The sequence below is a fragment of the Allocoprococcus comes genome (genome assembly GCF_013300725.1).
In the GTDB taxonomy this organism is placed as follows: Bacteria; Bacillota; Clostridia; order Lachnospirales; family Lachnospiraceae; genus Allocoprococcus; species Allocoprococcus comes_A.
In genome coordinates, this window is record NZ_JAAIMM010000010.1 from 1 (window position 1) to 107,182 (window position 107,182).

Below are 107,182 nucleotides of genomic sequence, written 5' to 3' on the forward strand. Positions count from 1 at the left end.
GGTATTGTACCAAAGGGAATCGGGGAATAACAGATACGGATGATTACCTACTTACGATAAAATCAAAAAAATCTGAATAAAAAAGGAGTGGATCATTACCTGATCCACTCCTTTTTTATTCTCCAGAGTCCTGCTTGTATATCCCTCACAAGCTCTGTATTTCCATGTAACAATTCCTCATGATACCGCATCAGGCGCTGCCAGCTTTTCAGGATCTGCTGCTTCTGCATCGGATAAAAATTACTCAACACCGCATCCATCTCTTTGATTCCATACATCTCCAGCTGCTCCTGGAACTGCTTCTCATCTTTTTCATTTTCCCCAATATATTTGAGACAGAGAATCTTATTCCAGTCATACATATCAAAAAGCAGAACTTCATCCAATGGTACTTCCAGTGTCAGGAAATTGCCGCCCATCGACTGATCCACATTATAAGCTTCACGGAATGCCCAGTACGGATACTCCGCATCATCAGGTTTCTTCACATATTTCTCCATCTCACGCACAAACCAGGAATAGGCTGTTGTGAAAATCTTTGCACTCTCCTGATATTTTTTCCGCACATACGCCTCTTTGGAATAGCACACGCCATCCCGCTCAATTGCTTCGATTACCGGGTCTGCCTGTGATGCATATAAGGTTATTGTATTACATTTTTCACCCATTCTCTTCGCACCTCCCAGATGTTTCCATAACATCCATCACTTCCGATCTGGATCTTATCATCAAAAAGCCTCTTCCAGCTCTCCCGGATCTCCCGTTTGATCTCCGGATAGAACTGCGACATATACGCCTGCGTGTCGCTGACTCCATAGGCTTCCAGAAGCTCTTTGTGCCGCTTTTCATCCGCCTCGTCTGCCGGAATATAGGAATAGTTGAGGATCATTCCCCATTTTGTGAAATTCACTCCGGTAATCAGGGATTCTTCGATCTCCAGCTCCAGGATCACTCTTCCTTTTTCCGGAAGCATCGTTGCATCCTGCCTGAAGGATACCCATACCGGAAATTCCACATCCGCCGGTTTGTTCCCGTAGTCCGGTCCGTTCTTGACCAGCCATTCATAAACATCCAGAACCAGTTCCGAATGTTCTTTGAGATCCTTTATGATATACTCTCGCTTTACCGTATATCGTCCGGTCTCCTGAAGAACTTTCCAGACATTTTCATGCTGCTTTGACCACACTGTAATCTTTGCCATTCCATCACCCCACTAATGGTAAAATATATGTACTCCAACCGATTGGTATCTTTCGTCCTCTTTTCCCTTTATTCTCTCATTACTTCGTATCAAATCTGGTCACTGCCATATGGATCAGATACGGAATCAGAATGACCGGAATCGCAAGATATGCCAGCACACTGTAAGCCTTCTGGATCAGTGTCAGAAGCCCGAACTGTGCGATTCCAAAATCCACTACACAGCAGATAAATGCTGCCACAATTTCCTTTGTACCAATTTTACTTTTTTTACCCGTTTCCGTCTCTTTCTTCACTTTATCAAGACCACTGCAGATTCTCTTGACCATTGCAGCCACCATATTAACCGCCGTAGATACCGCTCCAAGAATGATCAAAACAGAAATCAGCGGCATCATAAATCCTTTTCCAACACCGCACTGTACCATAAAAAGTGTCGGGACACTCGCCTCGCTCATCTCCGGCTTGGTACAAACAGTCATAATCCCAAGCACAACCATGATCATCATAAGCGCATTGATGATCCATCCGATTCCCATACTTTTCACCGCGTCATCCGGCTTTTCAAAGCTCTTGGCATGCTGCACAAATACTGCCACATTTGCCAACTGGAAGGTTCCGTAAATGAATGCTGAATAGAGTGCTTTTCCAAAGGATCCGCCATTTGCCGTCATCTGCGAAGCAGTCTCCGTGATCTGCCCTGCCCCGGCAATGATATTCGGAATGTACACAATCAGAAGCCCTGCGATAATGCAGACTGACAGAACCGATGCAACCTTGCGCACCAGATCTGTTCCAAATACTGCCACAACGAAGATAAATATACCGATAATCAACGTACACAGCAGATACGGAAGTCCGGTCAGGGTACTTAAGGTCGCTCCGCCTGTCGCAAATGCAACTGCGGGAGCCACACACATCACACAGATATAAAGGACTTCAAACAAATTGGAAAATACCGGCGCAAACTTCCCGTAAAATGCATTGTTATAAGACCGGTAATCATATACCTCATGCTTTCTCGCAAACCGGAGGCAGTACGCGAAAAATACAGCATTATATCCCATGGCCAGAACCGGCATCAGAAGGCACCAGATTCCATAACGCACATAATAACTGTAGATCTGCGCACCTGAGGCAAATCCACCTCCGAAATGTGTTGTAAACCAGACAAACGCTACCCCAAGAATCATAGAGGAAGCTGCGGATTTCTTATTCTTCATGGCTCTGATCCTTTCTGACTCTTTCTTTCAGTTTCTGCATTGCATCCTCCAGCATTTCCCTGGTCACTTTATATGGATAATGTGCCACATCCGACATTTCCGGGATACGTTCCATGCTCTCTTTCCACTCATCCTCTGTAATCTCAATCTGTTCCAGAGATACCGGCAGCCCGATCTCGCGGTTCAGCTGATACACTTTTTCAAATTCTTCTTCCTGTCCATCTACAAGAAGTGCCAGAAGTACACCAAATCCCACCACTTCTCCATGCAGATGACGCTGTTCGATCACCGGATACTGCGTCAGAGCATAGAAAACCGCATGCGCAAGTCCGCTGTTGTAGGCCGGTGTGAAATCTTTTGTAAGGAAAATCGATGCAATTCCTGTTGTCACAACAATCGCCAGAACAACCTGCTCTACATCGTATGTACACAGTCCCTTTTTATGGTCTGAAAATGCTTTCGGTCCATATTCCAGAAGCGGATTCCTGCACATCAGGCTGACTGCCACACCAAGCGATGTGAAATGTTCCAGTCTCTCATCCCTTGATGAAATCGTTGCTTCATAATATTTTGCATAAGTATCGCCGATTCCTGCCCACATATACTGACTCGGTGCTTTTGCTATGATTTCTGTATCGATAAATGCATGCATGACCGGGCGCACGAAGAAATTCGGTTTCAGAAACGTACCATCCTCGTTATACATGATCGACACTGATGTACATGCCGAACAGTTGGATGCGATTGTCGGGAAGCTGAACACCGGCTTATCATCTGTGATGCACAGACATTTCACCGTATCCAGCGCTTTTCCGCCGCCTACTCCAAAAACCATGTCAGCCTCTTGATAAACTGGCATTTCCCGAAGCTTTTCTACTGTCTGATAAGTACAGTCTTTTCCATAAAGTTCTTTTCCTATAATCTCCAGATTCGTTTTATCCACTGCTGCTTTGATTTTATCAAATGCTGCATCAAGTGCTCTTTTTCCTCCGATCACAAGTACTGTCTTTCCATAAGATTCACAGACCGGACCGATTTTATCGTAAATCGCATCCCCGATTGAATAATTCGGAAGATGCACCTCATAATTTTCTAATTTCATATTCACACTCTTTCCCTTATAAAGACAACTCAAAAAGCCGGTACGGATACTTACGCTCCGCACCGACTCTGGTCTCTTTTCAGCTATTCTGATTAAATATCTAAAAGATCACTGTATACTTTCAGTGCTCCGTCTGTCTCATGGGCAAGTACACGTTTTGCAAGTACTTTTCCAAGCTGAACACCTTCCTGGTCGAAGCTGTTCACATTCCATACGAATCCCTGGAACATGACTTTATTCTCAAAGTGTGCAAGAAGTGCACCGAGTGTCTCTGGTGTCAGTTCTTTACCGATGATAATGCTTGACGGACGTCCGCCTTCAAAATTCTTGTTGCGGTTCTCGTCTGATTTACCGCATGCAAATGCTACGATCTGTGCTGCTACGTTTGCGCAGAGCTTCTGCTGGCTTGTGCTGTCCTGGATCACAACATCGGTTCCGATCTGGCTGTTCTTGAAGCCAATGAACTGAAGCGGTACTATGTTGGTTCCCTGATGGAGAAGCTGATAGAAGGAATGCTGTCCGTTTGTTCCCGGTTCTCCGAAGATCACCGGACCTGTCGGGTAGTCTACCGGCTCACCGAAACGGTTCACGGATTTACCGTTAGATTCCATATCCAGCTGCTGCAAATGTGCCGGGAAACGGCTCAATGCCTGTGAATACGGAAGAACTGCTGTTGCAGGATATCCGAGTACGTTGCGCTCATATACACCAATCAGGGCATCCAGCATTGCCGGGTTCTTCAGTAAATCTTCGTTCTTGGAAACTTCGTCCACTTTTGCTGCTCCTGCAAGGAACTGTGCAAATACTTCCGGTCCAAATGCCAGAGAAAGCACGGCTCCGCCAACTGCTGAAGTAGATGAGTAACGTCCTCCGATATAATCATCCATGAAGAATGCTGCAAGGTAATCATCGCTCTTTGCAAGCGGGGATGTCTCGCTTGTAACAGCGATCATATGCTTGGAAGGATCCAGACCTGCATTCTTCAGGGCATCTTTTACAAATGACTCATTGGTAAGAGTCTCAAGAGTTGTTCCTGACTTTGATACCAGAACAAAAATAGAATGTGCTACATCAATTGAATTCAGTACTGCTGCTGCATCATCCGGGTCAACATTGCTGATGAATCTGGCTTCCATCTTGAATGTGCCATTCTTCTTAGCCCAGTTTTCAAGTGCAAGATACATTGCGCGAGGACCAAGGTCGCTTCCACCGATACCGATCTGTACGACTGTTGTGAATTTTTCACCTGCTGCATTTGTGATCTCGCCGGCATGTACTTTATTGGCAAAATCTGCGATTCTCTGCTGCTGCTTAACATAGAATTCTCGCTTATCTACTCCGTCAGCTTCTACTTTATCTCCAAGCTGTCCTCGGGTGAGCTGATGAAGAACCAGTCTCTTTTCTCCTGTGTTGATCACTTCTCCATTGTAGAGTGCTGCATACTTTTCTGTCAGCTGCGCTTCTTTTGCAAGCTTTGCAAGTGCTGCAAGTACTTTATCATCTACTGCTTTTGCAGCGTAATTGTAAGTAAGATCCTCTGTCATCGGAACGCTGTAATTCTTAACACGCTCTGCTCCGTTCTCACCGGACATCACTTCTGCAAGATTTACACGTTCTACTTCCGAAAGCTCTTTAAATGATGTAAGTGTATCCAAATTGTTCCAATTAATCATAGTGGATTCCTCCTTATTCCTTTTATGATAGCAGGATTGTATCAGCCCTTTTGATACTCACGGATCTTTTTGTCCGTTCCTTGTATCATATAATAATCCAAGAAAATTATACTATGATGTGGTTATGATTTCAAGTCTGACGGTCGGAAACCTTTGCTCGTCTTTATGATAATCTTGTCAAATACCATGAATAAGGACGGAAGGATCAGCACAACAACCACCATACTGATCAGTGCACCTCTCGCCATCAGGATACACAGTGAACTGATCATATCGATATTGGAATAAAGTCCGACACCGATCGTTGCAGCAAAGAAACTGAGTGCACTGACGATGATCGACTGCGCGGAGAACTTATGCGCTGTTGTGATCGCGTCAAATTTGCCTGCTCCGCGGCTGCGTTCCCTCTGGTATCTGGTTGTCATCAGGATCGCATAATCCACGGTCGCGCCAAGCTGGATCGTACCGATTACGATCGATGCCACAAACGGCAGCTTTGTTCCTGTATAGAACGGGATTCCCATATTTACAAAAATCGCGAACTCAATCACACCAACCAGGATCACCGGAATAGTAACTGATTTAAACAGAAGCAGAATAATCACAAATACAATTCCGATGGAAACTGCGCTGACACGCTTAAAGTCTGTGTCTGTAATGTTGATCAGATCTTTTGTCAGCGGTGCTTCTCCTACCAGCATTGCACCTTCATCGTATTTATCCAGGATTTTGTCGATCTCTTCAATCTGCTTGTTGACTTTATCTGTTGCTACCTTGTAAGTTGAATTGACCATCAGCAGCTGGTACTTGTCATTTTTCAGCATACTGGTGACAGATTCCGGGAGCATATCTGCCGGAACACCGGAGCCGACCAGGTTATCCAGTCCAAGTACCCATTTAACACCATCTACTTTTTCAATCTCCTGTGACATCTTCTTGACATCAGAACCTGCAACCGAACTGTCCACCAGGATCATATGTGTGGTGTTCATATTGTAATCTTCTTTTAATTTCGTGTTCGCAATGACGCTCGGAAGATCCTTTGGAAGCGACTCGTCCAGATTATAGTAAACACCCGTGTGGTTGTTTCCGTAAATAGCCGGGAACAGAAGGATCACAAATGCTACTACATAAATCACGTAACGCTTTGTCACCTTCTCTGAAATCCTTCCAATATCCGGAAGCAGCGGTTTGTGTTTCGTCTTCTCGATCAGCTTATCACAGCACAGGATCATGGACGGAAGAACGGTTACACAGACCAGAACTCCGAAGATAACACCTTTTGCCATAACGATACCGATATCTTTTCCAAGCGTAAAGCTCATAAAGCAGAGTGCGATAAATCCGGCAACCGTCGTGACTGAACTTCCGATTACGGATGAAAATGTCTGGGAAATCGCGTGTGCCATCGCCCGCTCTTTATCTCCGTTATAGCGCACCTGCTGCTCCTGATAGCTGTGCATCAGGAAAATAGAATAGTCCATAGTGACACCGAGCTGCAGTACCGCTGCCAGTGCCTTCGTGATATAAGAAATCTCTCCAAAAAATACATTCGTTCCAAGATTATATACAATTGCGATTCCGATACTCAAAAGGAACAGTACCGGAACAAAAATCGATTCCATCGTAATTGCCAGAACCAGTGCAGAAAGTGCGACTGCGATCAGTACATAAAGCGGTGTTTCCTTTTCGGCAAGCTCTTTGGTGTCCTCTACAATCGCAGACATTCCACTTAAGAAGCACTCCTTTCCGGTGACCTTACGGATCTCGGTAACTGCCTTCATAGTTTCATCGGATGAAGTTCCGTCTTTGAAAAATACCGCCATCATTGTTCCGTCTTCTGTGTTGTACTCATCATAGAGCTTTGACGGAAGCATACTCTGGGGAACAGAAATATCAGCCAGCGAATCATACCAGAGCACATTAGCAACTCCGTCTACCTTCTCTACTTTTTCTTTCAGCTTCACGATATCCTTATCTTCCATGCCATCTACCATCAGCATCGAAAATGCTCCAATCCCGAAATCATTGGTCATGATCTCCTGACCCTGCATCGTTTCAATGTCTTCTGGCAAATATGTCAGTACATCATAGTTGATCCTGGTATTCACATACCCCCACACAGCCGGAATCAAAAGGATAATGCTGAGTATCAGTATCGGTACTCTGAATTTAACAATCTTTTTGCCAACCTTTACCATACTTTATTCCTCTTTTCTTTTTATTATTTCTCTCTTAATGACCGCTGGTCATTTATTTTACAAGACCAATATACAACAAAACTGACCATAAGTCAATTTGTTTATTGACTTATGGTCAGTTTTTTTATAAATGATGAGTATTGCTGCTTTGTTCTTCATTGGATAAGCAAATATTTCACCATTAAACAGACTGTTCTTTTTGTTATTTGCGTCAAAAAACGGACAGTCCTACTCCCTGGGTCTGCCCGTTATTTACTCGATTTATCTAAGCATTTTCCGCTGCTTCTTCACGATTTTTACAAAGCACCTGTCCTGCTACATAGCATACTGCTGCAACTGCCATACCATTGATGGAAGCAATTCCCCATGACACAAGATTTGCCACAACCGCACCTGCAATTACACCGATCACCGCAAACCAGTTCACTGTTTTAATTTCTGCTTTTTCATTTTCATAGTCTTTCTTATTCATAAAATAGGAAAGCACCAGAATGATTCCAACCGGCGGAAGGGTACAGTTCAGTACATTCAGCCAGTTACAGAAATTGTAATACAGCCATACCGAAAGAATCGTTCCGATAATACCCGAAATCAAAACCATCGGTTTCTTTTTCTGCTGGAAAATATTTGCCAGTCCAAGACCTGCTGAATACAGTGCATTGTCATTGGTTGTCCAGATATTGAGCCCCAGAACCAAAATCGCCATATAGAACAGGTTCAAACGGATCATAACTTCAAAGATATCATTTCCGCCAACGAAAATATAGGCAATTGCCCCGAAGAAAAACATCAGTGAGTTTCCTATAAAGAATGCTATAACCGTTGCGATCGTGCCGGATTTGGCATCTTTTGCAAATCTTGCAAAATTCGGGGTTGCCGTTCCGCCAGATACGAAGGACCCGATTACCATGCCAGCTCCACCGATCACAGTCACAGATCCACTGGATACCGCAAACTGGTCAACAATCGTCCCATTTCCCTGCCGAACTGCCATCACCATTGCTACCGTTCCAAGAATCGCAACAAGCGGAACTGCAATATAGCTTACCACCGTAAGAGAATCAATTCCGAAATATGCAGAAGCGGTCATGCAGCCTCCTGCAACCAGTACCAGAGCCCACATCGCAGCCTTACTTCCACCGAGAAGCTCTCCTGATACCGGGATTGCAAACATCGCAACACCCACACCGAACCATCCGATCTGCGTGAAGCTGATCATTGCAGAAGAAAGATAAGATCCTTTTTCTCCAAACGCTCTTTTTGCCAGAAGGTCCATACTAAGTCCGGTCTTTGCACCTACATATCCCAGAAGTCCTGTATACACACCAAGGATCGCTCCTCCAAGGAGAAGGGACTTGATAAATCCCCAGAAATCAAGTCCTGCTGCCATCTGCTGTCCAACCCACATACTCGCCGAGAAAAATGTAAATCCCAGCATGATCATAAACATAGTCAGGAAACCTTTTCTGCCCTCTTTCGGAACCGCCTGGTTCGCGTAATCAATATCAACTGCCTTGTCTTTTGTATTTTTGCTCATTTTTTACCTCATTCCATTCTCTGATCAACTAGTTCATTCTTTTTACAGCATATATTTCTTCAAAGAATCAGTAAATTCGGTAATTCTCTGATCTGCCAGTTCTTTTAATGTAATATTTTTCATACTCTCAATATATCCCTGTTCCTGACGATACAGCCACTTGGTGTCTGCCGGACGGATTTTCTCATAATGGTTCTTCTCGATCCAGTCTTCGTAGCTGATCGGTGTCGGGTATCCAATCTTTTCGTCAAGCAACTCTTTGAAATCGATCTGATCCGCTCTTTCCCGGATTCCTTCCCAGAATTCCAGGACTTCCTCTACATGCTCATGAATCTCATAACGTCTTGCCCCGCCATCGTAGATGATACATTTCTCAAAAAGTGGGCTGCACATGGAAAGTGTCTCTCTTCTGAACTCCGGCGCGATGATTCCGTCCTTCCAGTAGAAGTCCACATCCGGAAGGTTGATTCCTGACACACCTTTATCCTGATAAGTACTGAAAACTCCTTCATAATACACGGTAATGAACCCTTCAAATTCCGGCCAGAACTCACGGATCTCTCTGGTAAGATTCTCAAGGATCTCAATTCCCTTTGTCCCACCAATTGTGAAAATGATAATATTACGAAGCTTTGCTCCGTTCTTCCTGTAAAAATCTGTCACATAGCGCAGGCAGTGGATCAGAGTCTCCCCACTTGCAATGATATCTCCGATCATAAGTGTGCTGTCCGGAACCATGGTCAGCTTACTATATTTGATTTCAAGCCCTGCAATCTCTTCATCCGCAAATACACGCTCACTGGATAAGAAACTGATATCGTGTACACGGATGTGCTCTCTGTAGCAGCTTTCCTCCAACGGATAGTTCAGCGCCCCTCTCAAGATAGAAAGAATATTTGCAGTCGTCACTTTCTTTTGTTCTTTAAAATAATAGAGCATCTGAGATGTGGAAGGAATCAGGCAGTCATATACCTCATATCCGACAATCTCAGGTGTGTTCAGAAGCTTTCTTGTCTCTGCTTCCGATACAACATAATATTCATTTACATAGTTCCCACCGGCCAGTTTATAACAGGCTACACCCTGTTCATTAAATTCCGGCACCAGCTCAACCTGATTCCAATTTTTCATCTGTGATTTTCCCCTTTTCTGTAAGTCCACTTTTCATGACAATAAACATTCTACAAAATGTTATGATGAAAGCGGGGGAATGTCAAGTGGAAAATTGGAATGTTGCCAACATTTTCATTTTATATAGAAATCTCCGTGATTTTATAGGTTTTCCATTCATTTGTAACATTTTTCCACCTTTATCCATACCTGTTTGCCACATTTTTCTTTGTTTTTCAAATAGTATTTGTAACATTTTTCTTATAAATATAAAATTTCAAACCAGACTACATATTTACAACAACGTATAAATCTTCTCTTTTGCATAAAAGGAGAACGATATCTCATAAAAAATACCGTTCCCCTTTGCTTTTCTTATCTCACCTGATCAATATAAAATTTAAATTTATCTGTTCGATAATAGCATTTGAAATTCTCGATTGGAATTTCTCTTCCATTCACAATGCCATATGTAATACAACGAAACAGAATAATCGGTGTTCCTTCCTCGATGTCCAAATACTCGGCAATTTCATCCTGTGCCCCGATCGCCTCAATCGTTCTTCTTGCCTTTGTTATCTTAACACCATAAACTTCTGTTATAATCTGATAAAGGGATTCCTCTTTCAAATCATACTTTGATAAACCCGGAAAAATCTTTTCCGGCAGAAAAGTCAGCGTATAGTTTAGCGGCTCTTTATCTGCATATAAGATTCTTCCTATCATATAAACATTATCACTGGTTGTAATCTCAAGTGCTTTTGCTCTCTTTACATTCGCATCAACCAGCTCTGAAACAACAACTTTTTTACTTGGTGTCAGTCCAAGCTTTAATACATCTTCCGTACAACTCGTAATTGAAAAAAGATTGTTGCTTCCTTCATCCGTCTTTACATAGGTTCCTTTTCCCTGGACTTTGTACAAATATCCTTCTGTGACCAATTCATCAATCGCTTTCCGGATCGTAATTCTGCTGACCTGATAAGTCTCCATCAATTCTCTTTCGCTCGGAATCGGCTCCTTTGAATCGTAAACTTCATTATCAATATTCTCTACGATTGCCTTCTTCACAAGATAATATTTAGGTAACTTTTCGTCGAACATCTCCTTCACCCCATCTCACCTTTTTTGATCACAGAATATTCCAAGTGTTAACACATAGCTTTAAATTCCCTGATCTTTTCTTTCATTGCAGGAATATTTTCATGAAGTTTTAGAATTGTACTGCCAACGAACGCTGCATCCCCGCCTGCCTCTCTTACTAGTCTTACATCTTCTGGTGCATGAACGCCTACCCCACAATAAATAGGTCTTTCAATTCCACAGCTTCTTAAATACTCTACACAATCTTTTAATGTAGGATATTCCTCATTTTTTTGCTGTGTATCATACGGCTTCGCCTGTAAATATACAAATCCATTTGATTGTTTTGCCATTTCCACTTCTTCTTTTGGTAAATGGAACTGTACATAACAAGATACCTGAAGCCCCGCTGCAATTATCTTATTTTTAATAATATCATCTTTTAAGCCAACAAGCAAAATATCTTTTAAATTATTTGACAGGCAAAACTCAATAAATTTGTCGACGCCAATCTCTTCAACTGTATTTTCATATGCCAGAACCAGAATCTTCACATCTGGAAGTCTCTTCTGGATAGCAACAATAGAATCCATATATTTTTCGTAATCATCACAGGCTTCCAACGCTTTTTTCATTCTTCCTGCAATATAATCACTCTCCAGGTATGGATTTCTGGATGGGAAATCCACTTCCATCATTTTGCATCCTGCATCTGCATATTCTACTGCCATATTATAGCTTGCTTCAATTGTAGGATATCCATTTGATAAATAACAAATAATCTCCATTTTTATTCTCCTCTGTACACCTTGATAAATAATTCTTTAAATTCGTCAATTTCCGGAATAACCGGATTTGTTTTTGTGCATCCATCAGCTTTTGCAAGCGGAGCCATCTCATCCAGTTTTGCCATATATTTTTCTTCATCCGGAATGATTTCTTTAAAGCATTTCGGAATATTTAACTTTTCATTTAAAGCTTCTACTGCTTCATGAAGATTTTCTGCTCCGATTCTCTTTGCAAATTTTGCATAAACTTCTTTTGCAGTTTCATTCTGCTCATTATATCTAATGATATATGGCAAAATAATGGCATCTGCCAGACCATGAGATACATGGAAAATTCCTCCGATCGTATGAGCCATAGAATGTACAATTCCAAGTGATACATTCGTAAATGCAATTCCAGCTACCATAGATGCCTGTACCATAATCTCTCTTGCTTTTATATCATTACCATTCTCATATGCTACAGGTAAAGTTTCCATAATATCCTGGGCTGCCTGACTTGCAAGAATATCTGACAGATAATTTGCACGGTTTGAAGCAAGTGCTTCCAGTGCATGGGTAAGCGCGTCCATTCCTGTCTCTGCTGTAATCTTAGCCGGCATAGACATTGTTACTTCCGGATCACAGATTGCGATATCCGGCATCATTTCCATATTTCCAACACCATGCTTTAATCCTTTTTCATTATCTGAAATTACGATAGAACGTGAAACTTCACTTGCCGTTCCACTTGTTGAAGGAATACAACACATTCTTGCTTTACCTCGTAATTTCGGAAATTCATTCGGCGGAAGAATATCTTCCATCTGAGTCAGTTCCGGATGTTCATAAAAGATCCACATTGCTTTTGCAGCATCCATTGCTGATCCACCGCCAAGTCCGACAATCAGATCTGGTTCAAATTCCAGCATTTCATTTCTTCCTCTGAGTACAGTTTCAAAAGACGGATCTGGTTCTACGCCTCTGATAACCATTGTTTCAGCACCGGTTTCTTTAAAATATCCTTCTACCTTTGCCAGCATTCCACTCTTTTCCATGCTATGTCCGCCAATAACAATACTGACTTTTTTTGCTTTAATTGTCTTAATATATGCAAGACTTCCTTCTCCAAACATCAATTCTGATCCTGCAAGTTTCATTGGTCGCATCATTTTTATCTTCCTGCCTTTCTCTATTTCAATCCGTCTAATACTTTCTTAACCAGTTCATAAGAGATTGGATTTGTTAAAATTCCTCCCTCTTTCAAGCTGGAACCGATAATCGCACCATCTGCTGTCTGAAGCTGATCATGAATATTTTCTGCATTTACACCACTTCCTGCAAACACCGGAAGGTTTACAACATTTTTCACTCTCTTAATCAGATCCAATGGTGTCTCTTCTCCAACCTGTGTACCTGTAACAATAATTCCGTCTGCTCCGTTTGATGCAGCATCTTTTGCTGACTGCTCAATTGTAATATGCTCCCTTAACATATGTGCATGTTTTACCTGCACATCGGCAAGGATCTTAACATTTTCCTGCCCCATCATCTTACGATATTCCATACATTTCTTTGCACAAGGCTGAATAATTCCATCTGTAAACAATACTGTGTCTACAAATACCGGAACTCTGATAAAGGAAGCTCCTACCATTGCTGCAATTGCAATATCAGCCTCACAGTCATTAAACGCCGCATCAAGTCCTACCGGAATCTGAACTGCCTGTTTTACAGCATATGCAGCAGCTGTAAGGGCAGCTACCTGTGCCTTGTTCAAAAAAGCCGAAAACGGTGTATCTCCCATGTTCTCTACAATAACAGCATCTACTCCTGCTTTTTCAAGTGTAACCGCATCTTGAACTGCACGGTCAATAATTCTCTGATAATCCCCATCAAATCCAGCTGTTGTCGGAAGCGGAAGACAATGCACCATTCCGATTACTGTCTGTGAATTTAAAGTAAGTATCTCTTTACTCATGTTTACCATCCTCTCTTTTTACATGATAATTATAAATTCCTTCCAGCGCTGTTCTACAGAGTAAATCCTCTGCATCTACACGATCCTGTCCCTTTAAAGTTTCCTTCAAATTTTCAAGTACCGTAACCACTGTTAAAATACAGGTCTTAACTCCCATCAGTCGTCCCAGTGTCAGAATACATGAAGATTCCATATCGATTCCTGTTACCCCAAGTTTCTTGACCTCTTCAAATGTTTTTGACATATCACGTCCACACTCCAGAGAAAATTTAGAATCATGCATACAACTGTAAAATCCATCCATCGTACAATTAAGTCCATTTAAATACCGTTTTCCCATCTGTTGAACTGTTTCGTTCATCACATTGACAAGTTCAATATCTGCAACCGCAGGGTAACTCAGATCCACATAAGTCTGGCTGGTTCCTTCACGCCTCATTGCGGCAATCGGGATCATAAAATGTCCCAACATATCATCCTGCATCGACATTACAGTTCCCATTCTCACAGCAACTTGCATTCCAGACTCATACATCTCTTCCATCGCAATCGCTGCGGACGGTGCCCCGATTCCCGTCGACGTTACTGTAATCTCTACTCCTTTATAGGTTCCTGTATATGTATTGAACTCTCTCATGAATGCAACTTTTTTGGGGTTATCCAAATACTTTTTTACAACTTCTACTCTCCATGGATCTCCCGAAAAAAGTACATATTTCGCAACCGTTTCTTCGCTTGCTCCCATATATAATGTACTCATCTGCATTTCCCCTTTCAGTGTAATGTTTCAAATTTCTGTAATAATTCCTGTTCTGTTGGCGCATTTGTACAGCACCCTTCTGCCTGTAAAACAAAGTAAGATAATACACTTCCAAGCCTACAGCAGTCTGCCGGAGAATATCCGTGCAAATATCCATAAACAAATCCTGCCATGTAAGCATCTCCCGATCCAGTTGCATCTACTACCTGTTCCACTTTACAAATTCCAATCTCTTCTTTCCGTATTTTTCCGTCTTCCCGCACATAGCAAATGCTTCCGTCTTTTCCCAGAGTTGTCACAATAATATCTGCTTTTCCAATTTTAAACAGCTCTGTAATCGTATTTAGTCCGAAAAGCTTTTCAATAATTTCACATTCTACTTCATTTGTGAAAATGATTTTGCTTTCTGTTAACAATTGTTTCAAAAATGGTTCTGGAAATGCATCAAAATCATCTTTCATTCCAAAAACTACCGGTACATGATGCTTTTTACATTTTGCAAAAAACTCTTCATTATCTGGTCTTGATGCAACGGTTATCACTCCCAGCTTTGCCGTTTCAAACAAGCTGTCTTTCATTTTCTGTGCATATCTTCCATCCATTGCTCCAGGATAAAATATGGTAATATGATCGTTATTATTATCCTGTAACAAATAACATACACTGGTTGCTTCCTCTGCTATTTGTGTAATCCCATCCTGTGGTACATTTCCTTCTTCCAGAAACTTTTTAAAACCATTACTTTCATAATCTCCGCCTACTCTTAAAACTGGCATTGCCTTCATTCCAAGCTGGCAAAGTGCATAGGCAATATTTACAGAACAGCCTCCGTAATAAATTTTTGAATTGGATTTATTTGTAACCAGTGATGTAAATCCCACTTTGGCAGGTGTTGCTATTTTTATAATGTGATCCATACTTACATAGCCGCTTGTCAGAACATCTACTTTCATTATCCGTGCCTCCTACAACTGTCCCTCTTCCAGCATCTTGCTGAATGTATTCATATCAATGACTTTTCCCAGATACTTATCAATATCTGTCAGATGAACTTCATTAACTGTTTCTGAATTCGTTGCCACACATTCCCGGATAACATATGGGTTGTAATTCAGATAAAATGCATCTGTCACCGTTGCCCGAATGCAGCAGTTTGTTTTCGTTCCAACAACGACTACATTTTCCACTTCATTTTCCCGCAATACCAGATCCAGGTCTGTGCCGAAGAATCCACTGTACCTTCTCTTTCGGATGACATAATCTTTCTTTTCATCAACTTCCAACATTGGATCAATTTCAATTCCAAAAGTCCCTTCTATACAATTTGGTCTCATGGACTGTGCTTTTTTATCTACTTTATCTTTTCTGTTACAGTGCTGTAAAAAAACAATCAGCAGTTCATGTTTCCGGCTTTCATCCAGAACCTTTTTGATCCGTGGAAGAATCTTTTGATTCTCAGGATAAAATACCAGACCTTCCGGATCCGTAAAATCGCGAACCATGTCCACAATAATCAATGCTGTCTTTGCCATTTTCTTCCCCCTTAGTCGAACTTGTATCCTCTTACCTTAACATCCTTAAATTTCATAAATGAAACAACTGCAAGCACCGCTACCATAATGATATACGGAATCGTATCGAACATTCCCGCTGCCGGTCCTGCATATACACTTAAATTGACTGCAAGTGATCTTGCAACACCGAATAAGATTGCATAGAGTGAAGACTGTACCGGTTTCCCCTGTCCACAATAAATTGCTGCAATTGCGATAAAGCCTCGTCCTGCTGTCATGTCACTTGTAAACATTGCCATTCTCTCCATTGATAAATTGATTCCGGCTAATGCACAGCAAAATGCTCCAATCAGAACAGCAATATATTTGTATTTCTGTGTTTTCAGTCCAAGACTGATCGCTGAATCTTCATTTTCACCAACAACTCTGACATAGATTCCAAATTTTGTTTTGTACATCAGAATAGCTGCTGCCGCAATTCCAATAAATGCCAGATATGTAATGACCGGATGACCACTTACGATTCCACCAATCAGCGGAATACTCTTGATGCCCGGTATATTGATCTTAAAATCTGCAACTCCTACATCTTGAAGACTGATATTAGCAAGCTCCATAACTTTCAGTACAAATTTTGCAATCGCTGGAACAATCAAGTTAATTCCAAGACCGATAACAATAACATTACCATTACAAGTAATTCCTAAGAATGAAAATACAAGTCCCCACAATAAAGTCGTTACGATTGCGGCAATCACTGCCAGAGCCACACTTCCTGTCAGATACTCGACTAACACTGAAATAAATGCTCCATTCAGCATCATTCCTTCCAGTGCGATATTCAATACATTTGCTTTATATGCAAATATTCCACCGATCACGCATAGAATAATAGGAGCACTATGGTATACTGTGTCATACAAAATACTATTTAATAATTCCATTATGCATCCTCCTTTTTCGCCTTTTTAAAACGGCCAAATACGCTTGTTTTATCACCAATAAACTTAACTGCCAGGAACAGAATGATCATTCCCTGAATAATTGCAACGATTTCTTTCGGAACTGCAGTATACATATTGATGCTGTCACTACCGGTTTTTAATGCAGCATAAAAGATTGCCGCGATCAAAATTCCAATTGGCGAATGTCCACCGAGCAGAGCAATCAACATACCATCCCATCCAAGGCCAGGATTTGCAGAAAATGTCAGCGTATATTTAAACTGATCACTTAACATCCATCCTGCTCCTGCTATACCGGAAAGTGCGCCACTGATCAGCATCATGATAATGATTTTCTTGCCGACATTCATACCTGTTGCTTCTGCGAATTCCGGATTTTTTCCGATTGCTGTAATTTCATATCCCAGTTTTGATTTTTTCATAACAAAATACATAATCACCAGAATAATCATTGCAATTACAAAAAACATAGTCATTCTTGATGCTCCGAATCTTTTGAACATTACATCCTCTTTAATCGTTGGTGTAGCCACATACCCTGCACTCTTATCTTTGAATACACCGGTGGTTAAAAATTCCAAAGTCTTTGAAACTGCATAGTTTAACATCAAAGTTACAACCATCTCATTTACATTACATTTTGCTTTCAAAATTGCCGGAATCAATGCAAATAACATTCCACAAATAATTGCAACTAAAAAGCAAATCAGTTTACTTATAAATGGATTGGAAATGTTAAGATATGCTCCAGTGATTCCTGCAAAGAATCCTCCCAAAAGCATTTGTCCTTCTACACCCATGTTGTACAGATTAGCTTTGAATGTAATTGCAATCGCAAGTCCTGTCAAAATAAGCGGCGATGCATAATGCAGCGTATTCATAAAGCCTTTTTCTGTCAAAAGTGATTTCCTGATCAGTACCCCGTATGTTTCCAGTGGACTTTCCCCAATCGCCGCAATAATAATTGCTCCAAATGCAAATGCAAGAATTACCGGAAGTACAGAATTGACAATTCCTTTTATAATACTATCTTTCTTTTTCATGATCCTGTTCCTCCTTTCCAATTCCAGCCATCAAAAGTCCCATAGCAGCCATAGACACTTCTTTCGGTGATACTTCTCCTGAAATCTTACCTTTATACATAACAATTACCCGATCAGATAAACTCATAATTTCTGACAGCTCACTTGAAATCAAGATAACAGTATTTCCTGCATCCCTGAATTTCAGAATCTGTTTATGTATGAATTCAATAGATCCGATATCAACGCCTCGCGTTGGCTGGCAAGCAATCAGAAGTTTTGGATTTGCTGAAAGCTCTCTTGCAATGATAACTTTCTGTGCATTTCCTCCTGACAGATTGCCTATATTACCATTCACATCTCCCAGACGGATATCAAATTCTTTGATATATTTATCTCTTTTGGCATTGATTGTTTTCTTATTAAAAAGTCCGTGTTTACAAACATCTTTTTCTCCATGATATCCTGCTATACAGTTATCGGAGACCGTCATTTCCCGGCACAATCCCTGTGCATATCTGTCCTCAGGAATAATTCCAATTCCCGCTTTTCTTAATTTTTCCGGCCACCAGTTTGTAATATCTTTACCGTCAAAAAATACTGTCCCTTTCGTTGATTCCATCAAGCCAGTCATAAGCTTTACAAGCTCTGACTGTCCGTTTCCTTCAACACCGGCTATTCCAAGGATCTCACCTTTATGCACTTCAAACGACATATCTGATACAACTTCTTTTCCGTAGTCATTTACAGTCGTAAGATTTTCTGCTTTGTACATAATCTCTGATTCAATCTGTTGTTTTCGTTCATTATTTACAGTAAGAACAACATCTCTTCCAACCATCATCTGTGCCAGTTCCCGTTCACTTGTGTCCTTCTTTAATACATTTCCAACAACTTTTCCCTGTTTTATTACGGTAATACTGTCTGCCAGTTCCATTACTTCTCTTAATTTGTGCGTAATAACAATGATTGTTTTTCCCTGCTCTTTCAAATTTTTGAGCGTTGCAATCAATTCATCAACTTCCTGTGGTGTGAGTACGGCTGTCGGCTCATCCAGAATCAATATGTCTACATTTCTATATAACATCTTTAGAATTTCTACTCTCTGACGTCCCCCGACAGATATATCTTCAATCTTATCTGTTGCATTCAATTCCAGATGATTTTCCTGAATCAGTTTCTCAACTCTTTTAATTTCCTCTTTCTGATCGATAAACGGAGTTTTCATTCCGCCTTTTTTCTGTGTAATTTCCGCACCCAACAGTATATTTTCATATACGGTGAGAGACGGCACCAGCTTAAAATGCTGGTGCACCATCCCTATCCCGTTTGCAATCGCATCAACCGGGCTGTTCAGTGTAACTTCTTTTCCCCGGATCAGGATTTTCCCGCTTGTTGGCTGCAGCAATCCGTAGAGCATATTCATCATTGTAGATTTTCCTGCACCGTTTTCACCTACAATACATTTAATCTCCTGTTCTTTTACATCCAGATTAATATGATCATTTGCGACAAAATCGTTAAATTTTTTGGTCAGATCAACCGTCTGTATCATGCTGTTCATATTGCTGCTTCCTTTCTGTCAAAACAACTATTTTACTGTAACATTCGGGCATTTAGAAGCATCGAATTCTTCTCCACTCTGTGCATCCGTTACTACAATTGTTCCATCTGAAATCTTGTCTTCTACATCTTTGATTTCAGCTTTGATTTCTTCCCATTTGTCTTTTCCGCTATCCTGTATATGTTTGCTGATTTCTGAAAGATCTGTAATAGAAGCCGCGCCTGATGCTAATGAATATGTCTGTGCGCGATCCATCTTATCAATCTTTCCATTTACTGCTTCTTTTACAATGTCATATACAGGTACTTCTGTATTTTTAATAACACTTGTCAGAACATATCCTGGCTGCTGATCATCTTTGTTAGCATCTACCTGAATTGCAAGCTTTCCTTCTTCTTTTGCCTTTGATGCAACACCATCACCTACAGAACCAGCTACTGAAAATACAATATTTGCTCCCTGATTATAATATGTTCCTGCTACTGTACTTCCTGTTGCAGAATCAGCAAATCCTGCATCATATTTTGCATAGTAATCATAATTTACACCCAGCTTTTCAGCTTCATAGTTGATACCTTCAATATATCCATAAGAGAATACTGTGATACCGTTTGAATTTGTTCCTCCGATAAATCCTACTGAACGTCCACCATCATCTGCCGGTGTAAAATTATAGTCATCTGTACCAAACAAAGTTTCTGCATTTTCATTTACCAATGTAGTAAGTGCACCTGCTACGAAAGATGCCTGATGTACATCAAACAGAACACTGATTACGTTATCATGGATTGTCTTTCCGTCTTTATCCTGGTTTGGATTATCATTTACACATACAAATGTTGTATCCGGATACATCTCTGCAATTGGCTGTGCTCCACCAGTCCCCTGAATCAGTGCTTCAAAATCATATTCCAGATTGAAAATTACATTGTATCCGTCATCAGCCAGTGATTCCAACGCCTGCGGTACACCTGTTGTAGGCTCGACAACCTTGTATTCAATTCCAAATTCATCGGCAGCTTTTTTTGCTCCTTCCACAGCAGACTGATTATATCCATTATCATTCTGTCCGGCAGCTGAACAAATAATTGCAACCTTTACATCGCTTCCCTCTTTTTTTTCCGCTTTTTTCTCAGATTTTCCTCCACATGCTGTCAAGCTTCCTGCTACCATTGTCATTGCAAGTAAGCATCCCAATGCTTGTACTACTCTTTTTTTCATTTTTCTTCCTCCTTCGTTATGATGTCATGTCGTCATGACCAGTTCCTTTTTCTTTAATATACAACTTGGTTTCAAAAATGTAAATACTATTATTTATTTTTGTCATATCCAACAATTTCATACTATATCTTTTGTGCATTTATAACAAAAACTCTCTTTCTTACTATTTCACATCATCTGTATAATATTTTCTTTATATCCATATAATCCTTCCCTAAAATCAAATATTTTTCCAATAAAAAAGAACATCCCCGCCTCCAGGAACATTCTTTTCTCCATTTATCTATTTTTTATTTACATCACCATCTGGAACACCAGCACCATCAGCGGCATCGTCACGATCGTCCCAAGTGTCGTCAGCACATTGATCGTGCTCGCATACCTGGAATCATTTCCATACACCTGACTCATCTGCGTAACTGTCGAAGCTGCCGGTGCAATGATCGCCAGAAATACGATCAGAAGGATCTTCTTCCCATCTGCATTCCATCCAACCAGTCCACTGATTTTCAGGATCAGAAGCGAAATAAACGGAATTCCGATCAGGCGCATAAATGCAATAAAATACGCCTTCTTATTCGTCAGAACCTTTCTGATATTCATTCCGCCCATCAGCATTCCGATTACAAACATACTTGCCGGTCCCACCATTGCCCCGACAGAACTTAACGTACCGGTTATGATTTCCGGCAGCCGGATCTTTGCAAAGAACAACACGATCGCTGCTATGATCGTAATGATATTGATATTGGTAAATATTTTCTTCAGGTTAAATCCTTTTTCATGGCTCAGTACATTTTTACAGTGTGTCCAGAAAAAGATGGTCTGAATCCCCATAAACACACATGCATAAAACACCCACTCTTCGCCAAGCATAAATGCCACAAGCGGTACGATCATATTTCCTGAATTGGAATAGTAAATGGACATGGTTTCCACTTCATTCAGATGCAGGACTTTTCCGATCAGATTCACAATCGGGAGCAGGATAAATAAAAGAAGCAGTGACGCGATGCATGCCAGCATAAGGCCGCTCACCTTTTCCGGGGTATAATCCACCTGAAATGCATTCAGAATCACACATGGCACGATCAGATATAATACCAGTGTTGACAGTACCTTACTGTCTTCATCCTTCAGAAATCCCATTTTGACTATCGCATAACCCATGAATATCATAATGAACAGCTTTGCGATCTGCTCCATCAGAAGTATACTCAGTTCCATTTTTGCCCTCTTTTCTTTCTCATCAAAAGAAGCGGATTGCCAGACGCAACCCGCTTCCCATTATTTCATTTCTTTTCTATCGGTTCATTTCTCGTCTGTCAGATTTTTCCATCCTTTAAACAATATCAAATCCCCTGTTCTCTGTCAAGAAATCTCATTTTTTCAGACTTTTCTCTTGCTACACCTGTCCAAGAAGCCTTCTGCACTTCTGGTTCATCTCGCCCAGTTCCTGCACAACCGGTAACAGATCCTCTTTACTCATTCCATAACTGATCATGCAGAGTGCCTTATAGAAAAATTCGTTCACTTCCGCATCTGTTTTCCCCATGACGACCGCCGGGAAAATGATAGCTGCCATCTCCCGGATTCCGAAAAGAATTGCAGTCTCCACGCCGCGCACATCTGTTTCGTGTTTCCAGATATTGCTCACATCATATTCGGAGGTATTGCCACACGGTGCTGCACAGACTGTGCAATCCGGTGCGACGGTATTTTTTTCTTCTCTTACTTTTTCGATCATCGCTTTTAAAGCTGCTGCCCCGGTGTTACTGTTCGTAATCGTATGCACAAGACCTTCGATGATAATCTCATCTGTGTTTTCTGTCTTTGGATTGTTACCACAGGATCTGGCAAGACCGATCAGCGCACCGGTTAGTTCATCCTGGAGTGCTAAAATCTCCTGTCCCTGCGAAATCGTCGCTGTATTACTCATATTTTCATTCCTCATACCTTCTTTTTTTGTATGGATAAGTATACGGTTTCTGGATTTTCATTTCTGTTGTAATAACAACATTATTCCGATTTATCTGTTCCAATCAGGACTTTCTTTCCACAAAATGCAAAACCATAATACCGTCTCTTTGATTTAGGTATTCCATCAAATAATAATTCCATTCAGATGATCGCACTCATGTTGAATAATCTGTGCCGTCCATCCACTGTATTTTTGTCTCTGCCGTTTAAAATTGATATCCTCGTATTCTACTTCAATTTCCTGATAACGCACACATTTTCTTACGCCATCCAGAGACAGGCATCCTTCTTCTGTCTCATACTTTCCGTTTCTCTTTACAATCTTCGGATTGAACATCGCAACATTCATAAATCCCATATTGACTGCAATGATCGCTTTATTTACCCCGATCATATTTGCTGCCATTCCCACACAGCCATCTTCGTGCGCTTTTAATGTATCCAGTAAATCAATTGCAACTGGAAAATCTCCTTTCGTTGCTTTCTCTGCCTTCTGGCGCAGAAAAAAGAGATCTCTCATAATTGGTTTTACCATTTTATCTTTCCCCTTTCCGTAGTACTAGTTACTGTTCACAGTACCTGTGGCCAGCAACTAGTACTTTCCAGTATACACGATTTTTCCCATTTTTAGGTTGGAAAAATTGGAAAATGCACATATAATTAGATTAGTTTTCAAATACAAACAGGAGTGTACTATCTATGGATAAGATTAAAATTATAAAAAAGAACGATGAATATTCTTCCGAATATCAGATCGGAGATACTTTTAAAATCGAAGGCACCTGGTATGGTGGTGTTCATATCATCGGCAAGACCGGCGCACCGGTTTCTCTTGATAAAGATGAGTATATTTATCTGGATGCAGATCCGGAAAATAAAATAGATTCTTCGTCTGTAATTTCCCACCCGGAATCGTCTGCCTCAACACAAACCAGTACGGTTATCCCAGAAGCACAGCCTGCTTCTACGCTTTCTGCCAATACCGAAAAAAATGACGCAGAACCCCTCCATGAAATCCATGTTGGCGATATCGTGCGCCATTTCAAAAGAGAATGGGTATCCGAAGAGAGCACCAAATATCTCTACAATGTACTGGCTTTCGCCGAGCATACTGAAACAGGCGAAAAGCTGGTTGTCTACCAGGCAATGTATGCACCATTCAAAATCTGTGCAAGACCATACGATATGTTTATGAGCGAAGTCGATCACCAAAAATATCCGGGGATCAGGCAGCACTGGCGTTTTGAAATAAATGAATAAATCATGATTAAATAAAAATGGAGAATCTCCCAGGCCCCGGCTGATACCGGAGCGGATGATTCTCCATTTCAGAATGTCTGCTTTGTTTGTTTCTTCTTATTTCAGGTTCTGATACTCCTCAATCACCTTATCCATCAAGCTTTCTGCTTTTTTATACACTTCTTCATCCATCTGATTGTATGGGAAAATTGCGCGTTCCGAAACTTCTACTCCTCTATGTTGCATTAGTTTTTTGAACAAGAGCGAGAAATTTGAATCCATGTCATAGAGTGGCATCAGTTCATGTGTCAGTGCTGATAACTTCATAACCCGGTCAAAGTCTTTTTCTTTCGTTGATTTTACAAGATCACTCCAAATTTCAGGAACGATATTAGAAAGTGCCCCGATACATCCTACGCCTCCGGATGTAAAATTATAAAGGAACTGATCATCAAATCCTGAGAACATCTCAAACTCATGTCCTTCTACTGCCAGCATCAGTTCATTTGTATGATTTGGCTCTGATACAGAATCCTTTAATCCTTTAATATTAGCATTATTTTCTACCAATTTTTTCAAAGTTTCCGGTGCAATAGAATGTCCACTTCTTGCCGGGAAATTATAAATATAAAGATTTCCTTTTACCGCCTTTGCAAGCGTATCATAATATACAAAAATCTTTTCCTGATCCAGTGCATAATAACATGGTCCGATAACCATTGCTCCTTCATAGCCCATTTCATTCACTTCATTTGACAACGCCACAGTATCTTCAAAATTAAGGCTTCCGGTTCCAGCATAAAGCTTTGTGCGCCCTGCAGTATAATCTGCATAGAATTTGAAGAAATCATGTTTCTCCTGTTTCGTAAGTCCTGTAAATTCACCGGACGATCCCAACACAAGAATTCCATCAACGCCTCCTTCAATCAGGAAATCAATTACCTTTTTATTCCCTTCATAATCCGGTTTTTCATTTTCATCAAAAACTGTAACAACTGGTGTAACGATTTTACACATATTTTTCTACCTCTCTTCCTATCTTTATCTTAATTCACTTTCTTGTAAAAATCAGACAATATAATTCGTCAGCTGACCAATCCGGTCTATCTCACATGTAACTTTATCACCTTTCTTCAGGAACCTTGGTGGCGTAAATCCCATTCCAACACCTGCTGGTGTACCGGTTGCAATAATGTCACCGACCTCCAGAGTAATTCCCTGGGATAATTCAGCAATCAGCCCTGGAACTTTTTTAATCAGATATTTGGTATTTGAATTCTGCCTGAGTTCACCATTCACATAACTCTTAATATCCAGTTCTAACGGCATCGGAAGCTCTGTACGGTCTACGATCACAGGTCCCATGATCGTATAATTATCCAGACTTTTTCCCATTAGCCACTGTCCATGTCTGGTCTGAAGATCTCTTGAAGAAAGATCATTAAATACGGAATATCCAAATACATATTCTTCTGCTTTTTCTTCCGTGATTCCTTTTCCTTCTTTTCCTATGATAACCGCTAATTCTGTTTCATAATCCACTTTTTCATCGATATCAAACCGTCCCTGGATCTCTTCATTTGCCCCAAGAATGCGGTTTGTTCTTTTTGCAAAATACACGGTACCGGATACTTCATCCGACACAGCTCCTGCCAGATGTTCTTTTGTCTCTTCCAGATGATCTGTGTAATTGACTCCGACACAGAGAATATCATGAACCGTATGTTCAATCGGTGTCAACATCTCCTGCTCTTCCATTCTATGTACCGATCCATCTGCAGCACAGATCATCTGTGCTGCTTTTTGCGGATCACCATTTACCATATGAACAAAATCTATCAACGTTTTCCCTTTTAATTCCGGGAATAATTCATCCAGAAAAAACACGGTTTCTTCCTTTTCGAAAGCTGCCAGATGAATTTCTCCATTTTTATCTTTTACTCTGGTATAGCGCAATTCTTTCACCCCATTTTTTACATATAGTTACAAACTCTCGCAATTGCCATTTCTGTATATCCAAGAGCTTCTGCTTTTGTCAGCTTGCCATCCGCAACTTCCTTGATTTCTTTCATCAGCTCATCACCAAGTTCTGTCATCGTCTTGGTTCCGTAAATATACGGGCTTGCATCAATATCAATATTATCGGACATATTTGCAAAAGTAACTTTATTACCGGTGATCTTAATTACCGGTGCAAGCGGATTTCCTGTCGGTGTACCACGTCCGGTAGAAAATACGACAATCTGACATCCACCGGCTACCATTGCCGCTACTGATGATGGGTCATTTCCCGGAGTATCCATAATAACAAGTCCCTGTTTTGGTTCTACCTGTTTTGCATAATCATATACTGCTGTTACTTCTGAATGACCACCTTTATGGATACATCCCAATGATTTTTCTTCCAATGTTGTAAGTCCTCCTTCTTTGTTTCCAGGAGAAGGATTTCCTTCACGGATATCATGTCCTACCAACTTAATCGCATGCTCATAGTCATGAACGATCTGGTAAATTCTGTCACTGATTTCTTTTGTCTTTCCACGTCGTGCCAGAATATGTTCTGCGCCAATAAATTCTGTTGTCTCAGAAAGAATCGAAGTACCTCCAAGTTCTACCATACGGTCACTCATCTCTCCGATCAGGACATTTGCTGCAAGTCCTGAAGTCGGATCCGAACCTCCACATTCAGTTCCAATAATCAGTTCAGAAAAATCAAATTCTTCTTTCTGCAGAAGAGAAGCTTCCTGTGCCATCTCTTTTGCTGCACGGACAGCTTTTTCTACTGTAGAAATCGTTCCTCCGTTTTCCTGGATAATGAAATGGCGGATTGGTTTATTCGTTCTCTCTTTAATTGCATCTAACACAAGATCCATCTGACAGTTTTCACATCCAAGTGATACAACGACCGTTCCATATACGTTCGGGTTTGCTGCATATCCTGCCATTACATCCATCGTGAACTGCTGATCTGACGGAACCTGGGAACATCCATTCTGGTTATTGAATGTAACTGCAGATTCTACCTGGGATGCGATAATTCTTGTTGTATCTGATGCACAGACACTTGCCGGTAAAATTAAAATTTTATTTCTGATTCCAACTCTTCCATCTGGTCTTCTATATCCCCAAAAAGTCATTTTTTCCATTTTAAAATTCCTCCTGTCTTCTTATATTCCGTATTTAAAGATTTTCTCTGTGATTCTGGACATTATGTACATGTACATGTTCGCCAACATGGATGTCACATGCTGCAAGACCAATGTGTTCTCCATATTTTACTACTTCCGTTCCTTTTAGCATTTCCTTGATTGCTACTTTATGGTACATTGGTACATCTGTAGCTGCTGTAATCTTCTGTACATCTCCGTTTCTGTCTCTCCAGATTATTTCATCTCCTGCATTAATCTTTTCAATTGCTACAACGACGGTATCTTTTTCATCAATAATTGCTGCGTTAACTGTTACTGCCATTTTACTCATCTCCTATTTTCATGTTTAAATGATGTTGTGGGCAAAAGATATTTTGACCCTGGTATCTTTAAATTAATATGTTACAATATATCTTGTTACTTCGCCGCTTCTGTTTTCTTCTCTTCCAGAGGGAATTTCGGGCAGCCATATTTATGTGCCCACCAGTTTGTGACGATCGGAACAAGAATTGCTGTGATAACTACGGATGCTGCAACCTGTGCTGTTGCCTGTGGTACATATGCTTCCAGACTCTTATCTGCAAGTCCTACAACTGCCGGAACTGCAACCGCATTACCTGCTGTTGTCGCTACTGCCCATCCGGCATAACCCGGTCGTTTTGAAATCTTCCGATCACATAATACAATAAATGCTCCACCAATAAAAGTAGTCATAAATCCAAGCAGAACTCCTGACGGTCCTCCCTTTATAACTGCGGAAAGATCAATTCCTGCTCCAAGTGTAAGTCCTACAAAAGGAATTAAAATCGGTCCTGCCGGTGCAAGGAAATCAGAAAATGATTTATCAAGATTTCCAAGGATCATACCAACAATGATCGGTGTAATTGCCGCAAGGATTGAAAGAATCGGAATATTTGCAAGTCCTGAAGCTCCCATTGCGACCAGTGTAAAAAATGGACCATCATTCAATGAGAGTAATGCCATTGCACCACAATCTACTTCATCACCATAAGACTGCATCAGGGAAAGATATACGGAACCATTGCTGTTTGTTACCGCACAGATAACTGCTAATGCAGATAATCCAAGAAATCCATTTGTACCGAACACTTTACCAACTACAATACCAATTACTGCTCCAGCCACAAATTTGGAAATCAGAAGAACCCCACCACGTTTGAATACACTTCCGATTTCATTAAATCTCAGCGTTGTTCCGAGACATACCAGCTGAATTCCCATCGCTGTTGCCGCACCTGCATTCGAAAAAGTTGCTGTTGTAAGTGAACCTACCTGAAGTACCGACGAACAAAACGTATTTAAAATTGCCCCAATCAAAAGCGGAACGATCATCATTCCAGCCGGCACTTTCTTCAAAAAGTTCATAATCATAGTTTTTTTGCCTCCTCTTTACCTTTTACTTTTCACTCGTTCGTATATACGCACTCCGTATGTATTTACATACTTCATATTTTTAAAATAGCACTTATGTATTTTATTGTCAATATATCATTAAATTAATTCATTATTTTTATCATTTTGCACAATTATTCTATATAATTTTCTACATATACGTCAAACAACTCTGGAATTCCATACAAATATCTGATATAATTTTTGTATACTTGATTGAAATTTAGATTATTTCAATGTTAATAAAGGAGATTTAAATCAATGGCAACAACTGAACACCGCCCTACTGAACGGGTGCTTGATATACTGGAGCTTCTTTCCAACTCTGAGGAAGGAATGACTCTTACCGAACTTGCCAAAGCACTGAATGCCCCAAAAAGTAGCATTATGCCGCTTGTTCATACGATGACTGCCCGGAATTTTATTTATATGCAAAAGGATACGCTTCGCTATCATATCGGAGTTGCTACATATTCTGTTGGTGTAGCCTATAATAACCGCAAGGCTTCTTTGCAATTCATTCAACAGGAGATGAATAATATTACTGCATTAAGTAACGAAACATGCCAACTTGGTATCCAATCTCGAAACATGGTACTTTATATTGCAAAAAAGGATTCACCTCAGCCAATCCGCCTGATGTCTTCCGTAGGAAAGCAGCTTCCTTTGTACTGTACTGGTTTGGGACGAGCACTTCTCGCTTATAAATCCGAAGAAGAAATTCGTAGCCTGTTTCCGGAAGTTCTCACTGCATATACACCACACACAATCGCTACCATAAATGATCTACTTAAAGAGCTAGAACTTACCCGTCAACGGGGATATGCCGTGGAACGTGAAGAAACAAATTTAATGGTAAATTGTATCGCCGTTTCGCTTGATTACAATAATGCACCAATCGCTGCTCTAAGTATATCCATCCCAACCTTCCGTATTTCCGAGTCTAAAGAAAAAGAAGCTGTCCAGATTCTTTGGGAAGCCAAACAGCGTATTGAGACACATTTTAAAATGTATGGCGTTGATTTTGGAAATTAAAAAATACCTGACAGAAAGCCGTCTCACTTTCTGTCAGGTATTTCTTTTCGTCTATGCGTTTTTTCCTTCCCCGGCAAAATATTCTTTCACAAGTTTTACCACAACTCCTGACAACAGGAATACTGCAATCAAGTTCGGGATTGCCATCAGTCCGTTAAATGTCTCTGCAATATTCCACATCAGCCCAAGATCCATCGTTGCTCCAACGATCGCAACCAGTGAATACAGCACCATAAACGGTTTGTTGACCTTTGTTCCAAATAAAAATTCAATACATCTGGTTCCGTAAAGCCCCCACCCGATAATAGTTGAAAATGCAAAACAGCACATCGCAACCGCGGTAAAGATCGATACCCAGTTCCCATATGTAGAAGTAAATCCAAGAATCGTAAGTTCCGCACCTGCTGCCTCACCGTATCCAACCGGGACTCCACTGCACAGGATCACTAGTGCCGTCAGAGTACAGATTACGATCGTATCTACAAATACTTCAAAGATTCCAAAGAATCCCTGTTTCACCGGTTTTTTTGTATCTGCACATGCATGTGCGATCGATCCGGTACCAAGCCCTGCCTCGTTGGAGAAAATTCCTCTGGATACTCCCTTTTTCATACTCATAAAGAAACTTCCTACAGCTCCACCAGTAACCGATGCCGGTGTAAATGCCCCTTCAAAAATGGAAACAAACACATGTGGAATATTCTTAAAGTTCAGCAGAACTACACCAACTGCAAGCAGAATATAGATTACCGCCATAAACGGTACCAACTTTTCCGTTACCTGTCCGATTCTCTTGATTCCACCGAGAAGGATCAGTGCGATCAACACCGCAAGCACAATTCCGATCACAAGATTGACCGTCTTTGCTGCATCGGTTCTGATCACCCCGTAATTGAATAATGCGGAATCAATTGCTGTCGTAATCGTATTGACCTGTGTCGCATTTCCAGTCCCGAATACCGTCAGCACACCGAATGCTGCAAACAAATATGCAAGCCAGTGCCAGTTTTTATTCAGACCATTCTTAATATAATACATTGGTCCGCCGACCAGATCCCCTTCTGCATTCTTTTCACGGAAATGTACGGCAAGTGTTACTTCTGAAAATTTAGTACACATTCCAAGAAGTGCAGATATCCACATCCAGAAGACTGCCCCCGGTCCTCCGATTGCGATTGCTCCTGCAACTCCTGCAATATTTCCGGTTCCGACCGTTGCCGCGAGTGCCGTACAGACTGCCTGAAATGGCGTCATCGCACCATCTGATGCATCCTTTTTCCGAAGCATGCGTCCGATCGTCACCTTCATAGCGTATGGAAATTTTCTGATCTGGATAAATCCGGTTCTGACACTGAGCAGAAGCCCTACCCCAATGATACAGAACATTGCCGGCACACCCCAGATAAAATTATTGACCACATTATTCACCGACTCAATTGTAGATAACATCCCTTATCGTCCTCCAGATTTGAAAGATTTTTTCATTGATCTTTCATTTTCTTATTTTTGGTATATAAAATGAATATTTCATTTATTATACACAATTCGTCAGGGAAATACAACTGATTTTTCATAGCGGACGTTTCTGCCGAACATTTCTTCTTTTTTATACTTCGTAATGCATTTCTTTTTTTATTTTATCCTGGATTTCCACAAGTACTTCCATCAAAAGCGGATTGAACGCTCCGCACTCTCCGTTCAGGATCATCTTCATTGCCTGCTCATGCGAATACGCATCTTTATATACACGCTTGCTCACCAGCGCATCATAAACATCTGCCACAGATACGACCTGTGCCGCAATTGGAATCTGTTCTCCGGTCAGACCATCCGGATAACCTTTACCATCATAACGCTCATGATGCCATCTGCAGATCTGGTACGCGATCTTGATCATCTTCTCATCCTTATAATGCTCCAGCTTATCCAGCATAGAAGCACCAATCAGCGTATGCTCTTTCATAGTCTCAAATTCTTCTTCAGTCAGCTTTCCAGGCTTATTCAGAATCGACTCGTCAATTCCAACCTTACCGATATCATGAAACGCGGATGCTGTCGAAATCAGATAGCAGTCATCCGGCGTCAGATTATATGCATCCGTATTCTCAACAAGTCTTTCCAGAAGAAGTCTCGTCAATGTATTGATGTGGACAACATGAAGGCCGCTCTCTCCATTACGAAATTCCATAATCTGACTCAGGACTTCCACCATCATCTGATTGTTCTTTTCCTTTTCATGCATCTGATCGGATACCATGGAAATCAGCCTTCTCTGTTTTGCATACAGCTTGATCGTATTAAATACACGCTGGTATACAACCTTGCTGTCAAAAGGTCTGCTGATATAATCGGATACTCCAAACTTGAACGCTTTCCGGATATAGTTCTCAGATTCCTCGCTGGATATCATAATTACCGGCACATCTTCAATCCAGTGATTCCGGTTCATATACATCAGAATTTCAAAGCCGTCCATAACCGGCATCACGATGTCGAGCAGTACCAGTGATATCTCTTTCCCGTATTGTTCTATCAGCGAAACGCATTCCTGTCCGTTCGTCGCTTCAATGATCTCAAAATCATCTTTCAGCATCTCACAGAGAATCGCACGGTTCATCTCCGAATCATCGACAACCAGGATCCGCTGTTTAATCTGGATCTGCTTCTCGTACTGCTCTCTTTTATCTTTCTGTGTAACCACTTTATTCTTCGTAGCCTTCGCCTGATACATCAGCTTGTCCGCTCTGTTCACGGCTTCCTCAATACAGTTTCCTTCCGTCAGCACACCACCTGCACTGATCGAAAGCCGCAAATTCGGGTATCCCGGAACATTTGCATTATAGATACGCTCCTGTATCAATTGCAGTTTCTGGCTAAAAATTTCTTCCGTAACTTCCGGCATCACAAGAAGGAATTCATCCCCGCCAAAACGGATCAGTTTATCCGTCTTACGGATATTTTTCAGAATAATATCTACAACAGTATAGAGCGCCATGTCCCCTGCCTGATGTCCATAGATATCATTATGCAGTTTAAAATCATCCAGATCGATCAGTGCAACCCCGGCATTTTTCTTCTTGTTCTTCATCTCATCCTCGTAATACCGCCGGTTGTATGCATCTGTCACTGCATCTCTGTATAACCTGTCATTGTAATGTACAAATATATCTATCAAACGCTCATGATTGATCTCTCCAATCGACCAGTCACTATCCAGGCAACGGATCAGCTCAAGCACATATGGCTTCTCATCCACTTCTATATAACGTGCGATCACCTGATAAATCCTGCCATTTACAATCTCCAGCTTTCCTTTTTCTTCTTTCGTGGTCGCTGCACGCATCACTACACAGTTATCACAGGGTGTTTCCCGTTTCCAGTAATGATAGCATCTCTGCCCCTCGTTGATTTTTCTCCATTCTTCATCGATATCGGATATATTTCCAATTGGAAAAAGACGGATCTCCTGAAAGATCTTCCGAAAATGTCGGATTTCTTCTTCTAATTGTCCTTTTGTCATTCGTTCTTCCGCGTTCATGTCTTTTTCTCCAGACTTCTACTACGCAGTTTCCTGCTATTTCCATTTCTAATTATTTTACAATATTTACCAAAAAATAAAAAGAATTATCCCGATATATCTTAAAAAATTTTTCCGAAGCATAGGATAACATCTGCATTACTGTAAAAAAAGGATCACCAAAACCTGTTTCCAGGAATTGGTAATCCTTCATGAAATACTTATATAACTATCTTTTTATGTAATTTATTTTCTCGTCATCACACGATCTTCTACCGCTGCAGTCATCGGAACTTCCGCTTTCACTGATGCGTTCTCGATTTCCACAGAATAGGTCTTGTGGATCAGACAGTTGATCGGATCTTCTGTCGTGATGACCAGTGCCAGACTATGTCCAGGCTCTACCGTATATCTTGTCGCATTCAGATAAATATGGTAATCATGGTATTCACCATTTTTCAGTTCGATACTGTTCTGCGCTGTCTCCGGTTCATATCCTGCTTCCGGATTGCACAGATCTGCAAATGCCCGTGTGATCACACGGTATTTCTTATGTACAGTAGCAAACTCCGCTTCATTCCATGCCGGGACCTCTCCTCCGCTGATAATTCCGCCTTCTTTTACCACATTGACCGGAATTGTATTTCTCTGCGGATCTACAGACTGAATGCTGTCAAATTCTTCATCGCATACGTCACAAAGAAGAAGAGTAAGCTTCACATCATCCATACGTCCTGACATTTCATGCATTCCAAGCTTCATCGTCAGAGTATCTGCATCATTACTGTTTACCGGATTGAAATCTGCTTCTGCATCTCCATCTTTTAACGCTGCTCTTAATCTTACACAGGTTGTTCCCTGTAACGTCACTGCCTCTTTAAACGGATCCGTCACATAACGCTGTGCCATATTACTTGATCTCACACCCATCACATCATCGAAGTTCTCTGCACTGACACCCGCTGCTTCCCAGTCTGTATCGATTACAGTTGTTCCCTGTTCTTCGCATGTAAGATTCATCTTATATGCTGTCTCCCAGGAATCTGCTGTCTCCCATTTTCTCTGGTCATAGTTCATCTGCACCAGGATTGCCGGTCTGTTCTCTGCACCATTTTCAACTCCGTATAAATAATGAGAAATCCATTCATTGATAATATCATCATAGAATTTACCATCCACAAGGATTCCATATCGTTTCGGCATAGTTGGTGTGATATGTGCACCCTGATGAAGGATTGCTTTTACATTCTTTCCTGCCTTCTGGAAAGATTTGTACATCATCTCATACTGCTTGGTAGACACGTTCTCGTCATTCAGTCCCTGTACGATAAGCGCACTGCATTTGATCCGGTCTGCATGAAGGCGATAATTTCCCATACCCCAGAATTCCGGATTATAGTCAAATCCACCCTTGATCTGCTGAAGGCTCATCTCATGATGGAATGCTCCCATATCATCCCGCTGCTTCTCGGTTAATGTCTCATCATTGTAACGGCTGGAACAAAAATAAGCAAGGAAGCTGTTCAGCATTTCTTTCGGCCAGTACCGCTGTGCGCCCTGCATGTTCTGCTGGCTGTACCAGTCCGCGATTCCTGCGATCGGTACGATTGTCTCCAGTCCTTCTACTCCTGTTGTTGCCACTGCAAACGGCATGGTTCCGGCGTAAGATCTTCCTGTCATGGCAACTTTTCCGTTGGACCAGTCTGCCTTTGTCTCAACCGTTCCTTCGCGGTCTGCATATCCGATGCGGTCTCCATGCAGCCATTCTACAATTGCTTTGAAAGCGTCTCTTTCATAGTCTGAACCAACATAGTTGAATCCGTCAGATCCTTTTGAACCAAATCCTGCACTTAAAACAACTGCAAATCCACGTACAAGATAATAATCAAAGGTGTCGATATTTTCAAAGACCATAACGTTATTATTTCCTTTATCCGGATAATACCAGTCTGCCGGATCTGCTTTTAAAGAAAGATCCATTGCACTGATGCATCCCTGCGGAACATGCGCATCCACTTTTTTGTCAAGATCTGCAAAATTAACCGGATGATATTCTTTTTCTGCCACTTCTTTCATATGCGGATATCCATCTTGCTGGACTCCCGCCGCATATGGACGTGCCTCATATAAAGTTGCAGCCTTATAATTCCCCTCTACTGCACTTCTTGGTACCTGGACAACAGCTTTCACAAGATCTCTTTTTCCATCTCCGTCCACATCGTAATCTGTTTCCACATAAACACAATATCTTACGATACTGGATGTTGCCGGATCATACTTTTCTCCTGTCTTTCCATCTGTAAGTGGAAATACCGGCTGTGCAAGTCCATTCTCAAATACTGGTACTTTGCTGTAATTTTTTTCGTTCATGGTAAACCTCCCAATCATTAAATAAATACTTGGATCTAATCACATATTATTTCCCCAATATTATTGTGATTTCATTTCTCCATTTCCTATTATAACGAGATGTAAGAAGAACTTCAATTAGATTTTTCGCTTTATTCTATAGGTTACCATGCCTGTTTTCTTTTCTCAATCCTATAGAAATAATCTTTTAGACATGCTATAGTAAACTTAGATTTTACATAGATTTATCTGTAACTTAACAAATGAAAAGGGGATATTATGAAAAAGAACATAAAAAAGATATTAAAAGTTCTCGGAATCTTCCTGCTTATCATTCTGGTTGCGCTGATTGCATATCTGATCTATCTCTTTGCAAGCTATCACCGCATTCCGGATAATCAGGCTTTGAAGATCGAGAAAACTTCCGGTGGAACAGCCGCAGCTGACACACTGACAACCGAGAAAGAATATTCCGCTCTGACCTACAATGTTGGTTTCGGAGCCTACACGCCGGACTTCAGCTTCTTTATGGACGGTGGGAAATCTTCCTGGGCAAAAAGTAAGGAGAGTGTCGAATCTGATATTCAGGGTGCCGGAGAACTGGTTGCTTCCAAAGATCCGGATTTCGCACTGATCCAGGAAGTTGATCTGAACTCTACAAGAAGCTACCATGTAGATGAATATTCGATTTTAAAGGATACGATTCCAAGTTACAATACGGTATTTGCACAGAATTACGATTCCGCATTCCTTTTTTATCCATTCACACAACCGCATGGCCGCAGCCGTTCCGGACTTGCTCTTTTCTCCAAATATCCGGTTACGGATTCTCTGAGAAGAAGCTTTCCGATATCGACAAGCTTCAGCAAGTTCTTTGACCTTGACCGCTGTTACAGCATTTCCAGAGTCCCTGTAGATAACGGAAAGGAGCTGGTTATCTTCCTGCTGCACATGTCTGCTTACGGCAACAGTGATGCGATTCGCGAAGGACAGATCCGTATGCTGAGTGCCGATATGGAAAAGGAATACGAAGCCGGTAATTATGTACTTTGCGGTGGTGATTTCAACCATGACCTGAAGGCATCCGAAAAAGATGCAGAAAATTGTGAGTCCTGGGCTTATCCATTCCCACGTGAAGAACTTCCGGAACACTTTTCATTCTGCCTGGACAATCTTTCTGCCAGTGAAAAGGATGCTCTCTGGGACAGTGCACGGAATGCAGATATGGAATATGTACCTGGTGTGACCTACACGGTAACGCTGGACGGATTTATTACTTCCGATAATATTGAATGCACAGAATATGAAAATATAAATACCGGATATAGCTACTCGGATCATGATCCGGTGTATATGAAATTCAAATTATTGAATAAATAATGCATAAAAAAACTGATTTTGAAGATATCATAAATGTCATATCTTTAAAATCAGTTTTCTTTTATTCGTTCCACTTATGCACTTAGGGGGATATCATCCTGACTGGTCACAACAATCTCATCCATTGTAACTCCAAATACTGCCGCCAGTACAACCAGATTGTCAATTGTCGGAATGGCTGTTCCATGCTGCCACTTGTACACTGCCTGCGGTGTGGTAAAGCCAAAAATTTCAGCAAGATCTCTTACAGACAATCCTGACTCCTTTCTCAGTCTTGTAATGTTCTTTCCTGTAGCCACCATATCAATCGTTAGTCTCATAGTCTTTTTCCTCCTGTTCTACTTCATCATAATCTTTCTTACTCTCATTACTTTTCTACTTTGTGGGAAATACAAGGAGGAGGAATCGAACCTCCGGCTGCCGCTTTATAAGAACGGTCCCATCACCACTTGGGTATCCTTGTAAATAAAAAGAATGTGCCTTGGCACATTCTCGCGCCGAGCGCGTTGCTGAGCGCCAGTGACGCTCGTTAAGCAACGACCGAAGCGGAGCGTAGACCGCTTGCGACATTCTTCATCTTCGTGCGAGTGCGCATCTCCGGCACGTAGTGCCTTTAATTTCATAGGAAGTTCCTTCGGAATTCCCTGTGAAATTAAAAATACCGCTTACCTGTCTGATTCAAGGTAAGCGGTATGCTAAAAAACATGTTGATCTATCATGCCTGCTTTTCTATACTAGGTATAAGTTTCGCCGGCAATTTCAATCACACAATTCTCTCGTATTGGCTTTCCCTTAAATAAACGTACACAATTAAAGCTCTCTTCAACTTTTGATATGAAAAGTGCTGATGCTGTCAATTTTATAGTTAAATCCAATATACGATTCATTGTTGTCATGTCTTTTCCTTCCCCGGTCGTCTGATTCTCTTCATCTGACTCCGATTTTTCTTTCTGGAATATAATATACCATATCTGGATAAAAATGTCATTATACCTGTAGTATAAAACATGCCTTGATAATTTTAAAACTTTACCACTGTGAATCCGCTTGTTATGCAATCTGAATGATCTGTTCATAGATCATGATTTCCTCTGCTGTAACATTACGGTTGTCATGATAATGTCCGAAAAACCATTTCTTAAAATGTACATTCTGTCGTATTTCTTCAAAGTAGGCAGATAACTGGTCCGGTTTAAACAGTCCGCCACTGAACAAGGCAAGCGTACTGGATGCACAACAGTGTGAAACAATAAAATCTACTGTATTATCATACTCCAGCAGATTTCTTCGGCCTTCTTTCATCTCCTCTTCTGACGGCATCTCTTCTTTCCACCAGTTCAGGTGATTGACACGGTATAATTTCCACTCTCTGTCAAACTGCCTTTTCTTTACTTTGTAAAACGGATCATCCAGTTCGAGAATTCCATCATCAATATCATGGCTTCTTGCTCCTCCAAACGAAAAAATCCTTTTTCCATCTATATTAAAAACCTGTCCCCTCATAAGGTGAAGCACAGACGGACGAATCCTGTGAACCTTACCGCCCTTCCATTCTTCCACCGGATATGCATACAATCGGTCAAAATTCTCATGATTTCCATCCACAAACAGTGTTGTAAAAGGTTTGCAGTCCAGCCAGTCCATAAGCATCATTTCTTCCCTGTCCGGTTCGTCTTTCATCCATACGCCTCCGAAGTCACCACAAACGATTACATAATCATCCTTCGTCATCTCTTTCTGTTCTGGAAAACATCTGGTATTAAACCGCTCATAATTCCTGTGGCAGTCACCAGTTATATAAATCATCGCTTTACCCCCTTTTCTTCTTATATCTGTTTTGTCAAATCAAGCCGCAGCTTACGCCACGGCTTTTGCTTTCATCTATTATAAAATTTTTCAATCCGTCTGTCATTGAACCTGTAGTATAATTTTACTTCTCTATATATAAAACGCCAAGCGTTCCCGGTCCACAGTGACTGGATACCACACATCCTGCCCGTGTCACAAGGATTTCCTCAAATACCTGCAGTCCTTCCAGATATTCTATGACACTCTGAACAATCTGCTGATCACAACCCGAATGTGTGATAAACACACGATCCGGTTTTGCTCCTTTCAATCCTTCTTCCATATCTTTTACATAAGACATGATCACTGATTTCATCTTGCCACGATATTTTTTCGATGCATCCATCACTCCATCTGTCACCACGATCTTCGGATGCAGTTTCAGAACACTCCCTGCCAGAACCGCAGCCGCACTGCATCTTCCGCCGCGTCCCAGATAAACCAGTGTGTCTGTCACAAAACCTGCCCTTACCTGCGGTCTTAATTTCTCAATCTCCACCGTAATCTCTGCTGCTGTCTTCCCCTCATCGGCAAGGATCGCTCCCTCTATTACAAGATGACCAATTCCGGTAGACAGATTTTTTGAATCAATTACTGTCACCTTACTCTCTGCTTCCAGTTCTTCTGCTGCAAGACGCATTACGTTTCCTGAACTGGACATACTTTCCGATATACAAAAGCATACAATCTCTCTTCCTTCCTCAAGATATGGCCGCATGAGTTCTACCGCTTCTATCATAGACGGAGCAGAAGTTTTGGGTGTTGTTTTATTTTTATCCGACCACTTATAAATTTCCTCCGGCGTGATATCTACTCCATCCGTATATTCTTTATCCCCGAGTACGATATGCAATGGCAAAATTGAAATATCATACTTCTCTAACAACTCTTTTGACAAATCACAAGTACTGTCTGAAATAATTTTTACTTTTTTCATATCCGTCCTCTGCCTTTCATTTACCTTATTACTGATTATTGCCATCATTATAACGCTTTTTTCGTTTTTATGGGATAAAATTTCATATCTGCATTTTTTACGCATTATTCACAGCTCATTTTTCCTTAATCTGCAAAATCTGCACTTGACATAAGTCCGATTTCGGACTATACTCTTTTAAGTATGATTTCGGACTTACTTTATATGGTCGAAAATTCATTCATCTATATAATTATATAAATGGAGGAAATTATGGATTCTACTACACTGATCAGCAAATATTTAAAAGAATACAATTGCTTATATAAAGAAGCAAATGAAATTTACCATGAAGCTGCCCGCAGACTGCATCTGTCTGACAGCGCTTTTGAGATTTTCTATGCACTTTTTGATATGGGTGATAACTGTCTGCAGCGTGATATCTGCAAGGCTTCCTGCCTGCCAAAGCAGACAATCAATTCATCCATCCGGAAGCTGCAGGCTGACGGATATCTCACTCTTTCTCCCGGAAAAGGACGAAGTATGCATATCCATCTTACAGCTTCCGGCAAGAAGCTGATTCAGGAAAAGCTGCTTCCTCTCATCCAGATCGAAAATGATACTTTAGCTTCTTTCAGTCCCGAAGAATGTGAACAGCTTCTGCGCCTGAATGCCAAATATAATCAGGCCTTACGTTCAAGACTTTCTAACCTTGAGGAGTATCTATAAAACTATGAAAATTCAATTATCCGAACACTTTACTTATAAAAAACTTCTACAATTTGTTTTTCCATCTATTATAATGATGATCTTCACATCCATTTACAGTGTGGTTGACGGACTTTTTGTCTCCAACTTCGTTGGAAAAAACGCTTTTGCTGCGGTGAATCTGATCATGCCCTTCCTGATGGGCATCAGCGCTCTCGGCTTCATGATCGGAACCGGTGGTAGTGCCATTGTTGCAAAGACGCTTGGTGAAGGAAAGACTGAAAAAGCCAATGAGTATTTTTCCATGCTCGTCTATATCACTGCTATCGGAGGAATCATTATCGCAATCCTGAGTATGTTCCTTGTAAAACCGGTTGCCATTTTATTCGGTGCAAGTGGTGCACTTCTTGACAACTGTATTTTATATGGACGTATTCTTTGTATTTCATTGCCTGCTTTTATGCTCCAGAACGTATTTCAGAGCTTTTTTGTAACTGCTGAAAAGCCACATCTGGGACTTCGCGTGATCGTGATCGCCGGCGTGACAAATATGGTACTCGACTTTTTATTTGTTGCCGTGCTGCACTTCGGGCTTCCAGGTGCAGGCTTTGCAACTGTATGCGGAGAATTTATCGGAGGACTTTTCCCGTTATTCTACTTCGGACGGAAAAACTCCAGCTTATTAAAGCTCGGGAACACACATTTCCATGGCAGAATCTTATTAAAAACCTGCGCCAATGGTTCTTCCGAGCTTATGACAAACCTTTCCAGTTCAATTGTAAATGCTCTTTATAATATGCAGCTTATGAAATTTGCAGGCGAAGACGGAGTTGCCGCTTACGGAACGATCATGTATGTCAACTTTATCTTTGTTTCAATTTTTCTTGGCTATGCCATCGGAAGTGCCCCGATCGTCAGCTATCACTACGGTGCCAACAATCAGGATGAATTAAAAAATCTTTTTCTGAAGAGCATCCGGCTGATCGGAACATGGGCTGTTTCCCTCTTTGTGATTGCACAGCTCATCGCAACACCACTTGCCACATTGTTTGTCGGCTATGACCATGGACTTTTTGAGCTCACACGCAATGGCTTCCGCCTGTACAGCTTTGCTTTCCTGATCAATGGGTTCAATATTTATGGCTCTGCATTTTTCACCGCATTGAACAACGGTCTGCTCTCTGCGCTGATCTCGTTCCTCAGAACGCTGGTCTTCCAGATGGCTATAGTCCTTCTGCTCCCGCTCATTCTTGGGATCAACGGAGTCTGGTGTTCAGTTGCAATTGCCGAACTTTTAACCTTATGTGTTACCGGAACTTTTATCATACGGAAGCGCAGTACTTATCATTACTTCTAATTTGTCTCTCTGGCAAGCAGTTTTTTGTAGCTTGCGTCCATACCAAGTGCTCCAAGCGGTGCGGTGATCAGAATCGCCAGTACCGCTACGGAGAGCACAATTTTTCCACAGGAAAGTCCCATCGCCATCGGGACTGAACCGATTGCTGCCTGCACCGTTGCTTTGGGCAGATAAGCAATCACGCAGAACAGTCTCTCCTTTTTATTCAGTTTCGTTCCAAGCATACAGATAAATACACCTGCAGCACGGAAAATAAGAGCAAGATAGGTTGAACTTTTTTGAACTCAAATTAAATATTATCATTGAACATTTCTTTTCAAAGTGATATAATCTCTTTAAGTTTTGAACCATATCGTTAATTATGTTAAAATTGAACTTTTTTTATTGAAAGGAGATTTTCCAGTGACAACTTTCTCGGATAGACTAAAACAAGCAATGACAGTACAGAACATGAAACAAATTGATCTGGTGCATAAAGCCGCACAGAGCAATGTGAAATTAGGAAAAAGCCATGTAAGCCAATACGTAAGCGGAAAAACTATTCCAAGAAATGACATTCTTCATTTTCTTGCAGATACACTTCAGGTAGATTCAGATTGGCTTCTTGGTGACAGTCAGGACACCAGCTCTGCCCGAAGAACCGCTTCAGCTGCGTCCGGGGTTTCTTCAGCAAAACCTGTTTCAGACACAGAAAGCGAAAAGCAATCGCTCTCTGTTACCAAAGAGTCAAAACAATCCAATAAAAACAGTACAGGAGATTCCAGTATGTATTCGTTCAAAAAATCATCCAAACTCGATAATGTATTATACGATGTCCGTGGACCGGTTGTAGATGAAGCGGCACGTATGGAAGAACGCGGTACCCACGTACTGAAGCTCAATATCGGTAATCCGGCTCCATTTGGTTTCCGCACACCGGACGAAGTCATCTATGATATGAGCCAGCAGCTTTCCGACTGCGAAGGATACTCTCCTTCTCAGGGACTTTTCTCTGCACGGAAGGCGATCATGCAGTACTCCCAGATCAAAAAGCTGCCGAATGTCACAATCAATGACATTTATACCGGAAATGGTGTCAGCGAACTGATTAACCTGTGTATGTCAGCTCTTCTTGACAACGGAGATGAAATCCTGATCCCTTCACCAGACTATCCTCTGTGGACCGCCTGTGCCACACTTGCCGGCGGCAAAGCCGTTCATTATATCTGCGATGAACAGTCTGACTGGTATCCGGACATCGAAGATATGCGCCGTAAAATCACAGACCGTACTAAAGCTCTTGTAATCATCAATCCGAACAACCCGACCGGAGCACTTTATCCGAAAGAGGTTCTGCAGAAGATTGTTGATCTCGCAAGGGAACATCACCTGATCATTTTCTCAGATGAAATTTATGACCGCCTTGTTATGGACGGAAAAGAACATATTTCCATTGCTTCACTGGCACCGGATCTGTTCTGCGTCACTTTCAGCGGACTTTCCAAATCCCATATGATTGCCGGATTCCGTATTGGCTGGATGGTTCTCAGCGGAAATAAAGCAATCGCAAAAGATTATATCGAAGGAATCAAGATGCTTTCCAATATGCGTCTCTGCTCCAATGTTCCGGCACAGTCTGTTGTTCAGACTGCTCTCTGGGGCAATCAGAGCGTCAACGACTATCTTGTTCCGGGCGGACGTATTTACGAACAGCGCGAATATATTTACAAGGCACTGACTGACATTCCGGGAATCACTGCCGTCAAACCGCAGGCTGCATTTTATATGTTCCCAAAGATCGATGTGAAGAAGTTCAATATTGTAAATGATGAAAAATTTGCACTGGATCTGCTGCAGGATAAGAAGATCCTGATCGTACAGGGAAGTGGATTTAACTGGAAGCAGCCGGACCATTTCCGAGTGGTATATCTGCCACGAATTGAAGTTCTGAAAGAAGCTGTGGGAAAAATTTCTGATTTCCTGAGTTATTATAGACAGGGGTAGAATGATAAGCACCGCCAGAAAAGAAACATAGGGTACGGGTTCCGTTGCACTGGACATTCCGATGAGCTCCCGAAACCGTCAATTGTGTCAGCAATGGCTTCCACAATTGACTGGATCTCATCTCCATAGTGCAAAGTCACCCGTACCCTATGTTTCTTTTCTGGCTCCTTCTGCAATTTTACTGCGTCTATGAATATTAACAGAAATAGAATCTTTTGCCATGTGAAAAATATATGGACTTAATTTACATTTTTATATTTTAATTTTCTTATGAAAGTAATGCTCTCACTGCTTCTCCGTCAAACACAACTTCTTTTACATGATTAACCTCGATCTGATACAGTGCATTTGCTGCAATGTGCTCGGCCGCCTGCTCCAGATCACGGATTCCTGATGTATGGGAGTAAAGTTCAATGATCACATCCAGGGCATCATCTGTCACTGTACACTCATCCTGACGAAGGCTCATTCTCTTCAGAATCTTCGGAAGTGCAAATCTGGAGAAGATAATCTTCTTCTCTTCCGGTGTGTAATCCGGAATATCAATAACCGCAAAACGGGACATGATCGGCGCACTGATCTGATCCTTTTCATTGGCAGTTGCGATTGGGTATACACCAACTGTCGGAACATTACACTCGATATAGTTATCTGTAAATCCAAGGTTATCCAAGAGAGTAAGCAGTACATCCGCCGGATTTCCATTTCCTTTTCCGGATGCCGCTTTATCCAGCTCGTTGATGATAAATACCAGATTGGATTCTCCTGCCGCTGCAAATGCTTCCATAATGATACCCGGTTTTGCGTTGGCATATACACGGGAACTTCCGGTAAGCTGCTCCGGATCATTGATAGAACTCATATCCAGGGTTGTCCACGGAAGCTTCAGGATACGTGCGATCGCATAGGCAATCTGGGATTTACCGGTTCCGGCAGGTCCGATCAGAAGGATTCCGTATGCCGGGAGCGTGTGCGTTCTGTTGATCTGGATGATCGTCTCAATGATTCTCTGTTTAACACGTTCCATTCCATAAAGTTCTTCATCCAGGATTCTTCTTGCCTCATCCGGATCAATAGATTCAAAATAATTGCTCTTCCACTGAATATTCATCATGATTGAAAGAGCTCTCTGCGCATGTCTTCTTTCTTCCGGTGACACTTCATGTGATCTTGCAACAGCAAGGTTTCTTCTTGCCCACAGACGGATATTGTCCGGAAGGGTTCTTCCTGCACAGTTCATAAAATCGGTGATACTCTGCAGACTTGTCAGCTTCATGCTGTCGCCGTCCTCTTCCATTTCCTCATCCACTGCTTCTTCTGTCGGTGCACTGCTTGCGAAAAGACGCTCGATCATGAACTGCAGGAAACCATCTTCAGCTGAAAGCTTGGTTGCCCCACCGAATGCGATCTCCCGGATCTTGTATACTGCATAGCCGTCTGCACGGTTTTCACCGGAAAGACGGACATTGATGTGATTCTCGCCCAGCCATTTGATCAGGCTTACAAATCTCGCATCGATCTGGAGAATGTCCGCACTTACAGTTCCATCCTCTTCATCAAACTCAAAGGATGTCTTCTTGATCGGGTTTGTGAAAACACCGCAGGAATGGTGTTTCCATTTCCGGTTGCTGTTATCAAGAACCAGCATCGGTTTCTCCGCTGTCGCTTCTGTCTCATTCGAGCGGAATGTTGTATAAGTACATTCCGGGGCCTTTTTTTCATCTGGTGTGTGTTTAAAATCAAAAACTGGCATGATTTTTACTCCTTTTTCCTTTTATATTCGCTCTTTCAAATTGTATATTCTTGCATATTTTATGAATAGTCTGTACCTATCTTAACATATTTACTGTATATCTGAAAGATGAAACCTTTTCTTCCTGGCATTTTTATTCACTTAGATTTTTATTTTCCTTCTGCTCCAGTCCTGCAAAAAACAGCTCATAAAAATCATCTTCTCCTTCCAGTTTCGGTGAATTTTCCCCACCTCCATTGGTGCTCCGCTTCATCTCAGCATGAAATTCTTCTCCGGCACAGATCAGCTCCATTTCATAAATCTCATAACCAAGCTCCCTGCATACTCTGCAAAATGCACTGAACGGTTCTTCTTCTTTTCTGGTTGCAAGAAGCTTTTCTTTTATGTCCTCTTCTTTTGCCGCCCGGTGCTGAAGTTCATCCAGCATTCCATAAATATCTGCCATTTTCCAATCTCTCCTTCTCTATCCTTATGCAGATCAGTCAATCTTAAGTTCCACTCTGCTGCCACCTGCTTTTTCTTTTGTTACCACGATCTGTTTATCAATTCTTACCTTCAGTTCCTGCACATGGGAAATGATTCCCACCAGACGGTTACCTTCCGTAAGACCGTTTAGTGCTTTCATCGCCTGTTCCAGCGACTCCTCATCCAACGAGCCGAATCCTTCATCGACAAACATGGTATCCAGTTGGATCCCTCCTGCCGATGCCTGGATCTCATCGGAAAGTCCAAGTGCCAGCGAAAGAGAAGCTTTAAAGGATTCCCCGCCGGAAAGCGTCTTCACGCTTCGCTCAGAACCATTGTAATGATCGATCACATTCAGTTCCAGACCACTCTGGCTCTTCCGGTCATCGGTATTTGTCTGTCTTTTCAGCTCATACTGTCCGCCGCTCATCACCATAAATCTTGTATTTGCACGGGCAATGATCCGGTCAAAATAGTTGGTCTGGATGTAGGTCTCAAACTTGATCTTTTCTTTGGATCCGCCTTTGATCTTTCCATTTACCGTATCGGAAATTTCGCGCACCTGTGTCCAGTTCCGTTCAAGTTCCAGAAGCCTTGCACTCTGCTTATCAATCTCATGCAGGATTTTCTGATTCGTTTCATAGCGAATCTTCAACGTATCCATCTGCTTTTGAAGTTCTTTCTTCGCCCCCGATACTTCCTGCCGCGCCTGTACAAGTTCTTCCATATCAGTCTCTTTATTGCCTGCGATCTGCTTCTCCAGCGTTTTCTTCTTCGTCTTCGCTGCTTCCACCGTCTGGCTGCATTCCCGAAACGCTTTCTGGGCAATATCCAGATTCTTATCCATCTCTTTTTTCCGCTTTTCCAGCTCTTTGATCTGCTGCTCCGCTTCCGCTTTCTCCGGAAATTCCAGTTTGCCACGCACCTTCACAGCCTGCTCCTCTATATTTGCTTTATCCCTCTCAGACACAAGGAGCTGATTCTTTCGCTCCTGCTCCTCCTCCTGAAGCTTTTTCTGCATCTGCTCCAGTTCCGGAATCTCTGTTTCCAGCTTCTGCTTATCTGCCACTGCTTCTTTAGCTACTTCCAGCTTTTTCCGTAAGTCCTTTTCTGCCTCACCGAGTGCATTCATCTGCTGTCCGATGAACGTCAGCGATTTTTCAATCTCTTCTTCCTGTATGCTGCTGTCAAAACTTTTCACACTCTTTTGGATTTCTTCTTCCAACGCTTTTAACTGAACCAGTTTTGCATTTGCGCTAAGGCTCGCATCATTCGTCTTTTTCTCCACATCGGCAGTCTCTTTCCGGTATTTTTCAAGCTCTTCTTTTTCCGGTGCACCTTCCGTCATCTGTGCCGGACATGGATGGTGAATCGATCCGCACACCGGACACGGCTCTCCCGCTTTCAGAACCTTTGCAAGAATCCCCGCCTGCTCGTCCAGAAATGCTCTCTCCATCCAGGCAAGCTGTGTCTTTCGCTCTGTACATTCCTCCTGCATGACAAGGTATGCCTTCTGCGCCTCTTCCACACTTTTCTTCTGTCTTTGGTATCTTTTATATTGAATAAGAATGTCTTCTGCCGCTTCTTTTCTTACTGAAACCTCTTTTTGTTCTGCGGTAACTTTCAGAACTTTAATTTCCGCATCCTTCAGCTGTTCCAGTAAATTCTTTTTCTGTTCCAGCTGCTCCTGCATCTGCGCTTTCTTTTCCTGATACTGGCTTTCCCGGCCCTTTAATATCTCAATCTGTTTCTCAAGCTCTTTGATCTGCTTCTGTAGTTTTTTCAGCTCGTCATACTCTGCAAGCTTTTCCTGCCTCTTTCCAATCTCTTCTGCCAGACGTTCTCTTTCCGGCACTTTTTTCTGTTCTTCTTTCAGTGCCACTTCCAGTTCTTCAAGCTGAGGTATCTTCTCCGCTATCGTCTGCTCCGCTTTTTCCAGTTCCTTTTTCGCACGTTCCACCGCTTCTGCTTTTCCAAGTCTTCGGTTCAATTCCTCCAAATTTTTTTCAATTTCGGTCAGATCCTTCTTCTTTTCTTTGAGTAGCCCGGCATCCTGATCCGTCAGGGTTTCCAACACTTCCAGAACCTTATCCGCATGAACCACTGCTTTGCTCTCCCGGATCTTTTTCACATCCGCAGCAAGCACGTCATCCTCATCACAGCTGATATCCTTCATATACTGCAAAATACTTTTGCTGACATCCTCGTACTGTTCCTGCATTTTGCTGCTTGCATTTTTCATTTTTTCCTGAAATGCAAGATACGGCCTGGTATGGAAAATCTCCCGGAAAATTTTGCTGCGCTCCTCCGTTTTTGAAAACAGCAGCTTCATAAAATCTCCCTGCGCCAGCATTGCAATCTGGGTAAATTGTCCCCGGTCAAGACCGATCAGTTCTGTCACCGCTTTTGTGACCTCTTTTGCCTTTGTGACCGGCAACCTGTCATCCGGAAATTCCAGTATCGCATCCGCTCTTTGCAGCGTCATGCCCTCGCCCCTGTCCTTCGGGCGCATGTACTCCGGATTTCTCCGGATATGATAGATCTGCCCCTGATAGAGGAAATCCAGTTCTATAAAGGTCGGCGTCTTCGGATCCGCATATTTGCTGCGCAGCATCCCCGGCTCTCTTTCATTTCCGCTTGCCTCACCATAAAGCGCAAATGCGATCGCATCAAAAATCGTGGTCTTTCCGGCACCGGTATCACCGGTGATCAGATAAAGCCCCCGCTCTCCAAGTTCATCCAGAATGATCTCTGTCTCTTTTGCATACGGTCCGAATGCAGAAATCGTAAGTTTTATCGGTCTCATCTTTCATCCTCCCATATCTCTTCCATCATTCCTCTGGCAATCTCTTCCTGCTCATCCGTCATCGGCTGGTTGTTCTGAAGCTCATAGAACTCTTTTAAAAGCTCCATCGGGGATTTCTCTTCTACCTCTGCTGTTCCTCTCACCGTCACAGCCGCTCTCGTCCGCAGATTGTCATAAGACAGTTTCATGATATTCGGATAAATCGTTCTGAGTTTCCCGATCGCATCCGGAATATCCTCTTCATCGGTCAGCGTAATATGCAGATAATCGTCCGTTTTCATATCCTTGTAAAAATCCAGCGCAGTCACTTCCATGTAAGTTCCTCTGATCTCCTGCATATCATGTTTCGGCAAAAATGGAATCTGCTGAATATTTATCTTTCCTTTTTCTTCTACATCCACGATGACTACTGACTTTTTCTGGTTAGCTTCGGAAAAGGAATATTTGAGTGGCGTTCCGGAATACCGCACTGTCTCTTTCCCGATCTTCTGCGGTCCGTGGAGATGTCCAAGTGCCACATAATCAAATCCGTCAAATATCGAAGCGTCCACATCATCCAGACCACCCACTGACAGTTCTTCCGAATCACACCTTGCCGCACCGGTCACGAACTGATGCGCAAGCAGGATATTTCGTTTGTCTGTGTCGATCTGCATATGCTGCACTGCCGCATTTACCGCGTCCTGATAGGTGATGATCTCTTCCTCCGGATACACTCTTTTTACCAGAGACGGCTTCACAAATGGAAGCATGTAAATATGGATCTCACCGTACCGGTCACTTATCGTTATCGGTTCTACATCCGACTCAAATACCGGTGAAAGATAGATCTGTCTGCTGCTCATCAGTCTTGAACCGAAAGCAACTCTTTCTGCTGAATCATGGTTTCCACTGATCAGAAACACCGGCAGTTCCCGCGCGGCGATCCTTGTCAGGAAATCATCCAGAAGCCGCACTGCTTCCGCAGACGGAATCACTTTGTCGTAAACGTCACCCGCAATCAGAACAGCTTCCACCTTCTGCTCATCGATAATATTCAGTATCTCTTTTAAAATATATGCCTGATCCTCCAGCATGGAAAATTCATTCACACGCTTGCCGAGGTGCAGGTCTGATAAATGAAGAAATCGCATGGTTTTCTTCCTCCATAAATGCCTGATTAAAGAGTAATCTCTTCTATTTTACAGGTATGTTCTTTCGTTGCTTTTTTGTAATTAATTCCTACTAACAGTACTTCTCCATGATATTCTTTCAGACTCTTCGGATAATTTCTTTTCTTTATCTGAGCAAGCGCAGCCTCTTCCGTCTGATTCCATTTCAGTTCTACAATAATTGCCGGTTTCTCACTTCCTGCTTTTGGATAGAATACAATATCTGCAATTCCTTTTCCTGCCGGAAGTTCTTCCATCTTTGTATAATAATCCTTACTGCTCAGATATGCCATTTTTACAACCGATCTAAGTGCCTGCTCATTATTATAGAAAATTTCTGCTGTATCCTCGTCATGAATTTCATCGATAATGTCTGCTACCGTTTCTCCATCTTTTTTCCAAGTTGCTTCCAGAATATTATCAGAACGGATCACCGCTTTCATAAGCTCCTGTCTGTTTCCATTTTTAATAGCACGGATAAACTCCTGCCGGATTTCCGCATTTGGAATAAATACCGTCCTGTCATCTTCATTGTACGCCAGATATCCGAGATGAATCAGCAAAGTAAGCACATCATCTCTGCTTTTCATGGAAGTCATATCATTTTGGAAGGAACCCGTATCCACTTCACAGGTCGCTCCACCAAGCATATCAATCACAGCATCTTTAAGACCATCAAAATTCAGGTCAATATAATCTCTGAGTGCTTCATAAGTCTCCGTTTTTGTCCAGTAACTGCTGTATTTATTCCGAAGAATTGATTCCATAACGGACTTTGGATTATACGCATGGATTCCTCCGACATAGTATCCGTCATACCACTGCCGCATCACCCGGTAATCTTTTTCATATTTCTGGCAGAGATACTGTACCTCTTCTTCGGTAAATCCAATATATTTCTGCAGGGGACTTGGTTCTACCATCGTATACTCATAAAAATCACTGACTGCCGATTCGTGTCCGTACTTCTTGATCGGTAATATACCAGTCATATAGACGCCTGCAAAAAGCTGGTCTGTCAGACTACTCTTGAACAGGGAACGAAGCAGTAAAATATAAGAATCCAGAATTGTCTCTTTTCCTTTGCACTCGCGGAACATAGCATCCCATTCATCAATAATAAGGATTATCTTCTCTCCGGTAATTTTGTAAATCATACAAAGTGCATCCAGAAGCTTTGACTGCCCTTTTACTACCGGATATGCTTTTGCCAGATCTTCTATGATTTCCCGCTCCATCTGTTCTACCAACGTATCATCCTGCTTCATTGTAGACAAAAACAAAGTAATATCCAGATAAATCACATCGTAATGATTGAGATATTTTTCAAAAGTCGCATCCCTCGAAATCTCAAGATCCGAAAATAATTCACGGGAATCACACCCTTTACTATAGTATGCACACAGCATCTTTGTCGCAAAAGATTTTCCGAAACGTCTCGGTCTGCTGACACAGATCAGCTTCTGTGGCGTATTCAGACAACGGTTTACAAATGCGATCAGACCGGATTTATCAATATATTCACTATTTCGGATGGTGGAAAATCCTTCATTCCCAAGATTCAGGTATTTTTCACCAATTAGATCTGGCTGTTTTTCACCAGATCTTTTTGATTCATATACGGCATCTTCCGGTATCATCCAACGCTGTCCTTTTTTTACTGCACCATATATTTGTCCGCTTTTGCACAGCGCATTTACCTGACGTTTTGAAAGATTCCATTTATCTGCTGCCTGTAGAGATGTTATATATTCCATTGAATTCATCCTTTCTGACTTAATTTCTGTTATTCTAATTATAACCGGGAAGTGGGAAGTAAGCAATGCTTACTTCCCACTTCTCTATATATTTCTTTCTTTATAAATTCATGTATGATATACTAAAGAATAACTGTATTTCATTCACAAATATTATCAAAAAAAGATACACTCATGAAACCATTTTATAAAAGCAAAAACTTACTTTTTTACACACTATATACGGTACTAACTTCCATCGCCCTGACCCGCGGAATTTTTCTGCTGTTTTTAACCCACAAAGGTTTAAGCGTTTCCGAAGTGGCACTTTATTCCATTGTGTTAAATATTTCCATCACCATTTTTGAAATACCTACCGGCTATTTTGGTGATAAATTCGGAAAACGTAACTCCCTGATGCTCGGATGCTTTTTACTCGCACTTCATTCATTTACAATGATAATCTCCAAAAAACCGGTTGCTTTTATGATTCTAGCAGGATTGGAAGGATTTGCCTACACATTTGTCACCGGTAGTAACAGTGCATTATTATATGATATTTTAAAAAGAGAGCATACTGAAAATGACTATTTGAAAATAAATTCAAAAGTTCTTTCACTTGAATCACTGATAATTGGTATTTCAATCTTTATCGGTGGAGAACTGGCTGCATGTTCATGGAACCTTGTCTACGAAATTCAAATAGTTACCATGCTTTTTGCAATTGTATTTCTGCGAAATATTGATGAACCGAAACATAATTCAAAAGCAGTTCATCTTAAAACAGATTTCAAGAAATACAGACCGGGAACGATTTTATGCTTTTTCATCCTCATTTCCAGCATAACAGATGGTATATTTGGCGGATATTATAATATGAATCAGCTATTTTTGGACCGAATTCACATCAATATTTCAACAATTGGATTTTTCTTTTCCGCATCGTATTTTATCAATTCAGTAGCCTACCTGTTAGTTGGATTTATTTTGAAAATATTAAATCACAAACAGGTATTTATATATGGTTTATTCATACAGGGATTTCTGTTTCTGCTATTGATGCACATGAAAAATCCTTCTGTTTTCCTGATTTTTACAATTATTGCCTGTTTTATACCGGAAATACTTTTTACTGTTTCTGACAGTATTATCCAGGACTATATAGACTCCAAATATCGTGCCACTATCTTGTCCGTTGTTTCTATGCTGCGCACTTGCACCACTGCTCTGTGCTATGGAATTATGGGAAAGGTATTTGATCAGATTTCTCTTGGATTTTTCTTTTTGGGACTCGCTGCTGTTACACTGATTTTTGCAGGGTTGTCAGTTGTTGCCTGGTTAATACTAAATTATTCAAAATTTCATGCTAACAATAAATGTTAAAAAAGCCGCATGGAAAAACTTTCGTTTTTTCATGCGCCCCTTCACAAGATTGTATCCCTAATATTTACTTAAAAACATCCATCAGATCCAAAAATCTTCATTGCACTTTCCACGTTCGCCTGCATTGCAGTCACTCCAGCTCTAGCTATCTCTTCAAAAAACACTGCATCTGTTTCCTTCTTATCATTCAGATACTGCATCACACCTTTTCCACCCGCCAGCGATAAATATGTATAATAGTTAATCTTGCAGATTCCATTTTTAATCGCAGTTTTATACTCTTCTTCGCTTAAGCCGGAACCACCGTGCATCACATACGGGATATCTTTCGCATTTTTTATCAGAGTAATCCGATCCAGATCCAGCACCGGCTTTTCTGTATAAATACCATGTGCTGTTCCAAATCCAATTGCAAGTGCATCCACTTCTGTTTTTTCAATAAATTCTTTTGCCATTGCAGGATCCGTATATGCTTCTTCACGCGTATAGGATTTTCCGCTTCCTTCCGCCGCACCTGCTTTTGAAGTCAGGATATGACCAAGCTCTGCTTCTACAGAAGCCCCCTTTTTATGTGCATATTCTACAACAGTCCTTGTCTCCTGAACATTGTCTTCAAACGGCTTTGCAGATGCGTCATACATCACCGAAGTAAATCCCATATCGACAGCATGCCTGCAGCTTTCAATACTTGCACCATGATCCAGATGTACAACAACCGGAACCTTTGCCGCTTTTGCAAGCTGTAGCATAACAGGTCCGATCACATCAATGGAAATCAGATGTCTGTGTGAATCCGCATACTGCAGAATCACAGGGCTTTTCAGCTCCTCTGCCGCAGCTATAATCGCCATTCCGGATTCCAGAGATGTACAGTTAAATGCACCAACTCCATATTTTTCCTGTTTTGCTTTTTCAAGCACTTCCTTTAAGGTTACTAACATGATCTTCCTCCTGCATCTTCAAATGCGCGGTCCAGAATCGAAGCATTCAGCAACGTCTCTTCTTTTGAGACAAGAGGTTTCTCGCCCTCCCGGATACATCTGCCAAACTGTTCAATCTCAAGCATATAGTTATCTGGGCAGAATACCATATATTCCGTCTTTTTCTCGTCCAAAATTTCTACATTATTTACCACACCTTCTGATGTAACTGTAAATTTCTGCACATATCTGCAGTTGAAATTGCACGGAACTTCGATCCGTCCCTTTTCACCTACCACTGCATAATAACCTCTGGAATAAGAATTCAGTGAAGAATAGCTTGCTGCCTGTGTTCCATCTTCATACATCAGAAGTGTTGTATTACTTACATCCACACCTCTCTCCGGATCCATCTCTGCCAGTGCTTTTACCTTCACCGGTTTTTTTAAGTCCATCAGATAGCTGATCGTGCTGATATTGTAGCATGCCATGTCATAGAATGAACCGCCTCCGAGCTTCTGGTTCATACGGATATTTGACATATCAGTAAGTACATCTGTCAAATGTGACTCAATATATTTCACTTTTCCGATTTTGCCCTCATCGATCACTTCTTTTACTTTCTGAACCAGTGGCGCATGCCGGAAAGCAAATGCTTCCATGAGCAGAACTCCATGCTCTTCACAGATTTCATACATTTTCTCAGCTTCTTTTGCATTCAATGCCAGAGGCTTTTCACAAAGAATATGTTTTCCTGCTTTTGCTGCCTTTTCTACCCACTCAAAATGCATGGAATTCGGAAGTGGGATATAGACAGCTTCCACATTCTCGTCTGCCAGAAGTGCGTCATAGCTGTCGTATGCTTTTTCAGCTCCGTACAATTTCTGAAATGCCTCTGCCTTTTCTTTTCCTCTGCTGGCAACGGCGTAAAAACTGGCATTCTCTGTCTGTAAAAGTCCCGGAATGGTTCTTACCTTTGCAATTGCTGCGCAGCCAAGAACGCCCCAGTTAATTTTCTTTTCCATCTCCATCACCTATTATGCGAGTTTTCCTTCTACAAATTCTCTCATTCCCTGGAAAATCAGATATACAGAAGTTGCTCCTGCATCCTGATGTCCTATTGCTCTTTCAAGCAGAGATTTTGCACGTCCGAATTTTGCAACATATTTCTTTGTATTTTCAACACCCTGTTTTGCACCTTCTTCTGCTGCTTTTAACATTTCAAGAAGTCCTTTGTCTGCATTTGCCGCAAGAGCATCGACAGCCGGTGAAAGTGCATCTACCATGGTCTTATCGCCAACTTCTGCTCCTCCTCTTTCCTGAATTGCAGCAAGGCTCTTCTTTTCCATATCAGCCAGATCTTTTGCTGTGATCACTGCCTGCGGATCCATTCCCTTTGCACCTGCCAGATACAGGCTTCCGAAAATAACACCTGAAGCACCGCCCATAGACATCAGCATTGCCTGACCTGCGGTTTCAAACAGCTGGTAAGCATTCTCTTCACCCTGCATTTTGAGCAGTTTTTTCTTTGCTTTCTGCATACCGCCTGCCATGCCGATTCCGTGATCTCCATCACCAATCGCACTGTCAATTTCTGTCAGGTATGGTTTATTTGCAATAATCTTATCTGCAATATAAAGAAGCATGTTTCTTGTATCTTCTGCATTTAATTCTGTAAGTTCGCCTTCTTTGCTTCTCACAATCTCTGCCGGTTCTACATCATTTTCATCGAACTCGATTTCTTCATCTTCTCCGTCATCTTCAACGGTCTCACCAGATACAGATCCTTTTGCATAATATGGTGAATAGCACGGTGCATCATAATATGGTTTCAGTTCATCATCCAGTTTCAGGAATGTGATTGAAAATCCACCCATTTCCATACAGGTACAATAGGTCTTGATTTCTGTATCGTAGATCTTAAGTCCATCCTTGTGCATACGTTTATGTAATTCATAAAATACAAGGTTCAGTTCAAGAAGTGGTGTAGATCCAAGTCCATTGACCAGAACTGCGATTTCATCGCCTTCTTTTAATCCCATCTCTTCTTTCAGCTCTTTGTACATACGGTCAACCATATCACTGCAAGGCATCATCTTTGTACGTTCAATTCCCGGTTCACCGTGAAGTCCCATACCAAATTCCATCTCATCGTCTGCGATTTCAAATGTCGGTTTGTCATTTCCCGGAAGTGTTCCAGGTGATGTTGCAAGTCCGATGGTATTTGTATTATCTCTTGCTTTTTCTGTAATGCGGACAACCTCTTCCAGACTGAGTCCCGCATCACATGCAGCTCCGGCAATCTTAATGGTGTATACATCTCCGGCAATACCACGGCGGTCTGTAATTCTTTCCTTCGGTGCTGATGCAAAATCATCCCACTCACGAACATGTGCCGTCTTCATTCCTTCTGCCTGGCACATTTCTTCTGCCATATCAAAGTTCAGGTTATCTCCTGCGTAGTTTCCATAAACAAAGAGGACACCTTTTCCCTGGTCAACTGCTTTTGCAGCTTCCATGATCAGTTCCGGATTCGGGGAAGCACATACATTTCCACACGCAACAGCATCTGCAAGTCCTGCTCCGCAATATCCGGTAAACAGCGGTTCATGTCCGCTTCCACCACCGATTACAAGTGCAACTTTATCTTTTCTGTGTCCTTTATAAGTAAATGCATTGTATTCGCCAACTTTTTTATAATACTTTCTATATGCCATCAGATATCCTGCAAGGCTTTCTTCCACAACATTTGATACGTCTTTATTTAAAATTTTCTTTGTTCCCATTTATAATGCCTCCTTATCCCTTATCGCTATTCAACATTTCGATGATTCTTTGACATTTTTTCAAAAGTAAGATCCGGTGTCTCATCTACAATTGTCATGATGATGATATCAAATAATATCAGCAGACACTGTTCAAACAGATTTCCCATTGGCTGGAAAGACGGAACCACATCATCCGTTCCTCTGTAAACTGCAGCCGGAACAAAAAATACCTTATCCGCAACATTTTTTGCAGTGTCACCGCTTGGTGATCCGGTCACGACATAGATCATAGCTCCCGCTTCTTTTGCACGTTCACAGATATAATTGATATGTCCGATACGTCCATCCCCAAGGGTTGCGATCAGAAGATCTCCTTCTCCGATCGACGGGGTTGTGTCGTCCCAGATCCAGTGGATCTCTTTTCCCATATGCATCAGTCTCATGGCAAACGCTCTTGTCGCCATACCTTCCCGTCCGACACCGATCAGGAAAATCCGGTCATGCGCCTTTACTTCATCAATAAACTCACGCATATTCTGCTGATCCACTCTTTCGAATACCTGCCTGTATTCTTCGAGAATTTTTTCATACGTTTCTTTGTAATCCATCCTGTGCCTCCTTAACATCCAAGCTCTTTATGAAGATAATCCATTGTCTTTTTCATTCCTTCATAAACGGCATCGTCATCATCTTCAAAAATAGTTACAACTTCCAGATACTGTGTAATATTATCCAGTCCGGCTCCGGTTGTGGCTCTCTTAATAAGCTCCGGTGTAATAATTCCTTCTTCATGGGTGAAATCCCAGTGTCTGTCCCACAACCCGTCTGTCTGCTGTAAATGGATTGATCCAATATACGGAGCACATTTATTAAACCAGAGTTCAATATCTGCTTCTTCTTTCAGAAGTGGTTTATAAAGGGCATGTCCCCAGTCAACCAGCAGTTTGATCGGAATATCTGTACCTTCCAGATCCTGCATCATTTTCACAGATACTTCCGGACTGTGTGGAAATTCTGTAATCAGCGGGGTTGCTTCAATATGGATTTCTTTCAGACCTTTTACTTTGCCATATTCAGCAAGCTGTCTCAGATAATTCAGCATATCCTGGTAAAGTTCTTCCCGTCTTTCCGGGTTTCTTGCATCTTCATAATCCATTCCACCAACCGGTGTTCCCATTACACTTGCACCCATTTCAACTGTCATATCAATGGCTCTCTTGAAAAAGGTAAATGCAACATCTCTCTGAACTTTTGACGGTGCAAGAAGATGTGCATAAGAGTAAGATGCAAGTCCTCCAAATGTTGCATCAATACTGACACCTGCTGCTTCAAATGCATCTTTATACTGATATACCATGACATCTCTCTGTTTCTGCGGCCACCACGGATCAATCAGATCCCAGCTAAACTGCACGTGATCCACACCAAAATCTTCTTTTACCATCTTTGCCAGTTTTACCGGATCCATCCAGCGTTTTACTGCAAATGATAAGTTTAACCCCAATCTCATCTGAAAAATACCTCCTTCTTAGTCGTAAGACTGGCAGCACCATGTCAAACTGCCAGTCCTATATGCATTTAAAATTTAGTTCAATTTAATCTTTTTCTGTCTGTTTTCACGAACGATATCGGAAATAGAACTGAAGGAAATAGCAAGTACTACAACGATACCGCTGACTGCTGACTGCCAGTAAGAGTTAACACCGAACAGTACAATGATGTTCTGGATAATTGTAATGACTGCTGCTCCGATCAGGGCTCCTGCCGGATTACCAACACCACCTGTAAGTGATACACCACCGATTACAGATGCTGCGATCGAGTTCATTGGCCAGTCTTCACCGATTGCTGTCTGGGCTGAACCAAGACGGCATACATACAGAAGACCTGCAAGTGCTGAGATAAGACCCACCAGTGAGTAGATCATAACACGAATGCGATCTACTTTGATTCCAAGAATCTTAGCAGCTTCTTTACTATTACCAATTGCATAGATGTAGCGACCTGTTTTTGTCTTCTTAACCATGAATAAGATTAAGATCAATACAATAATACAGATAATGAACGGAATCGGAATTGGTCCGACAGACTGTTTTCCAAGTGCCTGTGTATCAGACGGAATACCGGTAACTGCTTTACCTTTTGTGATAACCAGGTTGATACCACCATATACACCCTGCATACCGATTGTAGCAACCATAGAGTTCAGACGGAGACGTGTGATGATAATACCGTTGATAAATCCAAAAATAAGTCCGAGAATTAATCCGATTACCAGGCAAAGCCATGGGTTTAATCCTACATTTACCATTAACATACCTGTTAAGATACCAGACAGGCAGGCAATCTTACCTACAGATAAGTCCAGTTCTCCAACTAACAAAAGCAGTGACTGCGCAATACCGATCATGCCGACAAATGCCAGATCTCGAAGTACAGACTGTAAGTTATACACATTTAAGAAGTATGGTGACACAATACTTGCAATAATAATCATAACCACCAGTATTGCCGCCATCGCTGTCATATTACTTTTCTTTAATGCACTGATAAATGCATTTCCAGATTTTTGTTTTGTATTTTCTTTACTCATAATTAAACTTCCTCTTTCATCTAAGAATCTACACCAATAATTGCTCCAAGAATAGCCTGCTGCTCTGTGTACTCATCGAATTCTCCGGCGATCCTGCCTTCATACATTGCAATAACTCTGTTCGAGCACTTCTTAATCTCTTCCATCTCAGATGAAATCATGATAATTCCGATCCCCTCTTCTTCTGCAAGCTTCTTCATGAGACGATAAATCTCCGTTTTCGTTCCTACATCAATTCCCTTTGTCGGCTCATCAAATACCAGAAGCTTTGGCTTGCATGCCATCGCACGTCCGATAATGACTTTCTGCTGATTACCACCTGACAGGAACTGGATTTCTTTATCTGCCCCTGGTGTCTTTACGTCATACGTCTCTATGACATTTTTTGCCAGCTCATTTTCTTTCTTTCTGGAAATACTGATTCCACTTTTCAGTTCATCAAGAACAGAAACTGAAATATTATCTCTGATAGAAAGCACCGGTAAAATTCCCTGTTTTTTGCGTTCCTCCGGCAGGTAGATAAATCCATGTTTAACGGAATAATTGGTATCTCCTAATTTCCAGTCCTCTCCGTCCAGCTTAACGGATCCTTTATACACTGGCAGATATCCGAAGATTGCCTGCATTACTTCACTTCGTCCCGCACCGACCAGTCCTGAAAATCCAAGGATTTCTCCTTTTTTCAGCTTGAAACTTACATTTGTAAATTTTTCTCCTGTAAGTCCGTCAACTTCCAGCAGCACCTCATCTGATACCTTTGTGGAGTAGAAACGTTCATTCTGATCCAGTTCACGGCCGGTCATCTGTTTGATAACCCATCCGGTATCTACATCCTTGATCTCTGAGTATGCAACTTTCTTACCATTACGGAATACCGTAATTACATCTGCAAGCTGGAAGATTTCTTCCAATTTATGTGAAATGAAAATAATTGCCTTATTTTCTTTTCTTATTTTCTCTACTATATCAAACAAAATTTCTGTGTCCCTGCTTGTCAGACTGGTTGTCGGCTCGTCAAGCATCAACACTTCATAATCTTCATGTACGGTTGCACGGGCAATCTGTAACAGCTGCTGTGAAGAAATAGATATATCCTTTACCAGCTCATTCGGTTTTACAGGAATTGAGAATTTTTCCAGAATCGGAATTGCCCGTTCCTCAATTTCCTTTTGATTTACAGTTCCTTTGATCCCTGATTTTTCATACGGAATAAATAAATTTTCAGCAACAGACATATATCCAAACAGGTCAATTTCCTGTGGGACGTATGCAATCTTGTCGAAAAGTGCTTTATTCTTCATCGCATTTTCGCCACCGATCAGAACTTCTCCTTCTTCCGGTTCATATACTCCGGTAAGACATTTGATCAGTGTACTTTTTCCCGCTCCGTTTTCTCCGATGATCGCATGAATTTCTCCTGGTTCAAAGGCTACATCTACTGAATCCAGGGCGATAACTCCCGGAAACATCTTTGTAATATTTTTCGCCTCTAATATTTTCATAGATATGCTCCTCACTCAAAAAGCGGGGACGAGCAACTTGAGTATATCGAGTTACAAGTCCCCGCTTAATAGTCATTCTAAATCTTTTTCACTTTTACTATTTAGCGCTAACGGTTTCGATCCATTCATCAATGTTTTCTGATGTGATACGTCCGATTCCTGTATCAACATTTGCCGGAAGTGGCATTCCCTGAGATGCCTGATATGCCATCAGCACTGCGTACATTCCCTGTTCCTGTGGAAGTGTTGAAGATGTAGCTGTGATTGTTCCTGTCTTAACATAATCAAGAATTTCAATCAGGTTGTCCATTGCTACGAATGTTACTTTGTCCTGCATACCTTTTTCTTCGATTGCTGCTGCAACACCAGATCCGCATGCATCACAGTTAAGGTATCCTGTAAGGTCAGGATTTGCCGCAAGTACCGCTGCTGCCTGAGACTGAGCTGTTTCAACGTTGTCATTGTCAATACCACCATCGATTACTTCGATATCCGGATATTTAGCAAGTGCATCTAAGTGAGCCTGATATCTTTCAGCATGGTTAGGAGCTGTCGGAGCACCCTGCATAACTGCAACTTTTCCTTTTGTTCCCATCTTTTCAACAAGCATATCAACAGCGATTGTTGCCTGTTCTGCGAAATCGTTACCTACTGATGTAAGTCCGCTTCCTTCTGGTGTAGGAGCATCAAATAAGATAACCGGAATATTTCTGTCCTGGATTTCTTTGATGATATCAGCACTTCCGTCATAGTCAACCGGGTCAAGCAGGATTGCTGTCGGGTTTGTTGCTGATGCCTGTTCCAGTGTTGAGTTCTGTGCAGATACTTCTGCTGATTCTGGAGCACGGTAATCAATCTTAACTTCTACTCCAAGCTGTTCAGAAAGAAGATCTGCCTCTTTCTGAGCACCTTTGTTTACTTCATCGAACCATGCATGCACACATTTTGGAACAACAACGAAAGTCATGTCTTCTGCTTTTCCAGCTTTACCACTTTCTGCTTTTGCTGATGAGTCTGAGCTTCCGCTTGAACCACATCCCATTGCCATCGTTGCAACCATAGCTGCTGATAACAGTACTCCAATAATTTTCTTTTTCATTTCCGTTTCCTCCTTTTACTCTTTGTCTTTCGAGTTCCCTCTTGGAATGATTACATTATAAAATCATAAAGTGTCTTTTCCAATGTGAAAAAATTTAGAATAAGTGTGAGGATTTTTAGGATATTATCTGATTCGTATGATTCGATCGGAAATATCTTCCACATATTCCTCTCTTGTATTTACAATAACGACTGCTGTTCCCTTATTCGAGAATTTTTTGACATATTTTTTCACTACTGCCACATTATTTGCATCACATAAGGCAAAAGGTTCAAACAAGATCAACACATTCGGGTTAAAAATATACCACCTCTCAAGCGTCATGCGGATTCTTTCATTGCTTCCAAGTTCTTCCATTTTGATATTTTTTATGTTCTGCTCTTCTCCCAATTCTTCCAGCATCATCTTGCGGATTCCTCTGGAGGTTCTTAGATAGTCCCAAAAAGAAATCTTTTTGAGTGATGGCAGCATAAGATTTTCTTCTACAGTCATATGTTCAAATACTTCTTCCCGGCTTCCAAGTGCACGGATCGATACTATCTTTTCCCCTGCAATTTCATAACAGTCCATATTTTCATGACGTTTTCCGTTAAGTATATAATATGTATCCCCGCTTTGTTCGCGTCCGGATAATGTCAGAAAAATCTGTTCCTTTTCTCTTCGTCCCTGCACAAGAATCGTAACAACTTCTCCCTTTATAAAATCGAATGTTTCTTTATAATCTTTACGGATTTTCAGATTTCTGACCCGGTATACCACATCATCGTCATATCCCGGAGATTCTGTGCCTGCAAAAACATTGCTTTTTGCTGACACTTCACTATTTCCCAACAAATACTGTTCCAGCTGTTCTTCTGTTTTTATGTACTCCCGTGCACATTTTTTTACGATATGTCCTTTATTGAATATCACATATTTATCAGACAATGCAGATGATATGAAATTAGAATTACTGTTAATGATCACGCCCATTTTTCCCGCTATCAGCCGGTGCATAATCTTTCCGAATTTTATAATGTCATCCTGACTCATTCCCTCAAATTCATCTTCAATAATCACAATCTTCGCACCTTGCCGATATGCTTTTACAATATCCACAATTCGCTTTTCACTTTCCGAAAGCTTCTTCATCCGTTCTGATACCTCAATCATCAGATCAAATTCAGAAAACAGTTCTTCTGCCTCTTCTTCTAACCTGCTTCTTCTCCAGAATGCTCCTGACCATCCCGAATCTACAAGACACAGATATTCTGCTACCGTCCAGTCTTCAATAATATAATTATCCGGACGAAGGCAGTATATCTTTTGGTTAAGAATCTCCCAGTCATCTATTTTCTGTCCATCTATATAAATCGTTCCGACTCTTTTTCCTTCCGTAAGTTTCCCCCTCAAAACACCGGAAAGTAAATCTTTCCCAGAATAAGTAAGCCCGAGAAATCCTATGCATTCTCCTTCCAGAATACAAAACGACACATTCTCGAGCTTTCTTGTTGGGGTATATGTACAATTTAAGTGATTAATTCTTAGTAATTCTTTTTTCATCAATAATCCCCTGGCTATTTTTATCATTTACCGGAATCGTAATCTCCACGTCCGTTCCCTGTCCAACTGTACTGTATACATTTACACCATATTCTTCTCCGAAGAGAAGACGAATCCTTTTATGAATATTTGGAAGCGCAATTCCGGTATTCCGGTGATTACGTTTCTCTTCCTCATCCAGATCCACATTATCCATCTGGATTCTGGCATTTAATTCTTTTAGTTTCTTACTGTCCATTCCCTTTCCATTATCAGAAATTGTGAGAATTAAATTCTGATCTGTAACGATCACTTCTATCGTAACCTTTCCGCCTTCCAGTTTTTCTTCAAGACCATGGAAAATTGCATTTTCCACGATCGGCTGAATGATCAGCCTCGGTATCATAAAATTATATGCCTCTTCATCTTCCTCATCTATGACTACTTCCATTGAGAATCGGTTATTAAAACGGTATCTCTGGATCAGCATATAATTCTCAATATTCGCCAGTTCATCACGGAGCGTTACCAGATTCCCTTTCCGGCTAATGCTATACCTGAAAAATGCCGACAAAGCTTCTACCATTTTGGCAATTTCCATATTGCCGTCAATCAGTGCCTGTCCTCTGATACACTCCAGCGTATTATATAAAAAATGCGGATTAATCTGGCTCTGCAATGCAGTCAGTTCTGTCTGTTTATTCAGAATCTGTGCATTATTTTTTCTTGTTTTGCAGGCAGCATACTGATTTACCAGCCTGTATACCTGTTTTTCAAATGGAATACCCGATGTCGGTATCCCCATCTCTTCTTTTTCAAAATCCATCTCATTAAAACTGTCTAAATTCTTTGAGAAAATCTGAAGCGGATAAACAATCACGATCACCAGATAATCGACCAGTATAATCTGTACGATTGCGATCAGCATAAAAATATTCTCGGAATGCCATCCCATAAATGCCATGATCAGTACGATCAGGCTGAAAATCATGTCTGCTAAAATTACTCTTTCAAACTTCTTAATAAATCCCATCACATCAGTCTCCCGCTAAGAATGAAGTTTTCGATACAAAACCGGTTTTACTCCTACCTGTTTTGTAAATGTCTGACTAAAATATCTGGAATCTTTATATCCTACCCGATCTCCAATCGCCGCGATCGTCTCATTGGTATTGCACAAAAGCTCTTTCGCTTTTTCCATCCTTACATTCAGCAGATAGGCACTGACATTGATCCCGGTCTCTTTTTTAAACAGCACACTGAAATAAACCGGATTCAGTCCCACGATTTCTGCAAGGTCTTCCAGAACAATTTTTTCACTGTAATGCTCTTCCATATACTTTCTTGCCTGACGGATTGGTTTTACAGATTCTGCTTCTGCCGCCTCCCTGCTTTCTTCCATAACGCCTCCAAGACAGCTTTTCAGACATTTTTTCAATCCACTGATCGTATAGCAGTGCTCACAATTGGAAAGGATCTTCTTCTTTAACCGGCCAATTTCTTCCTGCTGTATCTCCACATGATCAAAAAAGTAATTGACAATCTCTTCTGCTATGTCATAGCACTCCGAAAAATCAAATTTATCCTGTGTCATATACGCGCTGTATATCTGACTGATGCAATATTCCAGCTTTTCCATGGAATATCCTTCAATACCGGTACGGATCCATTCTTTCTGTTCTTCCGACAAAATTTCTTCTCTTCCCAGTTTCCGCGGAATCGTATCTGCATAAATTGTCCTGCCAACGCCTTGTTTGATTCGATTTCCAACTGCCCGGTGTGCTTCTTTTATCGAAAAACGGATCTCTGCAAATTCTTTCCTTTCCGTTCCGACTCCGATTGTCACTTCATACTGTTCAAATCCCATCAGATAATCCTTGATTTCTGCAAGAATATTGTTGATGCTGTTCTTTATCGCCTTTGAATTATTAAAATCATAATTGAACAGACAATAGATATGTAAATTTTCTTTCTCGCAGATTAAGACTTCTTCCGCTTCTGTTTTGAGAATTCCTTCTACGATTTCTTCCACTCTGGATATGGTAAGCTTGTCCTGCTTTTTATCTTTCCTGTTGTAATCCACATAGTCCAGCTTGATATCAATTCCCCGGTAAATCTCCCCCTGAAATTCTACACGGTCATCTACTTCTTCCGGTTCTTCTGTTTCTATGATATTTTTCAGAAAATCTCTTTTTATGATATGTCTGCTCTCAGATACCGTTTCCTTAAATGCTTTTTGTTCCGTCTCTGCTTCCCACTGCTCATTTAATTTTTCTGAAATTTTCCCCATAACATGATTCAGTTCTTCTTCATTGATCGGCTTAAGCAGATAATCCTCGACACCATATTGCAGTGCCTGCTGTGCATACTCGAATTCTTTATATCCACTGATCACAATAAACTTCACATCCCTGTGATGTTCTCTTGTCATCCTGATCAGATCCAGTCCACTGATCTTCGGCATACGAATGTCCGTCAGAACGATATCCGGACACCTGTCACTTTGTATAATCTCGAACGCTTTTTCTCCATTATCGACTACATCTACACACTCCAGATTAAATTCATCCCAATGAATCAATTTGTTTATAAGAGTTCCTATCCTAAGTTCATCATCCACAATTAATACATGCCATTTTTTCTTCTGCATTAACGTACTCTCTCCTCTCTCGATAATAGTCGGCATTTTTATTATAGATGTTAAAAAAATTTCTCGCAACTGAAAAATTTGTAACATACTGTTCTACGAATGGTACAATATCAAAAAATTGCCAGCAATTTTTACATTGCTGGCAAAATATACTATTTTTCTATTTTCTCTTCCCGAAGTTCCCTCAGAATTTCTTACTGCAAATAAGAACCTTCTATTTCTTCTCCGCATACTTAAATGAATAGTTCGATCCTGTACTGTAGAAATAAATTCCACTGACATTCGGACTGATCATCCGGGCAATTGACTGCTGATAGATTGGGAATACCACACAGTCATCTGCAAGCATCTTCTCGCAGTCAACCAGCGCATTCCATCTTGCTTCTGTATCCAGGGCAAGCTCACCATATTTTGCTGAGTCGATCGTATCATCATATTCTGTATTGCTGTAACGACCATAGTTGGTTGAGCTTCCTGTGATGAAGCAGTCAAGATCTGTCATCGGGTCTGCGTAGTCTGGTCCCCATCTTGTAAGACCAAGCTGGTAGTTTCCGTTCTGCATATCTTCCAGACGTGCTTTCTTCGGTTCAACCTTGATTGATACGGTAAGTCCTTCCAGGTTTGTCTGCCATTCATTCTGCAGGAACTGTGCCACCTGCTGTGCAGAGTCACTGTCTTCTGTTACAAGCTCCAGTTCAAGAGAATCGATTCCCAGTTCAGAAAGTCCCTTGCTCCAGTATTCTTTTGCAGCATCTACATCATAGGTCCAGTTATCATAGGTTCCTGCCTGTTTACGGAATTCTGTACCATCCGGACTTACTGCAAGATTTTCTGCCACAATGTAATCAGCCGGTGTAGAGCCGTCTTTCAGAAGAGTATCTGTAACTGCCTCTTTATCAAAAGATTTTGCAAGAGCCAGACGGATATTTTCATTTGCAAGCTCTTTTACTTCTGTGTTCGGAGAAATATACCACATATATCCATCCTGGGAAGTGCTGAAGTTTTCATCATCCTGATACTGTTCGATCAGATCTCCGGTCAGGGTTACTACATCCAGATCTCCTGATTCATAAGACATTGCTGCTGTCTGGTTATCCAGGATAACCTGCCATTCTACACCGTCTAATTTTACATCACCTGCATCATAATAATCATCATTTTTCTCTGCCTTGATCGTCATTGCAGATGGTTCGTAATCTGTGATCTTAAATGCACCATTGCAGAGGATCGTATCTGCTGATGTTGCAAAATTATCTCCTGCTTCCTGTGCAAAATCACGTTTTACAGGTAAGAAGCTCGGGAAAGTCATCAGACTTTCAAACACGGCACAAGGGGAAGAAAGTGTAACCTTCAGAGTTTTGTCATCCACTGCCTCTACACCAAGATCTGTCACTGGTTTATTTCCTGCCACAATATCATCCGCATTCAGAAGACACGCCGTCTGTACAAAGAACTGATACTCACTTCCTGTATTCGGATCTGCCAGTGTCTGCCATGCATATACGAAATCATCTGCTGTCACATCGGATCCATCGGACCATTTTGCATCATCACGAAGCTTAAATGTATAAGTAAGTCCATCATCTGACTTATCTACACTTTCCGCTGCCGCAAGAATTGCATTTCCGTCTTCATCTTTGGTATAAAGACCTTCCATACACTGCGCCAGTACTGAAAATGAGGTTCCGTCATTTGCAAGCTGTGGGTTCAGCGAATCAATTGCTACACCGATCTGATAATGCAACGTATTATCTGACGCGCTTTTCTTTTCGGTACTATCTGTTTTTTCTTCGGTTTTCGAGCTGCCACCGCATCCGGCAAGTGCAGTTATACACAGGGATGCGGTCACAGCCATTGCTGCTGCTTTTTTCCAGTTTTTCATAATCCTACCTCCAAAAATATATTTATCGAAACTCTCTTATCTGTAAAAAGAATGTGCCAAGGCACATTCTCGCGCCGAGCACGTTGCTGAGCGCCAGTGACGCTCGTTAAGCAACGACCGAAGCGGAGCGTAGACCGCTTGCGACATTCTTCATCTTCGTGCGAGTGCGCATCTCCGGCACGCAGTGCCTTTTGTTTCATAGGAAGTTCCTTTGGAATTTCCTATGGAATAAGAAAGTCTGATATCAGTGTAATACCCAGGAATCGAATTCCTCTTCTGTAGAACGTACAAAATGTGTACCTTCTACTTTTCTTAAGATTCCTTTGTTATAATCAATTCCACTGGTTTCATAATCGTAATGCAGTGATGTCCGGTTCTTTTCCACACACGGGTTTGGCTGCGGAATAGCGGAAATCAGGCTCTTCGTGTACGGATGTACCGGATTTTCAAAGATCTCCTCTGTTGTTCCGGTTTCTACCAGATGTCCCAGATGAAGCACCCCGATCCTGTCCGAAATATATTTCACCATGGAAAGGTCATGTGCAATAAACAAATAAGCTGTCTGTGTCTCCTGCTGGATATCTTTCATCAGATTTACCACCTGTGCCTGGATCGACACATCAAGTGCCGAGATACATTCATCCGCAATGATCAGTTTCGGATTCATCACCAGCGCTCTTGCGATCCCGACTCTCTGTCTTTGTCCTCCGGAAAACTGATGCGGATATCTTGTTGCATGCTCCGGGGTAAGTCCAACCTTTTCCAGTATTTCTGCAATTTTATCATTTCTGTCGTCAAAGCTTTTATACATATGATGGATGTCCAGCCCCTGTCCGATGATATCCGATACTTTTTTTCTCGGATTCAGACATTCCATCGGATCCTGGAAGATCATCTGCATATCTACTCTTAATTTTTTCTCATCCGCTTTAGAAAGTTTTCCTGAGCAATCCATGCCCTCAAATGTAATTTTTCCATCTGTCGGCTTATAAAGCCGGATGCAGGATCTCCCGATCGTTGATTTTCCGGATCCGGATTCACCGACAAGACCATAAGTTTCTCCCGGATAAATCTCAAAGCTTACGTCATCGACTGCCTTTACGGTAAACTTTTTATTTACTTTAAAATACTGTTTCAGCCCTTCTACTTTCAGGAGTGGCTCTCTTTTTGTCTCTGTCATACTGCCGCTTCCTCCTTCATCCGGATGATCCTTTTCTTCAGTTCCTCCGGCATTTCTACCTTCGGTGCAAGCGGATGCAAAAGCCATGTCGCCGCGAAATGGGAATCACTGATTTTGAACATTGGCGGTTCTACCCTTGAATCAATCTTGAGCGCATATTTATTTCGCGGTGCAAATGCATCTCCGCACACCGGTTTCTGCAGATTCGGCGGACTTCCCGGTATGGTAAAAAGTCTGCTGTCTGCTGTATTAAGATCCGGCATTGCTGATAAAAGTCCCCAGGTATACGGGTGCTTCGGATCATAAAATATTTCATCGATGCTTCCCTTTTCCACGATTTTTCCCGCGTACATAACGTTGACATAATCTGCAACCTTTGCAACAACTCCCAGATCATGGGTAATATAAATAACAGAAATTCCGGTCTTTTTCTGGATATTTCGGATCAGCTCCAGGATCTTTGCCTGGATCGTCACATCCAGCGCTGTTGTCGGTTCATCACAGATCAGCAGCTCCGGGTTACAGGCAAGTGCGATCGCTATCACCACTCTCTGGCGCATTCCACCGGAAAGCTGGTGTGGATAATTCTTCATCCGCTTCTCGGCATCGGTAATTCCAACCAGCTCCAGAAGCTTCACTGCTTTTTTATAAGCTTCCTCTTTCGGTGTCTTATAATGCCAGATCATTCCCTCCATGATCTGCTTTCCGATCGTCATCAGCGGATTTAACGAGGTCATCGGATCCTGGAATACCATCGCAATTCTTTTTCCGTTGATATGTTCACGGATTTCTTTCTTCTGCATTTTCAAAATGTCACAGCTGACCTTTTCTCCGTCTTCTCTTGTATAAGTAAATTTGATCGATCCACTGTTTACCTGTCCGTTTTTTGCCAGAATCCCCATCGCCGCTTTTGCTGTTACCGACTTTCCTGAACCTGATTCTCCGACGATCGCAACTGTCTCCCCCCTGTAGAGATCTAAATTTACGCCACGGATGGCATTGACATTTCCTGCTGTTGTTTTAAATGATATGGAGAGATCACGAACCTCCAGTATTTTTTCACGTTCTGCCATTTTCATCCCTCCTACATTTCTTTCATTTTCGGATCCAGCGCTTCTCTGAGTCCGTCTGCCAAGAGTGTGAAGCTGAGCATCAGAAGCGACATAACAACCAGTGGGAACACAATCTGATATGGATGCGTTGTAAAATTCTTATATCCGTCTGAGATCATGGTTCCAAGAGATGCAAGCGGGCTCGGAACACCCAGTCCGATAAATGCCAGAAACGCTTCTGTAAAAATCGCATGTGGAATGGAAAACATGGTCTGTGTGATGACCGGTCCGAAAATATTCGGAAAGATTTCACTGAAAATAATTCGGAAACTGCCTGCTCCGAGTGTTCTTGATGCAAGTACAAATTCCCGTTCCTTCAGCTTCAGCATCTCTGCTCTTGCAATCCTGCTCATTCCGATCCATCCGGTAACGATGAGCGCCACCGTGATCGAAGTAAGTCCGGGACTGAGTACCAGCATCATCAGCGTAACAACCACCAGAGTCGGTATACTGTTCACTATTTCCACGATCCTCTGCATGACCATATCGACTTTTCCGCCGAAATATCCGGAGATCAGTCCATAGCTGAGTCCGAAGAGCATATCCACCAGTACCGCAACGACTGCGATATACAAGCTGATTCTGGTTCCGGTCCATGTTCTTGTCCAGATGTCACGTCCAAGTGAATCACTTCCGAACCAGTAATACACATCCGTCTTTTTATTGCTTATGTATTTGTTGATCTTCTTTGCCACACCGGAAGCCTTAACCGTCTCGCTTCCATCCAGGATTCCGAGTTTCTCAAGTCCCGGAACTCTTGGTGCAAGATTCTGATTCTTAATATCCTGCGTTGCGTATGTGTACGGTGTCATGTTCGGTCCGACGATTGCCAAAAGGATAATCAGCAGGATACAAAAGAAACTGATTACAGCACCTTTGTTCTTCTTGAATCTCATATAAGCATCCTTCCAGAAGCTCTGACTTGCAAAGTTTGTATCAATCAGATCTTCGTCCATATGCTGAAATTCAAAATCATCTTCCTGAAACCGGATTCCTTTTAAATATTCTTCCACGTCGGTCACCGGTACTGGCGCCGATGCGGTTTCTGTCATCTGTACTTTTTTCTTTCTCAACATTCCAGTCGCCTCCTATTCCTTCGCAAGTCTGATTCTCGGATCGATCACACCGTAAAGGATATCGACTGCCAGCATCAGAACGATATACATCACACTGTAAATAAATGCAATGGTTATCGTCACATTATAATCATTGGACTGAATTGCCGTTACCATCAGACTTCCGATTCCCGGTATGGAAAAAATCTTTTCAATAACAAGGGAACCAATCATCAGATCGACAACCAGCGGTGCAAGAACGGTAATGATCGGAATCAGAGCATTTCGAAGTGCGTGCCTTACGATCAGCGTTCTTCCCGTAATTCCTTTGCTCTCTGCCAGAAGCATGTAATCACTGTCCAGAACTTCCAGAAGCTCTGTTCTGGTGAATCTTGCAACGGTTGCTATAGAGAACATCGCCAGTGCAATCGTTGGCATTACCGATGAAGCAAATGCTTCTGCGGAATTATATAAAAGCGGGAAAATATTTGCCCGGTATCCCAGAAAATATGCCATTGCAAGTGCAAATACATAAGACGGAAGACTGACACCTAACACGGAAACGATCGTACAGATTGAATCAATCCAGGTTCCGCTTTTCAATGCCGCCGCAATTCCAAGCATGATCCCGATAATCGCTCCAAACACAACGGCCTGACCACCAATCCGGAAGCTTACCGGAAGTCTTGTATTCAGGAGCTTGGAAATATCTGTATTTTTTGAAATACTGTAAGATACTCCGAAATCACCTTTCACAACATTTTTTACATAATTTACAAACTGTACAACGATCGGCTGATCCAGTCCGTATTTCTGATTCAGCACCTGTACCTGAGCCTCTGACAGCTTTTCATCATTGAACGGTGAACCTGGCATGAACTGCAGCATGCAAAAGAGCAGCAAAAGAATAATCAGGATGGTAACGATTGAAACAAACATTCTTTTCGCAATATACTTTTTCACGAAAATCCCTCCCTATTTGTATTTTTAGAAAAGGTAAAATGAAAAAAAGCATAACCGCAATTTTCTGCAGCTATGCCTCTTTGCATTTGACCTTTCTGTTTTTATATACTTTGAAATGCAATTTCCCAGTATATAAAACAAACGGAACATAACTTTTTGTTATGCCCCGTCGCATTTAATATGGGTGTAATTATAATTAGACAAGTTTTATTTGTCAAACTAATTTTGCAACACTTTATTTTCTTTTGTTTTGAACGTCTTTTGCTTTTTATTTTTAATTTTTTATAAGAGATCCTTTATTTTTTTATCCGGTTCTTCTTCTCTGAGTTTTTTCATCTTCCTGAAATACGAACTCATCTCATCTGCCATCCCCGAAAGCCGGTTCAGCAGTCCGGAAAACTCCGTCAGCATCTCATCATCCTTATAGTACGGATACACAATATCATGGTCGATCTCGCTCCATCCTTCTTCAAAAAGCGTTCTGCCCTGGATTTCCAGATAGTATCCGTGATACTTGATGATATAATGCAGTGAACGGTAATACCCGCCTGTCCGCACTTCAATCTGCGTACTGTCATAAATCCTCGTATCCCCGGAACGCTTGTATACTTTTGGACGTTCTGCGATATAGAAGTGCTCCGGATCCTCATCAAAGTCCCGCAGCCTGTCCTCTATATAATTTTTCGGATCATTTTCAAACATCGAAGTGATGAACTTATGAAAATGGATCCAGTCTTCCCGGTAAAGGAAGAAAACCCTGATACCAATCAAATCTGTGATGTATTTGTGGTAATTCGATTTGTTGATATGTTCAAATTTTGCATAATTTTCTTTCCGCTTCCGGATGATCTTTTCCAGAAGGTGCATTGGATTCTTGGTCCTGTAACGATAGGAATGGATCCCTGCCCGCTCAATATCATAGATATATTCATCTACAAATTCTTTTCCCAGATGACGGAACAATTTCGTTTTTGACATATAATCTTCATAGATCTCTGTCAGCTCCTCCCAGGAAATCCGGGCAGCCGTAAGGTCATCCTCTGTCAGATTACAGGTTTTCAGAAATTCCTCTTTATTGATCATTTGCTCTCTCACCCAATTCTTTCCGGCCCATGCGGACCTCTTCCATATGACCGGCAAGCTCCCTGTCCATATGATCGAACAGATAATTTTTCGCACTCTCTTTGTGAAGCTCCCATTCTTCCCGAATCTGCCGGTTCACGATCTTCACCTCTTCCAGGAACTCCCGGGAAGATATGATCGTACCTCCCTGTCCCTGTGTAATCACCTGCTCCACACCATCTGATGTAACTACCGTCACATGATACTTTCTTCCGACCTCATGTACTACCTTTTCAATGTACATATCCGCCGTCTCAGCTTCTTTTGTATACACAACATGAATGTTATGGTATTTGAAAATTTCCATTGCTTCGCCTTCAACCTTGTAGGCATCAAATACCAGGATCAGAGGATAGTTCTTAAACCCCTGATAATTGCAAAGCACATCCATCAGTTTATTTCTTGCTGCTTCAATATTCTCTTTTGCCAGTTCTTTCAGATCATCCCATGCGAAAATAACATTATAACCATCTACCAGCAAATATTCCTGTACGCCTTCTTCATCTTTCTTTGCTTTTGGCGTTTTCCCTGCAGTCACAGTCTTTGGAAGACGATCAGCTTTTCGCTCTACCCGTCCATAAGTCCGGATAAAAATCTCTTCCAGCTCCCTGTCTTCTCTGGCATTACGCGCATAATGCCTGCCGCCTCTGGCTGCTGCTTCTGCTGATCCGCTTTTCTCCTTGCGTAAATTTACCGGTACAGTCTCATCCAGACTTTTTTCTGTCTCTCCTGCCAGCCTTTTCCGCTCTTCCAGGATCTTCGGAAGCTGTGCCTCAATATGCATATGTTCCGGCACTTCCTGCCACGGTACATTATATCCTGCTCCATGAGCACAGAATACAGAGCCCGTCGGATTCTCCACATCCCGCTCCGGATCGTAACCAATCGCCTCTACAACTTCGTCCTGATTATGGCATGGAAAATATCCCTTCAGCGTACAGAACAGTTTCCCTCTTCCTCTGCTGTATGTGGTTACTTCTCTCTGATAATCCTGCATTTCAGACACCGGTGCACTTCCGGTGATCACTGCCATATCATCTTCCGTCTCCGGTCCGTCAAATTCTCCATTCATCCGCTGAATATCCGTAAGTGCACGGCCTGTCATCTCTGACGGAATTTCCAGACGAAACGCATAATACGGTTCAAGCAGTACATTCTCCGCCTGCATCAGTCCCTGGCGGATCGCACGGTACACCGCCTGGCGGAAGTCTCCGCCCTCTGTATGCTTCAGATGTGCACGTCCACTGGCAAGTGTGATCTTCACATCAGTAAGGACCGATCCTGTCAGAACTCCCCGGTGCTCTCTTTCCAGCACATGCGTCAGGATCAGTCGCTGCCAGTTCTTGTCCAGCACATCCTCACTGCAGATCGTATCGATCGAGATTCCACTTCCCGGCTCTCCCGGTTCCAGTATCAGATGCACTTCCGCATAATGACGCAACGGCTCAAAATGCCCTACTCCTTCAACTGTATTTTTAATCGTTTCTTTGTAAACAATATTTCCACTTCCAAAGGAAATATCCACGTCAAACCGTTCTTTTACAAGGCTTTGCAGAATCTCCGTCTGCACTTCGCCCATCAGCTGGACCTGGATTTCTCCTGCCTCTTCATTCCAGACCACGCGGAGCATCGGATCTTCTTCCTCCAGTTGTCTGAAATTCTGCAGCATCCGGTGCACATCACAGCCTTCCGGCAGCTCCACCCGGTAATTCAGAACCGGCTCCAGTATCGGTGCCGACGAACTTTGCTGCATCCCAAGCCCCTGTCCCGGATAAGTCCGGGTAAGTCCTGTCACAGCACAGATACAGCCTTTTTCTGCTTCCTGCACCATCTCGTACTTATCCCCGGAATAAATCCGGATCTGGTTGACTTTCTCCTCCAGAGGTTCTTCCTCCGCCATATATTCCAGGATCTCTTTGACCTTCAGTACTCCGTTTGTGATCTTCATATGTGTCAGACGGCTGCCCTGTGGATCTCTGGATATCTTATATACCTTCGCTCCAAAAGCTTCTTCAGCATGCGTCCCGCTTACCGGTCCGTCCATGTATTTTTCCAGTCCGTCCAATAATTCCTGCACACCTTCCAGCTTCAGTGCTGAACCGAAATAGCATGGAAATACCTTTCGTTCCCGGATCAGCGTCTGAATCTGGCTCGCCGTGATCTCTCCATTTTCCAGATAGCTTTCCATTACCGTCTCGTCGCACATAGACAGCTCTTCCAGAAATTCTTCACCAACTTCTGTAAAATCCACACACTCTCCGCTGAGCTTCCGCTTTAATTCAACAAGTCTGTCCTGTCTGTCCGTACCGTCCTGATCCATCTTATTTATGAAAATAAAGGTCGGGACCTGATATCTTGCAAGAAGATTCCACAGGGTTCGTGTATGCCCCTGCACACCGTCCGCTCCGCTGACAACCAGAATTGCATAATCAAGAACCTGCAGGGTACGCTCCATTTCTGCTGAAAAGTCCACATGCCCCGGTGTATCAAGAAGAGTCACCTGCTTGTCTCCAAGTGCAAAATTCGCCTGCTTGGAAAAAATGGTAATCCCCCTGCTTCTCTCCAGCGTATACGTGTCCAGAAACGCATCTCCGTGGTCAACTCTTCCAAGCTTCCTGATCTGACCGGTAAGATAAAGGATTCCTTCCGAAAGCGTCGTCTTTCCGGCATCCACATGCGCCAGGATCCCGACAGATATATATTGTTTTGGCTTATTTTCAGATGTTGCTGCCATCGAAAAAATGCCCCTTTCTGCTCATAATAATCTCTTGATTATCATATCACAGAAAGGGACATAAGTCGACACGCGAATCTTTTTATCTGTCCTGCTTTTCATATTATTGGTTCTCAGGTAATCTGTAATCAACAGCTTTTATACAACGGCTTCTATAATTTTTTTATCTCCGAGAACAATTTCATGAACTCCTGTCTCTTTATTCTTATTGAAATTGAAACTAAGCAGATATCCTGTCGAAGTATGATAAGCATCCAGATATTCAACCAATTGCTTTTCACCCCGTTCATTATATTCTTTCCCACGCCATATTTTCATTTCAATAACATACTGTTCGCCCAGATAATCCACGATCACATCTGTTCTTTTCTGTCCTCGTGTTCTGGCTTCAATATAATAATTGCCTGTGCCATTGATGATCGGCCGCAGATATAACAGAAAATATTTTCTTCCTTCTTCTTCAACAAAAGTCTGCTCCCGCTCTCCATACAGATCATTAAAATGAACTACAAATCTTTCTAATATAAGCCTCATATTCAGGCGTCCATCCATAATAAACTGGTTCTTATCCAGAAGTGCTGCCGAATAAATCTTTTTACTCTGCATTTCTGATGTTGACAGATACAGATTATACAGCCAGGTCTCAAACAGACGGTTTGCAATCGCCATTACACCATTCTGATTTTTCACAAACCCAAACATCGTTGCAATGCTGATCGACGGCTCATAATAATTATATGCAATTGCTTTCCCCGTAAAAAGCAGAGTATAAAGCATTTCATTTAATTCAGGATAACTGGATAGCTTTTCACTCAGCGATTCAAATAATGTGTTTTTTTCTGCCAGAAGCAGTTTCACTGCTTCGTGAAATCCGGCATCTGTCCAGGCAGCCGTCTTCGAGCCATATTTTTCTTCTGTACTGATGTCTTCATCCATCAACTGGCATATTCTTGAAACCAGAAACGGATAACCGGATGTATAAGCATAAATTGCCTTTGCCATCTTTTCAATATTCATACCTGTTTGATGATCTTTTTCATAAGCTTCCAGCATTCCTGCGATTTCGTTTTCAGAAAAACTCATATCTACCTTGAAATCCGCTGCAATATTCCACGGGCTGTTATATTTGTGCTCTTCGTCCGGACGTATCTTATGACGCAGATTTTTGATATCGTAAACTCCTGCCAGAATCACAGACTGGAATGTTTTCTGCTGAAAACGGTTGATATACTGTGCACGAAGCTGCCCCAGGAAATCAAGAAATACCTGATTATTGGATGCGCTGTCTACCTCGTCAATCATCAGAACAATCGGTTTTTCAGAGGCCTCACAGATATCTCCAAGTTCTTCAAACAGAGGTTTTAATGTGAAATATCCCGCTCTTCCATTTACACTTTTTTCAAGCATTTCTACTGCCTGTTTTAACGGAATCTCCATACCTGATACATACTTCTTAAACTGTCTGAGAAAAGTATTTGCAAAAGACAGCGCAAAAATATTTTCCGTTGCAAAATCAGCACTTCCAAATGTCTGAAAATCCATCATTATGACATCATATTCTTTTTCAAGCATTTTTTTCAGTGCCAACAGCGTTGTCGTCTTTCCATACTGTCTGGCTCTGTTGATCGTAAAATATTTCCCTTCATCTACCAGTGCTTTAATCTGATTCAGGCGTTCAGTGATATCTACCATATAATGTTTTTCCGGAATACATACAGCTGTTGTATTAAATACTTTCCCCATATTTTTGCCTGCCTCCTGTTCGGAACATTATTATCCTTATTTTAGCACGAGTTTTCCGGAAAGTATACGCTCTTTCCCGGAAACTCTTCATTTTCCAAGTGAAATATTTTTTACTTTCTCTCACGCAAAAGCTGTTCAATTTTTGAAATAAAAAGATCAAATACAACGTCATTTTTTTCACTTTTCATTTGACATTTTCTGCGGTAAGATACAATCAGAACAAATTTCTAAAAAAGGAGAGCGCTATTTACTTATGAAAAATACTGACTTAACCAATACTTACCGCGAACTTGACAGAGAACTTGCCATTTTGCATGACCAACTCGAAAGCCACCGTTCTTTTGAAAAGATCCTTTTTCTCCCGACTCCCGAAAAGATCAGGTCGGTCCGTGAAAAATGGAACGATTTAAAAACACAGGTTGAAAACCTGGATGCACCGGACAATGTCTATCGTCTGGTGAAGCATCATCTGAAAGACTTCCTGGATTCTCTTAAATTTACCATCGAAGAAAAAGAACACAGTCCGGAAGCACCTCTCCTGGATTTTGTCTATTATCTTCAGGAAGTCGCTCGCTGTGACAGACGTTCTAATGAAGTACGTCTCGATGTCCTAACCAGAAAATTACAGGCATTCCATGAAAATCAGGATTTGATCCTTAATCTGATCCACACACAATACGGCGAAAATGAAGCTTCCCTTTCTTCTGCCTTCGCCCGCGCAAGGCTGGATATGCAGCGCGACCAGAAACTGTTAAATGAATATTTCCCGGATTTCGCAGAAGAACAGATTGCGTCTTTATCTCAGTCCTTCCAGATTTTTATCGATCAGCTTCAGGAAATGGCAGATTTACTCGGTTCTGACTGCCAGTCTGACTCTGAAGAATTGTTAAAGGATGATCTCTCAAAGACCATCAAGATGGATCCGGAAGCTTACCGCAGCCTTCTGAAAAACCGTCTTGGTGTATCTCTCGACGAACTGCTTGCATGGCATAAAGAAGAAATTGAAAAGACCCGTGCTGAAGTCTTCGAAATCGCCTCCAAATTAGATCTTCCGGAAGGAACTCCTAAGACAATGAAAGAAGTCAGCGATGTGCTTTTCCGTTATGCCGGTCCTTGTGACAGTGCCGAGGAAATGTATACACGTGCCAGAAATTATCTGAAACGTACCCGCGCTGTCGCTCATGAATATGTACGTCTTCCGGAAGATGAAACCTGTCTGTGCGTTCCGCTTCCGCCTTGCTATAAGGATTCTTACCCTTGGGGCGGTTATGAGGGTGGTGATTTCCGTGTCAAACCGCTCCGCGGCCAGATGTTCCTGAATCAGTATAATTATCAGAACATTACTGATGGCTGGATCAAGATGAATACCATGCACGAAACTTATCCGGGACACCATGTCCAGTTTATCCGTGCAGCGATCGATCCAATACCGGAAACTGTAAAAATAGGAGCCAAAAGTGTACCTCTGGAAGAGGGAACCTGTATCCGGACTGAACGTGCATTTACCTTTATCTTTGCGGAAGACCCGTTCTTCCCTCTGTTCGTTGCATTCCGCCGTCATCATGCCTCTGTCCGTATCCTGGTTGACCTGCAGCTGTATTATTTTGGAGCGACACTGGAGGATGCTGTTAAAATCTACGAAGAAGAGCTGGGCTTTGACCGCGTAACTGCCCGCGCCCAGGTACAGGCACACCAGAATGCGCCTGGATATTTCACCTGCTATTATTATGGAATGAAGAAAATCTGCGACTGGGAAAAACAGTATGGCTATACAAAATGGGATTACACGGAACTGCTGTTCTCAGCTGGGCGGATCAGTATGGAAAGCCTGGAGATGCTGGTTAAGATGACCAAAGAAGAGCAGGGACGCTTCTTTACGGAGTTTCGGAGCTTGCTGATGGAATAATAATATAGGGGAGTTGTTTGTAAAGGGGACGAAAACCCGGAGCCACCCACCTATCCTGTCAGATTCCCACGCACTGGACATTTCGATGAGCCTCTGAAAACGTATATTGTGTCAGCAACGGCTTCCACAATATACTGAGTCTCATCTCCATAGTGCTCAAGGGAATCTGACAGGATAGGTGGGTGGCTCCGGGTTTTCTGGTACTGGTGCAACTCAAGATAATTGCATATTAGAGACATCAGCTCGCTGCGCATGACTGATGGTGATTTGTTTGTCCAAAGTTTAAGTGTTGCCGTAAGTAAAATTTAAAATAATGGAATAATTTCTAAAATATATCTTTAAAATATTCATAATAAAATCTTACATTTTTATAAGTCTGCTTAAATCCTCGCGTTTCTTTTCTGTGGTTCCATAGATGTTGATGTGATTCAGGTCGCCACTACGGTCTGTAAAAGCGGGGAAGAGGAAGCCGGATGTTGGAGAACCGGGTTCGTATTCGCCGACAAGGGGACAGATGGCGCAGATGAGATAGGGGAACATCTCTTCGGATTCACCGAGGCGTTCTTTATCGGCTGCTTTGGCTGGGATATCGTAGTTATCATGGAAAACATAGATCGCGTAAGGGGTGGTGATCCGGATGTTTTCCATGATGATATCATAAAGGGTATCCATCAGGGCATCGTTTTTGAGTTCGCAGTCTCTGAGCGCCATCAGAAGCTGCCACATACTTCCGGCTTTCTGATTTTCTGTCTGGATCTCGTATTTTTTCAGTTGTGTGTTTGTCTCTGCAAATGGAATGGTTTTGGCGATTGCGAGATTTTTTGTTTTTTCTGATGGAGAAAGTTTGAGAAAATTGATGTTAAAGCTTCCGTCAAAATCTCCGTCTGCATCTACATAGCAGCCTGCAATTCTTGTAAATGATGTTCTCGTCGGTGTCATCCGCCTTGTCAGTTCCAGCATATCTGTTCGGTTGATCATTTGTATCTGTTCCTTTCTATGGATATCAATTGAGCACTAAATCTGTTGATTTATTTTTACCTTTTATAGTTTGCAGTCAGTCCAAATATCTTGTTTTGTTGACTTAATTTTAGCTTCTTTAATTTTAAGTCAACTTTTTTAGTGCTCTTCGTTGACTTATTTTCTACTTTTTCAATTTAGAATCAACTTCCTGGGTTTTTTTATTGACTTATTTGTCAATTTCTCAATTTACAGTCAATTTCCTATACTCTTTTAGTTGACTCTTTTTCCGTTTTCTCAATTCGCAATCAATTTCCAGGACTCTTTTTGTTGATTTAGTTCCGAATTTTCCATTTTAAAGTCAACTTTTAAAACTCTTTTCATTGACCTATTTATGATTTTTCGCACTTTCCAATCAACTTTATCGTCTCACTCCGTTGACCTGTTTCCGTCTTTTAAGTTTTCAAATCATACATTGCTAAAATTCTTCTATTTCAACAACACGATCTCCCCTTTTTTCTTTCCATATCATCAGATACACTTTGAAATCTACCGAATCTCTCGCCGCTGCAAATGGCTCCTCACGTACAAGTGTAACTTCCTGTCCTTTCGACTCTAGTTCCTCTTTTCTTTGTTGTGCCTTCAGTAAAACTTCACCATATTTCTGATTGAATTCCTCTCCGAAATCCCTTCGTGGATAATTTTCCGCTTCTTCGATCAACTTTTTATCCAACAACTCTACAACTGCCGCATGTTTCGCACGATGCAGCAATCCGGCAATCCATCTGCTCATCCTTTTTCCATAATACTTCCGGTAAATATGCAGCCACCTTAACAGACTCCAATCCTCTGCTTCTCTGGCAAGCTCTTCCATCACATCGATTGCCTCTTCTGCTGGACTCCATGGATCCTCCATTGGAACAATATATTTTTCCGGGACTGCCGGATAGCAGGCATAGTTCAGTGGCGGAAAATGCACCAGACTGGCAAGTCTTTGCTCTGCTTCACTTGCCGCCTCTTCTCCAAGGTATTCGCATTTATCACGCAGAATCGCCAGCCGGTATTCCAGAATCCGCAGATACTCGTACCCTTTCACCCAGAAATGTCCCACATCTCCGTAATTATAAAGGTTCACCTCCAACTGAAGATCCTGGAAAAAGATCGTCACAACCGTCTCGCCCTGATATACAATAAGCACGTATTCTCCGTCCTCCTGGCTTAAAGTTGCGTCCAGCTCTCCTTCATAATCTTTCTGATAATGCCCGGTCATTCTTGCACCAGAGAATACCAGAAAGCTTTCCACTGCATCATTCATCAGATACACGAGACGGATTTCATCCTGGTTTTCCACATCTTTGTCTGGAAACAGAAGTTCAAACTGATCCTGACCTAACAGTTCGGCAAGCTTCTGAAATGCCTCCGGAATTTCTTCTGTATATCCATCTTCCATTTCCACAGATTCTTCCTCTGCCAATATATTCTCCTGCATTTCCAGTTCGCTCATCTATTCCTTTTCTCCTTCATTTGCCTCTTCCATATCCACACAGGCAAGTCCTCTGTCCTCCACATAACTGACGCGGATCACTGCCTGCGACCAGTTGAGGCTGATCCTGGCAGCCTTCTGCTTTTCTTCTCCGGCTTTCCGGAGCAGATCCAGAAGCTTTTCCAGAACCTCTCTTGTCAGATAGCCGCCTCTCCACTGGAAGGTCAACGTCCTGCCCTTCTTGGCTGCCTGCAGCGACCGTTTATAGACATCCTCTTCTTTTGTAAAAGAAAGTTTCTTCTCCCGGTAATAAAAATGATCCCCATTCGTACAGACCGGTGCCGGTGCGATCAGCGGTTCATGATCTCGGAAAATCTTTTTATCGTCCAGATTGAAATAATCATAGCGAATCTCCTGCCCTGCCACGCTGTGCTTTCCAAGCGTATTGTCAAAGGTTGCATCCAGATGATAATATGTACCGCCTATTTTTACAATATTCCAGGTATGACGGTACTTGATCCCTTTTTCCGGATTGTTGCCACAGACTGCGATCATGCACCAGATTCCAAGAGCATCACAGAGTACTTTTACCGACTTTGCAATTCCTTCGCACACACCGACTCCATGTCCGAGTGGACCGATGATCTCATGGGAATACGCCTTTTTCAACTTATCATAAGTCACATTTTCACAGATAAAATCATGAATATATTTCTCCTTTTCCCATTCAGACAAATCCTTTGCCGCTCTTGCCAGCTTCTCTACCCGGGCAGTCATTGCCTTCTGGTGCTCCCGGATTTTATTTTTGTCAAACAGATACTCCGGTACAAAGATCAGATTCGGAGAGTCCTGGTAGTATTTATACTTATATCCTGTCATCCAGAAAATCTCCGGGTGATCCAGCCGAAGCCTGAAAAAGACATCATAAAGCTCCGCACTTTCTATGCGCGGTATCTGAAATTCATCCGCAAGCGCATTCGCTCCCTGCATGATTACATGGTATGCGGCCTGCTGTGCTTTGGTCATTCTGGTATAGTAAAATGGTTCCATGAAAATCCTCCTGCAAATTCTACAGTAACATCGTCATATAAATTGGTATATACATAATTCCGTCCTGATATTTTAAATCTTTTGTATAGATAATAAATCTGTCTTCCGACTTTAACTGATACTTCTGAATCAGATAATCAAATGATTTGTGTGACATATAATTTGAAGATTTTACTTCGATCGGACAGATCTTCTTTTTTTTCACGATCATAAAATCGATCTCATATTTCTTTTCCCTGGTCGTCCCTTCCGGTGTATACAAATATTCATGAAAATACAACTCATGACCTGCCGTTCTGAGCATCTGTGCTACAATATTTTCAATGATCATTCCCTGATTTATCCCAAGATTATCTATAATCAGAGCCTTATATAAATCCTCATCTGTATTATCCCGGTTCTTCATAATCTGTGTAACCAGTAATCCGGTATCACCCATATATAATTTAAAATTACTTCTGTCTGCAAATAATTCTAATGCAACTTCCGGCTTTGTAACATTGATACACTCATTTCCGATCATTGCTTCTGAAATAAAGCTTACTGCATCTATATAATTTTGGTAACGTGCATTTTTATCCACCATGGAAAGTTTGAAATGCGAATTTTTATTCTCCAGCTGCTCTGGTATTGTACGATAAATAACTGACGCTTTTTCCCGATTTTCTGTATCATATTTTGCCAGATCTTCTTCATAAAGGTTCAGAATATTCCTCTTTACAAAATCGATCTGCGCATAGCTTTTTCCTGAAACATAAGCATCTACCGCTTGTGGCATCCCACCTACAACCATATACGTGCGGAAACTTTTCATGATTCTCCGATGAATCGCATCTCCAAGTGGCTTTCTTTTTTCAAAAGCTTCTCTGATTGTAGGAATCGTAACCTCATCATTGATTGCCCATAAATATTCTTCAAAATCCATCGGGTACATCTTAATCCGGTATTCTTCTGAAGGAATCAGTATATCCTTTACATTTTTCCGAATTGAGATCAGTGATCCTGTCTCAATATACTCATACCGTCCATCCGCAACAAGATATTTTATCGCCTGCCGTGCCTGTGGAAACAGCTGTACCTCATCGAAAATGATCACGCAATTCTTCCCTTTTAAACTTTTTCCTTTTAGGAGAAACAGATTTCTGAAAAACGTATCCAAATCATTCATATTCTCGACAAAATTATTTTTAACATCTATGCTTTCTCTTGCAAAATCAAGAATCATATAATCATCATATTCATTTTTTGCGAAATCCTCTACAATGGTACTTTTTCCAATACGTCTGGCTCCTTCAAGCAATACTGCTGATGTGCCTGCTGCCAATGTTTTCCACTCAATCAGTTTGTCATAAACTTTTCTTTTAAAAATCATTTAGCATTCCTCATTTCATTTTACTTGGTAGTATTATAGCATATTTCCGCCTTAATTATACCATTTTTCACGAAATCGCAAAATGTTTATGCCTGCTTTTTAACGAAAAACAGAAATGTTTTCATAGAGTTCTTAACGAAAACACAAAATGTTTATACCACTTTCTTAACGAAAAACAGAAATGTTTATACTGAGATTTTCACGAAATCACAAAATGTTTCTCCAGAATACAATATTAAAAAGTCCCATATGGCAACCCTTTCCGTCACCATACAGGACTTCTCCTTCTTTTCCTTTTATTCTACATTCTTCGTCGCAACAATATCCACGCCCGTATCAGCCACATTTTCAAGGATCACATCCCCAATATGAACCGGAGCCGGAACTTCAATTCCTTTGAGCGCCTTCACACATTCAAAGATTTTGCCCTTCGGGATATCTTCTTTCGTCTTCACCGATACCATATCGATGCTTCCGCCGGACACCCGCACGGTCGAAGTTACGATTCTCGTCGGATTTGTCACTTCTTTTCTTGCGTATACATCACCGCGCTTGCATGTATTTCCGGTGACGCTCACCACTTCTTCCCCATTCATTACAACTGTAAGAGGGCAGCCCATCGGACAGCCGATACATGTCAATTTTCTCTCTTCCATCGTCTACGCCTCCTCAATCTTTACTGTGATGGTCTGCAGATCCGGATATTTCAGAAGCTGCTCTTTTGTCAGCTTAATCTCTTCCATCTCACCTGGTGCAACAACCGGACGTTTTCTGTGGATCACTCTCTCATCATCAAAATATGCGCTGATATAACAGTTCTTGTAGACACCGCCCACACGGAAACGCACGGTCAGGTTCTCATCCATCCGGTCTACGTTAATCGTTCCCGGAACTGTATAGCGGACACCTTCGACTGGATTCATTTTAATCTCTTTTCCGCCCTGTCTGTGCGCTTCTCCCTGTTTTACATATTCCGCAGCATTTCTTCCTGCAGTTCCGGCTTCTTCCGATACAAAGTCAACCAGGTCATGCACATGCAGGACATTTCCGCAGGCAAATACGCCTTCAATGTTTGTTTCCAGGCTCTCATTTACCTTCGGTCCTGATGTGACAGGGTTCATATCCACGCCCATACCTCTTGAAATCTCATTTTCCGGAATCAAGCCTACGGAAAGAAGGAGGGTATCACAGCTGTATTCTTCTTCGGTTCCAGGAATCGGTTTTCCGTGACTGTCCACCTGTGCCAGTGTAATGCCTTCCAGACGCTCTTTTCCTTTGATATCAACAACCGTATGGCTCAGCTTCAGCGGAATGTCATAATCATCCAGACACTGTACGATATTTCTCTTCAGTCCTCCGGAATATGGCATCAGCTCTGCAACAACCTTAACCTTTGCGCCTTCAAATGTCATTCGTCTTGCCATGATCAGTCCGATGTCGCCGGAACCAAGAATCACAACCTCCCGCCCCGGCATATAGCCTTCGATATTGACCAGTCTCTGTGCCGTACCTGCTGAGAAAATACCCGCCGGACGATAACCCGGAATATTAAGTGCACCTCTGGAACGCTCACGGCATCCCATTGCCAGAACAACCGCCTTCGCCTGAATCTCGAAAAGACCTTCCTCCCGGTTCATTGCGGTGACAACCTTCTGCGGGCTGATATCCATAACCATTGTATTCAGCTTGTATTCAATATTCAGTTCTTTCGCCTGATCTATAAAACGTCCTGCATATTCCGGTCCGGTCAGTTCTTCCTTAAAAGTATGGAGTCCGAATCCGTTGTGGATGCACTGATTCAGGATACCGCCAAGTTCTTTATCTCTTTCCAGGATCAGGACACTGTCCACTCCGCTTTTCTTCGCCGAAATTGCAGCCGCAAGTCCCGCCGGTCCTCCTCCAATGATAACAATATCATAAGCTCTCATGATGCAATGCCTCCCTTTTATAACGAATCCTTATTAGTACCTGTAACAATTTTAGAATCTCCACCGGATTTTGTGATCTCGAACATACTCACATGGCGTTCTCTCGCCAGGATCTCCATCGTTCTCGGTGAGCAGAAACCAGCCTGACAGCGTCCCATTCCGGCTCTTGTTCTGCGTTTCACCCCGTCCAGAGATTTGGCGCCGAGCGGTCTGTTGATCGCATCCATGATCTCACCCTCTGTAACCATTTCACAGCGGCAGATAATATTTCCGTATTCCGGTTTCTCTTTGATCAGTTCCATTCTTTCTTCCCTGCTGAGTGTATTCGGATCCAGAACGCCCTTTCTTGTTGCGATAAAATCTTCTTTTTCTTCCAGATCCATTTTATCTTTGAGGATCTGTGCCACCATTTCTCCGATTGCCGGTGCACTGGTAAGTCCCGGTGATTCAATGCCTGCACAGTCGATAAATCCTTTTGCATCCTCGACTTCCCCGATCAGGAACTCATGTCCGTCCTCATGTGCACGAAGTCCTGCAAAAGAAGTAATCACCTGCCGGAGCGGAATATTTTTCACATTCATCTCTGCTCTCTCGATCACCTGATCCAGTCCTTCTCTTGTCGTATTGGTTCCTTCTTTATCTTCGATATCGATTGCCGTTGGCCCAAGGATCAGATTACCGTGAACCGTCGGTGCAACCAGAATGCCTTTTCCATATTTTCCCGGAAGTGCAAAAATCGTCTTGCTCACATGACTTCCCGCACTCTTATCAAGCAGACAGTAATCTCCTCTTCTAGGGGTAATGTGGATCTTCTTCTCACTTACCATATTATGAAGCCTGTCTGCATAGACTCCGGCTGCATTTACCACGTACCTTGTCTGGAAAACCCCGTTATTTGTATGGATCTCCCAGCCCTCATCTATTGGTTTAAGATCCGTAACTTCCGTATCAAATTTGAACTCCACACCATTTACATTTGCATTCTCAGCCATTGCAATGTTCAGATTAAACGGACATACAATTCCGGCTGTCGGTGCATAAAGTGCGGCATACGCCTGATCGGAAATATTCGGTTCCATTTCTTTCAATTCCTCACGGTTAAGAATTCTTAACTCCTTAACACCATTTGCAACGCCTCGGTCATACAGTGCCTGAAGATTCGGCATATCCTCTTCATGCAGACATACAACCAGCGAGCCATTTTTCTTAAATGGGAAATCCAGATCCTTTGAAAGCTGTTCCATCATCTGATTTCCCCTGACATTCAGTTTTGCCATCAGCGATCCTTCTGCCGCATCATAACCGGCATGGACAATTGCACTGTTTGCCTTGGAGGTACCACAGCATACATCCTCTTCTTTTTCGATTACACATGCCTTCACTTTATAACGTGACAGCTCTCTTGCTGTTGCCGCACCGGATACTCCAGCCCCGATAATTATTACATCATACATTCCCAGATCACTCCTTAATAACTGTTTTTTCTTCCTGAACTTCCTGCTTATGAAAAAGAGCCTGCCAAGTAAACGCATTTCCCTATGCGGTTATCCTGTCAGGCTCTCTCATCTCATGCCATTACCATTTTCAATTCTGAATTTTTACCACGGAATTGCTCCATACAGTAATACTGCTGCGATTGCTCCGATGATTGGTCCGATGATCGGTACAACCAGACCGTATCCGAAGTTTGAATCACCTTTTCCTTTAATCGGAAGTACTGCGTGTGCAAGTCTTGGTCCAAGATCTCTTGCCGGGTTGATCGCATAACCGGTCAGTCCACCAAGTGACATACCTACTGATACGATAATTCCGAATACAAATAATTTGTCAACGCCTGTGGAAAGTCCTGTCACGTTTCCAATTCCCTTGATCGCAAATACAAGGATAAATGTTCCAACTGCCTCACTGAAAATATTCAGTCCTGTGTTTGCAATTGAAGGTCCTGTACAGAATACACCAAGCTTTGTTCCCGGATCTTCTGTTGCGTCAAACTGTCCTTTGAAAAGTAAATAAACGATACATCCGCCTACGAATGCTCCTGCGATCTGGGCGATGATATATCCAGGAACCATCGACCATGCAAAACTTCCGTCGACTGCAAGTGCGATCGTAAGTGCCGGATTAAAGGAAGCTCCTGAAGCCTCTCCGAAAATAAATGCCGGAAGCAGAACTGCAAGACCCCAGGCAAATGTAATCTGAACCGCACCGGCACCTTTCATACCGGATTTGTTAAGGTTCACATTTGCTACTACTCCATCTCCAAGAATAATAAGTATCATTGTTCCAAGAAACTCTGCTATATAAGGTAACATAAAAAGTCCCCCTTTTCCTTATTCAATGTTCTGTTTTCATTTCCTTTTTACTGTCAGAATCTAATCTTCTTTTGCCCATCCGTAAGCATATTTGACAGCCTTATTCCAGCCTTTAATCCGTTTTTCTCTTTCTTCATCTGCAATCTTTGGCTCGAATGTCTTATCAATTGCCCAGTTCTTAATAACATCCTCTTTACTTGCCCAGTATCCAACTGCAAGACCTGCAAGATAAGCAGCTCCCATTGCGGTTGTCTCTACACACTGCGGACGGTTAACCGGTGCATTGATGATGTCAGACTGTGTCTGCATCAGGAAATCATTTGCACTTGCTCCACCGTCAACCTTAAGTGCTGCAAGTTCAATTCCGGAGTCAGCCTTCATCGCTTCCAGAACATCATTTACCTGATAAGCAAGGGATTCCAGAGTTGCGCGGATAATGTGATATTTATTAACACCACGTGTAATTCCTACGATCGTTCCTCTTGCATACTGATCCCAGTGCGGTGCTCCAAGTCCGGTAAATGCAGGTACTACATAGCATCCGTTTGTATCTTTTACTTTCTTAGCCATGTATTCTGAATCCGGTGCGGAATCAATAATACGAAGTTCATCTCTCAGCCACTGGATTGCAGCTCCTGCCACGAAAATTGAACCTTCCAGTGCGTAATTTACTTTTCCATCCAGTCCCCATGCGATGGTTGTTACCAGTCCGTTCTTTGAGAAGATCGGTTTCTCACCGGTATTCATCAGCATGAAACATCCTGTTCCATATGTATTCTTTGCTTCGCCTGCATTGAAGCATGTCTGTCCAAACAGTGCGGACTGCTGGTCTCCTGCTGCTCCTGCGATCGGAATCGGTCCACCAAGGTAAGAAGGATCTGCTTCTCCATATACACAGCTTGACGGTTTTGGTTCCGGAAGCATGCATTTCGGAATGCTCAGCTCTGCAAGGATCTCATCATCCCATTCAAGCGTATTGATATTGAACAGCATAGTACGGGAAGCATTTGAATAATCAGTTACATGAACTGCACCTTTTGTCAGTTTCCAGATCAGCCATGTCTCAACTGTACCGAATAATAATTCTCCCTTTTCTGCTCTCTCTCTTGCTCCCGGCACATTATCAAGAAGCCATTTTACCTTTGTTCCTGAGAAATACGCATCGATAACAAGTCCTGTTTTTTCTCTGAATTTATCGGTAAGTCCTTTTTCCTTCAGACTGTCACAATACTCAGAAGTTCTGCGGCACTGCCATACGATTGCATGATGGATCGGCTCTCCTGTCTCTTTGTCCCAGACGATGGTTGTCTCTCTCTGGTTCGTAATACCGATTGCTGCAATGTCCTCTGCTTCTGCCCCAATCATGTTCATTGCTTCAACGGCTACACCAAGCATACTTGCCCAGATCTCATCTGCATCATGTTCAACCCAGCCCGGTTTCGGGAAATACTGTGTGAATTCCCTCTGTGCAACGCTGCACATTTCTCCTTTTTCATTGAACAGGATACATCTGTTACTTGTTGTTCCCGCATCCAGTGCCATTACATACTTAGCCATACTCTTTTTCCTCCTTTAATAAAAATCGCTGCTTTGCATGTTTTATAGTAAAGCGGATATTCTATGCCGCTTCGCTACTTACTCATCCTCAAATACCTGTACTTTGTTTAAATATCTTACTCCTGTTACTTTTGTTTTACATTTTCCAGACTTCATGATTCGTAGATGAAACTGCGATCGCTCCAGCTGAAAGTGCCGCCATCACAGATTCTTTGTCCGAGATCAGACCGCCTGCAATGATCGGTGTCTTTGACATTTTACAGACTTTTCCGATCACCTTCGGCATCACACCCGGAAGTACTTCGATATAATCGGGCTTCACGGCGTGTTGTTGCTGCCTGATATTCTCATATGCCATTGAATCCAGAAGAAAATACCTTAGGACTGTGAACATCTTAAGTTCCTTCCCCCTTTTAATCAATGCGGCTTTTGTGGAAATTATTCCATCTGCTTCTGTATTTTTCCGGATAAAATCTACGACAATTTCCTTACTGCTAAGACCGCTTATCAGATCTACATGAACCATCGCAACCTTCCCGGAATCTTTTATCTGTTGGACGATCTCACGGATCGAACAGACATCTCCAAATAAAATAAATACAACCCGGATATCTTCCAAAGAACAGCAGATTTTCAAATCATCCATGTTCTTTACTGCTGCAATGATCGGATTCTCTTCTACTGCTTCATGAAAAAAACTGCTCATCTTTTCACCCCTCATAATATGATCGAGTAGGATGCTCCTGCCCGCTCTGTATACTTTGTACAGCATCTCACTTAGCAGCTCGATGATGTACATTCGCCAAATGCGGATCCTTCTACAAATACACAAAAAAAGAGCGCCTCTTGTAACAGCCTTTCGGCTGATATAACATTCGCTCTCCTGTCACGGCATCTTTCTTTAATTACCTTCCTAACATGGCTTCACTATATCACATTGCACAATTATTTGCAATTATTTTTTATAAAAATATACTTTTTGTATGGTTTCTACAAATTTTTCAGCTATATTCAGGTCTGTTATTTGGAAAAAGATGTTTTTCTTTATGCAACTTTTCCGTTACTTTACTGAAAAGTACCTCCAATCTCTCTTCCCGATTAGAGGTACTTTTGCTCTGTCTTCTATTTTCCTTTTTCCTGTAAAATATCTACAATTGTCTTCTCCGTTCCGATCATGCCCGGTGATGCGATCTCTCCCATATGACGCATGGTATCTTCCGGTGTAAATCCATTAATTCCATGAATATCATCAATAAAGATCTCATGCATAGCAAAATCAGCCGACTGAAATGCGGCATTTACTGCCACAACTCCTTTCATCGTACAACCCTTATTTCCGCCATGACAGATCATACCGGTAATACTGCTGGACATATTGTTGATGGTTCTTGCCATTGCATGCTCATCACCTCCATGAAGGAAAACAAGTGCACACGCCATTCCTGTACCTGCAGCAATACCGCAACCACAGAAAGCAGAAAGCTTACCGGAGTACTCTTTGATATACATGCAGATAAGATAGCTTAATGCAGTGGCACGATATAAGGTTTCATCGCTTAATCCGCGAATCTTGCACACGCCGTAAAGAGGCATGGTTGCAATGATTCCATGTGCCCCGGAACCTGTAATGCTCATGGCCGGTCTGTCAAGTCCGATCACACGGGCCTCGATTGCCGCATTGCAAAGTAAAGATGCTGTCTTTAACTCATCATCTGAAATAATCTTTCCGCCATTTTTCTCAAGCAGATACCGTGCATAGGTTGTCCTCGGATTCTGGATTCCTTCCTCAAAAAGAGCATAGTTCATCTCATAGGCAGCCTTGATAAATTCAATTTCCTCTGCCGGAACCTCTTTTGCGTATTCGTAAATCTGTTTTAATGTGTAATTGTGGATCAGTGGTTTTTCTTCTTGACCGCCTTCCACAGAAGCCTCTTCTTTCTCAAGAATCACTTCTCCATTTACCTCAATACGAACAATATTCGTATGTGCATCGCGTATCCGAACCACTGCCTCTCCAGCTGTTGTCTTTACACGGGCTTCGATAAAAATACGGCTTGTGATCTCACTCATTTTTACAACGATTTTTCCGTCTTTTACCAATTTTTCTGCTGCTACATTGTCAGCTTCTGTTACATCAGCAAGACTCTCCAACTCTTTCTCCGGTTTCCCTGCTACGACTCCAAGAGCTGCTGCGTATTCATTCCCGTAAAAACGACTGTTCGGAATACCACATGTATATGCATTTTTATACATACCGCTGTTCAGCAAAAGCGTAACCTGTTCCAGTTCTCCCGGAACATAGGATTTTGCTTTTGAAACCGCATATGCGATCGCTCCAGGCTCGGTTACCCCAAGAGCCGGACGCATATCATCTTTGATTAATTGTGTTAATTCATGCATTTTCTTTTTCTCCTAATCAGATATTCAGATTATTGACTCCTTCAATGCCACTTCCATTGTAACAGAGCTAAATGCATTATTCTACCTGATGACAGGCTACATAATGTTCATTTCCTACATTTCTGAAGATTGGTCTTTCTTCATGACAACGTTTTGTAGCATATGGACATCTGGATGCAAATTTACATCCAACCGGTCCTTCTCCAGGAATATTCGAAATCTTTTGCTGTCACCGGACTTCCGTCTGACCATTTTGCATTTTTTCTCAAATGGAATGTATATGTTTTTCCGTCCTCTGAAACATCCTTTTTTGAGTTTCGTTTTACGAAAAAGATTTTTCCGCGTTTTTACTCACAGTATAATTATTACTGTCAGTATAATTTATTTTGTATATTATGTCAAAATATTGACACGCCCCATTTGTTACTTTATAATATTTTAACAACTGTATGTTTTGTTTTTCTATAAGAAAACAAATAAATTACATAAAGGAGGATTTTCTTATGAAGAAAGCACTAAAAATCTACATTTCTGTAGACATGGAAGGAATGGCAGGTATCACTTCTCCATCTCAGGAACGCGATGAGGTTCCTTCCTTCCGCCGCGCTTTACACAATCAGGTACGCTGGATCATCGAAGGAATTCATGCTTCCTCCAGAAATGATGAAATCGGGGAAATCACCATTTCTGATTCTCACGGAAGCGGAACGAACCTTTCTTATGATGAACTTTGCCAGATGGATGAACGTATCAGCTTAGTAAGCGGTTCTCCAAGAAGACAGTACATGATGTCTTGCCTGGATGAAACCTACGATGTTGTATTCCTTGCCGGATATCATGCCGGTTCGGGAGAAGATTTCGCCAATATGGATCACAGCTTCTACGGAAGAGTTGTTTCCAGCCTTAAAATCAACGGAGCCTATATGAACGAAAGTACAACGAACGCAGCACTTGCTGCTTCTTATAAGGTTCCGGTCGGTCTTATCATCGGTGATTCCGGCCTTCACAAACAGCTTATAGACAAAGAAATGATGCCATGGGTAAAATTCGTAACAACTAAAGAAGCGTTGTCACGCTATGCAGCAAAATTCCCACCACAAAAAGTTCTCAGGGAAAATACGATTTCTGCAGTAAAAGAAGTTCTTGATTCCGATTTAAGCAAAATTCCTTTATACGAAGTTGCGACTCCGATCAAGCTGGGATTTGAATTTAAATCAACAGCAATGGCCGACACCGTTGCACAAATTCCTCGCATGAAACGCTTAAGCGGTACAGAAGTAGAAATCATATGCGATGATATGCATGAATTAGAATGTGGTATCTCTGCAATTACCGGTCTTGCAGGAACATCTAACTAAACACCTGTTTATCATCCATTCTACTCTTCGATCGAAGAAAATGGACGTGTTATCATTGATCATCAATTAGATTGTGATGAAAACGGACGCTATTCAATCAATTTTTCTTTGAAAAATCAATCAAAAACCGCTAGTTTTTATACTTGAATTGCGAAAGGAGGAGTGGGACCATGTATGGACGCCGAATTCGCGAAATGCGAAAAAGAAGAGGACTCACGCTCAAAGAGGTAGCTGAAGCTACCGGATACACAATAGGTCATATATCACAAATTGAAAGAGATTTAAAATCTCCTTCACTCGTAGCACTTAGAAAAATTGCAGCCTGCTTAAAATGTTCAGAAGTATGGTTGATCATGGATGACTCCGAACTCTCTGCCAAGTCATCTGAAGAAGGGAAGAAATCAAAGGAATCTTATTTGATGAGAAAAGAGAACCGAATTCCAATGAAAATCCCGGAAATCGATGTTTCCTACTCTATTTTTACACCTTCTAAACTTCCGAACGCACAAGAAGCACAAATGACCGGACTCATCGTGAGATTAAAGCCTAACACCTGGGTGACTGAGAAAATGATTTCACATGGTAATTACGACGAAAGTCTCCTGCTCCTCAAAGGGGAATTAGAACTCCGCATCGATAACAGCACTTATATGATCTACGAGGGCGACAGTTTCTATATCCCTAAAAATTGTTTACATAACTACCTGAATACCTCAAATGAAGAAGCGACTATAATAGTTTACTTTTCACAATTAGTTTATTAAGGAAAACACGATTATGAAATATATTATTGAATCTGAAAGAAATCACCAAATGTGGCGGTGTTGTGGTACTGAATGCCTGCAGTATCATTAACGCAGATGCCGGAATATCCTTTCGACATTCTGTCCGGCGGTCACGCAGATATTCCGGACTTCCTGCAGGATATGAAAGAACATAATTATTCAGATGAACGGATTTCTCTGCTTGCAGGCAAAAACTGGCTTTATGCATTCGAAAAAATTCTAAAAAAATAGTTTATTAGAAGGAGTATTTTTGTAATGAATTCAAATATGACAGAACAATTAGATCAGCTTTTCCGTATGTGGGATCGCGGTCTTTGCCCTGGCGCTCAGGTATTGATTCGCCAGCACGGTAAACCTCTTTACGAAAAATGTTTTGGATATGGAAATCTTGAAAATAAATTAAAAATCCATAAAGAAAGTATTTTCCATGTCGCATCGATTTCCAAAGAATTTACTGTTATGTCTATTCTTCTTCTTTGGAAAGAAGGAAAACTTGATTTAGAAGACGACATCAGGAAATATTTAAATGAATATATCAACATTGAAACACCGATTACGATCCGCCAGATGATGAATAATGTCAGCGGACTTCGCGACCAGTGGGAACTCTTATTTTTACGCGGCATCAAGATCAACGATCAGATTGACATGGATGATATCAATACAACGATAGCTCTTCAGAAATCGTTGAACTTTGAACCGCAGTCACAGTATTTATACAGTAACACCGGTTTCCACTTATTGGCACTTATCGTTGAAAAGCTGTCGCAAATGAGCTTCCCGCAATTTGTAAAAGAACGTATTTTCAATCCACTCGGAATGACACATTCTTTTGTTCGTGAAAGCTTTACACAGATTGTTCCGGATCTTACTTACTCTTACCAGGACGAAGGTGATGATACTTTCTACTATAATCCACTGAACTACGCACTTTACGGACCAACCTCTGTAAATACCTGTGCTTCCGACCTCTGCAAAGTATTAGATGAGTACATTCATCCAAATGTGATCGATCCTGAAATTATCGAGCTTATGAAGAAACCTGTCCTTCTCAGCAATGGCAAAACGGCTGAATACTGCGGCGGACTTATGACCCATAAGCTTCATGGTCTGGATGTATTCGGACATGGCGGTGCCGATGCTGCATACCGTGGTGAAATTATTTGCATTCCGGAAAAAGAACTGGAGCTTGTACTGATCAGTAACACCACAACTTACGCAATGTCTAAGCTTGCCGATAAAGCTGCCTGCATCGTACTCGGATTACCGGATTGTACCGAACCAGCCGTGCCGGAACATGAAAATGCACCTGCCCGCAGCGGTGTATTCCTGACAGCACTTCCGGATGATCCAATGTTTGTTGATATCACAGAGCAAAACGGTACCTTCTATATGCAAAGAGAATGGTGCCGCACAGCGCTGGTAAAAGAAGAGGATGGCGGTTATCGCATTGGTTCATTAGATGAAAAGATCTATTTCACAGATAATGGAATCCTTTATCGGCTTCCTGGCCGTGTACTTACATTGACCCCTGCCAAACCGGCAGATCCGGCACTTTTCCAGGAAGGAACCTATTACAACGATGAAACCGATTCCTTCATGAAATTAGTGAAAGTTGAAAATACATGCGAAATCCATATGCGTCGTCATGGGAAAACAACACTTTACCAATCAGGATCAGGAAGTATTATCTTCCGAATGGATGCAAATCTTGTAATGTATGTAAAAGCTGAAAATGATACCATCATTATGGATGGTGGCCGTATAAAGCATATCATTTACCAAAAACAATAAATTAACAGGAGCACATCACTTTTGATGTGCTCTTTTACATTTTCTAATTCTCCAGATACTTCCGTATCCGATCTTCCTTCAACTGTTCCCCAATCACGATCACAACCTCCTGCCCGTCTCCGATCGGCTTCATACTGATCTCATGACCGGTTGCATTCAGCTGCATCCAGCTTCCTGCATCATCTTTCACAAATCCTTTCACCCGGAAAATACCGCCACATTCCGGATCCTGCATCATCTTCGCAACCTGCGTCTTCAATTCATCCGCAGAAATTGTCAATTCCATAAAATACAGCGAATCAAAACCTTTTTTCTCATCCAGATCCATCTTCCGATAATTTTCTGCAACATAACCGCTCTTTAAGATCTTATCAAAATCCTCTTCCGAAAGCTCTGCTCCATCTTTTCTCATGATTTCCCGTTCCAGCCTTCGCTTGCACTGAACCTGTTCAAGCGCTCTGTTCAAATGTTCAATTGTATTTTCAATCTGGTCTTTTGTCGCTTCTTCTGCCCTGCTGAGGATGATGCTTCCTGCATTTGCAGCCTCGGACGCAAGCAGATAGTCTGCTTCTTCTGACAATTCCGGCTCCAGTTTTGCGTCAACGATCGTAATCACATTGCCAATCTCATACCACTTATCCAGTGGTTCATCATGAAGAACATCAAAAAATTCGTCTACATCATAAATCCCGGACGGTTCAACAATTACTCTGTCATATCCGCACATTCCCATTGCGATCAGTTTTGTCCGGAAACGTCTTCTGTGCGTTTCTTTGTCGCACCCACCGGAAATCATTTCAAGCTCACAGTTATCTCCCATCAGGTCCTGTAAAAGAAGCATATCTACATTTACCGCACCAAAATCATTCTCAAGGATGCCGATGTTCATTCCTTTATCCAGAAGATATTTTGCATATTTTTTAATAAACGTTGTCTTGCCGGAACCTAAGAAGCCGGTAATCAAATCTATTTTTACCATTGCTAATTTTCCCCTTTGACTTTTTAGTTCTTCTAAAATTTTCTGCTGTAATTTTACTTCCTTCTCTCTACTACTTTTAAGATAATAGCATATTTTTTTAGTTTCTTAAAGGAACTCAAATAAAGAACTCAAATAGGAACTTAAATTTTGAGTTCCTATTTGAGTTCTTTTCATTTTTTCTAAAAAATCTTTTTTCTTTTTTACTTTTCTTCTTTCTTTATCCCAGCCTTCTCCAGAATCCCGTTCCATATCTGCTCCCGCTTTTTCTCCCGTTCTGCCTTTCCGTCATTCCACTTCTGTATAAATGCCATCTGTTCCAGATCATCTCGTTCTTCCATAAACAGCCTCTCTTTCTTACATTTATTCAGATCAATTATTTCCTGTACCTGACTATTATATGCATGTCCACAATAATTCTTTCCAAATTTATACCTGATTTCAAGTCTGTCACATCAAACGCATGCCTGCCAATAACACTGACTATGATATTCATTTCTCATAATGTAAAATAGAATGTGCTTCAGAATTTCCTATGGAACAAAAAGGAGCCACCCCAAAAGGGCAGCCCCATGAAAAAAGTTTTCTCGTATTTAATTATGCTTTCTTTCTGTTTTTCAGCATATCCATTGTTACAGCAAAGATGATCAGGACACCACTTGTAATTTCAAGTACGTGTGTATTTAATCCGAACTGTACACCGGCGTTGTTGATAAGTACCATCAGAATTGTACCAAGCACTGTACCTGTAACGGTTCCTTTACCACCTGCTAATGATGCACCACCGATTACTGCTGCTGCGATTGCGTTCATATCGTATCCTTCACCACCGGTTGGAAGAGCACTCTGGACACGGGCTGCAAGCATGATACCTGCGATACCATAGAGGAGACCAGCTCCTGCGTATGTAGCGTAGAACATTTTTCTTACTTTGATACCACTTAATTTTGCAACTTCGACACCACTACCAAGTACATAGAGGCTGCGTCCGAAGATTGCATATTTCAGGATGAACCAGATAATAATTGCTACGATTGCCCAGATAATTGCCAGAACCGGAAGTACTCCGAATACGTTTGTATTTCCCATGCTCAGGATTCTCTGATCGATACCTGTAACTGTAAGTGCGTTACTGATGATTTTTACAAAACCACGAACGATTGTCTGCATACCAAGTGTTGCGATCATTGGCGGAACCTGTAAATCATAAATGATAATTCCGTTCAGGAAACCAACTGCAATTGCAATAATAACTGCAATAAGTAATGTAATCCACATGTTCATGTGTGTATCTCTCTGCAGTAATGCGAGAACCATACAAGAAAGTCCTGTGATAGCACCACCACTGATATCGATTCCGCCTGTGATAATGATCATAGTCTGTGCAGCAGCCATAACACCGATGATTGCGCACTGTTTCATTAAGTTTGTTACATTATAGAGTGTACAGAAGTTATCTGTAAAAAATGATGCACCAACAAAAAGAATGACAATGATCAGACCTAATGTAAATTCTGTTTGCTGGAATATACTTGTCTTTTTGATTTTATTTTCCTTAGCCATAATAATCCTCCTTAGCCCTCAACAGATGCTTTCTTCAAGACATCTTCTTCCTTCAGTACTTTTATTTCATCGTAATTGAATTCTCCTGTAATTCTTCCCTGTGCCATTACGAACAGACGATCTGATAATCCCATAACTTCAGGCAGATAAGAAGAAATTAAAATGATACCTTTGCCCTGTGCAGTGAGCTCTTCCATAATCTTGTAGATCTCTTCCTTTGCTCCTACATCGACACCAACTGTCGGCTCATCAAAAATCAGAATATCTGGATTTCTGCAAAGCAGTTTTGCGATAACGACTTTCTGCTGGTTACCACCTGACAGGTTACCTGAAAGCTGCATAACACTCGGTGTTTTTACGCGGACATCTTTTGAATATTTTTCCGCTCTTTCTGTTTCTTTCTTCAGAGAAATGATTCCGCCTTTGCTGATCATTTCATAAGAGTTCATATTGATATTAGTCTTGATTGGAAGGGCAAGGGCAAGTCCGTCTGCACGTCTGTCCTCTGTCAGGAATCCAATACCATTTTTTAACGCTCCTGCCGGATCCTTGATCTCAACTTTTTTACCTTTTACATAGACATCTCCGCTTAATCTCTTTTCTACACCACAGAGGGCTCTCATGATCTCGCTTCGTCCTGCACCTACAAGTCCTGCAAAACCAATAATTTCGCCTGCATGCAGATTAAAATTGATATTTCTGAAATGCTTACTGTCTGAAAAATTCTCAACTCTGAGGATTTCTTTTCCCGGTTTCTGACGTTTGATATTGTAAATATCAGAAAGTTCACGTCCTACCATCATCTTGATCAGGGAGTCTTTTGTAACTTCCTCGATCGGTTTTGTTTCAATATAAGTTCCATCTTTCAGGATTGTAACACTGTCGCAGATATCCAGGACTTCTTCCAGACGATGTGAAATATAAATAATACTTACACCTTTAGATTTCAGTTCATCAATGAACTTATACAGCGTTTCAACCTTTTCGTTCTCCAGAAGAGCTGTCGGCTCATCGAAGATTACTATTCTCAAATCATCGCTTACAGAAATTTTACTGATTGTTACCATTGCCTGCATAGCAATCGGCAGACTCGAAATTTTCTGGCGAGGATCAACATTCATCCCAAATTTATCGATAATTTTCTGACTGTCATCATACATCTTTTTCCAGTCAACCATGCCTAATTTTGTTCTTGGCTGTCTGCCAAGGAAATAGTTCTCAGCAATGCTGAGGTCCGGCGCAATGTTTACATGCTGATAGTTCGCATATACTCCATGACTCTGCGCTTCAAGTGCGCTGGTATTTTCAATCCAGTCGCCATTGTAATTCATTAAAACTTTTCCTTCGTCCGGTCTTTCAACACCCATGATGCATTTTATCAACGTAGACTTTCCGGCACCGTTTTCACCGCAGAGTGCTCTCGCTTCACCGGCTTTGATCTCGAAACTTACGTTATTAAGTGCTGTTACACCAGGATAGAATTTACTGATATTTTGAATTTTTAAAATCGTGTCCTGCATAACCCATACCTCTTCTATAAGTAAGGGGCGATGTAAACCGCCCCTTACATCAATCCTTTATTCTTATTATTAAAGTGTAACTACTGTTCTCTAAAGACTATTTCTGAAGTCTTGTAGGATCAAGCAGATCCTGCATATCGCTGTCGTCCATGTTGTCTTTTGTGATAACAACTGGTGGGCAGTTAACCTGTTTCTTAGATTCAGGGTTCTTTCCATCGATCAGTGTACGAAGTGCATTTTCCATACATTTGTATCCCTGAGCGTATGCATCCTGAACGATGATTGCATCTAAGACACCATTTTTCAGAGCCTGGATTTCGATATCATCTGAGTCAACTGCTACGTTGATGAATTTGTCGCCTACATTAGAATCTGCAACTGCGTTGCACACACCATCACCTGTGATGTTGTTTCCTGAATACATACCGATCAGCTTGTCGCCGTATGTAGAAATAATGTTTTCTGCATTCTTCTGAGCTGTTTCAACATCGTTACCATTGTAATATGTATCTGTCAGTTCAAGATCTGGTGCGATTTCTGCGATTTTCTTTCTAAATCCATCGATTCTGTGGTTAAGAGCTTCATTTTCAACGTTTGTGTTCATACCAAGGACACCGCTTGTAACACCTTTGGCATCCATAGCGTCCTTGAATGCTTCTGCTGCCATTTCACCGATTGTATCATTTGAGCAGTAGTAGAATTCATTGTAGTAATCTTCATTTGCACCGTCATCGCCAGTTCCGATACCGCAGTTTACGAAGTTCAGAACGATTCCTGCATTTGTAGCTTCCTGAGCCTTCGGTACAGTTGCATCAATTGCAAGTGTAGCTGTAACGATTGCATCTGGCTGTTTTCCGATACACTGTTCAAATGTTGTTACATAGTCTTCTGTCTGGCTTTCTTCAGCTGGTCCGACAACTTCGTAATCAACTGTGATTCCTTCGCTCTCTTCGATATCTTTCATAGCGTTCTCAATACCGATTCCAACATATGTCCAGAACTGGGATGCTGTAGAAGGTGTTAAATAAATTACGTGATAAGATTTCTTATCTGATCCCCCATTGCTTGATGATTTGTCATCAGAAGATCCTGATGATTTTCCGCCTGAGCAAGCTGCTAATGAAAGTGTCATTGCGCCGACCAGTAACATTGATACTACCTTTTTCATTTTCATAACTTTTTTCCTCCTTAATGTTTCTTATATAAGTTACACTTTAAAACGTTTCGTTCTCACGTGCTTTATTTACATAACCCCTTTTTGTAACATAAAGCATCCATATGGTCTTGTCTCGCTTGTACAAACTGTAAGAACAGCTTTTCCTGCTTTTTCATAGAATTTTGTACGTTCGATTGGTCCTGCACAGTTCTCATAACCATTTCTCTTTGCTGCTTCGATCGCTTCATCCCATGTATCGCACTGTTCCATCTCAACTCCTGAATCAGCATCCGGAACCATGTACTCTAATGGCGTTGCGCAGTATTCTGTATCCAACGGCATAAGTTTTAAGATTGCATCGATCATTTCCGGTGCTGTGTTGCCTTTTGCCTGAATGCTTACTGCATTTGGTGATTTTGAATACGGCGGATAAAAATGATCTGCGATAACAAGAATGTCACCGTGTCCCATGTCTGCCAGTGCTTTCAATAAATCTGATCCAATAATTTCTGGTATTCCTTTTAACATCTTTCTTCCTCCTTCTATTTATAAATTCCTTCTTATTCGTGTTCTGCAAGGAATTTATCAATCTCTTCTCTTGTCGGCATAGCCGGTGTTGTTCCAAGTCTCTGTACGGAGAGTGCTGCAAGTCCATTTGCAAATCTTACTGCTTCCCAGAGTTCTTTTCCTTCGGAAAGTGCTGCAAGAAGTCCTCCGTTAAATGCATCTCCTGCACCGGTTGTATCGATTGCATCTACTTTGTATGCCGGTACGATGATTTCTTTGCCTTTTGATGATACGAACACTCCTCTTGATCCAAGGGTGATAACTACATCTGTGACACCTTTTTCTCTGAAGTAAGCAGCTGCCTGTTTTGCAGAATCAAGGTCTTTCACTTCAACGCCTGTGATTTCTTCTGCTTCTACCTCATTCGGTGTTACCATATAGCATTCAGAAAGGAATTCGTCTGTCATCGGTGCATATGGTGCTGTGTTCATGATGACCTTGCATCCATATTTATTTGCCATGTCTACGATCTTCTCGTTAGCATCCTGATTAACTTCAAGCTGTAACAGAACGTATTCACATTCTTTGATTACATTTTCAACGCTTGCTACTTCTTCAGCAGTAATGGTGTTGCATGCACCAGGTACGATGATGATCTCATTCTGGCTTGAATTTTCATCTACCAGTATCAGTGCGATTCCTGTTTCGGTTTCTTTGGTGATGAAAATGTTATCCTTTGGCATATTCAGCTCTGTCATGGTATCGAGCATTACATTTGCAAATGTATCAGTTCCAACCTTTGTCATCATCACAACGTCTGCTCCTGCTTTGTGTGCTGCAACACACTGGTTAAATCCTTTTCCACCAGGCCCCATCTTGAACATAGAACCTTTTACTGTTTCTCCCGGAACCGGAAGGTGTGGTGATCTTGCCATCAGATCTACTACGAAGCTTCCGAATACTGCAACCTTTTTCATTTTATTTTTCCTCTTTCTTTTCTCAGTCTATTTTTTGCTTTCTCGTTTTGAAAGCGGTTTCTTTTATTTGTTCTCATTCTAAACCCATTCACCTTGTACTGTCAACGTTTTTCCTGTTTATATGCACGTTTTTGTTTATTTATCTAGTTTTATTAACTATTTTTAGTGCATTTTTGCCAATATTTTTATTCATTTATTCAAGAAACCGATTGCAAGTTGATGATTATTTATCAAAAAGTATTCCTCTCTGAGAACTCAGAAACAAGACGGATATCTTTCGTCCAGTTTATTTTCATTCAAAAAAGCAAAAAAACAGAGTACCGGAAAACCAATACCCTGTTTCATGTCTCTGTTCTTCTGTTATTTTTTCAGCTTCTCAGATCCTCTGCGGATCAATTTTGTTTCTACAAGACTTGTATGCTTCAGAACCTTATTCCTGCCTTCTTCCATCGACCGGACACTCATCTCGAATAATTCCAGCGCTGCACAGCCCATCTCATAGATTGGACGGTCAACCACTGTCAGTTCCAGCTCTGTATACGTCAGCTCATGGATCTCATCAAATCCTACCAGAGAAATATCTTTTCCGATACGGATCTTGTGCTCCTTCATATATTTCAGACATCCAAGTGTTGTCAGGTTGTTTGATGAAAAGATTGCCGTCGGCGGATCCGGAAGCTCCATCAGCTTCTGACAGACTTTATAGGACATATTTTCTTTGAAATGTCCGTTCACGATATAATCAGGTTTTTCCTCAATCCCCGCCTCTTTCAAGGCTTTTCTGTATCCTTTCAACCGCTCTCTTCCAGGTCTTGTATTCTCATCACCTGTGACAATTGCGATCTTTTTATGCCCCTCTTCAATCAGGCAGTCGACCGCTTCTTTCGCTCCCTGGCAGTCATCCGAATAGACGCCGTCAAAATTCTCTCCGCGGATATCACGGTCGAGCAGTACAACCGGAATCTGATTCTTTTCCAGCCCTTTCAGCAGCTCTATTGTTTTTTCATCATTATCCGTGACAGGAATCAGCACAACTCCTTTCACCATCTCCTTACGGATCCCTTCCAGCATCCGGTGTTCTACCTCCAGATCATCATTGGTTCCGTACATGAATACGTTATAATCATACTGGCTTGCCGTATCAGAAAGTCCATGCAAAATCTTGCTGAAGAATGAGTTCTCAATATCCGGTGCCAGAAATGCAATATTTCGGATATCGCCCACACTCAGGCTCCGTGCCAGTGAATTTGGCACATAGTTGCTCTCATCTATGATCTGCTGTACCTTTTTTCTCGTTTTTTCTCTCACACTCTGGTTTCCATTCAGCACACGCGATACGGTTGCCGGTGAAACATTTGCTTTTTTTGCAATATCGTATATGTTCATTTTCCCCATTTTCTCCTCATATTGGCACTTTAGCTTTGTAACCGGTTTCTTCGCGTATACCATAGCATTTCAGGCATATTTTGTCAAATATTTTCAAGAAACTTTTTCGATTTATTTCATAGATTTTATCTAAAATCTAATTTCAAGCAAGTGTAAAAACCCGATCAACTTCTCCTGTTAAACACAAAACCACTGGCAAAACTGGATTCTCTCCTTATTGTGACGTAAAAAAAGAGCCATTTATAAAATTCACTTCTAAAAATGGCTCATTTTTATTATTGTCACTTATTTATCTGTCTATTCTACGATTCCTGCCGCGCTGCTTGTACCGATTCTTGTAGCACCAGCTTCGATCATAGCCTGAGCTTTTTCAAAATCACGTACTCCACCGGAAGCTTTAACACCCATATCCGGTCCAACAGTTTCTCTCATAAGACGGATATCTTCTACTTTTGCTCCACCTGTTGAGAATCCTGTAGATGTCTTAACAAAATCTGCTCCGGCTTCTTTTGCAGCCTGGCATGCTTTTACTTTTTCTTCATCGGTAAGGAGACATGTCTCGATAATTACTTTTACAAGAGCTTTTCCTGCTGCTGCTTTCACAACTGCTTGGATATCACTCTTTACATAATCCCATTCACCTGCTTTTGCACGTCCTACGTTGATTACCATATCAACTTCGTTTGCGCCTTTTTCAATACTGTCTGTTGTCTCTGCTGCCTTTGCTTCTGATGTGCATGCTCCAAGAGGGAATCCGATTACGCAGCATGTCTTTACTTCTGATCCTGCAAGTTCCTTTGAAACAAGCGGTACATATCCTGAGTTTACACAAACAGATGCGCATCCATATGTCTTAGCTTCTTCGCAGATCTTTACAATCTGTTCCGGTGTTGCATCTGCCTTTAAAAGAGTGTCATCTAAATATTTTGCGATTTCTTTTTTATCCATGATCATATCTCCTTTTCTTATGGTTACATTTGTTAATCGCTCAGTAACTTTTGTTCATGCCTTGATATTAGCACATGGATTCCACCCTGTCAATGGCTATTCTAATCTTTCAATGACTTTTCCTGCCGTATCTTCGTCTGTGATCAGAACGTTGATAATCTTCCCTCTGATCGCCCCACAAATACATTCTACTTTACTCTGTCCTGAAGCAACTCCAATCCTCCGTTTCTTCTTTTTCAGCTCTGCCAGTGGAACCGAAACCGTCCGTTCATCCAACGCTTCATCGCAAAGTTCTCCCTGGTCATTGATCAAATGATCGCAAATGTCCCCGACTGCGCCTTTCACGATCAGCTCCTGCATCTCTTCTTCTTTCAGATATCCTGCCCGGCATACTGCATTCTGCACGCCATAGGCTCCCATGGTGATCAGGAGTGTATTGGCTTCATCTCCATATTCCAGCACCTTCTTTACATTGGAATCACTGACGAAAACGTCCTTTATCTCTTTTCTGTCTACCAGAGCCGGACACATCATTGCATACGGCTTCGCATCCCACGCCTTTGCAAAATTTTTCGCAATTTCTGTTGAATAGATATTATTCTGTAAATTGCTGACTCCACCACACAACTGCACAACTGTCACATCTGATAGATCTTCTTTCTGGCTCAGGAAATTCGACACAGAATATACCGTATTCCCCCACGAATATCCAATTATATCTCCATTTTCCACAACCGATTCCAGATATTCTGCCGCCGCCTTTGCCACCGCTGTCAGCTTTGGAAGATTACTTTTTTTCGGCACAATGATAACCTTCTCAAGGCTACCCTTTTCCCGGAGTCTTCTCTCCATCTCCAGTTCATACCCCTTTGGAGGCACAACCTTGAACTGGACGATTCCCATCTCTTTTGCATCCGTCAGAAGTCTGGATACATACGGTCTGGAACAGGCAATTTCGCTCGCGATCTCCTCCTGGCTCATGCTGTCCTCGTAATACATTCTTGCGACTTTCACCAGCAACTCCGTCTTTTTATCTCCATAATCCTTTTTTTCCATATTACATTAACCGCCATTTCATCCTTTATTTCCACGGGCATCAAATCCAGTCTCCAGATTTACCTGGATCTTCTTTGTCTGCTGCAGGACCAATTCTCTGCCACTTGCAGATAAACCCCTGTTTTACAAAATCTACCCAAATCATACCACATTTTCAAAACTGCGGTATATATTTTCATAAAAAAAGAGACAGCCCGTCATTGGTGTGCTACCTGTCAAGAGGACAATAAAAAATAATAAATTTTTGTATCGTCAG

General features: G+C 41.7%; 92 protein-coding genes, 1 tRNA gene and 1 pseudogene. 12 read left to right on the plus strand and 82 right to left on the minus strand.

The window, feature by feature from the left end:
- Positions 1-95: 95 nt before the first annotated feature.
- From G4407_RS06970 to G4407_RS07075, 22 genes are all read right to left on the minus strand, one after another.
- On the minus strand, positions 96-668 hold the full coding sequence (locus tag G4407_RS06970; RefSeq protein ID WP_173688261.1) for a DUF3841 domain-containing protein: 573 nt from the start codon (positions 666-668) through the stop codon (positions 96-98).
- Positions 644-1,201 (minus strand): DUF3841 domain-containing protein, encoded by a 558-nt coding sequence (locus tag G4407_RS06975; RefSeq protein WP_173688262.1) that lies wholly within the window; start codon positions 1,199-1,201, stop codon positions 644-646. Before G4407_RS06975 ends, G4407_RS06970 begins: the two co-directional genes overlap by 25 nt.
- Before the next feature lie 79 nt (positions 1,202-1,280).
- Positions 1,281-2,423 carry a YkvI family membrane protein gene (locus G4407_RS06980; protein ID WP_173688263.1) on the minus strand — a complete coding sequence of 381 codons (1,143 nt, stop codon included), beginning with the start codon at positions 2,421-2,423 and terminating at the stop codon, positions 1,281-1,283.
- The gene (locus G4407_RS06985) at positions 2,413-3,525 is read right to left on the minus strand and encodes an iron-containing alcohol dehydrogenase family protein (RefSeq protein ID WP_173688264.1); all 1,113 of its coding nucleotides are present in this window, start codon (positions 3,523-3,525) and stop codon (positions 2,413-2,415) included. Before G4407_RS06985 ends, G4407_RS06980 begins: the two co-directional genes overlap by 11 nt.
- A 92-nt stretch (positions 3,526-3,617) precedes the next feature.
- Positions 3,618-5,198, minus strand: coding sequence for a glucose-6-phosphate isomerase (locus G4407_RS06990; protein WP_173688265.1), 1,581 nt, complete (start codon positions 5,196-5,198; stop codon positions 3,618-3,620).
- Positions 5,199-5,320: 122 nt separating this feature from the next.
- Positions 5,321-7,399 (minus strand): efflux RND transporter permease subunit, encoded by a 2,079-nt coding sequence (locus G4407_RS06995; RefSeq protein ID WP_173688266.1) that lies wholly within the window; start codon positions 7,397-7,399, stop codon positions 5,321-5,323.
- A gap of 265 nt (positions 7,400-7,664) precedes the next feature.
- Entirely contained in the window at positions 7,665-8,936 is a 1,272-nt protein-coding gene (gene codB, locus G4407_RS07000) for a cytosine permease (RefSeq protein ID WP_173688267.1), read from the minus strand.
- Positions 8,937-8,978: 42 nt separating this feature from the next.
- A complete protein-coding gene (locus G4407_RS07005; protein ID WP_173688268.1) occupies positions 8,979-10,067 on the minus strand; it encodes a hypothetical protein in 1,089 nt (362 codons plus the stop codon).
- Positions 10,068-10,421: 354 nt separating this feature from the next.
- On the minus strand, positions 10,422-11,150 hold the full coding sequence (locus G4407_RS07010) for a GntR family transcriptional regulator (RefSeq protein ID WP_173688269.1): 729 nt from the start codon (positions 11,148-11,150) through the stop codon (positions 10,422-10,424).
- Between the two features lie 47 nt (positions 11,151-11,197).
- Positions 11,198-11,917 carry a tryptophan synthase subunit alpha gene (locus tag G4407_RS07015; protein WP_173688270.1) on the minus strand — a complete coding sequence of 240 codons (720 nt, stop codon included), beginning with the start codon at positions 11,915-11,917 and terminating at the stop codon, positions 11,198-11,200.
- 2 nt (positions 11,918-11,919) lie between these two features.
- The gene (locus tag G4407_RS07020; protein ID WP_173688271.1) at positions 11,920-13,068 is read right to left on the minus strand and encodes an iron-containing alcohol dehydrogenase; all 1,149 of its coding nucleotides are present in this window, start codon (positions 13,066-13,068) and stop codon (positions 11,920-11,922) included.
- Between the two features lie 20 nt (positions 13,069-13,088).
- Complete coding sequence (locus G4407_RS07025; protein WP_022219925.1) at positions 13,089-13,877, minus strand: BtpA/SgcQ family protein; 789 nt, start codon at positions 13,875-13,877, stop codon at positions 13,089-13,091.
- Complete coding sequence (locus tag G4407_RS07030) at positions 13,870-14,637, minus strand: nucleoside phosphorylase (RefSeq protein ID WP_173688272.1); 768 nt, start codon at positions 14,635-14,637, stop codon at positions 13,870-13,872. Before G4407_RS07030 ends, G4407_RS07025 begins: the two co-directional genes overlap by 8 nt.
- Before the next feature lie 14 nt (positions 14,638-14,651).
- On the minus strand, positions 14,652-15,590 hold the full coding sequence (locus G4407_RS07035) for a carbohydrate kinase family protein (RefSeq protein ID WP_173688273.1): 939 nt from the start codon (positions 15,588-15,590) through the stop codon (positions 14,652-14,654).
- A gap of 12 nt (positions 15,591-15,602) precedes the next feature.
- Complete coding sequence (locus tag G4407_RS07040) at positions 15,603-16,169, minus strand: cysteine hydrolase family protein (protein ID WP_022219927.1); 567 nt, start codon at positions 16,167-16,169, stop codon at positions 15,603-15,605.
- Between the two features lie 11 nt (positions 16,170-16,180).
- Positions 16,181-17,095 carry an ABC transporter permease gene (locus G4407_RS07045; protein WP_008373427.1) on the minus strand — a complete coding sequence of 305 codons (915 nt, stop codon included), beginning with the start codon at positions 17,093-17,095 and terminating at the stop codon, positions 16,181-16,183.
- Positions 17,095-18,159 carry an ABC transporter permease gene (locus G4407_RS07050; RefSeq protein ID WP_173688274.1) on the minus strand — a complete coding sequence of 355 codons (1,065 nt, stop codon included), beginning with the start codon at positions 18,157-18,159 and terminating at the stop codon, positions 17,095-17,097. Before G4407_RS07050 ends, G4407_RS07045 begins: the two co-directional genes overlap by 1 nt.
- Positions 18,143-19,702: an ABC transporter ATP-binding protein gene (locus G4407_RS07055; RefSeq protein ID WP_173688275.1), complete on the minus strand. Its 1,560-nt coding sequence runs from the start codon at positions 19,700-19,702 to the stop codon at positions 18,143-18,145. Before G4407_RS07055 ends, G4407_RS07050 begins: the two co-directional genes overlap by 17 nt.
- A 27-nt stretch (positions 19,703-19,729) precedes the next feature.
- A complete protein-coding gene (locus tag G4407_RS07060) occupies positions 19,730-20,923 on the minus strand; it encodes a BMP family lipoprotein (RefSeq protein ID WP_173688276.1) in 1,194 nt (397 codons plus the stop codon).
- A gap of 294 nt (positions 20,924-21,217) precedes the next feature.
- On the minus strand, positions 21,218-22,150 hold the full coding sequence (locus tag G4407_RS07065) for an AEC family transporter (RefSeq protein WP_173688277.1): 933 nt from the start codon (positions 22,148-22,150) through the stop codon (positions 21,218-21,220).
- 178 nt (positions 22,151-22,328) lie between these two features.
- Entirely contained in the window at positions 22,329-22,862 is a 534-nt protein-coding gene (locus tag G4407_RS07070; protein ID WP_173688278.1) for an anaerobic carbon-monoxide dehydrogenase catalytic subunit, read from the minus strand.
- A 165-nt stretch (positions 22,863-23,027) separates the two neighbouring features.
- Positions 23,028-23,438, minus strand: a complete 411-nt coding sequence (locus tag G4407_RS07075) for a peptide deformylase (protein WP_055247494.1) — start codon at positions 23,436-23,438, stop codon at positions 23,028-23,030.
- 164 nt (positions 23,439-23,602) lie between these two features.
- On the opposite strand from G4407_RS07075, the gene G4407_RS07080 reads away from it, so the two are divergent.
- Positions 23,603-24,163: a DUF1653 domain-containing protein gene (locus G4407_RS07080; RefSeq protein WP_173688279.1), complete on the plus strand. Its 561-nt coding sequence runs from the start codon at positions 23,603-23,605 to the stop codon at positions 24,161-24,163.
- Between the two features lie 96 nt (positions 24,164-24,259).
- Here the strand turns inward: G4407_RS07080 and G4407_RS07085 are convergent, their stop codons facing one another.
- The 5 genes from G4407_RS07085 to G4407_RS07105 all read right to left on the minus strand — a co-directional run bounded on the left by G4407_RS07085 (position 24,260) and on the right by G4407_RS07105 (position 28,683).
- A complete protein-coding gene (locus tag G4407_RS07085; protein ID WP_173688280.1) occupies positions 24,260-25,159 on the minus strand; it encodes a dihydrodipicolinate synthase family protein in 900 nt (299 codons plus the stop codon).
- 51 nt (positions 25,160-25,210) lie between these two features.
- Positions 25,211-26,098 carry a fumarylacetoacetate hydrolase family protein gene (locus G4407_RS07090; protein WP_243259163.1) on the minus strand — a complete coding sequence of 296 codons (888 nt, stop codon included), beginning with the start codon at positions 26,096-26,098 and terminating at the stop codon, positions 25,211-25,213.
- Between the two features lie 17 nt (positions 26,099-26,115).
- On the minus strand, positions 26,116-27,288 hold the full coding sequence (locus tag G4407_RS07095) for a UxaA family hydrolase (protein WP_330586005.1): 1,173 nt from the start codon (positions 27,286-27,288) through the stop codon (positions 26,116-26,118).
- A gap of 34 nt (positions 27,289-27,322) precedes the next feature.
- A complete protein-coding gene (locus tag G4407_RS07100; protein ID WP_243259162.1) occupies positions 27,323-27,613 on the minus strand; it encodes a UxaA family hydrolase in 291 nt (96 codons plus the stop codon).
- Between the two features lie 95 nt (positions 27,614-27,708).
- A complete protein-coding gene (locus tag G4407_RS07105; protein ID WP_173688282.1) occupies positions 27,709-28,683 on the minus strand; it encodes a 2-keto-3-deoxygluconate permease in 975 nt (324 codons plus the stop codon).
- A 282-nt stretch (positions 28,684-28,965) separates the two neighbouring features.
- On the opposite strand from G4407_RS07105, the gene G4407_RS07110 reads away from it, so the two are divergent.
- Positions 28,966-29,739, plus strand: a complete 774-nt coding sequence (locus tag G4407_RS07110; protein ID WP_173688283.1) for an IclR family transcriptional regulator — start codon at positions 28,966-28,968, stop codon at positions 29,737-29,739.
- Positions 29,740-29,790: 51 nt separating this feature from the next.
- Here G4407_RS07110 and G4407_RS07115 read toward each other — a convergent pair whose 3' ends face one another.
- The 3 genes from G4407_RS07115 to G4407_RS07125 all read right to left on the minus strand — a co-directional run bounded on the left by G4407_RS07115 (position 29,791) and on the right by G4407_RS07125 (position 35,626).
- A complete protein-coding gene (locus tag G4407_RS07115) occupies positions 29,791-31,188 on the minus strand; it encodes an alanine/glycine:cation symporter family protein (protein ID WP_173688284.1) in 1,398 nt (465 codons plus the stop codon).
- Between the two features lie 157 nt (positions 31,189-31,345).
- Complete coding sequence (locus tag G4407_RS07120) at positions 31,346-33,277, minus strand: diguanylate cyclase domain-containing protein (protein WP_173688285.1); 1,932 nt, start codon at positions 33,275-33,277, stop codon at positions 31,346-31,348.
- A gap of 225 nt (positions 33,278-33,502) precedes the next feature.
- Complete coding sequence (locus G4407_RS07125; protein WP_173688286.1) at positions 33,503-35,626, minus strand: CocE/NonD family hydrolase; 2,124 nt, start codon at positions 35,624-35,626, stop codon at positions 33,503-33,505.
- 258 nt (positions 35,627-35,884) lie between these two features.
- Between G4407_RS07125 and G4407_RS07130 the strand changes: the two genes are divergently transcribed.
- Positions 35,885-36,985: an endonuclease/exonuclease/phosphatase family protein gene (locus tag G4407_RS07130; protein ID WP_173688287.1), complete on the plus strand. Its 1,101-nt coding sequence runs from the start codon at positions 35,885-35,887 to the stop codon at positions 36,983-36,985.
- Between the two features lie 74 nt (positions 36,986-37,059).
- On the opposite strand, the gene G4407_RS07135 is transcribed toward G4407_RS07130, so the two are convergent.
- The 5 genes from G4407_RS07135 to G4407_RS07155 all read right to left on the minus strand — a co-directional run bounded on the left by G4407_RS07135 (position 37,060) and on the right by G4407_RS07155 (position 39,770).
- Positions 37,060-37,305: a helix-turn-helix domain-containing protein gene (locus G4407_RS07135; protein WP_243259160.1), complete on the minus strand. Its 246-nt coding sequence runs from the start codon at positions 37,303-37,305 to the stop codon at positions 37,060-37,062.
- Between the two features lie 70 nt (positions 37,306-37,375).
- Positions 37,376-37,448 (minus strand) — tRNA-Ile (locus G4407_RS07140).
- 271 nt (positions 37,449-37,719) lie between these two features.
- The gene (locus G4407_RS07145) at positions 37,720-37,881 is read right to left on the minus strand and encodes a hypothetical protein (protein ID WP_173688288.1); all 162 of its coding nucleotides are present in this window, start codon (positions 37,879-37,881) and stop codon (positions 37,720-37,722) included.
- A gap of 154 nt (positions 37,882-38,035) precedes the next feature.
- Positions 38,036-38,791 (minus strand): metallophosphoesterase family protein, encoded by a 756-nt coding sequence (locus G4407_RS07150; protein WP_173688289.1) that lies wholly within the window; start codon positions 38,789-38,791, stop codon positions 38,036-38,038.
- 124 nt (positions 38,792-38,915) lie between these two features.
- Positions 38,916-39,770: a DegV family protein gene (locus G4407_RS07155; RefSeq protein WP_173688290.1), complete on the minus strand. Its 855-nt coding sequence runs from the start codon at positions 39,768-39,770 to the stop codon at positions 38,916-38,918.
- 252 nt (positions 39,771-40,022) lie between these two features.
- Here G4407_RS07155 and G4407_RS07160 point away from each other — a divergent pair, with 252 nt between their 5' ends.
- Positions 40,023-40,478, plus strand: coding sequence for a MarR family winged helix-turn-helix transcriptional regulator (locus G4407_RS07160; RefSeq protein WP_173688291.1), 456 nt, complete (start codon positions 40,023-40,025; stop codon positions 40,476-40,478).
- Between the two features lie 4 nt (positions 40,479-40,482).
- Positions 40,483-41,814, plus strand: a complete 1,332-nt coding sequence (locus G4407_RS07165; protein WP_173688292.1) for an MATE family efflux transporter — start codon at positions 40,483-40,485, stop codon at positions 41,812-41,814.
- On the opposite strand, the pseudogene G4407_RS07170 reads toward G4407_RS07165, so the two are convergent.
- Positions 41,811-42,071: pseudogene (locus G4407_RS07170) on the minus strand (cation:proton antiporter); the annotation flags it as partial. The gene G4407_RS07165 and the pseudogene G4407_RS07170 sit on opposite strands and share 4 nt — an antisense overlap.
- A 193-nt stretch (positions 42,072-42,264) precedes the next feature.
- On the opposite strand from G4407_RS07170, the gene G4407_RS07175 reads away from it, so the two are divergent.
- Entirely contained in the window at positions 42,265-43,797 is a 1,533-nt protein-coding gene (locus G4407_RS07175) for an aminotransferase class I/II-fold pyridoxal phosphate-dependent enzyme (protein ID WP_274597650.1), read from the plus strand.
- Between the two features lie 268 nt (positions 43,798-44,065).
- On the opposite strand, the gene G4407_RS07180 is transcribed toward G4407_RS07175, so the two are convergent.
- The 5 genes from G4407_RS07180 to G4407_RS07200 all read right to left on the minus strand — a co-directional run bounded on the left by G4407_RS07180 (position 44,066) and on the right by G4407_RS07200 (position 51,729).
- Positions 44,066-45,550, minus strand: a complete 1,485-nt coding sequence (locus G4407_RS07180; RefSeq protein ID WP_173688293.1) for an AAA family ATPase — start codon at positions 45,548-45,550, stop codon at positions 44,066-44,068.
- Between the two features lie 133 nt (positions 45,551-45,683).
- Positions 45,684-45,995 (minus strand): hypothetical protein, encoded by a 312-nt coding sequence (locus tag G4407_RS07185; RefSeq protein WP_173688294.1) that lies wholly within the window; start codon positions 45,993-45,995, stop codon positions 45,684-45,686.
- Between the two features lie 33 nt (positions 45,996-46,028).
- Positions 46,029-48,821, minus strand: coding sequence for an AAA family ATPase (locus G4407_RS07190; protein WP_173688295.1), 2,793 nt, complete (start codon positions 48,819-48,821; stop codon positions 46,029-46,031).
- A complete protein-coding gene (locus tag G4407_RS07195; protein ID WP_173688296.1) occupies positions 48,818-49,954 on the minus strand; it encodes an exonuclease SbcCD subunit D in 1,137 nt (378 codons plus the stop codon). The genes G4407_RS07190 and G4407_RS07195 overlap by 4 nt, the downstream gene beginning before the upstream one ends.
- 26 nt (positions 49,955-49,980) lie before the next feature.
- Positions 49,981-51,729, minus strand: coding sequence for an AAA family ATPase (locus G4407_RS07200; RefSeq protein WP_179963118.1), 1,749 nt, complete (start codon positions 51,727-51,729; stop codon positions 49,981-49,983).
- Positions 51,730-51,903: 174 nt separating this feature from the next.
- On the opposite strand from G4407_RS07200, the gene G4407_RS07205 reads away from it, so the two are divergent.
- Positions 51,904-53,091, plus strand: coding sequence for an MFS transporter (locus G4407_RS07205; protein ID WP_173688297.1), 1,188 nt, complete (start codon positions 51,904-51,906; stop codon positions 53,089-53,091).
- 68 nt (positions 53,092-53,159) lie between these two features.
- Here the strand turns inward: G4407_RS07205 and G4407_RS07210 are convergent, their stop codons facing one another.
- The 19 genes from G4407_RS07210 to G4407_RS07300 all read right to left on the minus strand — a co-directional run bounded on the left by G4407_RS07210 (position 53,160) and on the right by G4407_RS07300 (position 77,935).
- A complete protein-coding gene (locus G4407_RS07210) occupies positions 53,160-54,032 on the minus strand; it encodes a class II fructose-bisphosphate aldolase (RefSeq protein ID WP_173688298.1) in 873 nt (290 codons plus the stop codon).
- Positions 54,026-55,036, minus strand: a complete 1,011-nt coding sequence (locus G4407_RS07215) for a Gfo/Idh/MocA family protein (protein WP_243259158.1) — start codon at positions 55,034-55,036, stop codon at positions 54,026-54,028. The genes G4407_RS07210 and G4407_RS07215 overlap by 7 nt, the downstream gene beginning before the upstream one ends.
- Before the next feature lie 12 nt (positions 55,037-55,048).
- The gene (gene dhaL, locus G4407_RS07220) at positions 55,049-56,797 is read right to left on the minus strand and encodes a dihydroxyacetone kinase subunit DhaL (RefSeq protein ID WP_173688299.1); all 1,749 of its coding nucleotides are present in this window, start codon (positions 56,795-56,797) and stop codon (positions 55,049-55,051) included.
- 26 nt (positions 56,798-56,823) lie between these two features.
- Complete coding sequence (locus G4407_RS07225) at positions 56,824-57,387, minus strand: SIS domain-containing protein (RefSeq protein WP_173688300.1); 564 nt, start codon at positions 57,385-57,387, stop codon at positions 56,824-56,826.
- A gap of 11 nt (positions 57,388-57,398) precedes the next feature.
- Positions 57,399-58,289 carry a sugar phosphate isomerase/epimerase family protein gene (locus G4407_RS07230; RefSeq protein WP_173688301.1) on the minus strand — a complete coding sequence of 297 codons (891 nt, stop codon included), beginning with the start codon at positions 58,287-58,289 and terminating at the stop codon, positions 57,399-57,401.
- A 75-nt stretch (positions 58,290-58,364) separates the two neighbouring features.
- The gene (locus G4407_RS07235; RefSeq protein WP_173688302.1) at positions 58,365-59,372 is read right to left on the minus strand and encodes an ABC transporter permease; all 1,008 of its coding nucleotides are present in this window, start codon (positions 59,370-59,372) and stop codon (positions 58,365-58,367) included.
- 20 nt (positions 59,373-59,392) lie between these two features.
- A complete protein-coding gene (locus tag G4407_RS07240; protein WP_173688303.1) occupies positions 59,393-60,874 on the minus strand; it encodes a sugar ABC transporter ATP-binding protein in 1,482 nt (493 codons plus the stop codon).
- Positions 60,875-60,971: 97 nt separating this feature from the next.
- The gene (locus G4407_RS07245) at positions 60,972-61,973 is read right to left on the minus strand and encodes a substrate-binding domain-containing protein (RefSeq protein ID WP_173688304.1); all 1,002 of its coding nucleotides are present in this window, start codon (positions 61,971-61,973) and stop codon (positions 60,972-60,974) included.
- A gap of 123 nt (positions 61,974-62,096) precedes the next feature.
- Entirely contained in the window at positions 62,097-63,515 is a 1,419-nt protein-coding gene (locus G4407_RS07250; RefSeq protein ID WP_173688305.1) for an ATP-binding cassette domain-containing protein, read from the minus strand.
- The gene (locus G4407_RS07255) at positions 63,490-64,527 is read right to left on the minus strand and encodes a sensor histidine kinase (protein ID WP_173688306.1); all 1,038 of its coding nucleotides are present in this window, start codon (positions 64,525-64,527) and stop codon (positions 63,490-63,492) included. The genes G4407_RS07250 and G4407_RS07255 overlap by 26 nt, the downstream gene beginning before the upstream one ends.
- A 15-nt stretch (positions 64,528-64,542) precedes the next feature.
- A complete protein-coding gene (locus G4407_RS07260) occupies positions 64,543-66,144 on the minus strand; it encodes a response regulator (RefSeq protein WP_173688307.1) in 1,602 nt (533 codons plus the stop codon).
- Between the two features lie 214 nt (positions 66,145-66,358).
- Positions 66,359-68,026: a peptide ABC transporter substrate-binding protein gene (locus tag G4407_RS07265; protein ID WP_173688308.1), complete on the minus strand. Its 1,668-nt coding sequence runs from the start codon at positions 68,024-68,026 to the stop codon at positions 66,359-66,361.
- A 244-nt stretch (positions 68,027-68,270) separates the two neighbouring features.
- Positions 68,271-69,206, minus strand: a complete 936-nt coding sequence (locus G4407_RS07270) for an ABC transporter ATP-binding protein (RefSeq protein ID WP_173688309.1) — start codon at positions 69,204-69,206, stop codon at positions 68,271-68,273.
- Entirely contained in the window at positions 69,203-70,279 is a 1,077-nt protein-coding gene (locus G4407_RS07275) for an ABC transporter ATP-binding protein (protein WP_173688310.1), read from the minus strand. Before G4407_RS07275 ends, G4407_RS07270 begins: the two co-directional genes overlap by 4 nt.
- 11 nt (positions 70,280-70,290) lie before the next feature.
- A complete protein-coding gene (gene opp3C / locus G4407_RS07280; RefSeq protein ID WP_243259157.1) occupies positions 70,291-71,394 on the minus strand; it encodes an oligopeptide ABC transporter permease in 1,104 nt (367 codons plus the stop codon).
- 12 nt (positions 71,395-71,406) lie between these two features.
- Positions 71,407-72,336, minus strand: a complete 930-nt coding sequence (locus G4407_RS07285; protein ID WP_173688311.1) for an ABC transporter permease — start codon at positions 72,334-72,336, stop codon at positions 71,407-71,409.
- Between the two features lie 282 nt (positions 72,337-72,618).
- Complete coding sequence (locus G4407_RS07290) at positions 72,619-73,419, minus strand: GTP pyrophosphokinase (RefSeq protein ID WP_173688312.1); 801 nt, start codon at positions 73,417-73,419, stop codon at positions 72,619-72,621.
- Positions 73,409-76,192, minus strand: coding sequence for a translation factor GTPase family protein (locus G4407_RS07295; RefSeq protein WP_173688313.1), 2,784 nt, complete (start codon positions 76,190-76,192; stop codon positions 73,409-73,411). The genes G4407_RS07290 and G4407_RS07295 overlap by 11 nt, the downstream gene beginning before the upstream one ends.
- A 138-nt stretch (positions 76,193-76,330) precedes the next feature.
- Positions 76,331-77,935 carry an AAA-like domain-containing protein gene (locus G4407_RS07300; protein ID WP_173688314.1) on the minus strand — a complete coding sequence of 535 codons (1,605 nt, stop codon included), beginning with the start codon at positions 77,933-77,935 and terminating at the stop codon, positions 76,331-76,333.
- Between the two features lie 253 nt (positions 77,936-78,188).
- On the opposite strand from G4407_RS07300, the gene G4407_RS07305 reads away from it, so the two are divergent.
- Positions 78,189-79,841 (plus strand): DUF885 family protein, encoded by a 1,653-nt coding sequence (locus G4407_RS07305; protein WP_173688315.1) that lies wholly within the window; start codon positions 78,189-78,191, stop codon positions 79,839-79,841.
- A 360-nt stretch (positions 79,842-80,201) separates the two neighbouring features.
- Here the strand turns inward: G4407_RS07305 and G4407_RS07310 are convergent, their stop codons facing one another.
- From G4407_RS07310 to G4407_RS07365, 12 genes are all read right to left on the minus strand, one after another.
- A complete protein-coding gene (locus tag G4407_RS07310; protein WP_173688316.1) occupies positions 80,202-80,819 on the minus strand; it encodes a DUF4317 family protein in 618 nt (205 codons plus the stop codon).
- A 457-nt stretch (positions 80,820-81,276) separates the two neighbouring features.
- Complete coding sequence (locus G4407_RS07315) at positions 81,277-82,302, minus strand: DUF3878 family protein (protein WP_173688317.1); 1,026 nt, start codon at positions 82,300-82,302, stop codon at positions 81,277-81,279.
- The gene (locus G4407_RS07320; RefSeq protein WP_173688318.1) at positions 82,303-83,331 is read right to left on the minus strand and encodes a transglutaminase domain-containing protein; all 1,029 of its coding nucleotides are present in this window, start codon (positions 83,329-83,331) and stop codon (positions 82,303-82,305) included.
- A gap of 19 nt (positions 83,332-83,350) precedes the next feature.
- Positions 83,351-84,703, minus strand: a complete 1,353-nt coding sequence (locus G4407_RS07325) for an ATP-binding protein (RefSeq protein ID WP_173688319.1) — start codon at positions 84,701-84,703, stop codon at positions 83,351-83,353.
- A gap of 296 nt (positions 84,704-84,999) precedes the next feature.
- Complete coding sequence (locus G4407_RS07330) at positions 85,000-85,359, minus strand: DUF1667 domain-containing protein (protein ID WP_055260332.1); 360 nt, start codon at positions 85,357-85,359, stop codon at positions 85,000-85,002.
- Between the two features lie 3 nt (positions 85,360-85,362).
- On the minus strand, positions 85,363-86,631 hold the full coding sequence (locus G4407_RS07335) for an NAD(P)/FAD-dependent oxidoreductase (RefSeq protein WP_173688320.1): 1,269 nt from the start codon (positions 86,629-86,631) through the stop codon (positions 85,363-85,365).
- A 17-nt stretch (positions 86,632-86,648) separates the two neighbouring features.
- Complete coding sequence (locus G4407_RS07340; RefSeq protein ID WP_173688321.1) at positions 86,649-88,085, minus strand: NAD(P)/FAD-dependent oxidoreductase; 1,437 nt, start codon at positions 88,083-88,085, stop codon at positions 86,649-86,651.
- Between the two features lie 144 nt (positions 88,086-88,229).
- Positions 88,230-88,943 carry an MIP/aquaporin family protein gene (locus G4407_RS07345; RefSeq protein ID WP_022220047.1) on the minus strand — a complete coding sequence of 238 codons (714 nt, stop codon included), beginning with the start codon at positions 88,941-88,943 and terminating at the stop codon, positions 88,230-88,232.
- Positions 88,944-89,003: 60 nt separating this feature from the next.
- Positions 89,004-90,500 carry a glycerol kinase GlpK gene (gene glpK, locus G4407_RS07350; RefSeq protein WP_173688322.1) on the minus strand — a complete coding sequence of 499 codons (1,497 nt, stop codon included), beginning with the start codon at positions 90,498-90,500 and terminating at the stop codon, positions 89,004-89,006.
- 136 nt (positions 90,501-90,636) lie between these two features.
- Positions 90,637-91,206 carry a glycerol-3-phosphate responsive antiterminator gene (locus tag G4407_RS07355; protein ID WP_055247442.1) on the minus strand — a complete coding sequence of 190 codons (570 nt, stop codon included), beginning with the start codon at positions 91,204-91,206 and terminating at the stop codon, positions 90,637-90,639.
- 416 nt (positions 91,207-91,622) lie between these two features.
- A complete protein-coding gene (locus G4407_RS07360; protein ID WP_173688323.1) occupies positions 91,623-92,900 on the minus strand; it encodes an L-cysteine desulfidase family protein in 1,278 nt (425 codons plus the stop codon).
- 182 nt (positions 92,901-93,082) lie between these two features.
- On the minus strand, positions 93,083-93,169 hold the full coding sequence (locus G4407_RS07365; RefSeq protein ID WP_330586009.1) for an ABC transporter substrate-binding protein: 87 nt from the start codon (positions 93,167-93,169) through the stop codon (positions 93,083-93,085).
- Positions 93,170-93,403: 234 nt separating this feature from the next.
- Between G4407_RS07365 and G4407_RS07370 the strand changes: the two genes are divergently transcribed.
- The 4 genes from G4407_RS07370 to G4407_RS07385 all read left to right on the plus strand — a co-directional run bounded on the left by G4407_RS07370 (position 93,404) and on the right by G4407_RS07385 (position 96,837).
- Positions 93,404-94,258 carry a M55 family metallopeptidase gene (locus tag G4407_RS07370; RefSeq protein WP_243868787.1) on the plus strand — a complete coding sequence of 285 codons (855 nt, stop codon included), beginning with the start codon at positions 93,404-93,406 and terminating at the stop codon, positions 94,256-94,258.
- Between the two features lie 170 nt (positions 94,259-94,428).
- Entirely contained in the window at positions 94,429-95,022 is a 594-nt protein-coding gene (locus tag G4407_RS07375; RefSeq protein ID WP_173688325.1) for a helix-turn-helix domain-containing protein, read from the plus strand.
- A gap of 72 nt (positions 95,023-95,094) precedes the next feature.
- Positions 95,095-95,274, plus strand: coding sequence for a hypothetical protein (locus G4407_RS07380; RefSeq protein ID WP_173688326.1), 180 nt, complete (start codon positions 95,095-95,097; stop codon positions 95,272-95,274).
- A gap of 24 nt (positions 95,275-95,298) precedes the next feature.
- On the plus strand, positions 95,299-96,837 hold the full coding sequence (locus G4407_RS07385; RefSeq protein ID WP_173688327.1) for a serine hydrolase domain-containing protein: 1,539 nt from the start codon (positions 95,299-95,301) through the stop codon (positions 96,835-96,837).
- A gap of 43 nt (positions 96,838-96,880) precedes the next feature.
- Here the strand turns inward: G4407_RS07385 and G4407_RS07390 are convergent, their stop codons facing one another.
- The 10 genes from G4407_RS07390 to G4407_RS07435 form a co-directional block, all read right to left on the minus strand.
- A complete protein-coding gene (locus G4407_RS07390; protein WP_173688328.1) occupies positions 96,881-97,816 on the minus strand; it encodes a GTP-binding protein in 936 nt (311 codons plus the stop codon).
- Positions 97,817-98,016: 200 nt separating this feature from the next.
- Positions 98,017-98,154 carry a hypothetical protein gene (locus G4407_RS07395; protein WP_173688329.1) on the minus strand — a complete coding sequence of 46 codons (138 nt, stop codon included), beginning with the start codon at positions 98,152-98,154 and terminating at the stop codon, positions 98,017-98,019.
- A 256-nt stretch (positions 98,155-98,410) separates the two neighbouring features.
- Positions 98,411-99,376, minus strand: a complete 966-nt coding sequence (locus G4407_RS07400; protein WP_173688330.1) for an ABC transporter permease — start codon at positions 99,374-99,376, stop codon at positions 98,411-98,413.
- Between the two features lie 11 nt (positions 99,377-99,387).
- Complete coding sequence (locus G4407_RS07405) at positions 99,388-100,896, minus strand: sugar ABC transporter ATP-binding protein (RefSeq protein WP_117557295.1); 1,509 nt, start codon at positions 100,894-100,896, stop codon at positions 99,388-99,390.
- 97 nt (positions 100,897-100,993) lie between these two features.
- A complete protein-coding gene (locus tag G4407_RS07410) occupies positions 100,994-102,070 on the minus strand; it encodes a substrate-binding domain-containing protein (protein ID WP_173688331.1) in 1,077 nt (358 codons plus the stop codon).
- Between the two features lie 69 nt (positions 102,071-102,139).
- A complete protein-coding gene (locus G4407_RS07415) occupies positions 102,140-102,580 on the minus strand; it encodes an RbsD/FucU family protein (RefSeq protein ID WP_173688332.1) in 441 nt (146 codons plus the stop codon).
- Positions 102,581-102,612: 32 nt separating this feature from the next.
- The gene (rbsK, locus tag G4407_RS07420; RefSeq protein ID WP_173688333.1) at positions 102,613-103,536 is read right to left on the minus strand and encodes a ribokinase; all 924 of its coding nucleotides are present in this window, start codon (positions 103,534-103,536) and stop codon (positions 102,613-102,615) included.
- 360 nt (positions 103,537-103,896) lie between these two features.
- Positions 103,897-104,922 carry a LacI family DNA-binding transcriptional regulator gene (locus tag G4407_RS07425; protein WP_173688334.1) on the minus strand — a complete coding sequence of 342 codons (1,026 nt, stop codon included), beginning with the start codon at positions 104,920-104,922 and terminating at the stop codon, positions 103,897-103,899.
- A 297-nt stretch (positions 104,923-105,219) separates the two neighbouring features.
- Complete coding sequence (deoC, locus tag G4407_RS07430; RefSeq protein WP_173688335.1) at positions 105,220-105,870, minus strand: deoxyribose-phosphate aldolase; 651 nt, start codon at positions 105,868-105,870, stop codon at positions 105,220-105,222.
- Between the two features lie 96 nt (positions 105,871-105,966).
- Complete coding sequence (locus G4407_RS07435) at positions 105,967-106,926, minus strand: sugar-binding transcriptional regulator (RefSeq protein ID WP_173688336.1); 960 nt, start codon at positions 106,924-106,926, stop codon at positions 105,967-105,969.
- Between the last annotated feature and the right edge of the window lie 256 nt (positions 106,927-107,182).

What these genes read in the sequence shown, in the direction of transcription:
- G4407_RS07065 (WP_173688277.1), bottom strand. Translation starts at nt 22,150, where the DNA reads ATGGAACTGAGTATACTTCTGATGGAGCAGATCGCAAAGCTGTTCATT.
- G4407_RS07145 (WP_173688288.1), bottom strand. Translation starts at nt 37,881, where the DNA reads ATGACAACAATGAATCGTATATTGGATTTAACTATAAAATTGACAGCA.
- G4407_RS07230 (WP_173688301.1), bottom strand. Translation starts at nt 58,289, where the DNA reads ATGAGATTGGGGTTAAACTTATCATTTGCAGTAAAACGCTGGATGGAT.
- G4407_RS07060 (WP_173688276.1), bottom strand. Translation starts at nt 20,923, where the DNA reads ATGAAAAAAAGAGTAGTACAAGCATTGGGATGCTTACTTGCAATGACA.
- G4407_RS07410 (WP_173688331.1), bottom strand. Translation starts at nt 102,070, where the DNA reads ATGAAAATGAAAAAGGTAGTATCAATGTTACTGGTCGGCGCAATGACA.
- G4407_RS06970 (WP_173688261.1), bottom strand. Translation starts at nt 668, where the DNA reads ATGGGTGAAAAATGTAATACAATAACCTTATATGCATCACAGGCAGAC.
- G4407_RS07385 (WP_173688327.1), top strand. Translation starts at nt 95,299, where the DNA reads ATGAATTCAAATATGACAGAACAATTAGATCAGCTTTTCCGTATGTGG.
- G4407_RS07095 (WP_330586005.1), bottom strand. Translation starts at nt 27,288, where the DNA reads ATGGAAAAAATGACTTTTTGGGGATATAGAAGACCAGATGGAAGAGTT.
- G4407_RS07180 (WP_173688293.1), bottom strand. Translation starts at nt 45,550, where the DNA reads ATGCCAGTTTTTGATTTTAAACACACACCAGATGAAAAAAAGGCCCCG.
- G4407_RS07055 (WP_173688275.1), bottom strand. Translation starts at nt 19,702, where the DNA reads ATGAACAGCATGATACAGACGGTTGATCTGACCAAAAAATTTAACGAT.
- G4407_RS07005 (WP_173688268.1), bottom strand. Translation starts at nt 10,067, where the DNA reads ATGAAAAATTGGAATCAGGTTGAGCTGGTGCCGGAATTTAATGAACAG.
- G4407_RS07275 (WP_173688310.1), bottom strand. Translation starts at nt 70,279, where the DNA reads ATGGCAGAACGTGAAAAAATACTGGAGGTTCGTGATCTCTCCATATCA.
- G4407_RS07380 (WP_173688326.1), top strand. Translation starts at nt 95,095, where the DNA reads ATGCCTGCAGTATCATTAACGCAGATGCCGGAATATCCTTTCGACATT.
- codB (WP_173688267.1), bottom strand. Translation starts at nt 8,936, where the DNA reads ATGAGCAAAAATACAAAAGACAAGGCAGTTGATATTGATTACGCGAAC.
- G4407_RS07025 (WP_022219925.1), bottom strand. Translation starts at nt 13,877, where the DNA reads ATGAGTAAAGAGATACTTACTTTAAATTCACAGACAGTAATCGGAATG.
- G4407_RS06985 (WP_173688264.1), bottom strand. Translation starts at nt 3,525, where the DNA reads ATGAAATTAGAAAATTATGAGGTGCATCTTCCGAATTATTCAATCGGG.
- G4407_RS07205 (WP_173688297.1), top strand. Translation starts at nt 51,904, where the DNA reads ATGAAACCATTTTATAAAAGCAAAAACTTACTTTTTTACACACTATAT.
- G4407_RS06990 (WP_173688265.1), bottom strand. Translation starts at nt 5,198, where the DNA reads ATGATTAATTGGAACAATTTGGATACACTTACATCATTTAAAGAGCTT.
- G4407_RS07305 (WP_173688315.1), top strand. Translation starts at nt 78,189, where the DNA reads ATGAAAAATACTGACTTAACCAATACTTACCGCGAACTTGACAGAGAA.
- G4407_RS07330 (WP_055260332.1), bottom strand. Translation starts at nt 85,359, where the DNA reads ATGGAAGAGAGAAAATTGACATGTATCGGCTGTCCGATGGGCTGCCCT.
- G4407_RS07370 (WP_243868787.1), top strand. Translation starts at nt 93,404, where the DNA reads ATGAAGAAAGCACTAAAAATCTACATTTCTGTAGACATGGAAGGAATG.
- G4407_RS07265 (WP_173688308.1), bottom strand. Translation starts at nt 68,026, where the DNA reads ATGAAAAACTGGAAAAAAGCAGCAGCAATGGCTGTGACCGCATCCCTG.
- G4407_RS07235 (WP_173688302.1), bottom strand. Translation starts at nt 59,372, where the DNA reads ATGAGTAAAGAAAATACAAAACAAAAATCTGGAAATGCATTTATCAGT.
- G4407_RS07150 (WP_173688289.1), bottom strand. Translation starts at nt 38,791, where the DNA reads ATGATTTATATAACTGGTGACTGCCACAGGAATTATGAGCGGTTTAAT.
- G4407_RS07070 (WP_173688278.1), bottom strand. Translation starts at nt 22,862, where the DNA reads ATGAGTAATACAGCGACGATTTCGCAGGGACAGGAGATTTTAGCACTC.
- G4407_RS07250 (WP_173688305.1), bottom strand. Translation starts at nt 63,515, where the DNA reads ATGAAAAAAGAATTACTAAGAATTAATCACTTAAATTGTACATATACC.
- G4407_RS07165 (WP_173688292.1), top strand. Translation starts at nt 40,483, where the DNA reads ATGAAAATTCAATTATCCGAACACTTTACTTATAAAAAACTTCTACAA.
- G4407_RS07215 (WP_243259158.1), bottom strand. Translation starts at nt 55,036, where the DNA reads ATGGAAAAGAAAATTAACTGGGGCGTTCTTGGCTGCGCAGCAATTGCA.
- G4407_RS07375 (WP_173688325.1), top strand. Translation starts at nt 94,429, where the DNA reads ATGTATGGACGCCGAATTCGCGAAATGCGAAAAAGAAGAGGACTCACG.
- dhaL (WP_173688299.1), bottom strand. Translation starts at nt 56,797, where the DNA reads ATGGGAACAAAGAAAATTTTAAATAAAGACGTATCAAATGTTGTGGAA.
- G4407_RS07425 (WP_173688334.1), bottom strand. Translation starts at nt 104,922, where the DNA reads ATGAACATATACGATATTGCAAAAAAAGCAAATGTTTCACCGGCAACC.
- G4407_RS06995 (WP_173688266.1), bottom strand. Translation starts at nt 7,399, where the DNA reads ATGGTAAAGGTTGGCAAAAAGATTGTTAAATTCAGAGTACCGATACTG.
- G4407_RS07400 (WP_173688330.1), bottom strand. Translation starts at nt 99,376, where the DNA reads ATGGCTAAGGAAAATAAAATCAAAAAGACAAGTATATTCCAGCAAACA.
- G4407_RS07415 (WP_173688332.1), bottom strand. Translation starts at nt 102,580, where the DNA reads ATGTTAAAAGGAATACCAGAAATTATTGGATCAGATTTATTGAAAGCA.
- G4407_RS07405 (WP_117557295.1), bottom strand. Translation starts at nt 100,896, where the DNA reads ATGCAGGACACGATTTTAAAAATTCAAAATATCAGTAAATTCTATCCT.
- G4407_RS07020 (WP_173688271.1), bottom strand. Translation starts at nt 13,068, where the DNA reads ATGATGCGACCAATGAAACTTGCAGGATCAGAATTGATGTTTGGAGAA.
- G4407_RS07155 (WP_173688290.1), bottom strand. Translation starts at nt 39,770, where the DNA reads ATGAAAAAAGTAAAAATTATTTCAGACAGTACTTGTGATTTGTCAAAA.
- G4407_RS07160 (WP_173688291.1), top strand. Translation starts at nt 40,023, where the DNA reads ATGGATTCTACTACACTGATCAGCAAATATTTAAAAGAATACAATTGC.
- G4407_RS06975 (WP_173688262.1), bottom strand. Translation starts at nt 1,201, where the DNA reads ATGGCAAAGATTACAGTGTGGTCAAAGCAGCATGAAAATGTCTGGAAA.
- G4407_RS07035 (WP_173688273.1), bottom strand. Translation starts at nt 15,590, where the DNA reads ATGAAAGTAGATGTTCTGACAAGCGGCTATGTAAGTATGGATCACATT.
- G4407_RS07360 (WP_173688323.1), bottom strand. Translation starts at nt 92,900, where the DNA reads ATGCATGAATTAACACAATTAATCAAAGATGATATGCGTCCGGCTCTT.
- G4407_RS07315 (WP_173688317.1), bottom strand. Translation starts at nt 82,302, where the DNA reads ATGAGCGAACTGGAAATGCAGGAGAATATATTGGCAGAGGAAGAATCT.
- G4407_RS07105 (WP_173688282.1), bottom strand. Translation starts at nt 28,683, where the DNA reads ATGATTATGAACTTTTTGAAGAAAGTGCCGGCTGGAATGATGATCGTT.
- G4407_RS07115 (WP_173688284.1), bottom strand. Translation starts at nt 31,188, where the DNA reads ATGTTATCTACAATTGAGTCGGTGAATAATGTGGTCAATAATTTTATC.
- G4407_RS07040 (WP_022219927.1), bottom strand. Translation starts at nt 16,169, where the DNA reads ATGGCAAAGACAGCATTGATTATTGTGGACATGGTTCGCGATTTTACG.
- G4407_RS07210 (WP_173688298.1), bottom strand. Translation starts at nt 54,032, where the DNA reads ATGTTAGTAACCTTAAAGGAAGTGCTTGAAAAAGCAAAACAGGAAAAA.
- G4407_RS07395 (WP_173688329.1), bottom strand. Translation starts at nt 98,154, where the DNA reads ATGGAAGAACGAGATGATCTGGAACAGATGGCATTTATACAGAAGTGG.
- G4407_RS07050 (WP_173688274.1), bottom strand. Translation starts at nt 18,159, where the DNA reads ATGAAAAAGAAAGATAGTATTATAAAAGGAATTGTCAATTCTGTACTT.
- G4407_RS07110 (WP_173688283.1), top strand. Translation starts at nt 28,966, where the DNA reads ATGGCAACAACTGAACACCGCCCTACTGAACGGGTGCTTGATATACTG.
- G4407_RS07225 (WP_173688300.1), bottom strand. Translation starts at nt 57,387, where the DNA reads ATGGATTACAAAGAAACGTATGAAAAAATTCTCGAAGAATACAGGCAG.
- G4407_RS07435 (WP_173688336.1), bottom strand. Translation starts at nt 106,926, where the DNA reads ATGGAAAAAAAGGATTATGGAGATAAAAAGACGGAGTTGCTGGTGAAA.
- G4407_RS07300 (WP_173688314.1), bottom strand. Translation starts at nt 77,935, where the DNA reads ATGGGGAAAGTATTTAATACAACAGCTGTATGTATTCCGGAAAAACAT.
- G4407_RS07340 (WP_173688321.1), bottom strand. Translation starts at nt 88,085, where the DNA reads ATGTATGATGTAATAATTATCGGGGCTGGAGTATCCGGTGCGGCAACA.
- G4407_RS07195 (WP_173688296.1), bottom strand. Translation starts at nt 49,954, where the DNA reads ATGCGATTTCTTCATTTATCAGACCTGCACCTCGGCAAGCGTGTGAAT.
- G4407_RS07320 (WP_173688318.1), bottom strand. Translation starts at nt 83,331, where the DNA reads ATGGAACCATTTTACTATACCAGAATGACCAAAGCACAGCAGGCCGCA.
- opp3C (WP_243259157.1), bottom strand. Translation starts at nt 71,394, where the DNA reads ATGTTGAGAAAGAAAAAAGTACAGATGACAGAAACCGCATCGGCGCCA.
- G4407_RS07325 (WP_173688319.1), bottom strand. Translation starts at nt 84,703, where the DNA reads ATGATTTTTAAAAGAAAAGTTTATGACAAACTGATTGAGTGGAAAACA.
- G4407_RS07030 (WP_173688272.1), bottom strand. Translation starts at nt 14,637, where the DNA reads ATGAGTACATTATATATGGGAGCAAGCGAAGAAACGGTTGCGAAATAT.
- G4407_RS07295 (WP_173688313.1), bottom strand. Translation starts at nt 76,192, where the DNA reads ATGGCAGCAACATCTGAAAATAAGCCAAAACAATATATATCTGTCGGG.
- G4407_RS07345 (WP_022220047.1), bottom strand. Translation starts at nt 88,943, where the DNA reads ATGTTACCTTATATAGCAGAGTTTCTTGGAACAATGATACTTATTATT.
- G4407_RS07390 (WP_173688328.1), bottom strand. Translation starts at nt 97,816, where the DNA reads ATGGTAAAAATAGATTTGATTACCGGCTTCTTAGGTTCCGGCAAGACA.
- G4407_RS07245 (WP_173688304.1), bottom strand. Translation starts at nt 61,973, where the DNA reads ATGAAAAAGAAAATTATTGGAGTACTGTTATCAGCAGCTATGGTTGCA.
- G4407_RS07260 (WP_173688307.1), bottom strand. Translation starts at nt 66,144, where the DNA reads ATGCAGAAGAAAAAATGGCATGTATTAATTGTGGATGATGAACTTAGG.
- G4407_RS07310 (WP_173688316.1), bottom strand. Translation starts at nt 80,819, where the DNA reads ATGATCAACCGAACAGATATGCTGGAACTGACAAGGCGGATGACACCG.
- G4407_RS07135 (WP_243259160.1), bottom strand. Translation starts at nt 37,305, where the DNA reads ATGAGACTAACGATTGATATGGTGGCTACAGGAAAGAACATTACAAGA.
- G4407_RS07355 (WP_055247442.1), bottom strand. Translation starts at nt 91,206, where the DNA reads ATGAGCAGTTTTTTTCATGAAGCAGTAGAAGAGAATCCGATCATTGCA.
- G4407_RS07175 (WP_274597650.1), top strand. Translation starts at nt 42,265, where the DNA reads ATGAAACAAATTGATCTGGTGCATAAAGCCGCACAGAGCAATGTGAAA.
- G4407_RS07200 (WP_179963118.1), bottom strand. Translation starts at nt 51,729, where the DNA reads ATGGAATATATAACATCTCTACAGGCAGCAGATAAATGGAATCTTTCA.
- G4407_RS07270 (WP_173688309.1), bottom strand. Translation starts at nt 69,206, where the DNA reads ATGACAGAGACAAAAAGAGAGCCACTCCTGAAAGTAGAAGGGCTGAAA.
- rbsK (WP_173688333.1), bottom strand. Translation starts at nt 103,536, where the DNA reads ATGAAAAAGGTTGCAGTATTCGGAAGCTTCGTAGTAGATCTGATGGCA.
- G4407_RS07190 (WP_173688295.1), bottom strand. Translation starts at nt 48,821, where the DNA reads ATGAGACCGATAAAACTTACGATTTCTGCATTCGGACCGTATGCAAAA.
- G4407_RS07080 (WP_173688279.1), top strand. Translation starts at nt 23,603, where the DNA reads ATGGATAAGATTAAAATTATAAAAAAGAACGATGAATATTCTTCCGAA.
- G4407_RS07290 (WP_173688312.1), bottom strand. Translation starts at nt 73,419, where the DNA reads ATGATCAATAAAGAGGAATTTCTGAAAACCTGTAATCTGACAGAGGAT.
- G4407_RS07240 (WP_173688303.1), bottom strand. Translation starts at nt 60,874, where the DNA reads ATGAAAATATTAGAGGCGAAAAATATTACAAAGATGTTTCCGGGAGTT.
- G4407_RS07010 (WP_173688269.1), bottom strand. Translation starts at nt 11,150, where the DNA reads ATGTTCGACGAAAAGTTACCTAAATATTATCTTGTGAAGAAGGCAATC.
- G4407_RS07015 (WP_173688270.1), bottom strand. Translation starts at nt 11,917, where the DNA reads ATGGAGATTATTTGTTATTTATCAAATGGATATCCTACAATTGAAGCA.
- G4407_RS07045 (WP_008373427.1), bottom strand. Translation starts at nt 17,095, where the DNA reads ATGGAATTATTAAATAGTATTTTGTATGACACAGTATACCATAGTGCT.
- G4407_RS07085 (WP_173688280.1), bottom strand. Translation starts at nt 25,159, where the DNA reads ATGTGTAAAATCGTTACACCAGTTGTTACAGTTTTTGATGAAAATGAA.
- G4407_RS07100 (WP_243259162.1), bottom strand. Translation starts at nt 27,613, where the DNA reads ATGGCAGTAACAGTTAACGCAGCAATTATTGATGAAAAAGATACCGTC.
- G4407_RS07185 (WP_173688294.1), bottom strand. Translation starts at nt 45,995, where the DNA reads ATGGCAGATATTTATGGAATGCTGGATGAACTTCAGCACCGGGCGGCA.
- G4407_RS07075 (WP_055247494.1), bottom strand. Translation starts at nt 23,438, where the DNA reads ATGGTAAAACCAATTATGAGAGATCTCTTTTTTCTGCGCCAGAAGGCA.
- deoC (WP_173688335.1), bottom strand. Translation starts at nt 105,870, where the DNA reads ATGGATAAAAAAGAAATCGCAAAATATTTAGATGACACTCTTTTAAAG.
- G4407_RS06980 (WP_173688263.1), bottom strand. Translation starts at nt 2,423, where the DNA reads ATGAAGAATAAGAAATCCGCAGCTTCCTCTATGATTCTTGGGGTAGCG.
- G4407_RS07120 (WP_173688285.1), bottom strand. Translation starts at nt 33,277, where the DNA reads ATGAACGCGGAAGAACGAATGACAAAAGGACAATTAGAAGAAGAAATC.
- G4407_RS07130 (WP_173688287.1), top strand. Translation starts at nt 35,885, where the DNA reads ATGAAAAAGAACATAAAAAAGATATTAAAAGTTCTCGGAATCTTCCTG.
- G4407_RS07125 (WP_173688286.1), bottom strand. Translation starts at nt 35,626, where the DNA reads ATGAACGAAAAAAATTACAGCAAAGTACCAGTATTTGAGAATGGACTT.
- glpK (WP_173688322.1), bottom strand. Translation starts at nt 90,500, where the DNA reads ATGGCTAAGTATGTAATGGCACTGGATGCGGGAACAACAAGTAACAGA.
- G4407_RS07255 (WP_173688306.1), bottom strand. Translation starts at nt 64,527, where the DNA reads ATGGGATTTATTAAGAAGTTTGAAAGAGTAATTTTAGCAGACATGATT.
- G4407_RS07335 (WP_173688320.1), bottom strand. Translation starts at nt 86,631, where the DNA reads ATGAGAGCTTATGATATTGTTATCATTGGAGGAGGACCGGCGGGACTT.